The 103,585-nt window shown below is 44.9% G+C and carries 88 protein-coding genes and 1 other RNA gene (1 of these 89 running past the window's edge); 31 read left to right on the top strand and 58 right to left on the bottom strand.

Annotated elements, in window-relative coordinates; genetic code table 11:
- The first annotated feature begins 543 nt into the window (after window positions 1-543).
- Window positions 544-3,171, top strand: a complete 2,628-nt coding sequence (locus tag AABW11_RS01670; RefSeq protein ID WP_340102774.1) for a zinc-dependent metalloprotease — start codon at window positions 544-546, stop codon at window positions 3,169-3,171.
- Between the two features lie 818 nt (window positions 3,172-3,989).
- Here the strand turns inward: AABW11_RS01670 and AABW11_RS01665 are convergent.
- The 8 genes from AABW11_RS01665 to AABW11_RS01630 all read right to left on the bottom strand — a co-directional run bounded on the left by AABW11_RS01665 (window position 3,990) and on the right by AABW11_RS01630 (window position 9,672).
- Window positions 3,990-4,313, bottom strand: coding sequence for a hypothetical protein (locus tag AABW11_RS01665; protein ID WP_340102772.1), 324 nt, complete (start codon window positions 4,311-4,313; stop codon window positions 3,990-3,992).
- A 163-nt stretch (window positions 4,314-4,476) separates the two neighbouring features.
- Complete coding sequence (locus AABW11_RS01660; protein ID WP_340102771.1) at window positions 4,477-4,812, bottom strand: type II toxin-antitoxin system PemK/MazF family toxin; 336 nt, start codon at window positions 4,810-4,812, stop codon at window positions 4,477-4,479.
- Complete coding sequence (locus tag AABW11_RS01655; protein ID WP_340102769.1) at window positions 4,806-5,063, bottom strand: AbrB/MazE/SpoVT family DNA-binding domain-containing protein; 258 nt, start codon at window positions 5,061-5,063, stop codon at window positions 4,806-4,808. Before AABW11_RS01655 ends, AABW11_RS01660 begins: the two co-directional genes overlap by 7 nt.
- Window positions 5,064-5,554: 491 nt before the next feature.
- Window positions 5,555-6,748 carry a Shedu immune nuclease family protein gene (locus AABW11_RS01650; protein WP_340102767.1) on the bottom strand — a complete coding sequence of 398 codons (1,194 nt, stop codon included), beginning with the start codon at window positions 6,746-6,748 and terminating at the stop codon, window positions 5,555-5,557.
- A gap of 33 nt (window positions 6,749-6,781) precedes the next feature.
- The gene (locus AABW11_RS01645) at window positions 6,782-7,150 is read right to left on the bottom strand and encodes a helix-turn-helix domain-containing protein (protein ID WP_340102765.1); all 369 of its coding nucleotides are present in this window, start codon (window positions 7,148-7,150) and stop codon (window positions 6,782-6,784) included.
- A 14-nt stretch (window positions 7,151-7,164) separates the two neighbouring features.
- A complete protein-coding gene (locus tag AABW11_RS01640; RefSeq protein ID WP_340102763.1) occupies window positions 7,165-7,458 on the bottom strand; it encodes a type II toxin-antitoxin system HigB family toxin in 294 nt (97 codons plus the stop codon).
- Between the two features lie 369 nt (window positions 7,459-7,827).
- The gene (locus tag AABW11_RS01635; RefSeq protein WP_340102761.1) at window positions 7,828-8,361 is read right to left on the bottom strand and encodes a T9SS type A sorting domain-containing protein; all 534 of its coding nucleotides are present in this window, start codon (window positions 8,359-8,361) and stop codon (window positions 7,828-7,830) included.
- A 51-nt stretch (window positions 8,362-8,412) separates the two neighbouring features.
- Window positions 8,413-9,672: a hypothetical protein gene (locus AABW11_RS01630; protein ID WP_340102759.1), complete on the bottom strand. Its 1,260-nt coding sequence runs from the start codon at window positions 9,670-9,672 to the stop codon at window positions 8,413-8,415.
- A gap of 1,036 nt (window positions 9,673-10,708) precedes the next feature.
- On the opposite strand from AABW11_RS01630, the gene AABW11_RS01625 reads away from it, so the two are divergent.
- A complete protein-coding gene (locus tag AABW11_RS01625; protein WP_340102757.1) occupies window positions 10,709-12,760 on the top strand; it encodes a DUF5916 domain-containing protein in 2,052 nt (683 codons plus the stop codon).
- Between the two features lie 545 nt (window positions 12,761-13,305).
- On the opposite strand, the gene AABW11_RS01620 is transcribed toward AABW11_RS01625, so the two are convergent.
- Window positions 13,306-14,280 carry a phosphotriesterase family protein gene (locus AABW11_RS01620; RefSeq protein WP_340102755.1) on the bottom strand — a complete coding sequence of 325 codons (975 nt, stop codon included), beginning with the start codon at window positions 14,278-14,280 and terminating at the stop codon, window positions 13,306-13,308.
- A gap of 614 nt (window positions 14,281-14,894) precedes the next feature.
- Between AABW11_RS01620 and AABW11_RS01615 the strand changes: the two genes are divergently transcribed.
- A complete protein-coding gene (locus tag AABW11_RS01615) occupies window positions 14,895-15,269 on the top strand; it encodes a YccF domain-containing protein (protein WP_340102753.1) in 375 nt (124 codons plus the stop codon).
- A gap of 408 nt (window positions 15,270-15,677) precedes the next feature.
- On the opposite strand, the gene AABW11_RS01610 is transcribed toward AABW11_RS01615, so the two are convergent.
- The 9 genes from AABW11_RS01610 to AABW11_RS01570 all read right to left on the bottom strand — a co-directional run bounded on the left by AABW11_RS01610 (window position 15,678) and on the right by AABW11_RS01570 (window position 27,370).
- Window positions 15,678-17,222, bottom strand: coding sequence for a TolB family protein (locus AABW11_RS01610; protein ID WP_340102751.1), 1,545 nt, complete (start codon window positions 17,220-17,222; stop codon window positions 15,678-15,680).
- 107 nt (window positions 17,223-17,329) lie between these two features.
- Complete coding sequence (locus AABW11_RS01605; protein WP_340102750.1) at window positions 17,330-18,508, bottom strand: metallophosphoesterase; 1,179 nt, start codon at window positions 18,506-18,508, stop codon at window positions 17,330-17,332.
- A complete protein-coding gene (locus tag AABW11_RS01600) occupies window positions 18,495-18,926 on the bottom strand; it encodes a Crp/Fnr family transcriptional regulator (protein ID WP_340102749.1) in 432 nt (143 codons plus the stop codon). The genes AABW11_RS01605 and AABW11_RS01600 overlap by 14 nt, the downstream gene beginning before the upstream one ends.
- Window positions 18,923-21,724 carry an Npt1/Npt2 family nucleotide transporter gene (locus AABW11_RS01595; protein ID WP_340102748.1) on the bottom strand — a complete coding sequence of 934 codons (2,802 nt, stop codon included), beginning with the start codon at window positions 21,722-21,724 and terminating at the stop codon, window positions 18,923-18,925. Before AABW11_RS01595 ends, AABW11_RS01600 begins: the two co-directional genes overlap by 4 nt.
- Before the next feature lie 226 nt (window positions 21,725-21,950).
- Window positions 21,951-23,297: an NTP/NDP exchange transporter gene (locus AABW11_RS01590; RefSeq protein WP_340102747.1), complete on the bottom strand. Its 1,347-nt coding sequence runs from the start codon at window positions 23,295-23,297 to the stop codon at window positions 21,951-21,953.
- A 10-nt stretch (window positions 23,298-23,307) separates the two neighbouring features.
- Entirely contained in the window at window positions 23,308-25,017 is a 1,710-nt protein-coding gene (locus AABW11_RS01585) for a hypothetical protein (protein WP_340102746.1), read from the bottom strand.
- Between the two features lie 8 nt (window positions 25,018-25,025).
- Window positions 25,026-26,372: a BamA/TamA family outer membrane protein gene (locus AABW11_RS01580; RefSeq protein ID WP_340102745.1), complete on the bottom strand. Its 1,347-nt coding sequence runs from the start codon at window positions 26,370-26,372 to the stop codon at window positions 25,026-25,028.
- A gap of 289 nt (window positions 26,373-26,661) precedes the next feature.
- Entirely contained in the window at window positions 26,662-27,063 is a 402-nt protein-coding gene (locus AABW11_RS01575; RefSeq protein WP_340102744.1) for a putative toxin-antitoxin system toxin component, PIN family, read from the bottom strand.
- Window positions 27,064-27,151: 88 nt separating this feature from the next.
- On the bottom strand, window positions 27,152-27,370 hold the full coding sequence (locus AABW11_RS01570) for a ribbon-helix-helix protein, CopG family (protein ID WP_340102743.1): 219 nt from the start codon (window positions 27,368-27,370) through the stop codon (window positions 27,152-27,154).
- A 347-nt stretch (window positions 27,371-27,717) separates the two neighbouring features.
- On the opposite strand from AABW11_RS01570, the gene AABW11_RS01565 reads away from it, so the two are divergent.
- From AABW11_RS01565 to AABW11_RS01555, 3 genes are all read left to right on the top strand, one after another.
- Complete coding sequence (locus tag AABW11_RS01565; protein WP_340102742.1) at window positions 27,718-28,449, top strand: Mut7-C RNAse domain-containing protein; 732 nt, start codon at window positions 27,718-27,720, stop codon at window positions 28,447-28,449.
- Window positions 28,450-28,508: 59 nt separating this feature from the next.
- Entirely contained in the window at window positions 28,509-29,675 is a 1,167-nt protein-coding gene (locus tag AABW11_RS01560) for a pyridoxal phosphate-dependent aminotransferase (RefSeq protein WP_340102741.1), read from the top strand.
- A gap of 1,230 nt (window positions 29,676-30,905) precedes the next feature.
- On the top strand, window positions 30,906-32,435 hold the full coding sequence (locus AABW11_RS01555; protein WP_340102740.1) for a SulP family inorganic anion transporter: 1,530 nt from the start codon (window positions 30,906-30,908) through the stop codon (window positions 32,433-32,435).
- A gap of 241 nt (window positions 32,436-32,676) precedes the next feature.
- On the opposite strand, the gene AABW11_RS01550 is transcribed toward AABW11_RS01555, so the two are convergent.
- From AABW11_RS01550 to sppA, 7 genes are all read right to left on the bottom strand, one after another.
- Window positions 32,677-33,717 (bottom strand): Gfo/Idh/MocA family protein, encoded by a 1,041-nt coding sequence (locus AABW11_RS01550; protein ID WP_340102739.1) that lies wholly within the window; start codon window positions 33,715-33,717, stop codon window positions 32,677-32,679.
- A gap of 145 nt (window positions 33,718-33,862) precedes the next feature.
- On the bottom strand, window positions 33,863-35,098 hold the full coding sequence (locus AABW11_RS01545) for a DUF6807 domain-containing protein (RefSeq protein WP_340102738.1): 1,236 nt from the start codon (window positions 35,096-35,098) through the stop codon (window positions 33,863-33,865).
- 295 nt (window positions 35,099-35,393) lie between these two features.
- Entirely contained in the window at window positions 35,394-36,389 is a 996-nt protein-coding gene (locus AABW11_RS01540) for a Gfo/Idh/MocA family protein (protein ID WP_340102737.1), read from the bottom strand.
- A gap of 12 nt (window positions 36,390-36,401) precedes the next feature.
- Entirely contained in the window at window positions 36,402-37,424 is a 1,023-nt protein-coding gene (gene yiaK / locus AABW11_RS01535; RefSeq protein WP_340102736.1) for a 3-dehydro-L-gulonate 2-dehydrogenase, read from the bottom strand.
- Between the two features lie 145 nt (window positions 37,425-37,569).
- Window positions 37,570-38,190 (bottom strand): lysophospholipid acyltransferase family protein, encoded by a 621-nt coding sequence (locus AABW11_RS01530; protein WP_340102735.1) that lies wholly within the window; start codon window positions 38,188-38,190, stop codon window positions 37,570-37,572.
- Window positions 38,191-38,286: 96 nt separating this feature from the next.
- A complete protein-coding gene (locus tag AABW11_RS01525; RefSeq protein WP_340102734.1) occupies window positions 38,287-39,135 on the bottom strand; it encodes an MBL fold metallo-hydrolase in 849 nt (282 codons plus the stop codon).
- Window positions 39,136-39,872: 737 nt separating this feature from the next.
- A complete protein-coding gene (gene sppA, locus AABW11_RS01520; protein WP_340102733.1) occupies window positions 39,873-41,663 on the bottom strand; it encodes a signal peptide peptidase SppA in 1,791 nt (596 codons plus the stop codon).
- 119 nt (window positions 41,664-41,782) lie between these two features.
- Here sppA and AABW11_RS01515 point away from each other — a divergent pair, with 119 nt between their 5' ends.
- Both AABW11_RS01515 and alr read left to right on the top strand, forming a co-directional pair.
- Window positions 41,783-43,393, top strand: coding sequence for a phytoene desaturase family protein (locus AABW11_RS01515; protein WP_340102732.1), 1,611 nt, complete (start codon window positions 41,783-41,785; stop codon window positions 43,391-43,393).
- Window positions 43,390-44,460, top strand: a complete 1,071-nt coding sequence (gene alr, locus AABW11_RS01510) for an alanine racemase (protein WP_340102731.1) — start codon at window positions 43,390-43,392, stop codon at window positions 44,458-44,460. Before AABW11_RS01515 ends, alr begins: the two co-directional genes overlap by 4 nt.
- A gap of 368 nt (window positions 44,461-44,828) precedes the next feature.
- Here alr and AABW11_RS01505 read toward each other — a convergent pair whose 3' ends face one another.
- From AABW11_RS01505 to AABW11_RS01480, 6 genes are all read right to left on the bottom strand, one after another.
- The gene (locus AABW11_RS01505) at window positions 44,829-45,374 is read right to left on the bottom strand and encodes an FKBP-type peptidyl-prolyl cis-trans isomerase (RefSeq protein ID WP_340102730.1); all 546 of its coding nucleotides are present in this window, start codon (window positions 45,372-45,374) and stop codon (window positions 44,829-44,831) included.
- Window positions 45,375-45,512: 138 nt separating this feature from the next.
- A complete protein-coding gene (tatC, locus tag AABW11_RS01500; RefSeq protein WP_340102729.1) occupies window positions 45,513-46,385 on the bottom strand; it encodes a twin-arginine translocase subunit TatC in 873 nt (290 codons plus the stop codon).
- Between the two features lie 80 nt (window positions 46,386-46,465).
- Window positions 46,466-47,764 (bottom strand): serine hydroxymethyltransferase, encoded by a 1,299-nt coding sequence (glyA, locus tag AABW11_RS01495; RefSeq protein ID WP_340102728.1) that lies wholly within the window; start codon window positions 47,762-47,764, stop codon window positions 46,466-46,468.
- A 4-nt stretch (window positions 47,765-47,768) separates the two neighbouring features.
- Window positions 47,769-48,218, bottom strand: a complete 450-nt coding sequence (gene rpiB / locus AABW11_RS01490) for a ribose 5-phosphate isomerase B (RefSeq protein WP_340102727.1) — start codon at window positions 48,216-48,218, stop codon at window positions 47,769-47,771.
- Between the two features lie 271 nt (window positions 48,219-48,489).
- The gene (locus AABW11_RS01485; RefSeq protein WP_340102726.1) at window positions 48,490-49,389 is read right to left on the bottom strand and encodes a DUF4249 family protein; all 900 of its coding nucleotides are present in this window, start codon (window positions 49,387-49,389) and stop codon (window positions 48,490-48,492) included.
- Between the two features lie 3 nt (window positions 49,390-49,392).
- Window positions 49,393-51,663: a TonB-dependent receptor gene (locus tag AABW11_RS01480; RefSeq protein ID WP_340102725.1), complete on the bottom strand. Its 2,271-nt coding sequence runs from the start codon at window positions 51,661-51,663 to the stop codon at window positions 49,393-49,395.
- Window positions 51,664-51,936: 273 nt separating this feature from the next.
- Here AABW11_RS01480 and ssrA point away from each other — a divergent pair.
- Window positions 51,937-52,305, top strand: a transfer-messenger RNA (tmRNA) gene (gene ssrA / locus AABW11_RS01475).
- 771 nt (window positions 52,306-53,076) lie between these two features.
- Here the strand turns inward: ssrA and AABW11_RS01470 are convergent.
- The 3 genes from AABW11_RS01470 to AABW11_RS01460 all read right to left on the bottom strand — a co-directional run bounded on the left by AABW11_RS01470 (window position 53,077) and on the right by AABW11_RS01460 (window position 54,442).
- Window positions 53,077-53,319, bottom strand: coding sequence for a hypothetical protein (locus AABW11_RS01470; RefSeq protein WP_340102724.1), 243 nt, complete (start codon window positions 53,317-53,319; stop codon window positions 53,077-53,079).
- Between the two features lie 97 nt (window positions 53,320-53,416).
- On the bottom strand, window positions 53,417-53,935 hold the full coding sequence (locus tag AABW11_RS01465) for a hypothetical protein (protein ID WP_340102723.1): 519 nt from the start codon (window positions 53,933-53,935) through the stop codon (window positions 53,417-53,419).
- Window positions 53,936-54,142: 207 nt separating this feature from the next.
- Entirely contained in the window at window positions 54,143-54,442 is a 300-nt protein-coding gene (locus tag AABW11_RS01460) for an isoamylase early set domain-containing protein (protein WP_340102722.1), read from the bottom strand.
- Between the two features lie 426 nt (window positions 54,443-54,868).
- Between AABW11_RS01460 and AABW11_RS01455 the strand changes: the two genes are divergently transcribed.
- Window positions 54,869-55,591 carry a hypothetical protein gene (locus AABW11_RS01455; RefSeq protein ID WP_340102721.1) on the top strand — a complete coding sequence of 241 codons (723 nt, stop codon included), beginning with the start codon at window positions 54,869-54,871 and terminating at the stop codon, window positions 55,589-55,591.
- A 48-nt stretch (window positions 55,592-55,639) separates the two neighbouring features.
- Here the strand turns inward: AABW11_RS01455 and AABW11_RS01450 are convergent, their stop codons facing one another.
- The 4 genes from AABW11_RS01450 to AABW11_RS01435 all read right to left on the bottom strand — a co-directional run bounded on the left by AABW11_RS01450 (window position 55,640) and on the right by AABW11_RS01435 (window position 58,919).
- On the bottom strand, window positions 55,640-55,822 hold the full coding sequence (locus tag AABW11_RS01450; protein WP_340102720.1) for a PspC domain-containing protein: 183 nt from the start codon (window positions 55,820-55,822) through the stop codon (window positions 55,640-55,642).
- A gap of 269 nt (window positions 55,823-56,091) precedes the next feature.
- Window positions 56,092-58,038, bottom strand: coding sequence for a TonB family protein (locus AABW11_RS01445; protein ID WP_340102719.1), 1,947 nt, complete (start codon window positions 58,036-58,038; stop codon window positions 56,092-56,094).
- Window position 58,039: 1 nt separating this feature from the next.
- Entirely contained in the window at window positions 58,040-58,417 is a 378-nt protein-coding gene (locus AABW11_RS01440) for a BlaI/MecI/CopY family transcriptional regulator (RefSeq protein WP_340102718.1), read from the bottom strand.
- Window positions 58,418-58,622: 205 nt separating this feature from the next.
- Window positions 58,623-58,919 (bottom strand): hypothetical protein, encoded by a 297-nt coding sequence (locus AABW11_RS01435; RefSeq protein ID WP_340102717.1) that lies wholly within the window; start codon window positions 58,917-58,919, stop codon window positions 58,623-58,625.
- Between the two features lie 183 nt (window positions 58,920-59,102).
- On the opposite strand from AABW11_RS01435, the gene AABW11_RS01430 reads away from it, so the two are divergent.
- From AABW11_RS01430 to AABW11_RS01420, 3 genes are all read left to right on the top strand, one after another.
- Window positions 59,103-60,671 carry a cryptochrome/photolyase family protein gene (locus AABW11_RS01430; RefSeq protein ID WP_340102716.1) on the top strand — a complete coding sequence of 523 codons (1,569 nt, stop codon included), beginning with the start codon at window positions 59,103-59,105 and terminating at the stop codon, window positions 60,669-60,671.
- A gap of 281 nt (window positions 60,672-60,952) precedes the next feature.
- Complete coding sequence (locus tag AABW11_RS01425) at window positions 60,953-62,158, top strand: 2'-deoxycytidine 5'-triphosphate deaminase (RefSeq protein ID WP_340102715.1); 1,206 nt, start codon at window positions 60,953-60,955, stop codon at window positions 62,156-62,158.
- A gap of 226 nt (window positions 62,159-62,384) precedes the next feature.
- Complete coding sequence (locus tag AABW11_RS01420) at window positions 62,385-63,104, top strand: RsmE family RNA methyltransferase (RefSeq protein WP_340102714.1); 720 nt, start codon at window positions 62,385-62,387, stop codon at window positions 63,102-63,104.
- 57 nt (window positions 63,105-63,161) lie between these two features.
- Here the strand turns inward: AABW11_RS01420 and AABW11_RS01415 are convergent, their stop codons facing one another.
- The 12 genes from AABW11_RS01415 to AABW11_RS01360 form a co-directional block, all read right to left on the bottom strand.
- Entirely contained in the window at window positions 63,162-65,039 is a 1,878-nt protein-coding gene (locus AABW11_RS01415) for a S41 family peptidase (protein WP_340102713.1), read from the bottom strand.
- Between the two features lie 97 nt (window positions 65,040-65,136).
- Complete coding sequence (hslU, locus tag AABW11_RS01410) at window positions 65,137-66,549, bottom strand: ATP-dependent protease ATPase subunit HslU (protein WP_340102712.1); 1,413 nt, start codon at window positions 66,547-66,549, stop codon at window positions 65,137-65,139.
- Window positions 66,550-66,554: 5 nt separating this feature from the next.
- Window positions 66,555-67,103 carry an ATP-dependent protease subunit HslV gene (hslV, locus tag AABW11_RS01405; RefSeq protein WP_340102711.1) on the bottom strand — a complete coding sequence of 183 codons (549 nt, stop codon included), beginning with the start codon at window positions 67,101-67,103 and terminating at the stop codon, window positions 66,555-66,557.
- A gap of 38 nt (window positions 67,104-67,141) precedes the next feature.
- Window positions 67,142-68,866, bottom strand: coding sequence for an Rne/Rng family ribonuclease (locus AABW11_RS01400; protein ID WP_340102710.1), 1,725 nt, complete (start codon window positions 68,864-68,866; stop codon window positions 67,142-67,144).
- 424 nt (window positions 68,867-69,290) lie between these two features.
- A complete protein-coding gene (gene murA, locus AABW11_RS01395; RefSeq protein WP_340102709.1) occupies window positions 69,291-70,562 on the bottom strand; it encodes a UDP-N-acetylglucosamine 1-carboxyvinyltransferase in 1,272 nt (423 codons plus the stop codon).
- Complete coding sequence (locus AABW11_RS01390) at window positions 70,555-71,064, bottom strand: biotin/lipoyl-containing protein (RefSeq protein ID WP_340102708.1); 510 nt, start codon at window positions 71,062-71,064, stop codon at window positions 70,555-70,557. The genes murA and AABW11_RS01390 overlap by 8 nt, the downstream gene beginning before the upstream one ends.
- Complete coding sequence (locus AABW11_RS01385) at window positions 71,054-71,326, bottom strand: hypothetical protein (protein WP_340102707.1); 273 nt, start codon at window positions 71,324-71,326, stop codon at window positions 71,054-71,056. The genes AABW11_RS01390 and AABW11_RS01385 overlap by 11 nt, the downstream gene beginning before the upstream one ends.
- Window positions 71,327-71,402: 76 nt before the next feature.
- Window positions 71,403-72,875, bottom strand: a complete 1,473-nt coding sequence (locus AABW11_RS01380) for a phytoene desaturase family protein (RefSeq protein WP_340102706.1) — start codon at window positions 72,873-72,875, stop codon at window positions 71,403-71,405.
- Between the two features lie 294 nt (window positions 72,876-73,169).
- Window positions 73,170-74,579 (bottom strand): 23S rRNA (uracil(1939)-C(5))-methyltransferase RlmD, encoded by a 1,410-nt coding sequence (gene rlmD / locus AABW11_RS01375; RefSeq protein ID WP_340102705.1) that lies wholly within the window; start codon window positions 74,577-74,579, stop codon window positions 73,170-73,172.
- 12 nt (window positions 74,580-74,591) lie between these two features.
- A complete protein-coding gene (locus tag AABW11_RS01370) occupies window positions 74,592-75,116 on the bottom strand; it encodes a cyclic nucleotide-binding domain-containing protein (RefSeq protein ID WP_340102704.1) in 525 nt (174 codons plus the stop codon).
- A 55-nt stretch (window positions 75,117-75,171) separates the two neighbouring features.
- Entirely contained in the window at window positions 75,172-77,574 is a 2,403-nt protein-coding gene (locus tag AABW11_RS01365; RefSeq protein WP_340102703.1) for a BamA/TamA family outer membrane protein, read from the bottom strand.
- Window positions 77,575-77,636: 62 nt separating this feature from the next.
- The gene (locus AABW11_RS01360; protein ID WP_340102702.1) at window positions 77,637-77,891 is read right to left on the bottom strand and encodes a DUF2795 domain-containing protein; all 255 of its coding nucleotides are present in this window, start codon (window positions 77,889-77,891) and stop codon (window positions 77,637-77,639) included.
- A 288-nt stretch (window positions 77,892-78,179) separates the two neighbouring features.
- Here AABW11_RS01360 and AABW11_RS01355 point away from each other — a divergent pair, with 288 nt between their 5' ends.
- Genes AABW11_RS01355 through AABW11_RS01330 form a run of 6 tightly spaced genes read left to right on the top strand, consistent with a single transcriptional unit; the run spans window position 78,180 to window position 83,467 of the window.
- Entirely contained in the window at window positions 78,180-78,413 is a 234-nt protein-coding gene (locus AABW11_RS01355; RefSeq protein WP_340102701.1) for a Sec-independent protein translocase subunit TatA/TatB, read from the top strand.
- 18 nt (window positions 78,414-78,431) lie between these two features.
- The gene (locus tag AABW11_RS01350; RefSeq protein WP_340102700.1) at window positions 78,432-79,958 is read left to right on the top strand and encodes an amidase family protein; all 1,527 of its coding nucleotides are present in this window, start codon (window positions 78,432-78,434) and stop codon (window positions 79,956-79,958) included.
- Window positions 79,959-79,964: 6 nt separating this feature from the next.
- The gene (locus tag AABW11_RS01345) at window positions 79,965-80,738 is read left to right on the top strand and encodes an SDR family NAD(P)-dependent oxidoreductase (protein WP_340102699.1); all 774 of its coding nucleotides are present in this window, start codon (window positions 79,965-79,967) and stop codon (window positions 80,736-80,738) included.
- Complete coding sequence (locus AABW11_RS01340) at window positions 80,735-81,703, top strand: M28 family peptidase (protein ID WP_340102698.1); 969 nt, start codon at window positions 80,735-80,737, stop codon at window positions 81,701-81,703. Before AABW11_RS01345 ends, AABW11_RS01340 begins: the two co-directional genes overlap by 4 nt.
- The gene (gene prmA, locus AABW11_RS01335; RefSeq protein WP_340102697.1) at window positions 81,700-82,539 is read left to right on the top strand and encodes a 50S ribosomal protein L11 methyltransferase; all 840 of its coding nucleotides are present in this window, start codon (window positions 81,700-81,702) and stop codon (window positions 82,537-82,539) included. Before AABW11_RS01340 ends, prmA begins: the two co-directional genes overlap by 4 nt.
- A gap of 7 nt (window positions 82,540-82,546) precedes the next feature.
- Window positions 82,547-83,467 carry a Ppx/GppA phosphatase family protein gene (locus AABW11_RS01330; protein ID WP_340102696.1) on the top strand — a complete coding sequence of 307 codons (921 nt, stop codon included), beginning with the start codon at window positions 82,547-82,549 and terminating at the stop codon, window positions 83,465-83,467.
- Window positions 83,468-83,593: 126 nt separating this feature from the next.
- Here AABW11_RS01330 and AABW11_RS01325 read toward each other — a convergent pair whose 3' ends face one another.
- The gene (locus AABW11_RS01325) at window positions 83,594-84,136 is read right to left on the bottom strand and encodes an outer membrane beta-barrel protein (RefSeq protein WP_340102695.1); all 543 of its coding nucleotides are present in this window, start codon (window positions 84,134-84,136) and stop codon (window positions 83,594-83,596) included.
- Between the two features lie 107 nt (window positions 84,137-84,243).
- Here AABW11_RS01325 and AABW11_RS01320 point away from each other — a divergent pair, with 107 nt between their 5' ends.
- Both AABW11_RS01320 and AABW11_RS01315 read left to right on the top strand, forming a co-directional pair.
- Window positions 84,244-84,873 carry an RNA polymerase sigma factor gene (locus AABW11_RS01320; protein WP_340102694.1) on the top strand — a complete coding sequence of 210 codons (630 nt, stop codon included), beginning with the start codon at window positions 84,244-84,246 and terminating at the stop codon, window positions 84,871-84,873.
- A gap of 211 nt (window positions 84,874-85,084) precedes the next feature.
- The gene (locus AABW11_RS01315) at window positions 85,085-85,867 is read left to right on the top strand and encodes a hypothetical protein (protein WP_340102693.1); all 783 of its coding nucleotides are present in this window, start codon (window positions 85,085-85,087) and stop codon (window positions 85,865-85,867) included.
- Window positions 85,868-86,049: 182 nt separating this feature from the next.
- Here AABW11_RS01315 and AABW11_RS01310 read toward each other — a convergent pair whose 3' ends face one another.
- The 3 genes from AABW11_RS01310 to AABW11_RS01300 form a co-directional block, all read right to left on the bottom strand.
- Window positions 86,050-86,361, bottom strand: coding sequence for a hypothetical protein (locus AABW11_RS01310; RefSeq protein ID WP_340102692.1), 312 nt, complete (start codon window positions 86,359-86,361; stop codon window positions 86,050-86,052).
- A 164-nt stretch (window positions 86,362-86,525) separates the two neighbouring features.
- Complete coding sequence (locus tag AABW11_RS01305; protein WP_340102691.1) at window positions 86,526-88,055, bottom strand: bifunctional GNAT family N-acetyltransferase/carbon-nitrogen hydrolase family protein; 1,530 nt, start codon at window positions 88,053-88,055, stop codon at window positions 86,526-86,528.
- Window positions 88,056-88,337: 282 nt separating this feature from the next.
- The gene (locus AABW11_RS01300) at window positions 88,338-89,168 is read right to left on the bottom strand and encodes a CvfB family protein (RefSeq protein ID WP_340102690.1); all 831 of its coding nucleotides are present in this window, start codon (window positions 89,166-89,168) and stop codon (window positions 88,338-88,340) included.
- 218 nt (window positions 89,169-89,386) lie between these two features.
- On the opposite strand from AABW11_RS01300, the gene AABW11_RS01295 reads away from it, so the two are divergent.
- The gene (locus AABW11_RS01295; protein ID WP_340102689.1) at window positions 89,387-90,547 is read left to right on the top strand and encodes a PQQ-dependent sugar dehydrogenase; all 1,161 of its coding nucleotides are present in this window, start codon (window positions 89,387-89,389) and stop codon (window positions 90,545-90,547) included.
- Window positions 90,548-91,439: 892 nt separating this feature from the next.
- Window positions 91,440-92,258 carry an endonuclease VIII gene (gene nei / locus AABW11_RS01290; RefSeq protein WP_340102688.1) on the top strand — a complete coding sequence of 273 codons (819 nt, stop codon included), beginning with the start codon at window positions 91,440-91,442 and terminating at the stop codon, window positions 92,256-92,258.
- 221 nt (window positions 92,259-92,479) lie between these two features.
- Here nei and AABW11_RS01285 read toward each other — a convergent pair whose 3' ends face one another.
- Window positions 92,480-94,420, bottom strand: a complete 1,941-nt coding sequence (locus tag AABW11_RS01285) for a M48 family metallopeptidase (RefSeq protein WP_340102687.1) — start codon at window positions 94,418-94,420, stop codon at window positions 92,480-92,482.
- 27 nt (window positions 94,421-94,447) lie between these two features.
- Complete coding sequence (locus AABW11_RS01280; RefSeq protein WP_340102686.1) at window positions 94,448-95,035, bottom strand: LemA family protein; 588 nt, start codon at window positions 95,033-95,035, stop codon at window positions 94,448-94,450.
- A gap of 44 nt (window positions 95,036-95,079) precedes the next feature.
- Between AABW11_RS01280 and AABW11_RS01275 the strand changes: the two genes are divergently transcribed.
- Both AABW11_RS01275 and AABW11_RS01270 read left to right on the top strand, forming a co-directional pair.
- A complete protein-coding gene (locus tag AABW11_RS01275; RefSeq protein ID WP_340102685.1) occupies window positions 95,080-95,352 on the top strand; it encodes a hypothetical protein in 273 nt (90 codons plus the stop codon).
- An 89-nt stretch (window positions 95,353-95,441) separates the two neighbouring features.
- Complete coding sequence (locus AABW11_RS01270; RefSeq protein ID WP_340102684.1) at window positions 95,442-95,756, top strand: hypothetical protein; 315 nt, start codon at window positions 95,442-95,444, stop codon at window positions 95,754-95,756.
- A gap of 258 nt (window positions 95,757-96,014) precedes the next feature.
- On the opposite strand, the gene AABW11_RS01265 is transcribed toward AABW11_RS01270, so the two are convergent.
- Together AABW11_RS01265 and AABW11_RS01260 are read right to left on the bottom strand one after the other, a co-directional pair.
- A complete protein-coding gene (locus tag AABW11_RS01265) occupies window positions 96,015-98,063 on the bottom strand; it encodes a S9 family peptidase (RefSeq protein ID WP_340102683.1) in 2,049 nt (682 codons plus the stop codon).
- Between the two features lie 302 nt (window positions 98,064-98,365).
- Window positions 98,366-98,845: a hypothetical protein gene (locus tag AABW11_RS01260; protein WP_340102682.1), complete on the bottom strand. Its 480-nt coding sequence runs from the start codon at window positions 98,843-98,845 to the stop codon at window positions 98,366-98,368.
- A gap of 220 nt (window positions 98,846-99,065) precedes the next feature.
- On the opposite strand from AABW11_RS01260, the gene AABW11_RS01255 reads away from it, so the two are divergent.
- The 6 genes from AABW11_RS01255 to AABW11_RS01230 form a co-directional block, all read left to right on the top strand.
- The gene (locus AABW11_RS01255) at window positions 99,066-99,404 is read left to right on the top strand and encodes an arsenate reductase family protein (protein WP_340102681.1); all 339 of its coding nucleotides are present in this window, start codon (window positions 99,066-99,068) and stop codon (window positions 99,402-99,404) included.
- Between the two features lie 40 nt (window positions 99,405-99,444).
- Entirely contained in the window at window positions 99,445-100,203 is a 759-nt protein-coding gene (locus AABW11_RS01250) for a DUF3108 domain-containing protein (protein WP_340102680.1), read from the top strand.
- Window positions 100,184-100,636, top strand: coding sequence for a dUTP diphosphatase (gene dut / locus AABW11_RS01245; protein WP_340102679.1), 453 nt, complete (start codon window positions 100,184-100,186; stop codon window positions 100,634-100,636). Before AABW11_RS01250 ends, dut begins: the two co-directional genes overlap by 20 nt.
- 353 nt (window positions 100,637-100,989) lie before the next feature.
- Window positions 100,990-102,279: an MFS transporter gene (locus AABW11_RS01240; protein ID WP_340102678.1), complete on the top strand. Its 1,290-nt coding sequence runs from the start codon at window positions 100,990-100,992 to the stop codon at window positions 102,277-102,279.
- Window positions 102,280-103,036: 757 nt separating this feature from the next.
- On the top strand, window positions 103,037-103,297 hold the full coding sequence (locus AABW11_RS01235) for a type II toxin-antitoxin system Phd/YefM family antitoxin (RefSeq protein ID WP_340102677.1): 261 nt from the start codon (window positions 103,037-103,039) through the stop codon (window positions 103,295-103,297).
- Window positions 103,294-103,585: the 5' portion of a type II toxin-antitoxin system VapC family toxin gene (locus AABW11_RS01230; RefSeq protein ID WP_340102676.1), read on the top strand. It continues 143 nt past the right edge of the window; the window shows 292 of its 435 coding nt (coding positions 1-292); the start codon lies at window positions 103,294-103,296; its stop codon lies beyond the right edge, outside the window. The genes AABW11_RS01235 and AABW11_RS01230 overlap by 4 nt, the downstream gene beginning before the upstream one ends.

Genomic DNA, 103,585 nt, shown 5'->3' with positions numbered 1-103,585 from the left:
TAAACGGTTTCGCGCCTGTGCGAAACAAAAAGCCCCGACAGGGGCGACAGCTCAGTAGCCCCGCACAAGCGCCGTGTTGTTTCGGTGCGCAGTGCGGGGTATGAGAAGGTAGGCGTTTCAAGTTCCCCGAGGCAGTTTATTTCGCAGAAGAAACCAATCCAGTCGAAGGGGGATCAGATGATCTAATCCGTGGATTTATCATGGCCTGAGTATGTGCGTTTTGAGCGTTAAGTCTACCCGGAAGACCGCATACTACTCACCACCGCAAATCGCATACTATCCCTGAATCAGGGAACGTAAGCTGTCACTCCTGAAATGGTGTCGCCTTACTTTTTTGGGCAAAATTAGTAACTACCAGTGTCTGTTTGTAGATGTAACCTATATTTACGTCTGGCAAATCACGAAGTTCACATGCTCTATCAGGCTTTATTATTTGTCTTCTAAACTTTTGTAGATTTTTTACGTAGGCACCACATGAATTCCGGACCGCTATCCGGATTCAATTCTATTATCGTAAATCTAATCAAAAATGAATACTGCATTATGAAGCACACACTGGCAATCGTAGTCTGCGCTTTGATTTTTTTTTCGGGATGCGCAACATCTCAAAAAGCAACAGACACTAAAGAAACGACACAAAATGAAGAAAACAGCTCATCAAAGTTTGAGGAGTTAACCAAGGATGCCAAAAAGGTAGAGGGATACTTCGACCTTTACCACCAAGATGACAAGCTCTATTTATCGGTTCCGAAAGAGCGCTTAAACGAAAAATTTCTTATGAATATGGAGCTTGCCCGGGGAATTGGGTCATCGTTTCTCTATGGCGGCCTAATGCTAAATAATAAAGCCCTCCTGGTATCTTTCGAAAACCATGAAGGCAAGATCTTTTTGGTTCAGCACCCGTATCGTTATCAAGCGGAAGAGGGAACACCGGAGGCTGAAGCCGTTGATCTATCGTTTGGCAACTCCGTAGTTGAGACGGCCAAAATAGAGGCTTTTGATGCGGACAGTACACAAATGCTGGTTAATGTTTATGATTGGTTCGTAGGCGATATTTCCGGGATATCCGATCGCGTAGGCTATGCTGTTTCAACCACACCGGGCAGACCGGGACGCGTTAGTTTTGATAAAAGCAGATCGCACCTTGAGACACTGCAGGGATTTCCGGAGAATGTGAATATACAGGCGAAACTGACGTTTAGGAATTCCGAACAGGGCGGTCCCCGAACGGTGCCTGATGCACGATATATCCCGCTATCGCTCTTCTATACCATGGTAAAGCTTCCTGAAGAACCGATGAAACCCCGAATGGCCGACGACAGGACCGGGTATTTTATGACGGTTCACAAAGATTTTACTGACGATACGGATACTTTTTTCAAGCGATATGTAAACCGCTGGAGACTTGAATGTGACGGACCTGCCGGGGAAGACGGCCTGTGTGATCCCAAAAAACCTATTACCTATTACATAGACCGAACGGTACCCCTGGAGTACAGGGATGCCATGATGGAAGGTGTCGAAGCATGGTCAGAAGCCTATGAGGCTGCTGGTTTCAGAAATGCAGTACAGGCTAAAATGCTGCCAGACAGTATCATGGCCGGTGATATCCGGTACTCGACACTCCGATGGAATACATCCGACCAGTCATTATACGGTGCAATTGGTCCGTCTGTTGTTGACCCGCGAACCGGTGAGATTCTGGATGCAGACATTCTGTTCGAGGCCAATATGCTGCTGGGAAACAAGGAAAATTACAGGCAGATCGTAGAGCCGCGTGACGCTATCGATCAGATTTTCAATGTTTCAGAAGATGAGCTCGCATTAATGAGTCAGGGCGTGAAGACCCAATCATTTTATAATGAAATGAACATGCAGATGGAACTGGCGCACAGCGTTCTGGCCGCAAGGGGACAAATTGATCGCAGCGATCCGGTTCCCCAGGAGTTCATTGACCAGTTTATGCGATGGGTAACCATGCACGAAGTGGGACACACCCTCGGTTTACGCCATAATTTCCGTTCTTCAATCGATACACCGCTGGATAAGCTCTATGAGGAGAGCTGGGCAAAAGATCAGGGAGTGTTTAACTCCGCGATGGAGTACCCTACCATTAATTTACATCCCGAAAGCGAAGAGAAAGACGGATATTATTATAACCCGGGTGTGGGATCATATGACAGATGGGTGATTTCTTACGGCTATACACCCGATGATGAGACGGCGAAAGAGTTAGCCCGTCAGGCTGCAAAAGACGGTCATGCTTACGGAACTGACGGGGATGCCCGGGGGCCTGGTGCTGTTGACCCTCACGTAAATGTGTTTGACCTTGGTGCAGACCCGCTGGAATGGGGGAAAGAACGAGCTGGATTGCTAAGTTCGCTGATCCCAAGAGTTCCAGAAATATCGCTGGGTGATAACATGCCATATTATGAAGCGACAGATTTATTTCAGACCTACTTGTTTCAATATGCAAGAACATTGGCACCAGCAGTGAAATATATTGGCGGTCAACATCAGTACCGTGATCATGTTGGAGACCCGGACGGCCGGATGCCTTTTGTGCCTGTCAGTAAAGAAGAGCAGCAGGAAGCGCTGGATATGATTGTGCAGTACGCATTCAGTGCCGATGGCATTGAGCTGCCGCGCGAAGTGTACCAAAAAATGGGCGCCGACCGCTGGAATCACTGGGGTAACAGCACGACCTATAGCGGACGCATCGATTACCCGCTGCATCAAACGCTGGTAGGAATTCAGAGCTCACTGCTGCAGCAGCTTTTTAACTCCATGCGACTTTCCAGAATCAGGGATACGGAAGTTAAGTTCGGAGAGGAAAATACAGTGACGATTCCTGAATTAATGAACCAGGTAACCACAGCGGTATGGAGTGAAGTGTGGACCTCACCGGGCGCCAATATTGATAGTAATCGGCGCGATTTACAGCGTGCCTACCTGGATGAAGTGACAGGGCTGGTGACTGACGCCCCGCGTGGAACGCCAGCTGATGCACGATCAGTAGCGCGGGCACAGTTAAGAGAACTGCATTCCAAGCTCGAAAACAGGCTGGCTCCTCCCACTTATGATTTCAATAGCTATACAAAGGCTCACCTGGAAGAGTCGAAAGCCCGCATCGAAGCGGCTTTGCAGGCAGGTCTGAGGCTGGAGAACTAAGCTAAATTAAGGTTTAAATTTTACTGAGAGGAGAGTCCCGAAAAGGGCTCTCCTTTTTTTTAGTGTGCCGTGCATGGCAATCAACTTGGTGGTGAAAGTCCACTATGGGGGCTTGTAATCGCCAACCATTAGCCGAAAGCAAGGGTGTCCACTGCGAGGTGGAATCTGAAGGAAGCTGAAGGCAAAGCTCTGCCCCGAGGAACACGAATCATATCAGGCATATCCGATGGGATGAGGCTGCTAAACAAGCTGAAGTCCAATGATTACACGGACATTGGAGTGTAAATATGGCGGGGAGATGGAGTGAAAGTAGATTGCCTTACCGCGGGAGATCTCATGGACGTGCGGAAGCACGGAGTAAATCTTGCCATGAGAAGTCAGCCGAAGCCATAGTACCTGGTTGCGAGCGACCGGGGAAGGGTCGAACCTTACGCAGTGAGCAGTAAATGAATGATACCGTATGAATGGAAGAATGCAGAAAATCTCGCAAAAGAGACCTACCTGCAAAGCCGTAGGACGAAATCCGAAGGTAATGTGGGAGAGCAGACATTTATATGGATATCTGAAAACAACCTCACAGATGACAACCGAACCAAATGGTTAGAGTCAAAACGTAAGGAACCGCCTTGTACCGAACGGTACGCAAGGTGGTGTGAGAGGACAGATAGGGAATTAATCCCTATCTTCCTACTCGCTTCTGAAGATAATCCATGTAGTGTTAAGTAAAATATGAAATGTCGTGTTCAACCTGTCCGCCGAAGGTGTCGCCTCATTAGCTTCGCCTTGTTTAGAGAAAAATTTCTTGAAGAGAAATCTGGCTAAATAAAGGCAGCGATCCAGATAATCAGGATCAGTCCGGCCAAAACGGCTGCGGATGACACAAATTTACGCTTATCGGTTGTATAGATGTGATAGTAGCTGTAAAGCGTGAACGGTAGGCAAATGATGAGTAGGAGAGTAAACAGCAGAAGGTCTATATCCGTGTATAGAAGAACCATAAACAGGACTCCGGAAATAGTGTTCGATGCGAATTGCATGACAGAAAGCCTCGCATCATCCGCCCGCCTGTTAATCTGAGTCATCTGCCAGACAATCCAGAGGCTGATAACCCCGGAGATCATAAAAAGCGTGAGTGTGTCCATTATTGGTTAGATGCGGATTAACTTTTTAAAAATGAGTTATTTGATTATTTGATAGTGACTTGCATACTATCGAGTGATTTTGTGTTGCCAGGTTATGCCTATGCTGAGAGGCGCACCGTTACGCCGTGGCATGACGGCCGTTTATTCGATTAAGTGGACGAATCTATGGAGCAAACATTTCCTGCAACACGCTGAGTACTTTCTCTTTGGCTGAACTGCTGATTAAACCAAGTTTTTTGACCAAACGACTTTTATCCACAGTACGAATTTGATCTAAAACTACTTGCCCTCTTTTACCTTGAAATGTAGTCGTAACCCTCGTTGGATAATTTTTAATTGTGGACGTCATCGGTGCAATAATTACTGTTCTGATGTGAGAGTTCATTTCATTCGGAGAAATGATTACGCAGGGACGAGCTTTTCTGATTTCAGATTCTTTTGTCGGATCGAGTGAAATTAGATGTACTTCAAACCTTCGGACCGAGTCTCTTTCTACCATGTCCACTCAGCTTCGTCCCAATCGGATGGATTTTCTATTTCTTCTTGATCTAATAAGACATCATCGCCTTGTTCAGCCATTTTCTCGAATGACTCTTCCCAATCTTTACGAATGGTTTTAGCAGAACGAAGAACAATCTCATTGTCTCTCAGAATCATCTCGATCTCTTCGGTGATGCCGCTTTCTTCAATAAAGGGTTTTGGAATTCGAACTCCCTGAGAATTGCCTATACGAATTATTTTTGTTTTCATGGCCTCGATGTTAGGTGAACAACTGTTGAAATATAATTACAATGTATTTACATTTCAACTAAAGGAAAGCAGATTTATTGAATTGAGGTACTTAACGGTATAGCGTTTAAACGGCTTGGTCTCATTTGTTGGTAATGTAATAGAACTGGAAGTTTCTATAAGGCAACGATTTTTGAACTGGCAAACAGCGAGCAAGTCCGCGTTGAATATGTGGTTTGAGCTCGGAATGGGAAGTCAGCTAAGGCCATAGTAATCAGTCCCGACAGGGGAGGAGGAATGGCTAAACGTTGTTCTCTCAGAAATTGAATTGGGAGCAAGACTGCAAAACGGATAGTTTTCCGGCAGTTATGTAGCCCGGTCCCGAAGACTTTCGGGAAGAGATAGCTCCAAACGGTGAAAAGAGCGGTTGGAATGATGAATAACGAACCGTCACGCCATGGCGTGATGGTGTGCAGAAAAGCAACACCTTTGGCAAGAGGCGCACCGTGAGCTTATGGCTCACGGCCGTCTACTCGATTAGATTTCATTTTGATGTACGATGTGATGTATTTTGCTCTTTCAAAAAGTTCATCGAAAGTAATAATCTCGGGATTATTAGTGTTTTTCCGATACAACTCAAAAGATCGAAACTTATCCTTATTAACTCCTTTTTCAGTTTTGAATTCGTCTAATTTTCCTATGACCAAATATGATTTTGGTTGGTATTTAAAAAGTTCTTCACCGGTCGGATTTCCTTGATCATCCTCTATATTAATTCTTTCCGATAGGTTTTCAACAGCTGATGCTACAGTACCTTGAACCTGAGCAACGGCACCTGCCAACTCTTTAGATGGTGCCCAACAGCCAGATCTATAAGGTTTATTTTCCAAAAGCTTTGTTTTATGTGTCTTAATTTCTGTAAAGCACAATGAAGAAACGATTCCACGAGTTTTTAAAAGTGCATCAACACGTTTTCCGGGGGTATTAAAATCATATCCTTTTACAACTTGTTCTAACTTTTTTTCATCCAATGATGATACGAGAATATATTCAAGGCCATAACCGAAAATCCAAGGGTTGTTCTCAAAATATTTTTGCCATAAGCCTTCATTTGTTGTTTTTATTTTCTCCCGGATGGAATTAAAATACTCTTCATCCTCAAGAAATTTTCTGTAAACTTCTACCTGCTTTTTCCTATATCCAACAGCAACAATATCTTCCTTAGTTATTTCAGATTTAAGTACTTCTGAAAAGACTTCGTGATTATCCTGGATTAATTTTCTGGCTTGAACTTCAGATATATTTTTCTGTTGGAGATTATCATCGGAAGTATTGACAGGTCCCCTGCCTTGAAATCGATAATGTTGAATATTTTGTACAAACTCTAAAAGCTTTCCAATTTCATCACCACTAAAAGAAAAACTAGCATTATGAGGCTTCTCAGTAGCAACTGTATAACCTTGTATGTTTATAACAAATATCCCCCGATGATCTTCAATAAACTTGGCTTTAATATTCGTTTTTGCTCCTTCTTTGTGCCTTAATACTACCTCATCCTTAATTTTAGCAAATGCGTATGAATCTTCAGATTCAATCACTTTTGAAGCAATTCGAACTTTTTGATCAGACTTTCCAAATGAATCAAGCCTTGGGCTTATGTAAGTTTTTCCCTCTTTCGGATTCTTATAATTATCACTCCTGCTCATAGGCATTTTTTATTTAAGCTAACGGTCTTGGGCTTATGTAACCGGTTCTGGCTCTTGAATTAAAACTTCAGCCGGGATACCAAGCTTTCGGTACAAAATTTTAATTTGACGTAGAGAAAGTGATCGTTTACCAGATAGAATTTCGCTCGCCCGGGATTTCGAACCTAAAATTTTCGCCAAATCTTTTTGCTCCATTCCAAGTTGGTCCATTCTAAACTTAATCGCTTCAATCGGCTTTGGTGCTTCAATAGGGAAGTTCTTTTTTTCGTATTCATCAACTAATATTCCCAATATTTCCAATTCGTCACCTTCTATACTACCAGGCTTGGCATCAAAAATTTCTTCGATACGATCTAATGCGTTTTGATAATCGGCTTCGGTATGTATGGGTTGAATCTGCATAATTAATATCCGCTTTAAATTGTCGTTGCATCAATTTTGTCGTATTCGGCATGAGTACCAACAAAACGGATGAATACCTGTCCATAGTCGTAATTAATTTTGACTACCAACCGATGGGTATTGCCCTTGATATTGAAAACCACTCGATTATCAGGAAGAATACTGGCGTGTGGATATTTATTCTTTATGTCAGCAGGTGACTTCCATTGGGAATTTTCTGCTTCAGAAAACCACGCCTTTAAAGCATCTTCACTATCCGAATGATTGTTCCAAAACTCACGTAAAGTTTTCCGGGCAAATACTCTCACAGAAGAATATAGAAAGTTCCACTATTGGGAACAAGTAAAAAGATAGGTTACATAACATACAATTCCACGAGAACTCATTCGCGCATGTACCGTCGCAGAATAGATTATTTCAGCGCTGTTTGCAAATAAACAGTTTTTTCGGAGATGTTTAGCGACGCTTTCAAATTACTCTGTGGCAATTATTAGCAGAAAAAAGACGCAGGTTGATGAGGACCGGTTAATTGTTAATCTGTGCAGTTAAAAGGGGGGTGTAATCACAAATGCAGATGTCATCCATGGCAAGGTCTACTAATCGAGCCTGAATGGGAGATCCCACGCCAAGGCGTGGGATGACCCTATTTATATCATGGCTGGGATCTCCAAATTAACTCACTTCACAAACGTCATCGATCGGATTTTTGTGAAATTCCCGGTGGTCAGACGGTAAAAGTAGATGCCCGACGACAGGTTCCCGGCGCTGAAGCTGACCTCATAGTTTCCGGCGCTTTTTTGGCCATCCACCAGGCTTACCACCTCACGTCCCAGCATATCATAGACGGCTAAGGTAACATCTGTGGCTTCAGGCAACGAGTATTGAATTACTGTGGATGGGTTGAACGGGTTCGGGTAGTTCTGATCAAGCGAGTATATGGCGGGAGTCTCATCCGTGGCTTCATCAGCCGAAGTGACCACACGCTGAACGGGTACCTGTCGGAAACCGCTGTGGATAGCAAACTGAGCTCCATACGACGATCCGCCGGCCGGTTGTCCAATTGTGGAGCTAACAGTGAAGAGATCGCCGGCTGAGTCTCCTCCGCCGGCTGTAAAAACCGTGTTACTTATTCGATTTTGAGCAGACAGATCATCTGCCGGAAGAAAAAATAAACATGGAAGGAATAAAATAATCAGTACGAAATTTTTCATAATAAATTTACTTGGTAGTAAACGTTAATCTGGATGACTGATTCTGCCCGTTTAGTTTTTCAGGCTGTGAACCACAAAATGAAAACGGGATTGAATATTGCCGGCAAATTCCACAATCAGTTCCCCTCCTGTACTGGATGATCGTACGGCAACAGGATCATTAATGGGCGTGACGGATGTTGCATAGTCACTAAAATGGTAGTTCTCACCTTCGATTTCGATTCGGTACCATCCATTCGCGCTGTCCCATACCACGCCTGCTACATTAACGGCATTGTTTATCGATCCATCGGCATTAATACTCCCTTTGGCCACCGGTCCGGCAGTTCGCTGAGGTGTTCCGTCCTGGAATGTCAGGTTTCCTTGCACGCGGGTGTCGCCGGCCACATCCAGCGTTCTGTCAGGCGAGCTTGTGCCGACTCCGAGATACCCGTCACTTGTGAGCCTCATAAGCTCCTGCTGATTCCCGGGGGCCACCGGCTTGCGAAGACGGAAGAGCATATCTGCAGCAGACGGATCTTCACTTGTCAGAATCGTGCCTATTTCGCCCATGAGAGTTATGGCACCGCTTCCTGCAATATCTGCATATCTGAATGAGAGTGAATTTCGCTGACCGGTCACTGATCCCCCTTCGCGACCACTGATTAACTCAACCGGCCTGATAAAGTCACTGTCTGAATAGGCCCTGAATCTTGCTGCAGTCGTTTCATCACTGTAAACATCTAAATAAGTGCTGGCAACATTCCGGTTGATTCCTACTTTGCCATCTTTATATAAAATGTTGTTGCCGCTTTTTTCCCAAAACACATCAACCTGATCCGGGGCAGCAGCTGAGATCACTACGTTTTGATCAGCATCCCGGGCCACAGAAATATTATTTCCGGCCTGAATGGCATCCGGGCCAAGTTTGGCGCCTGTTATGGCACCGTCTTCCACAGTTAAGGCGTGCATGGCGTAGGGCACGGCACTTAACGACATACGCGGGACCAGTTCACTGCCGCCATCAACCGCAACACCGATCCAGTATCCTTCGTCAAACGGCAGGTCCAGTGGCTCTACAGAACCAAGGTGTGCATTGAAAACTCCGTTGGCGACCTCTAAAACCTGTACTTCCGACCAAAGCGCACTGCCGTCGGTCTCCTGGCTGTACATGGTGAATGTAAATTCGTAAGTGCCATCCTCAACAATTTCACCGGCATCATTCGTAAGAATTCCCTGGTGAAAAATTGTGTCCGGATCGTCAGCATAGGCGTTAAAAGTTATAAATAGAGTAAAAAATAATAAGGCTATAAATTGTCTGTATTGCTTCATAATTTTTTTTGATTGAATGACATTTGTTTGATTGTAATTTTTATCATAGTTAGACCTTGATATTCAGATCCTGATAATTAAACATTTTATTTTTTGTTTAATGGCCTGGTTATATCACAATAGCGTAAGCGCAGAACTAGGAGTGTCATAAAATATTATTTTATAATATTTGTAAAGAATTAACGAAGACGATCCGATTCAGCAGAACACAAAGCTGGCTGATGATTTTTATAAAGCTATTGATGATAAAATTTGTATTGCGATCGAAGATTTTTTAAAAAAGTAGACCGAATTATTCAGTTCACGCAAAACGTACTATAATGTAAAGCACTAAAATTTTTGGAAATACATAAAAAGGGTTGCTGTGAAAATTGAGCTATCTCTTCTCGGGGCACCGAGCTAAGACTTTTGCTATCCTGTCCCGACTATTCGATATGATTCCCACGCTGCAAAATTTTATCGTAAACTGTGCTGTAGGGAAATACAATGTTTTCAGATTACATTAAATACACTTCCGTCGCTTTTTTCCTTGCGCGTGCTCTACAAATCCTTGGCGTACTAAAGCCTTGATCCTGACGAAATTTCTGGGTAAAAAATCCGGGTCAGGGACATGGAACGTTGGGCAGTCGTGATCCACATCCACTTCCTGCTGAACAAAAGTTTTTAAAAACGATTAATAAGTAATGGTCTTTTTCTTGTAATATTCTTTGACTATTGAACACACATGAGTGAACTCACTTGCTTTTGCAGCCATTTTTTTGAGCGTACACTTACTGATTCAGTGTGATGAGTTTTAATAAAATGCCGGCTAATTTCGTAACAAGCTTCATCAAAGTTATAGCGACAAACCTTGCAGTAAGGTTGATGGTTACTGATTTTGGGAGTCCATCTTATTTAAAGCCTTTTGACTTAATAATGGATGTCCTATTTTGAGTTGATGGAAAAATCGGAATTGGGTGGTGCTCTAAATTCAGTTAAAAATATCCTTTATAAACAAATTGGGAGAGGCTTCTGGCAACACTGTATCATCTTAGCGATGTTATTGATATGGGCAATAACCCCGACAGGGTTATTAGCACTTCAGGTAACTGAAAGAACAGATAACGGTAGTAATGAAGCGTCGGACCGTCGGTCCGTTAACAGCCAATATGTTCTGAATATCCAGAAAATGAAGGGAACAATCACTCTTGATGGCGTGGTTGATGAGGAGGACTGGTTGCGTGCAGATGTGGCGGATAATTTTTTTATGGTAACCCCTTATGATACCAGTTACAGTGAAGCGACATCAGAAATTCGCATGGCCTACAACGAGGACGCCATCTATCTTTCGCTTATTTTCTTTGACGCAATTGATGCCCCTCGTGTGGTAGAGTCGCTCAGACGTGATTTCTCTTTTGGAACCAACGACAATTTTCTGCTCTTCCTCGACCCGTTCAATGACCTGACTACCGGCTATTCTTTTGGCGTCAATGCCGCCGGTGCGAAGTGGGATGGAACCATGAGCAACGGCTCCTCTGTTGATCTGGCTTGGGATACCAAATGGGAAGTGGTGGTTGAGGATTACGATGACCGATGGGTAGCTGAGATGCGAATACCGTTTAAATCGATCCGGTACGAGGCAGGTCTGGACCGATGGAATATCAACTTTTCGAGGCTTGATCTGAGTATCAACGAAAAATCTGCCTGGGCACCGGTTCCGCGTCAATTTCCGACGTCGTCGCTTGCCTTTACGGGAACTCTCAAGTGGGATCAGCCGCCGCCAGAGTCGGGTCTGCAGCTTTCAGTGATTCCTTACGTTTTCGGTGGTGCATCACGTAATTTTGAATTTGCAAATGAGACCAATTATAACACCGATTTCGGGATGGATGCAAAATTGGGCCTTTCATCATCTCTTAATCTGGATTTGACCTACAATCCCGACTTTTCACAGGCGGATGTGGATCAGCAGATCACAAACCTTGACAGGTTTGAACTTTTTTTCCCGGAAAAGCGGCAGTTCTTTCTGGAGAACTCCGACCTTTTTGCAAACTTCGGCTCAGACCGGGTAAGGCCTTTCTTCTCCAGGCGAATCGGGATTGATGCACCGGTTTTGGCTGGCGCAAGGCTCAGCGGGAATTTGGGTCAGGACTGGAGGTTGGGAGTGATGAATATGTACACTGAGGAATCAGATTTCGCACCGGCCAGCAACTTTTTTGTGGCGACGGCCCAGAAACAGATTTTCTCACGCTCCAATATTTCAGCAATCTTGGTGGATCGTCAGAATGTGGATGAGACTGCCTTTGAGAACATTGGCTCGTATAACCGTACCGGCGGACTTCAATTCAACCTTGCCACTCAAGATAACCGGTGGTCGGGACGCGCATTTGCATTTAAATCTTTCACGGATGACGTACACAAGGGATCTGAAGTTGCACAGGGAGCCATTTTAACCTATTCTCGCCAAACAGTAAGAGTGGAGTTTTTGCAGCAGTATGTGGGTAACAGCTATATTGCGGCTGCTGGCTATGTGCCGAGAACTAACTTTTTCCAGCTTGAGCCCACGGTGACCGTTCGTTTCTATCCGGATGACTCGCCGGTTGTCTATCATGGGTTCCAGGCAAGCACAGAGAGTTTTTTCACGCCAAATGAATTTCGCCTGACCGAGCGTGAAAGCAGCCTGGGCTATTTTTTTAGTTTCCACAACCTGAGTCAAATCGATATTGGGATGTCGCATAACTATGTGGAGCTACAGCGCGATTTTGATCCAACCAACTCCAACATTTCTTTCCTCCAAAGAGGAACTGATTATAATTGGCTGGACGCATTTGTACGGTTCAGGTCAGATACAAGGAATTTATTCCGTTACTCGGCAACATTTGGCAGGGGTGGTTTCTATAACGGCAACCGTGCATATTTGCGTGGGGATATTAACTATCGTTATCAGCCCCACGGCAGTGTCTCGATGGTAGCCAGCTATAACTACCTCGATCTGCCGCAACCCTGGGGAGAGAACTCTTTCTGGCTAATCGGCCCGAAAGTGGATATTACCTTTACGCGCACGCTTTTCTTTACAAATTTTGTTCAGTATAACGAACAAATAGATAATTAAAATATTAACAGCCGCCTGCAGTGGAGGTACAGCCCGGTATCCGATATTTTTATCGTCTATACCGACAATTACTTTCCCAAAACAATGACTTCCCGCAACCGCGCCGTCGTTTTTAAGATGTCGTACTGGTTTAATTAATATCTAAGAGGGCATTGAAACGGGAAAACAGATAGCTGTATTGATTGGTATATGATCCCGGGAAGAACACCAGTGTTGAATCTAAATGAGTAAACTCAACTTGCCCTGTCTATTGTTGAGATCATTGACATATCCACAACGCTGTAAGATGACCGCTTACAAAATAGATGCGGCAGTATGTAGAGGAAAAAAGTACGCTTATCCACAGATATCTTAATCCACTTGTTCGGGAAGAAGGTCGTACGCATAGTATTGCCCGAGGCTTCAGATTAGAACAGTTAAACATAAACCGGTGAGCAGAGCAGTTCGTATGATGGTAAGTGTATCGTCACGCTATTTTATGGGTTGGCAGTGTTAGGGGCATAAATCGCCTGCTTGCTCTAGTAAACTTAATTTCTGTAATGCGTTCAATTCTCTCTTTCTCCCGTCCTCCGAACGCGGATTGCATAAGCTTCACCGGCGTTTTTCACCAGTAATTGATCGATGACAGACTCCGAGAATCCGTGGGAACGCATGGACGGAATTAACTCTTTTGGAATCGCCTCGAATGGCCTTATATCACCACCGGCGGGATACCCGTTGCCGTCATGGGAAAGCAGTAGTCTGTCAAGTAGGTCGGCATCCTTGAACCGCTGGATGTACTCAAGATATTGCTCAATATTCTCGTGGTTTACACCGTCCATAGAGATCCATGCGCCATGGTCAGCAACCTCAAATAACAATTCGAAGTCATCATGCAAGTTGGCGTGAGTCCATATCCATGCACTTGGATGAACCCCGTACTTATTCAGCAGATCGAGTTGAAGATGTACGGCGTCCGGGTTGTCCCCGGTATGCACGGCTATGGTCAGACCGGTTTCCAGATGCGTCAGTAGACCCGCCTCGAATAACTTACGATCAATCTGCGATGGCGGGCCTTGGTCGAATGCCAGCTTGATAAAGCCTGGCAGAATCGACGTTCCATCGATCCCGTTATTTGCCTCTGTTATCCAGCGCCGCGCCAGCTCCATAGCAGACGCGTCATATGCATATTTAGGTATATGCCGGTCATCTGCAGCTCCGTAAATGCCTGTATTGGTGACGATACTGATACCGGTAGAGTCCGATATTGCCTTTAGCAAGTCCGCCCGCCTTCCAAAGTGACTGGCTGTGTAATCAAATATGGTTCGAACTCCCTGGCTATGTAACATGGTCAGATACGGTATGACTTGTGCGAGGAGCCTGGTTTCATCGTAAGTGCTCGTCTCGTTAATTGGAAGCCCAAAGTTGGAGAAAAGGTGCTCATGGCTAAGCGTTACCCCAAGAGTATCTGATCCGACAGGGCCTTGTACTGTTTGTATAACCCCATTATTGTTTTTGGATCCTCCTATAAAAATAAACATAATAACTACTGAAAAAGACGCGATCAATTTTGTAATGAATATGATAGAAAATTTATTCCCAGATGTCATAATAGCAGAGGATTTGCTGTGCAGCGGTTGATGAAAATCATATAAATTTAATGAGACTCAAAATCATTTCTGATAAATACAGGATTGCAATTAACACATTTTCAAGGTTTCAGTTTGTTGTTATGCATTAGCTGTATAAAGCTACCAGGAACTCTCAAAAAAGCAAGAAGGTATGTGCCTTGATGTACTTGGTGTGTGCACGGCATGGGTGCCTTGGCTTACAGGAATGTAAGACACTAATCTTGAGGGTACCTCGTCGTGATCTGTTCGGGAAAACTCGGTCACGAACGCGTCCCGACGGAAAGCAGAGAACAATTAACACCTCGCAAAGCCTGCCCAGCCTCTTCAGAGGGCATTGCGCCTAACAGTGAGTCTGATCCGGAGAATGACTATACCAAAGGTAACGACAGATCTCCAATGGGACGCCCACTCAGAAGGATGACTTTTGGACTTATTTCTTATCTCGAACTATCATTAAGGAAATAACTCTCTTTGGCCTTCATTTCAATTTTTTCATTCAAAGATAAAATGTGTACACTTATTTCATGAAGTTTTTAGGAAATCTTATCTGGCTAATTTTCGGGGGTTTTATAATCGCGCTCGAATACTTATTAGCGAGCTTTATCTTGATAATCACCATTGTGGGTATTCCTTTCGGATTGCAAACACTAAAGCTCACTGAGATGGCAATCTGGCCTTTTGGTAAAAAAATAGTGGCCACCAGGAGTTCGGAAGGCTGTCTCTCACTTGCCTTTAATATTATCTGGATCCTGGTAGGAGGTATTTGGATTGCACTTACCCATTTACTGTTTGGTATTTTGTTCTTCATCACCATTGTGGGGATACCTTTTGCAAAACAGCACCTTAAGCTGGCAGGGCTGGCTCTTACTCCATTCGGCCATGAGATAAGAAATGAATGATATACCTGTAAGCCCGGACGACTCTCGGTTTTTGATTTTTTCGTTTTATCTATGATGTTTAATCGAAAAAATAAAATAGAAGGGATAAATCAGTGCAGGAATGTATGAAGGGTATTGGTGTTTGAGTAGGATGTTGTAGAGCCCGCACTGCTTTCAAGATCCGGGGAAGCTAAAAGGGTTTCGACGAATAGCAGGAGGAAAAGATCAAAAGCGGCAGAAGCCAGAAACTGAGTACAAATACATAGTACTTTAAGAGGGAGGTCAGTTTTATAAACATATTTGATTTTACCAGGAATTAAACCCGCTATTTGTGTTAGCTTCAACACACTGTATCATACCTGTCACGACTGCTCAAGCTCCTGCTTTTGCCGATAAAAAAAATATTTTTTCCGTTCTTAAAAATTTCTTTTAGTAAAATCGTCCGGAATTACTAACAAACGATATTCGCTTGCTGTCGGGTGACCAGCTCGGAACATTGATCGTACCTTGTCCGCCGTATAAATAAGCGATAACCTGAGGTTTACCGCCTTCGGCCGGCATCAGCTGCAGCGTTACTTCTTTATAGAACGGGTGATCTCCTGATTCAACGTCAAGGCCATAACTTAGAAAGACAATCCATTTTCCGTTAGGTGAAATATGGGGAAACCAGTCGTGTGTATCTTCGCCAAAAGTAAGCTGCTGTTTGTTTGATCCATCCGCATCCATTTTCCAAATTTGCATTGTCCCAGTACGATTCGAATTAAAGTAGATATACTTCCCATCCGGTGAGTACTCAGAACCGTCATCAAGTCCGGCCGTATTCGTCAGTTGTGTTTCTTCCATCGTTTCAGTGTTGGCCGCATAAATATCATATTGACCATCCCGATAACCGGTAAATATCACAGTCTTATTATCCGGGGAAATTCCATGCAGATAAGATGCACCGAGTCCGGACTGTGTCACCTGCTTTGGATTATCGCTCCCCTCAACCGGTAGCGTATAAATTGTTGATTCGCCTCCGTACTCTTCTTTATGATGGCTGATTGCCAAAAGGGTACCATCAAAAGAGATTACATGATCGTTATTATTATTAGTTGCGAACCCTGTATTGAGCCGTGATAATGTTCCATTCTCCAAATGATAATTATATAGGTAGCCGTTAGAATTTATGATCAATTTTTTCCCATCGTTTGTCCAGTTTGGAGCCTGGATAGAGTGCTCGGTCTCATACAAAACCGTACGGTTGGGTTGATCAATATCTACTATTTCGAGCCTGCTGCCCAAATAATTTTGGTAAGTTTCCATAGAATCCGGTGCAGGTTTTACTATACGAACGTTACGAAACGTCAGCTCCGCTTCTTTGCCCGGTCTGTTTTTTACAAATAGTCCTGCAAAGAGTTGATTCTTCATAGTATCTGAAATTTGTCGAATCGTCTGTAAGTGGTCACCAAATTGAGCCATTTTGAATGTAATCTGATTGCCCACACGGGAAACCTGTAGGACGAAGATGGTGTTTCTGCCCGATTTGTCCTCACTTCTGTTGGGTTTGGTTTCACTGAGCAATTCTGATGGATTTATTCCAAATAATAAATCATCGTCACTCTCTTCTTCTGATATAGAATTTCGCAGCATCCAGCCGGCCATGGGGTATTCCTTATTATTTTTATCAAACCCTATTTCAGCCCTCAGAATAAAATCGCCCTGGATCGCTTTCCATAAAAAAGGAGGTGCGCTTTCATGGGACTCTGGTTCTCCGGATAATGCAGTTGCGGAGTATACGTCAGATTCAGAGTCGTATGTAAAGAAAGAATCGTTTGAAATGTAGCTGGGAATTGATTGCTGATCGAAGGTTCCGATTTTCGAAAGGCGATTAATCTCCTGTGTATTTCCGTTTTGAATCATAAGCATTGGTATAATGAATAGTAGTAAAACAGCTTTTGCATTCATATCTACAGTAATTCGTTTATCTGACATAGGTTAATAAATATTGATTTTTCTGGAAAAAACTGCATCGTAAGTCAACAAGCGAAAAACCAATTGTAGTTTTATATGTAAAGAATTCATGCATCAAAAAAAAAAGATTACTTACTTAAAAACGGGTGGTCAAAAAGTTGCTCGCCTCCATTGTTATAAAACTCAATGCGTTTGGAACGGTCAGGGTAGTAGCGCAGAATGGCAAAGCCCCGTGTTTGGTAGGTGTATACAGGGCCATCTTTTTTCCTGACGTAAGAACTCCGGGTGCCGGATCCGCTCACGATCTGGTGAAACTGTTTTCCATCTTCTTCAACCGGTATAAAGCTGAGGCTATGCTCGTGGCCACCCACAAAAATGGTGCTTCGGTTGTCGGATGCAGCCGCCAGGATTCCCTCTTTCATCCGGCTGTAATGTTTATGCGTGATGTCATTCGGGTATCCCCACATATTCCGATACAGAGCGTAAGCTGAGCCAAAGACCGGCGGCATGAGGTGTGTTTTCAGCGGGAACTTGCTGCCGTGCCGCCCAAAGGAGTAAAGCGGATGATGTGCAGAAAAAACCAGTTCCTCGTCTGTAAACTGGCTCATCTGTTCAGCCAGGTTATTCAGAACGAGCTCTTTGGCCTGCTCTTCGGTTTCAGCTCCTTGCGGCAGCGGTTTGTCGTGCGGATGAATCCACCAGTGCGTATCCATAATTATCAGCCCGATGGAGTAATTAATACCTGCTGATTCATTTTTATCCAGAAGCGTCACAGACACCGGCCCCGGGTAGCCATCATCGGGCAAAAAGCTGTTGCCCCGTCCCATGCGCTCTTCTACAAAATCTTCCTGCCGGCGGATGTATTCCAATCCATCTTCGCCTGATGATTCCCAGTCGTGGTTGCCCGGAATAAAATAGACCGGACCTCCAAAATCTTTAACCGTTTCGATTTGAGCCAGAAGCCGTTCATCAATCTCAGGCCGCCTCTCAGAATCTTCAGGCGGAAGGCCGTGCGGGTAGATATTGTCTCCAAGGAAAACCACGGCGCCGCTGGTGTCGACCTCCGCGAGTTTTTCCCCCATCGCCCGAAGCGATCCCGAGAGGGGATCAAGTGTTGCGTCACCTGCATCACCTATCAAAAAAAGTGAGTAGATGTAGCCATCGGGGCGCTGACTGGCATCGCTGGCTTCAACTTCTTGAGTATCGCCGGCTGCTGTGTAGTTCGTGCTGCTGCAGGCTGAAAGTGTAACCAGCAGAAACAAGGTTGTGATCAGATATGCAGGGACATGCTGTTTATATAACTTCATCGGATACCTCAATTAATTTTCTGATACGTTTTACAAAATACTTTAAGAGTCCGCGGCTCAGATGAACGCGGTCTTCAAGAAGGTCGAAGAAATCGAGCCGGTCAATTCGCAGAAACTGGCAATCCGCGCTGCAAGTGATGGTGAGAAGCCTGTCGCCATCATCAAAAAATCCCCATACGCCAAGGGCTTCAGGTCCATCAAATTCTTTATTCTCCTCGCCGTTTCGAGTGACGTTAACGGTGCCGTTTATCAGCAGATAGAGATGCTGAGATTTTTCTCCTTTGGTGAAGAGCACCTCATCTTTTGAAAGTGTAAAATAGTCGGTTATGCCCGCAATCTGCGCCAGCTGTTCTGATTGGATATCAGCAAACAACTCGATACTCTGTAAAAAAATGACCCGTTCAATGGTGGTTTTCATGACTGCTGATGATTTTCGTTTGCTTGTTTTTCAGACCCGTTGTACCGCTGATTTCGCTGCTTTACCATCCGGGCGGTCTCGCGGTAGAGCGGATCGTCCGATTTGGTGTACGTTTCAACCCTCTCCTGAAGGGTTGCCGGGCACACAGGCGATACACTGTAAATGGCACATGTTTTCAGCCATCGGTCATTTCCATTAAATAGTTTGATGAGTGCCTGGTCGTATTTAACTTTTTCGATATTAAAGAGCTCATAGCCGGTTTCCATCTTTTTTTCCTCGCTGATGTCGTCCACAATCGGAAAGACCAATTTGTGATCCTTTGGGTCCAGTATGTTATCAATAAATTCTACCGCGGCAGAGCGTTTGTCCCGCGAGATGCTTTTCAGCGCCAGGTAGGAACTGTAGAGATCTTTTTGATTGTAAATGAGCCCCAGCAGGCGAAACATCCGCTCCAGGGTTTGATCCATTTTTTCAGACAGAGCCTTCAGTAGGATGCTGTTTGGACGGCTTTCAGGCTGAATCGCCTTGATGGCCAGCAAGTTAAAATAGTTGCCGGATTCAGATCTCAGGCAGCTGTATACCCGTTCACGGTTTGGTTCTAGACCGGGATATTCCCGGTGAATTTTATTCAATGTTTTAATGACGTGATAACGAAGGTCGGGCTCATCAGCTTCAATCATATCTTCGAGGTGGCGCATGGATGTTTCGTTGGGACGGTGGTAGAAAATGCCGGGAATCTGTTTGCGAACCATCAGTGGCAGAGAGGCATCCAGAAACTTGCTTTTGTAAAGCGTCAGGTAATCGTTGCCATAGGAGCCAAGTGTTTCCCTGACCTCCGGGGTAAACTTTTTGGTGTTGAGCATCTGGAGCAGATCAGGGACCATACGATCGAGTTTAAGTTTCGCAATGCTTTGTAGTGCTTTTGTAACCACGGTACGGTTGCTGTCCTGGATCAGGTTTGACAAGTGCCTGCTGGCCAGCGACCGGCTTTTAACAAACCCCAGCGCATCAGCAAGCTGTGCCTTTATGACAACCTGCTCTTTTTCATCATCCGGAAGATTATTCATGATGTCGTCGAACAGTTTTGGGTCCGGGCCGTCATCATCTTGCTCACCATGCTTACAGGTGCAGCCCAGTGCGGCAGACTGCATCTGGGGCTGATTTGTCTTAAGGTACGACTGGATGACAGATGACGGGTCATCGTTTGAGTGTATGCAGAGATAGTAAATCGTCTCAACACGTATTTCAGGACTGTCATCGTTTAGCAGGTTCTTAACATCCTCCAGCCAGTGCACACTCTCTACACTCTGAAGCAGCTTGAGTGCATTCAGGCGAATCTCAGTATTTGGATGGTTTAGCAAAACCCGTAATTCGCCGGCCACAGGTTCAACATCTGTATTCTCGAGAAGGATTAGCGTGTGAAGAACCTGGTTGTCATTTCCGCTTTGAAGAGACTCTTTAATAAGCTTCAGAATAACCGGTTCATTCAGGTCCAGTTCAATGCTATCCGTATCAACCAGCATCCGCTGAAGGGATGTTCTGAAGGTATCGATATACTCTTTTTTAGCCCTGTATCCCAGGAATATCCAGCAGGCGATGGTGAACAGGAGAATGATGGTAATTAGTGTGATGGGTGTCTCCATCATGTATAATAGCAGAAGAAGAATTGCGCCGCTCAAGCCTCGTGAAAAGCGGTCTACAAACAGATCAATAAATAGTTTCGTGCGCTCTTTTATGTGCTGCGATAGCGGCAGGAACAGGAGCTCGCGGCCTGTTTTATCGATGGAGTATCGCGTGGCACTGTCAAATCCGTTGAGTAACACAACAGATGCTAAAACCGGCTCAACAGCCATTAGCAGACCGCCAAGCATCATTCCCAGCGGACGGGTTAAGACAGCCCCGGCAACGCCAAATTTTTTGATGATGCCCGATGAGAATAGTACCTGGATGCCAAGAGATGCAAGACTAATTCCCGCGTAAAACGTGCCAATAAACGCCGTTAGGTTCTCTGTTTCGGGGTATGCGTTAAATGAAAGTGCTTTAAACTGGTAATCGGTAAAGGTAGTGGCAATAGTGGTTAGTCCGATGATTCCGGCAATCAGCAGCTGATATTTTGAGCCAACGACTGTTTTTACTGCTGATGGCGTTTTGTCGTTACCGGTAATCCGGCTTTCAGGCCGGCCTTTCCGATCATTTTCTGAATTTACCCCGGGAATAAAGTAAAGGATCAGTACGGCGAAGCAGAGAATACCAATGCTGATATACAGAAGATCTTCGGTGATAACAGGGGTATAAGAAACCACAAGGCTTGATGCCTGGCTTCCAAATATGGATCCTACAATGGCTGCGAGTGTCAGCAGAGAGAACAGACGTTTTGATTGAGCCGCATCAAAAATAGAGTTCGCCAGCAGCCAGAATAGCGAAATCACCAGGATGCCAAAGATTCCTACCCAAATATAAAACGCCATGTAGATAAGCGGGTGGTCAAACAGAAAAAGCCACCTGAGAAGCATCAAATTCAGTGTTAAAAACCCAAGCACATATCCGATGACCTGCCGGGTTGGAAATCTCGCAAGCACATCAGATACCAGATAAGTGATCGGCAATGAAACCAGCGCCAGGACAATGTATACAATTGGAAGCTGATCGGGGCCTGTTTCCACAAGGAAAAGACTATCACGTGCAGGTTTCAGAAAGTATAGGACTACCATCAACAAAAAGTGCAATCCCACCATCAGGAAGACCGGCTTCCACTCATTTTCGCGCACATCGTAAAATATGGATACCAGTTTTTTCAACAGGTTTGTGTATTAATTATAAGTGGTTTAATTCCCCAACCCTCTGGATCGGAATGAGATAAAAGTCCCCCTTTTCCCGCAAGGGATCCCTTCGAAGGGGGACACTCCATAAGAAACTACATATTGAACAAAAAGTTATGGGTTCAATGTTAATACCTTGTGACTCTACCCCGAGGTAGTTTATTCCATATCTCAAAATACCATGGCCAGCGCTCAGAACCACTCTTTATCCTTCATTTACGCTCGGTATCTCTTCCGGATCTGCTTTCTTCTTGAACTCCCTGCCCGCATAGCGCACAAGCATAATCCAAAAAATAAGGATCATTAAAGTTGCAAGGGAGAGCCAGTGCACCTGCCCGAGCCCAACCAATGCCGCAACCACAAGGTTCAGAACAACAGCGAGAACTTTGGCAAATCGCTGCACAAACATATCGATAAATGCCTTCGCTTTGTACTTGGCATCCTGGCTCAGGGGCGTATACAGCGTCTCTTTTGCCGACTGGTTGATGGAGTAGTTCAGGCTATTATCGCCGGCCGACATAATGGTGACAAATAAAAGGCCGGGCACAATCAGGAAGCCGATCGTGCCAAACGTGATGGCCACCGGCAGAAAGAGCAGTGCCACTCCCACACCAAATCGTTTCATCACAAAGCTCGTGAAAAAGAGCTGCACCACCAATGACAGAATACTTGTGATCTGCCCCACAAACCCAAAATAGGCGTCCTTTTCTAAATCACCCTGGATTTCCGATGCAATGACAGCCGACAGCTGAAAGTCAACAATGTTTGAGACCATTTCATAGAGACCGAGGATACCAACGATGGTGAGCAGATACTTTGATTTAAATACAATATCGGCGCCCTCAAACAAAGCATTACAGCGTTTGCCTTCTGCACACGGTTCGTTCGGTTCTGCTTCTTTTTTCTCTGTGCGGTTGTGCACCCAATAGCCGATGGCGGTCATGATGACGAGCGGAAATATACTGGCGATCATCAGAGAGGGGCGACCCACCTGGTCCACAAAGCCCACAACAACGGAGGAGCCGACAATTCCGCCTATGATGCCGCCAAGTCCTACGATTCCATACGTTCGCTTGGCCTGATCAGAACTGAAAAGATCGTTGCTGTAGGCCCAGAAGAAGGTGACCATCGCGGAATTGAAAATATCGCCAAGGATATAAAAAGACCACGCTGTAGGTTCTCCGGGGTCATTCACCAGAAATGAAAAAAGTACGAATAAGCTTGCAAAAAAAGTGCAAAGGACCAGGTTCATCTGCTGACGGGGCAGCTTTCGCGAGAGCAGTGTAAAGGCGATCACAAATAAGTACACGACAAACATATTGGCAACTTTTGCAAGCTGCTCTACCTCGGCCCCGGCAAAACTGATTCCCCAGACCATGAGCGGCACTTCCTGGTATAGGTTCACAAGGATGCCTCGTTTCATGGGCTTTAGAACCCAAAAGACGGCAATAACCAGGAAAAAATAGAGTGACATCATTAATACGTCCGGCCACTCTTTTTTCCGGATATCAAAAAAGTTTTCTTTTACCTGCTGGAGTAGTTTCGCTGCCATGGCTTAGTTCTTATTCTTCCCTGTGCATACCGCCGATCCGTATACCGTTGTCGTCCTCAACAACATACACATCCACATTTCTTTCCGGTGTGTTTACGTCGTCTCTTATAGTTTTGATTTGATAGTGAAGCACAAGTGTATCATCCTGATCCGGAGAGGGAACAACATCCTGTAATGAGGAATCATCTGAGGAACGATTTACCGCGTAAGTTGTCCCGTCTGTCGTTTTTAGCGTGTAGATGTAGCGGGTTGATTCGCTGTCGAAGATCCCTGTTTCACTCCCGAGATCTGTAAATTTTAAAGTGAGCTGATCACCCTGCCGTTCTGCCGAAAATTTGTCTATCGGGTTGATTTTACTGAACCAATACCCGCCAATCATATTCCGCCGTTCAATGAGTGTCTGGACCAGGTACTCTTCAGCACTTTTATTGCTGAGCTCTCCGGTTTCCACAATGGCGCGTATATCTTCATCACTGAAACTCATCACGTGTTTCGCGCCCCAGAATGCATCCCGCAGCGTCATATTCTCAAACGCGGGAATGGGGTGAACCGGCACCCAGTCCCCGGGAAGAAATGTTTCAGACCTAAAATAACCTACTGAGGGATCCGGGATATAGTTCTCTACGTCGATCTCTTCCCATGGATGAACTTTTAAGCCGAGCGACAGCCCGGAAACAAGCATATAGCGCGGATCAACCAGGTACGCCTGCCCATAGATCGGGTAGTGAATAGATGCTCCGTTCGCACCAAGTGTGTTGCCAAAATCCTGGACCAGGTGCCGGATGTATCCCTGATCTGTATAAAGCGACATCGTATTAGCGTCGCGGCGGTCGGTATCGTTCAGCCAGGAGCTGATGACACGCATGCCCCGGATCTCACGGCGGTGTTCATGATCTACGCGGTCGTTTGGATCATCACTACGGGTCCCCTCAAAATTCCATGGGCCGAGCGGTACACCGTCCACGAACTTGCTGGCAAGCGCCCGAACCTGTCCCTTCTCGTTTCTCGTGGCGTTTGAAATAATCCCGCGAAAATCATCCTGGGTCATCTGCTGCTCCTTGCAATTTTCTTCAATCATCACGCCATCGCCAACCTCAACCCTGTCCGGGTCGAAATAGGTGATGGTGGATTCCGGTACGTAATAACCTGAAGCATAAAAAATTTTTGTGCTGATGACTTCGGCTGAGGTAGTCAGCTCGGGATAATTGGGGCCATCAAATTTGATGAGGAACCGATTGCCTTCTGAATCTTCGGCAAAGAATCCGGGGTTCATTCCTTCGAGCTTAGCGGAAAATATGGTCCAGTTTCCGCTTGTATCGGGATGAGTTGTGTTCGGGCCGCGCGCAAGTTCGTCGGGCGTCATCGGGTTGTAGTAGTGGCGGAAGGTATACCAGCTCGATTTGGGGGCTTCATCGAGACGGTTGATATTATCGGCCTGTTTAGCTCCTGAAATGCCGAGCGTTTTACCCGCAAACCGGAAGACACGGTTCAGGTCCAGTGGCTTTTCGATCTGATGTAATATAGTGTTGTCAATACGATCCCAGTACTGGTAGGAGGCAGCTTCGCCGGGCTGGTCGATTGCAGACGTGTCGGGATCAAACGTCTTTATGGTTCCGGTAGTGTATGGTTTGGAGGTGCCACAGCCGCTCAGCAGCACCATCAAGCCAAACAGCAACTGCAGGAAATAATATGAGTGATTTGTCAGAGTGATTGATTTCAAATCAGAGATCAAAAGTTTGGGGAAATTAAAAGAATAAATCGGGATGTTTCACGGCTGAACGCAAACTCGGACCGGAATGCAAATCCTTTGGACGAAATCAGGTGAAAGCCAAAACCGTAACTTGTGTGAAAATCGTTAATTCCAATATCAGAGTACTTGTTAAATACCTGACCTTCATCAATAAAAAGAACCACGTCAGAAAAATCCCAGAGCGGATAGCGGTACTCGAGCGTAAATAACAAGCTTCCGCTTTCACGAAACCGGTCGGTTGAAAAGCCTCGCAGATCACGGGAGCTGCCAAGGCTTGGATTTTCGAAAAAGGGAACTTCTTTTCCCCTTAGCGGTTCTGCTTTCCGTAGTTCTCCTTTGAATGCAAAACGGCGGTTATCAGGCAGAAAAGGAATCGGGATAAACTGGTTCCACTCGGCTCGGTAATTGAAGTAATGAAACCTGTTATTCATGAGTGACCGGCTCCACTGCAGGTCGGTAATCAGCCGGTAGCCGCGGTTAATCCTCGGCACACCCCGGGCATTATCAAGCGACACCTGAATGCCGGTGGAGAGAAGAGAATTTGTAGTGAGAAAGGTGGTGGGAAACGCCGGCGCATTTTCCTCTGTGACTCTATCGCTCTGTGTGATTTTACGTCTTAAATAGTCTGCGTTAAACAATAAAGCGGCTCTGTCTGACATGCTGTAACCGTAACGGATGCCTGCTTCAATATCTTCCCGGTCAAAAAAGCTCCGGTCGCTAAAAGGAGCATCATTTCCAAAAAGGAACGTGCGGTCAGGACTGTTGCCGTATGTGGCTTCTATTTCAAGTCGCCCTCTGTCGGACAAAAAGCGGTTGATATCGTAATCAAAATCAAAGTCATTGTAGTCGCTTGACCCGAACAGGGCTTCAATGCGCGCACTATGATTTTGATAAAACGGGCGATTGTGAAAGAGCAGCAACCCGTATGAATACCCAGTGGCACCACCCAGTTCGAATAGCGGAAACACACCATAATCGCCACGTTCGCCTTCAAGCAGGTAGGGGAGAAGATTTGTCTCGGCTTGTTTGAATCCTGCCTCTAATGGCCAGGTTGACCACTGAAACAGGTACGATGGCAAAGCCAGCAGGTGACCGCCGAGTGATTTCCCGGATGTATAAGGTTCATTCTCAGAACGGGTTGTATCAGCCGGTGCGGCAAACGAGTTGGCAGCTGCCGGATTTGAGAAAGAATCATTTGGCAGAAATAGAAAAGTAAGGGTGCAGACGAAAGCAGTTAGTATAACGGTGATACGGGTGAGAACCATAATCCGGGTCAGATTTCTAATTGGATACCGTTTTTTCGTGCTTGCCTGGTGCGTGTTCATGAAACCAAAAGCCTGATAGATAAATACTGTTAGCAGAAAATCGATAAATCAACAGCCGTTATTGATAACGTTTGTGTAATGTTTCCCGGCAGGGAATAAGGATATAAGAACCCGATTGATTGGTTTCGAGTTCGGGAAGGGATTGTTTTATCCGGTGATAAGAGGAGGGGAGCAATTATTGATGACTGGTCACGTCGCGGGGTGATGGTGTGCTGCAAAGCAGTGCTTTTGGCAAGAGGCGCAACGTGGGCTTATTGCTCGCGGCCGTCTACTCGATTATAGCTCAGACTCACTTTTGCACAAGCTCCCAAAACTCCCTTGGTGTTACAATTCTCAATTGTGGTACTTGTTTTGAAATAGTTAAAAGGTCTTTATCTCCGGTAACCAGTATATCTGCTTTTGCTCTTAATGCTGATTCTAATACCCATCGGTCATCTTCATCCCTGACTTTTACTTTAGAAGGGTTTTCAGGTATAGGTTCCACATGATGATTTCGAAGGAATTGAAAGACATCGGATACTTTTCTTTTAGGAACCTTGAGTTTAGTTGTCAGTACCCTTTGTAACTCTTGTAATACAAATTCTCCTGTCATCAACTGGTGGTCAGCAAGTATAATTTCAAGCAGATCTGCACACAACCCCCTTGCCGTAAATGCACTCACCAATACATTGGTATCGGCAAAAATTTTCATGATACACTCCGGGATGAGAATTGATCATTGAAGTGTTTAGTGTTTAAAGAGTGCACCGTGAGACCAATCAAAATCAATAAAAAGAAGCTCACGAAACTTCCCTGAAAACATCTTCATCAGTTAACCATCCTTGCGCTTCTCCGTAGGGCAAAAGTTCTTTACGCAGTTGTTGAAAGGATTCGATAGATAACTGACGCCTGATGGCATCCCTAACCAATTCACTTTTGGGGCGTCCGGTACGTTTGGCGGCCTGCTCAAGAAGTTGTTCAAGATCTTTGTCGATGCGAATTGAAAGTGTTGTACTCATAGTAGTAAATTAAATGTATTACAATGTAATACAATCAAAACGAACGGGCAACTGCAGTAGTATTTAGAATGGCAATAACATACAATTCAACGAAATTTCATTCGCAGTATGTACCGTCGCAGAATAGATTATTTCAGGGCTGTTTGCAATACACTGTTTTCCAGGGCGATGTTCTGCGACTCAGCTTATTGATCATGAGTCGCAGAATAGAATATGCGGGCCATCTTTGAACATCTGCGGATCATGTGTTTGCTGGCTCAAGAGGATGGTCTTGAAAAAGCGGGAGTTTTTACGGTGCGTCTGCCGTTATTAATGGAGAAGCAGACACATCCATTAATGACATATATATGAACACGGCCCGGTTTGAGTTCGAAGGTTCTTTGCAGGTTTTCACAGGTCAGCCGGAGGTTGAAAAGTCATTTCACCTTAATCCATCAGCCAAAGACCTGGTTGAGTCGTGTGGCGTGCCGCATGTGGAAGTGTTTGGGTTGATGGTGAACGGCAGAGAAAATCCGCTCTCTTATAATGTTTCCGGCGGTGACAGCCTGATGGTGATACCGAAAGAGATCATAGACGGTTCAAATTACCCAGATAATATCAGGCCGGTTGATGAGATGCCCGAGTGGTTTGTAGCGGATGTTCATCTTGGTAAACTGGCGCGGCTGCTTCGCCTCACTGGAATCGACACTCTCTACAACAATAGCGCCAGTGATCCTGAGATAGTAAAAAACGCTGTTCAGGAAAACCGTGCTGTGCTCACCAGGGATGTGGGGTTATTGAAACACGGCAAACTTTCTTATGGTCACTGGCTGCGGTCGACAGATCCGGATGAGCAGCTTTCAGACGTTATTCGATATTTCAATCTCTCATCAAAACTTAGCCCCTTTTCAAGATGCATGAGCTGCAATGGTCACTTGAAGTCGGTGGAAAAAGCAGATGTGGAGGCAGAGCTGCCTCCGCGGGTTCAAAAGAGTTTCGAAGAATTTATGCAGTGTGACCAGTGCGGGAAGATCTACTGGAAAGGCTCGCATTACGACAAGCTGGTGGATAAGGTGAGGGAGATCAAGGGGACTTTGTGAAATCCGCTGAAAGTTGCCATCTTCATCTTCATTCAGAACAGAACCGATTTTAATACCCTATGAAACCACTCTCTTCTCTTACAAATAATCTGCATCAAAGTGATATCCGGTCGGTGACCGCCCGTGTAAATGCGGTGAACGGCATCAACCTGGGGCAGGGAATTTGCGATATGCCGGCCCCGGGCCCCATCAAAGAAGAAGCAAAGAAAGCCATCGATCAGGACAAATCCATTTACGCACCGTTTGGCGGAGCTGATCCGCTGGTTGATCGCATTATGGATAAGGTAAGATCATTCAATCAGATTCCGGTGAAGGGAGCTGAAAATATCCTGGTCACCGCCGGTTCCACCGGGGCGTTTGCAACCGCTGCGTTTGCATTGCTTGAGCCCGGCGATGAGGTGATCCAGTTCGAACCGCTTTACGGCTACCACAGTAAACTGCTTGACCTTCGGGGAGTGACACAAAAATCACTCGCTCTCCAAAAACCTTCATGGGAGGTAGATTTTGACAAACTTGAATCGCTGATCACGCCAAACACAAAAGCGATTGTGCTCACCACGCCCAACAATCCCTGCGGAAAAGTGTGGAGCCCGGAGGAGCTTGAAACCTTGCTGGAATTGCTGATCAAACATGATCTCTATGCCATCACGGATGAAGTGTATGAATATATGACCTACGATGGCCGGGAGCATCTCTCGCTGGCTTCACTGGATGGAGCTTTCGAGCGGACGATCACTCTGAGCAGCTTTTCCAAAACCTTTAACATGACCGGCTGGAGGCTTGGCTATGCAACCGGTCCGGAAGAGATTATCGAAAAGATGGGACTGCTGAATGATATCCTCTACATCTGTGCGCCGACCCCGCTCCAGTACGGCCTGGCCGAAGGCTTTGCCACGGGCAGCAGCTATTACGATCAGCTGCTCAAAGATTACGATAAAAAGCGGACGATGATGTGCCGGGCACTGGAATCAGCCGGCTTTGATGTGCCGTGGCCGGAGGGAGCTTACTATGTACTGGCAAATTTTCGCCCGCTGGCCGGTCAGCCCGGGTTCAGCAACGACCAGGAAGCCTGCTCCACACTCATCGAACGGGTGGGAATAGGATCCGTTCCGGGTGGTTCGTTCTATTCAAATCCCGACGATGGCAAATTCCAGCTGCGGTTCTGCTTTGCCAAAAAAGAGGAGGAGCTAAAAGAAGCGTGTCGCGGGCTTGAGGGATTGACGTAGCTCGGGTCGCCGACCCGAAATGGCTATGAGCCATGCAAGAGTCAGTAGCCATTTTCCATCACCGTCGATTGTCACGAACCAGAATTCAGGTGCTTCATATTGGGAGAGGGGCTTTCTGTATCCACATTCCTGCATAGATAGTTAAATACTGGGCGTTGAGTTAATCATCGAAGCGGGTCAGCGACCCGCTGTACGTAGCTCGGGTCGCCGACCCGAGAGGGCCATGAGCCATGACGGTATTGCTAAGCTCTCTTGTAACAAGTTTACAATCTTCTCACACGTCATCGAGGACTCCGATCCGCGATCTCCCGTCTTTGTATTGGAAATTGATCTTCCGCTGGCAGAGTTAAAAGATTGAGCCGGAATAGGAGATGACGTTTCGAGCTACCAGTTTTGTCCAAAAACGGGCAACACCATTTGAGGAATGAAAGAAAAAATCTCCCAGAGGGGAGTACGGCTTTAGCCGGGAGGGGTGTCTAACAGAACTTATTACCAATCTGAAAACCTGGCATCGATTCCGTCATCAAGTCTCTCAACACCCCTCTTACCCTGTTCTAAACGAACAGGATGATCTCCCCTCGGAAGGGAGATCTGACACATAGCCGTTGGAGTAAAAGGTATATCGATTAACTAATTTACAATCTGTCACCGGTAGCTAATAATCTTGCCCTAAATAAGGGGCAATACCATCTTGAGAGGTGTCAGATTTTAAAATCCCCTCTGGAGAGGGCTCATCTTTTGCACGCGACAGCGAAAAAGTTTAAACGAAACGGCAACGCCGGATGAGTGTTACGAGGGGTGTGTTTCAGAGCCTTGAAGAAAACTATAAGCATATTCCAACTCCTGGCCATTTCAACACACCACTCGGTTTGAAAATCTGCGCTCCGCAGTTTTCAATTCCATTTCCCCTCTCAAAGAGGGGATTTCCCTCAAGAAATAAAACTGTCCATCGATAGCTAAAAAATGTCGCGAATCAGATATTTTCTCCCAATACCGTGGAAGCGGTGCCACCTTTATTTATCAGTTACTTACAAGGCATGAATCACCCTAACTTATTGAATTTCAATAATTTTCGGATTATTTGCCTGAGATTATCCCTACCTTTTACAGCTCAAAAATATCATCAGAACACACTACAGGCACGGGCTATTATAATTTATGTATCGGCATCATTCAGATGCGCGTTCATGATCATTCAACCTCTCTGGCCAGTCAACTTTTAGATTTTTAATGAAAAAGATTTTTTCGCTATTCGAGTTTTCTACCGATGTAAATTACAGAATTGAAGTCCTTGCCGGTATTACCGTTGCAATGGCGCTTGTCCCGGAGGCGCTGGCATTTGCTATCATCGCCGGACTCTCACCGTTAACTGGCCTTTACGCGGCGTTTGTTGTGGGACTTGTTGCCGCTGTGATGGGCGGACGGCCCGGCATGATTTCAGGTGCAACAGGCGCCATTGCGGTTATTATTATAAGTCTGGCGCTATCGCACGGACCGGAATATGTTTTTGCAACTGTGGTACTGGCTGGCATTTTTCAGCTGATTGCTGGCGCTCTGAAACTGGGAAAGCTAATGCGCCTGGTTCCTCACTCGGTCATATTTGGATTTGTAAATGGCCTGGCCATCATCATTTTCATGTCTCAGTTGAATGAATTTAAAAATCCTGCGGGGGAGTGGCTTACCGGCCCGGCGCTCTACATATTGCTTGGACTGGTACTGATGACGATGCTGATTATCTGGGGCCTGCCAAAAATCACGACGGCACTGCCGCCATCACTTGCCGCCATTTTGATTATCTTTGGAATTGTCACCTTTTTCGGAATCGATACCCGAACGGTCGGCGATATCGCGTCGATACAGGGAGGATTTCCGCCGTTCCATATTCCGCAGGTTCCATTTACGATGGCCACCTTTATGCTGATTCTTCCTTACGCCGCAATCATGGCTGCCGTTGGGCTGATTGAAAGCCTGCTCACGCTCAACATCATCGATGAAATTACCGAAACTCGTGGTCGCAGTAACAAAGAGGCGATTGCACAGGGCACCGCCAACGTGATGTCGGGTTTCTTTTCCGGGATGGGCGGTTGTGCCATGCTTGGACAAAGCCTGATCAACGTCTCCTCAGGTTCACGCACAAGAATTTCCGGGATTGTAGCCGCCCTCATGCTGTTGGTCTTCATCATGTTTGGTGCAGGTGTGATTGAACTTCTGCCGATGGCTGCCCTAACCGGTCTGATGATTATGGTGGCAATCGGGACGTTCGAGTGGGCCAGTCTGAAAACCTTCAATAAGATGCCAAAATCGGATATTATTGTGATGGTGCTGGTGACACTGGTGACGGTGATCCTGCACAATCTTGCGCTTGCGGTTATTATCGGGGTGATTATTGCGGCCCTCGTCTTTGCCTGGGATAACGCCAAGCGTATCCGCGCCCGAAAACGATGGGATGAAGATGGCGCAAAACACTATGAGATTTATGGGCCGCTATTCTTCGGCTCTGTGTCAGTATTCAACGATAAGTTTGATGTGCTCAATGATCCCGATGATGTTGTGATTAATTTCAAGGAGAGTCGCGTGGTGGATATGTCCGCCATTGAAGCGCTGAACAAATTAACTGAACGCTATCATAAAGTCGGTAAACGCGTTCATCTGACCCACCTAAGCAAAGATTGCCGGAAACTCCTGCGCAATGCCGATGCTATTATCGAAGTCAATATCGTTGAGGATCCGACGTACAAGCTCGTCGTGGATGCTGTGTAGTGGATTGACAGTTGCGCTAATCTGATGATAAGATCAGATCAAAAAAGTGGATTAAAGTCCCTGGCAAAAAGTTAAATCGTTTAACTGTTGAATGGTTTAACTGTTTTCGCCAAACGAAAGAGTAGAGAATTTAAAACATGAAATTTAGCCCCTAAGAAATCAAAGAAAACAGATAAGGTTAGCGTGAATTTTATACGTTTAGAATTTCTGCAGATAGATCTATTGTATAATTAGGATTGACTTACAAGATCTCATCAATAAACACCACTCGTTTTTCTTCTGCTGAGGTGTAAAGCGCCTCAACAATCGCAAGAGATTTAAGGCTCTCATCTCCTGATACTACGGGAACTCTATTTTCGGCAAAAGCTTCAAAAATCTGCTCAAACTGGCGCTGGTGATTCAACACCTCCATGCCGCCTAATGGACTCGCAGCTCCGGCCGCTTCTCCGCTATCTTCGGGTTCCTCTGGTTGATCTGCCTCAGGTTTTTTCTGAAACCGGTCACCTTCGAGGAGGGCTGTTCCAGTAGCGCCGTTTACCTCGATGCGTCTTTTCTGGGCAGGAACAATTGAGGTTGATCCCTCGAACACGCCAATCGCCCCGTTCTTAAACCGCAGGCTGGCTACGGCCGTATCTTCTGCCTCAATCCCGTTGTGGGTAAATGTACCGGTCAGACCCGAAACAGATTCAACATCGCCAATAAACCACTGGAGCAGATCAATGGTGTGGATGGACTGATTAATGACAACCCCGCCGCCATCAAGCTCAAACGTGCCGCGCCAGAAGGATTCGCTGTAGTATTCCTGGCTGCGAAACCAGCGTACAGATGCACTGGCTAGAATCGTTTCCCCAATCTCGCCGGCATCAATCATCTGTTTCATTTTCTGAACATCATCGATAAACCGGTTCTGATAGATGACCGCCAGCTGCACACCATTCTCTTTGCAGCTGTTGATGAGGGCCCGGCCGCGCTCTACGGTCACCTCGATAGGTTTTTCCACAATCACATGTTTTCCCGCTTCCGCTGCCAGTATGCCGTAATCGAGATGGGTGCCGCTCGGTGTGCAGATGGAGACGGCTTCCAGCTCAGGATTTTCAAGGAATTCATCATAAGAGGTTGAACCAGAAATATCATAGGTGTCACAAAAGGCTTCCAGCCTCGATTCTGTTCGGCTGTGGGCTGAGAAAAGCTCTCCGCGTTCAGAATTGATAATAGCCTGCGCATGCATATCCGAAATATTTCCGCATCCAACAATACCTATTCTAAATTTTTGAGACGTCATGTTTTTTTGGTTTCTATTTGATTGTTATGAACTGAAATAAACTTATGAGTGTAAAAGCCCCACTTAGTTAAGAGTACGGAAGGGAATGTTTATCAGATTTTTCAACATTCGATAAACAACCCTCTCGCCGAACGCCCACTTTGGATTAGGGCAGATTTTTTTGAACCGTGACACCGGGAGGATATGAATAATCGTTCCACAAGCCATCAAGTTCATCTGCATCCGGCTCGCCATCATATGTTACGAATCGATAGCGTGTAATGTAAGGAGATCCCGGCTTGATAGACATCTCCCCAAGCTGAGTAGGAGCAAAGTTATAGTAGGGGATATCCGGGTGGATTCGGATCGTTTGGGGATGTCTGAAATTTTCCGGGTGGCCCATCATGGTGAGCCCCGCAATCTGACCGTCAACAATTCCGCCAACGTGGCTCCAGCGTACGCGGGTGGCGTTGCCTTCCCGGCCAGAACCGGTTGAGGTCAAAAAAGTCACCTTCTCCGGATCATCCCAGTCAGCATGCCCACGTACACCGAGTCCGCCATAGTGATATTCAGGAAGATGAAGCGGTTTGCCGGTATTCGCTGTCTGAGTGATGGCCAGATCAAACATTAAATAATCACCACTTTTTATTTCAGGATATACTCTCAGTTCCCACTCCTCATTGAGGGCTACGACAGGATTATCATCCGGGGCAGAATGATCGATAAACTGATGATGACTTTTAAATCCGGCGTGAACCGGGCCATCCCATTTATCACCAAGTGAACCGGCAGCCCGCACATTCCCGGTGTTGTTATGAAAATTCCAGAAGTCGGGTGTCCGTCCCTGGAATTCCGTGTTTGTCCATGCCGACCAGATTCCCAGGTGATGCGGATGATGGTCCACGTTCAGATGACTGGTCAGCTCAACACCACCTGGCGAATAAACAGGATGGATGTACCCGCCGCGCTTGTACCGGTTATCCAGTGATTCAGGCGGACTATTGTCCCGGTAAAAATAGCTTAGCACATTTTTATTTCCCGTTTGAAACGCGATCGAAATTTCGTCAATGGAATACTGAACGTACTCATACTGATTGTCCATAAATTTTGTAGTAAGTGTATAAGTGCGGTGGCTGCCGGCAGACAATGAATCCAGGATAAACCAGCCGTTGGTGTTTCCATCAACCTGAAGGGGCGTAGGTTTTCCAGACGGAGCTGTTAGTTGATAAACTCCTTGCTCAATGTCATCAGGAAAAGTAAAAGAGACAACTGTTTCAATCCGGTCAAACCCGCCTGCGGATACGGTGATAGTATACTGCTGGGCATTGGCAGTGAGAGGTAAGCTTCCTGAAAAGAGAAGTACGCATAATATCTTAAAACAATGGATCATGAAATCTGTCATCAGGAATTTTTCAATAAGTTTGTATTAAGAATACTTGATTCAATTCATTAATCTAAAGTGGTTTAATTCCCCGACCCTCTGGGTCGGAAAGGATAAAAGTCCCCCTTTGAAGGGGGATGGGGGATGACTTCTGAGTTTAGAGAAGTCCTGAACTTGATTCAGAAACTTAACTGATCATCCCCCATTGCCCCCTTCGAAGGGGGACACTCCAGAATAAACTCATTATTGGACCTAAAGTTATAGGTTCTAAGTTGATGCCTCGTGGGCTCTGCCCCGAGGTAGTTTATTACTGATTCTATTGGTAGCAAATCTGCTCCATCACCAAGTTTGTTCGGGCCCCGGAAATGCCTGTACTGGGGCATTTACCAGTTCCAAGCAGATCATTTACAACGGATTGAATCAGAGGCTGCTGAATATGTCCGGGAAGCTCAAAATCGAATCTTTTCCGTCCATTTTGACCGGTTTCCAATATGACGTGAGATCCATCAAATGTGGGATAAGTGATTTGACCTTTGCTCCCCATAATAGTTGTATGGTCGATGTTGGAGATATCTCCTGCCGTAAAGCACCAGCTTCCGGAGCCCATCACCCCACTCTTAAAACGAAAGCTTCCGGTCACGATATCATTGGCTTCGTATAACCCGGCCTGGTTCCCGGCAAATCCAGTTGCAGTTTCGATGGGGCCTAGTAGAAAGTCAAGAAAATCAAGCTGATGAGATGCGAGATCATAAAATAAACCACCTCCGGAAATTTCCGGTTTCACCCGCCAGTTATCGTTAGTTGTGGCGACAATATCCGGGTTTGCAGGTTTGTGGAGCTGAATATCAACCAGGCGCACCTCGCCGATCACGCTGCTGTCGACAAGTTCTTTAATTTTTAGAAAATTGGGAAGTGCCCGCCGATAATATGCCACATATAGCGGAAGGTCAGCCCTTAAAGATGCCTCAAGCATCGAACGGCATTCCAGGAATGTACGGGCCATCGGTTTTTCCACATATACCGGTTTACCAGCGGCAAAGGCTTTTCTTGTAAGATGTTCGTGGGCATCGGGCGGAGTGGCAATGTAAATTGCATTGACGTCAGGATCATTCAGCAGCTTGTCAGAATCATCAAACCACTTTGGGACCTGGTGGCGCTCGGCATAATCCTTGGCTTTATCCTCGGATCGTCGCATAACGGCAACCAGCGATGAACGCTCGATTTTATCCATAGCTGGTGCGCTTTTCATTTCGCAGACATCTCCTGCACCGAGGATGCCCCAGCGCACGACTGAATCAGGAAAGTTTTTCATGATATCGACTTATTATGAATTAAGCTTTGGCCCGAGAGTAAGAACGTGTTCCCAGGTATCTTTATCAACAGGAACGCCGTGTTCAAGGTTTTCCCGGCGGCGGGCCAGGGTGGCTTCGCCGGGATATCGTACCTCAGAATCCCCAAACGTTGCTGAGGATTTTAGGTTATCAATGATTGCGTCAAGTTTTTCATCCGGCATGGGAGAGGTACCAAGCGTTGGCGGATAGAAGCAGAGAAACAGCTGCGAGATGGCGCGCTCTTCTTCCATCTCACCAATATCATGGGCGGCATTTCCGCCTGATAGGACGGAAGCAATCATATCCAGCACAAGTGATAATCCGGCTCCTTTCCAGAGCCCGATCGTAAGTGCCAATTCTTTGTCAATAATTTTTTCCGGGTCTTTCGTGAGGTTGCCATTCTCATCAAACCCGCCTTCATAGGGAAGCTGGTCACCGCGATTTTTATAGGAATGCATTTTGCCATAGGAATACTGCGCCAGCGCCATATCAATGACCACGTGGCCGTTTGCGCGTGGCACAGCAATCACCACTGGGTTGTTGCCGAGTACGGGTTCGCTGCCGCCCCATGCAGGCATATTTGGTTTTGTATTTGTGAAGCAAAGTCCGATACAGCCATCATCTGCTGCCTGCCATCCATAGTTGCCGCCACGCATCCAGTGGTTGGTATTTTTCAGGGCGAGACACCCTATACCATGTTCTTTAGACAGTATAATCGCGCGGTTCATGCAGTGATGTGCATTCAGATTTCCCGGCCCGAGGTTGCCATCCCAGCGTTCAAATGGTCCAAAGGAGTCCGTACGTTTGGGTTTGGCTTTCACATCGATATAGCCTTCCTGTATATTTTTCAGAAAAAACGGAAACCGGTTCAGCCCGTGCGAGGCCACTCCGTCCAGACTGGCTTTGGCAAATAGAATTGCGCAAAGCTCTGCACGTTCTTCGGTGAAAGCATATTCCAGGAGGATTTCCCTGAAAGTATCGATCATGGTTTGGTAGGGTATTCTTAAATCGTTCATAAGCTATGTTGGTTTGAAAAGCTCATCTTAATTAATCGATAAGTATATCAATTCGCAAAAAGTGAATTAGATGAATGACGGTTTCAGCCTGGTTTAATTATTAACGAAAGCTAAGTTAAGATAGGTGGTGTTCATGATCTGAAATTCATTTATCAACCATCTTCTCAAGCAGATTCGACAGCTCTTTTTCAAGTAAATGATTTATGTCGTCTGCCGGTTTTTGACGATTTACAGACACCTTACGGCCAACAGTTATTTGGAGCCTGGGTTTGTCGCTCTCCTGAGTGTGGATATAGATTCCAACCGGGACCAGATCCGTGGCTGGTATTTTTTTTGCAAGCCACCCAATCCCTTTTTTGAATTCTAAGTCTTCTGTGGTAAACGGTTTAATTTCTCCCTGTGGATAGATATAAAGCGCTGCATTTGGCCTGTCCATCGATCGGATGGCATAGCGGAGCGACTGCATCGATGAGCGCGCGGAGCTGAGGTCAATTGAGAATACTCCCAGCCGCCTGAAAAAAGTATAGCGATTGAGCTGTTTGTCTTCCATCATCCCGCGGGCATTTTGATGGAATAACTTTTGGTTGAGCAGGAACGGAATCAGTCCGTCCCACCAGGAGTTATGGTTAAGATAGTAGATGGTTTTTTGCCCGTCTGCAGGTTGATAGTTGCATTGAATCGTGATTGAATCAAAGCGGCGCCAGAATAGCCATCGGCAATACCAGTCAAAAATAGTGATAAACAGCCGTGATTCCTTTGCTGGCAAAAAAGGTAGAGAATCAGATGTGGCAGAACTGGATGTGCTCAATGCTGTCCGTTAGTTGATCTGTTGCAATTACAATGATGATATTTTCTTAAAGTTTTAGGAACGCGTCTCCTGTAAAATATAATTCCGGTGCAGATCTTTGGCCAGCCGGCCCGATTTGTTGAAAAGCGAGTGATAGAAAAAGAGTTGTGCATTTTCTTTAAAGGCTTCTTTCAATATCAGTGTTTTGGCCTTTTTCGCCGTGAGAGGAGAGTGGTCGATCCGCTTCATAGAGTAATGGTTAAGATGATATTCTGTGGGAATAAGGTCCCCCAGAAAATATGCGATATGCTCACCATCCTCTATTTTAACCACCTGGTGGCCTGGTGTGTGACCGCCGCTATGTATAAGTTTGATGGATTCCGTGGGGGAATGGTTTCCTTCGATCATCTCAAATCGGTTGTCAGCTTTCAGACGATAAAGTTCATCCAGCCGGTAATCGGCTCCCGGTGCCTCTTGTTTCGATTGCTGTTCAGAAAGCGCGAAATCCCATTCTGATTTCTGTAATAAATAACGTGCATTGGGAAACGTCGCCTCTGTGGTGAATTGGTCCGACACCCGGGTACAGCCGGCGGAATGGTCGAAATGGAGATGTGTTAAAATGACTAAATCAATATCCTTCGGCTGAATTCCGAAAATGCCGAGATTGGTTATAATATTGGAGCTCTCGGCGTAGCTGCTTTTGTGATCTAAGCCCCAGCCAAGTCCTGTATCCACAATGGTATGATTATCGCCTTCTGATATCAACAGGGGATCGATACCGATTGCCGAAGAGAATCTGCCCAGTGTGGGATCGTCTCCCGGGTTATTCAGGCGGTTGGGATCCATCTTAGCAAATGTGCCATCTTTGAAGAGTTCAAAAAAACCTTCACTTAGCTGCTCTATGGTAAATCTGCCTAGCCTCATGGTTTATATATATGGATTTGTCTTTGGGACCTCTGTCATTAATATATAAAAAAAGAGCCGATGACATCCGGAAATTTAAAGCGGATGCCGTCAGCTGTATGAACTGTTAGATTGACTTAGAATACTATTTGAATATTTGCAGTTTTTCAAAGTCATCGCGGACTTTTACCAAGGGATCCATTTGGTAAATCCGCGATCTCCCATCATTCTTATGATAAGTAACCAGCCTTATGATAAGTAACCAGCCGCTTATAGCAACTAATTTTGCCCAAAAACGGGCGACACCATTTGAAAAGTGACAGCATACGTACCCTAATTCAGGGATAGTATGCGATCTTCCGGGTAGACTTAACGCTCAAAACGCACATACTCAGGCCATGATAAATCCACGGATTAGATCATCTGATCCCCCTTCGACTGGATTGGTTTCTTCTGCGAAATCAACTGCCTCGGGGTGCTTGGAACGTCTACCTTCTCTTACCCCGCACTGCGCGCCAAAACAACACGGCGCTTGTGCGGGGCTACTGAGCTGTCGCTCCTGTCGGGGCTTTTTGTTTCGCACAGGCGCGAAACCGTTTATAAATGTTCAAATGTTTAGATTTGTGCTCAAAAAAATAACATCGTTATCTAAAGCCTAAAGCAACACTTTTTACAAACTGTCATTGGTAGTGATTTGCATTCGATCAAGAATAGGAGATCCCGGTTCAGGACCGGGATGACCAAATTCAGACCCAAACTCAATTCACATCAATTCGAAAGGGTAGAATCGCCCAGTTACTTCCTTTGGGCTGATTCATCAGCATCATCAGATCTTGAGTTTCCTCACGCTTGAGAGGCTCGGGAAGCAGGTTCATCATAAACATGTGAAGCTGAGCATTACCGGAAGCAAACAACTGCTGGTAGAGATCTTTCTGTTTGGGATAATTATCGAGTATATATGCGTCAATGCCGGCTTTTTCAGCGGCAATTTCAATGGCGCGATCAATACCGCCAAGTACATCCACAAGGCCGCGTTCGTGCGCATCAACACCGGTCCATACACGGCCGCGCGCTACTTCGTCGATCTCATCGTAGGTCATGCCGCGTGACTCTGCCATTTTGCTGACAAACGTTTCGTATCCGCGCTCCACATTCTGCTGAATCACTCGTTCTTCAGAACTTGTGAAGGGACGTGTCAAGTCAAACAAATCGGCATATTCGTGTGTTTCAAATGTTTCAAACGCGATCCCGAGATTTTCATTGAATAGCTCCTGGGAATTAAATAACAGGTTGAAGATACCAATGGAGCCTGTGATTGTATTTTCGCCGGCAACGATGGTGTCAGCCCCGGCTGCTATGTAGTATCCGCCCGATGCTGCAACGGAACCCATCGACGCGATGACCGGTTTTTTCTCGGATGCACGGCGAATGTCGTGCCAGATCAGGTCGGAAGTTGTGGCTGCTCCGCCCCCGCTATTAACGTGAAAAACAATTGCTTTTACATCGTCGTCTTCTAAAACAGACTCGAGCTGCTTTCGCACAGATTCTGCAGTAATTCCCGTTTCAGACATGAACGGCGAACTTCCGAGGTCCGGCATGATAGCTCCTGAGGCATAAATGACAGCAATTTTATCGCTCGTTTCAGGCACATCCATACCGGCATTGCTCTGACTGACCCTTGAATACCGGCCAAAACTGATCGTTTCCAGGTCATCATCTTCCTCGACGCCAACACGTTCCTTAATTATGGCTTCAACTTCATCATGATAGGCAAAAGCATCGATCAGTCCATTTTCGAGCGCAAATTCAAGGCGGCCGATGGGGGCTGAGCTTAGCATCTCATTGATCTCACCAGCAGATTTACCTGTTCTTTTTTCTATGGCTTCCACAAATCGTGTTGATGCCGCATTTAAAATGGCGCGCAGCTGCTCTTCACTCTCATCTGAGCTTTCCATTTGCGTGAATGGCTCAACAGCTGATTTATATTCACCCACTCGGAAGATTTCTGGCTCAATCCCAATCCGATCGAGCATTTCATTGTAAAATGTGATCTGGGTGACAAAGCCATCGAACTCAAAATTGGTTTCAGGCGGTGAAAAAACGGAATCTGCAAGAGAAGCCAGGAAATAAGATTTTTCATTCATGCCGATGTCGTCTGTACTGAAGTAAAGAAACTTGCCGCTCTCCTTGTAATCTTCGAAGTAGGAATAAGCACTTTCAAGATTCGCCCATGAGGCAGAGACGAAATTCGTTTTAACCCAAACTCCTTCAATATTTTCATCGGCTGCCGCTTTACTCAGATTTCCTTTCAAAGATTGAAGCGATAGTTTTGCTCCTAATGAAGGATTAAGCAGTTCCTCAAACGGATCTGTTAGCGTTCGAGCGGGAATATCTCCAGATAAACTAAAAGACAGTACTGTGTTTGACCGAACATAAGGTTCCGGTTCTGAGGAACTGCTTACCACGATGCCGAAGCCAATAAGTAAGAGAATGACAAGGGCGGTGATTGTCCCTAGAATAGATGCTAAAAAGGTCTTTAAAAATTGCATATTCGTAGTAGTATCTTTTTTATTTTGTGAAATTGAGCCGAATTGCTGTGTCAGATATCGCGTTGGAAACTTAAGAAAAGAAATGAACGATTACACTTCATAAAATTGCTATACGCAGTATGAAAAAATATGATGCACTAATTATCGGTTCCGGCCACAATGGACTCATCACAGCCTGCTACCTTGCCAAAGCTGGTATGAGCGTATGCGTTTTGGAACGGCGGGATACCATTGGAGGTGCCGTATGTACTGAAACGATGTTCAAAAGCGAGCAGAATCCCCATGGATTTAGGATGGATGTGGGATCTTCTGTCCATATCATGATCCATCAAACCGGGATTATTGAAGAGCTTGGGCTCACAAACTACGGGCTGGAATATATCGAGATGGATCCCATCATGAGCTACCCTGTGCCGGACGGAAAAGGAGTGATTCATTTTTATAAAGATCTGGAACGCACTCTGGATTCGATTCGAAAAGTTGCTCCCGAAGATGTAGAAAACTATCGTGAATTTGTTGAGTTCTGGGGGCGCATCAACAAAGGCGTACTAAAAGCATTTATGGTTCCACCCAGCGGCAAGAATATTGTCTCAGAATTGATGAAAGGGCAGTTCCGAGACGGTTCAATGTTCAAGAAAGGGGAACAAATCGATGGTCTGCAAAAGATTTTAGGGAGTTATGGAAGTGTTGTGAAAAATGCCTTCGATAATCCACACATGCAGGCAGCACTTACCTGGTTTGCGGCACAGTCAGGGCCGCTTCCCGATCAGAGCGCAACGGGAGATTTTGTGGGATGGCAGTCGATGCTGCATCAAAGCGGTGCTAAGCACCCAAAAGGGGGGAGCGGTATGCTTACGCAGGCGATGAAGAAACTGATTGAGGAAAATGGGGGAGAAGTGATAGCTGATCATCCTGTAGAATCTATCGAGATTGAGGACGGGAAAGTCCGCGGAGTTATAACAGAAGACGGATCGTATTTTGAAGCCGATCTGATCGTGTCAAATGCCCACGTTCAAACCACTATGATGAAACTTGTTGGCCGGGAGCATCTGGATGACTCGTTGCTGACCAAAGTTAAAAATATTCAGGTTGGAAATGGATTTGGGATGGTGATCCGGTGTGCGGTTGAAGAACTTCCGGATTACACGGCATGCCCGGGTGATCCGCACGTTCACAACGGCATGCAGCTCCTGGCACCGTCGGTTGATTATATGAATCGTGCAATAGGAGACTATCATAAAAAACTTCCACCTGAAGAACCGGCAGTGCTTGCCATGACGTTTTCAAAAATTGACCCAGAAGTGGCCAAAGATGGAAATCATACGCTGTTTGCCTGGGCACAGTGGCATCCATACGAGCTTGCCAACGGACTGCATTGGGATGATATCCGCGAACGAGAAGCTGATAAAATTTATGGCGTAGTGGAAAATTACGCGCCAAATATGAAAGGAAAGCTGATTGATCGCTATATTCAGTCGCCGCTCGATATCGAGCGAAAACATGGACTGTTAAGAGGAAACGTAATGCATGTGGAAATGAATTTTGACCAGATGTTTATGTTTCGTCCAACTCCGGAATTGAGCCAGTACGAAACTCCGATTAAGAATCTGTATCTAAGCAGTGCTTCGTGCCACCCCGGCGGTGGCGTATTTGGCGCTGCCGGTTATAATGCAGCCCAGATAATTCTAAAGAAACATAAACGCAAAAAACTTTTTGGAGCCGGCCGTTGAAACTTCATTTCCCCAATTCTTACGCCGAAATAGATCTACAGACAATCACAAAAAATATCAGAGAATTAAAGAAGCGCACGGCTGCTAAAAAAATTCTGTCCGTCGTTAAATGCAATGGTTATGGTCATGGCGCAGTGCGTGTTGCGAGGGAGGCTGAGCCGGAAGTGGACTGGTTTGGGGTTGCTTTTGTTGATGAAGCTATTGAACTGCGCATGGGCGGCATCAAAAAGCCAATTCTTGTGTTTGAGGTGCCATCTGCCCGGACAGCGGCAGCCTACCAAACGCACGGTCTTACCGCAACAATAAGCGATCTGGCACACTTTTCCATACTTATGGATGGGACAAAGTACCATCTGAATTTCGACACCGGCATGAATCGGCTTGGTTTTTCTCCATCTAAGGCTCCTGAGGTTCGGAAGATGGCTATTGTAAACCAACGGCTTATCTGTTCGGGAATTTACTCGCATTATTCAATGGCGGATGATCCCGGATCAAAAGAGGTTGAAAAGCAGCTAAAAGCGTTCAGAGATGTCCTTAAACACTTCGATGAAATACCACTGGTACACATCTGCAATACCGGCGGAGCAGTTCACTACGATTTAGAAGAGTTTGACATGGTTCGAACCGGACTGACGCAACTTGGATATGCAGCCGGACGGGTGCAGCCAGATTGGCTTGAGCCGGTTCTGACATGGAAGTCAAAAGTCGTACAGGTAAAGAAAGTTTCGAAAGGTGAAAGCGTGAGTTATGATGCAACCTGGACGGCTCCAATCGACTGCTTCATCGGTACTATTCCCGTAGGATACGGCGACGGAATCCTGCGCTCTTTGAGTAATAAATTAAAAGTGTCGGTGAACGGTGCGATGTATCCTGTGGTGGGGAATGTAACGATGGATTACATCATGATAAATCTTGGTAATAAAAAAATACCCGTTGAAACGGAGGTTACCCTTTTGGGTGGAGATGCCTGGAGTGCTTCGAAATGGGCAGAGGAAGCCGGAAGCAACGTGCACGAAATTTTAACCGGCCTGTCTGACCGCATGGCAAGGAGTTACACGAATTATTGAGACTTTGTGAAGGGTATTAATATCTTCTCTCCATATCAAGTCCCGCCAGGGCGCGATAGAAAAGGGAAGCGATTGACCAAAGAGGGCAGGTAGTGTTATGTTTGTAACTTCGACCAATATTTTTAGCCATAATTTTATAATCTGGAAATCAGATTAAAATATGTTTCTGCAGGAATGTTTTGGAGGCAAAAAATGATCCTGTGTACAGCTATTCAAACAGTCTCATTGAGCCAGATGTATCATACAGAAAGATAACATCAGACATTTATGCCAGTCGATAGGACAAAATGTGTTGCTTTTACAGATTCTTTACACAAGGCAACCCAACGGGGATCAAAACATTGTAGTTTATGGCGCAGAGAAGGATCTTAAAAAATAAATTCGAGTTCCACGTCATACCGTAGCGTGTCCTCGCGGTAAGGGTCGTTGACAGATCCTGCCCCAATAGGCGCAAACCCTTGGTCGGGAGGGACAATAATGACGCGCTTTTCACCTTCACGCATTCCGATAAGACCTTTTCTGAGTCCGTCAGTACGTGCGCGATCAAATGCAAAGTTCCGCACGATATTGGGTGGGCGTGGTGTCGTTATACTCTGTATAGTTGATTGAATCGGGTCGCTATTATCGTTCTGATAAGAACTGTAAATAATCGTCCCGTCTATAGTGCGAAGCGTTAGGAACATCACTATTTGGTCGCGGATAACCACTTGATCTTCACCGGAGCCTTCCTCAACTGTATATTTTGTGATTCCGTCCACAACCGGTTCCTCTTCCACGTTGCTGATATCAAATGGGGGAGGGACATTTTCGAATGTTGGTTCCTGGATGGTAAAACCCGAGTCGGTGGTGCAGCCAGACATTATAGTAAGAATGACGATAGTGGCTGTTATTGTAATTACTGAAGATATCTTCATGAAATAAAACTGTATAAGGTTAATTCAAATTCGGGTAACACGTCTCTTTTTTTGAATATAGACGGTTAATACCGTCTCAGACAAGAGTCGTAAGATCGTGATTTATTTTCTCGGGATAAAATAATAGACCTAAAGATTTTAGTTATCACTTTCTCCTAACGCAGCATCGATTTCTTTCTTGCGTTTCCGGTTTGCAAATCTGCTCAACAATATCGAAAACTGGTAGAGTACAATGAGCGGCAGGGCAATCATAATTTGCGAAACTGGATCAGGTGGTGTTAAAAAAGCGGCAATAGCAAGTGATGCCACAATAGCATGGCGTCTGTATTTGCGCATACCTTCAGGTGTTACAAGCCCGACTTTTGACAGGAAGTAGCTCACAACGGGCACCTGGAATACAAGACCGCAAGAGAGCGTCCATATTGCAACCGAGGTAAAATATTCGTTGATATCAAACTCATTGCTGATGACATCAGAAATAACAAACTGAGTAAAAAACTGTACGGCAAAGGGGACCAGGATAAAATATCCGAACGCCACGCCCAGAAGAAAGAAAAAGTTTATAAAAAGAGCATTTAAAATAGTTGTGATTTTTTGACCCGATCCCAGTGCAGGCTCAACAAAAGACCAAAGCTGGTAGAACAGAACTGGTGAGCCTATAATGACGCCGATAATAATCAAGGTCCCCCAGTATGTAAAGAACTGGCCCGGCAGGCGCCTTGAAATTAGAGAGAGCTCTACTGCATCAATCGGCATGATTTCATACATGAAGAAATCGGCCCGGGTTGGCCCGAGTATGAACTCCTGGATGAAAAAATCTGAGAAGATAAAGGCAATGATTACGCCAACGCCCACGCCAATGAATCCTTTGATGATTCTCCAGCGAAGCTCCTCAAGGTGATCCAGAAATGACATGGAAGCAGTAGGATCTATCTTTGGTTTTTTCGCCCTTGGAAGAATCGATCCCATTATCTTGCGTTTTGAATTGCTTTCTTCGGGGTAATCACTCATCGCAGATCATACTTCATATTACAATGGGACAATTTAAACCGAATTGAAAAATACTCTGCCAGCGGTAAATTTGCGATCATTTATACCTTATTTAAATCGTAAAGGGGATATTCAATGCAAAGATCTTTCACTTTTGCTTTAACGGAAATTTGAGTCTGTTCATCGGCAGGGTTTTGCAACACAGTATCAATGAGATCTGCTACCCGTACAAACTGCTCTTCCCGAAATCCACGCGTGGTAAGAGCCGGGGTGCCAATACGGATACCTGAGGTGACAAATGGGCTTTCAGTGTCGAAGGGGACCATGTTTTTATTTACGGTAATTCCCGCTTTATCGAGTGCTTCCTCGGCAATTTTACCGTTCAACCCTTTGTTTCTGAGATCAACCAGTATAAGATGGTTATCAGTACCACCGCTTACGAGATTGTATCCTTTATTTGTGAACGTATCGGCTAATTTTGAGGCATTCAGTTTCACCTGGCGCTGGTAGTCCTTAAACTCCGGACGCAATGCTTCACCAAATGCCACTGCTTTTGCGGCGATCACGTGCATCAGAGGACCGCCCTGAGATCCCGGAAAAACTGCTGAATCAAGAACTTCACTCCAGTTTTTTACACGTCCCGATTTCCGGGCAGTTACACCGAGCTTATTTTCACCATCCCGTCCAACAAGAATCATCCCTCCGCGCGGACCGCGAAGTGTTTTGTGTGTTGTAGTTGTGACTACATCACTAATCTGAATAGGATTATTGAGTTCACCCGCGGCAATTAGTCCGGCTGTATGCGCCATATCCATCCACAAGAATGCACCTACCTCGTCCGCTATATCCCTGAAGGCTTGATAATCAAAATCGCGGGGATAGGCGCTGGCACCGATAGAAATCATTTTGGGCTTAACCTCTTTGGCTTTGTCGCGCACTTTGTCCAAATCGATTCTGCCTGTCTCTTTTTCTACCCCGTAAAACTCAGCGTTATAGGTAATGCCCGAAAAGTTAACCGGCGAACCGTGTGTAAGGTGGCCGCCGTGTGATAGATCGAGCCCAAGAAGGGTATCTCCCGGTTTCATAAACGCCAGGTAAACCGCGGCGTTTGCCGATGCGCCGGAGTGTGGCTGTACATTCACCCAATCAGCATTAAATAGTTCTTTTGCACGGTCACGGGCAAGGTTTTCAACTTTATCAACTACTTCACAACCACCGTAATACCGCTTGCCGGGATATCCTTCAGCATATTTGTTGGTCAGGGGTGTGCCCATTGCCTCAATAGTTGCCCTGGAAGCAAAATTTTCAGAAGCGATCAGCTCGAAATTATAATTTTGGCGCTCTGTTTCCTGCCGGATAAGATCGGCAATCACAGGATCTTTATGATTCAATTCGTCCATGGAGTTAGTTCTGCTTTTTATCTGTAAGTGATCGTATTTTATCGACACGCCGTTTATGACGTCCGCCTTCAAATTCTGTTTCGAACCAGGCATTCAATATCTCTTCAATTTGCGCACGGTCCAGATTTCGGCCGGGAAGGCAGAGGACATTCGCATTATTATGCTGTCGGGTGAGAACTGCGGAATGCTTATCGTACACGAGCGCTCCCCTGACGTTTGGATATTTATTTGCCGTCATGCACATGCCCTGACCGCTTCCGCAAATAAGGATGCCCTGATCGTGTTCCTGTTTATTCACTTTGTCAGCAACCTGAATAGCATAATCCGGGTAGTCTACTGAGTCAGATGAGTGTGTACCGAAATCAACAGGCATATGGCCCATTTCTTCAAGAATTTTTTTGGTTAGTTCTTTTGCCTCGAAACCGGCATGGTCACTTGCGATAGGAATAATCATAAAATCTGTGTTAAGAGATCATGTGTGTGATTTTGGTACAGCTTTAAATATCTCGAAAAAAACGGTCACGAGAAAACCTATTTAAAGGAAAAGTGAATATGATGACGGCAAAGATGTCGAGTCTGATGAAAACGTCATACCGCACTCGATGCGGTATCTCCCAACTACGTTCAGACAATGAGTCTCAAAAATACCAACTTATCTGTCACTGAGGTAGAAGATCACGGATCGGGGTCCGGGATGACGAAAAAAAATCTGTCTTGTGATCAAGTTACTGAGTTTGTGGCCTGGTGAATTTTGTGATTAGAGTATCAGTAGAAATACTTCCAAAGACTCCTATGCCACCCTTCACATCATAAATCAGGTTAGGGATTTCTCCTGGCGGAAGGGTAGAGCCTCCCAGCTGAAGCTCTTCAGACCGGACAAGATCCGCGAGATTCGGATCTGCAGAGTTAATCACAACGGCATTTTCGCCAAAAAAGGCAACTCCAATCCAGGGAAACCGAAGAAGTATGGTTTGATCGTCATTAATTTCAAAATTCCCTTCATTGATAAGGCCTGATGAGTTGTTTAAAAATTCCTCAATATCGCTGTTACCATTCACAACAGCATCGAGATAAAACGGTGTCAGGTTATCGATATCCGGTTCGCGTGTTATTGTATTGAACACGTACACATTTTGATTTGCATTGGACTCGGTGGCCGTGAGCAAGATTTCCAGCTGATTTTCTGACTGATAGACGTAGGATTCGTTAACATCGCTTAGGACCTCAAACTGCTGTGGCACTACGGTTTCGGCGCTAAGCTGCTCCTGCCTGGAATCGAATTGCACCTGTATTTGGTACCTTGTGCCGGGCTGAACAAACGTGGAGCGATCATCGGCCCTGTAAACTCCATCCGATCGTAGGGAGTATGAGAAATCAGCGACAGTCTGCCCGGTGCCGTCAAACTGCGCTATCACAACGATGGCATCGTTAAGGGCAACATCCCGGAAATTGTACTCCTCGGTCGCGGGGCTTGTAGTGGATAGCCGAACATCAGGCAGCGGACGACCCGCAATTGCATAAGCTTCTAAAACAACAAGTTCCTGGTAGTCATCCTGCTCATATACATCACACCCGAACATTACGAAGAGCACAATGACGGCATAAAGATTTATATACGTTCTCATAGTCTAAAAGTTAACGGTGTAAGATAAGGATGGAAGAATGGGAAGCAGGGTAACTTCCGACCGCTCTACGGGGTTTTCATCAAAATCATAGTTGTAGAACCACGTATTTCGCCGTGAGTATACATTAATTATTTGAAATCGCCATTCTGCCTCGCCAAGTCCGAAAAAATCACCGGCACGGCTGAATGACAAATCAAGCCTGTGGTAGGAGGGGAGTCGTGAAGCATTTAATCGGCCAATAGTAAATGATTCCCGGTTAAGGTTACCCCAGGGCACGCCAGAAAATTCAGTGCGTCCCAGCGGTTCTGTGTATGCCTGACCGGTTCCATAGCTAAATACGGCTGATGTACTCCATCGCTGAGAGAGCCGATAGTTTGCAACAATATTTACGTCGTGAAGGCGATCATATTTTGGCGGGTAAAACCTTGCATCAGGGTTTGATGTTGTAATGTCAGTGTTAAATCCGGGAAATTTTCGCCGAGTCACGCCAAACGTGTATCCCAAAAACCCGGTGAGCCGGCCGATCTGCTTTTCAAAAAAGAGTTCTGCTCCGTAGGCGTATCCATCACCAAACCGAAACAGTTCATTATAGTCTAATCCAGCTGCGTCACTGGTAAATGGGTCAAGTTCAAACAGGTCCCGCATCGTTCGGTAGTAAAACTCAATGTCCAGACCGTAGCCTTCAAATGGAATGGTTTTAGCGCCCAGTACAAACTGATCACCGTAGGCCGGCGGCACTCCATCATCCGTGGTCAGCCACAGATCAAACCCGGAAAATGCCTCGTTTGTGATAAGGGTGAGAAACTGGTAGTACCGTCCATAAGCAGCCTGCAGCCTGATGGAGGAATTAGGCCTGTATTCAGCGGAGAGCCGCGGGGCAATTTTGAAATAATCTCCTTCCGAGAAACGGTTTAGCCTCACGCCACCATTGAAAATCCACCGATTGCCCGGTTTCCACTCATCTTGAAGATAAAACGAGGCATAGCTGCTTTGAATGCGGTTAGCAAACGTTTCCTGGCTGTCGAAACTATCGTTAAAACGCAGGATGAGATTTCCGGCCCAAAATCCTGTAGACAGTGTGTGTTTTTCGTTTGGTATATACTGCAAATCGGATTTCAATGAGATATCGTACACATTGTTATTGCGCTCGAACGGAGTGCCGCCAATACTAAATTCGGGGTTGTTAAAGTAACGTGATCCGGTAGCTGTTGTTTTCAGGAACAGCTTATCGGATAAAATTTTCCGCCACTGACCGCTGATTGTCCGGTTACCGTAGTTCAGGCCGATGGACGCATCATCACCAAACGGGAAAAGAACATTGTCTGTGCCGGTGTAAAACGCCAGTGAGAGACGGTCGTTTCGGGTCGCATCAAAATTTATTTTACCGTTAATATCGTAAAAGTAGAAACTGTCAGGAACGTTATCCGTTGTTCCTCTGAGTACGGCAAGCACAGGTTCAAGTGTGGATCGCCGAAATGCGAGCATCCACGAACCAAACCCGGTTGGCCCCTCTGCACTTACTCTTGAAGCAAGCAGACCCAGGCTGACCGATCCGCGCGTTTCGTTCCGGTTCCCATCTTTATTGAAAACAGTAAGTACAGAGCCCAGCCGTCCGCCGTAATTGGCAGGGTATCCTCCTTTGTAAAGACGCACATCTTTAACGGCATCGGGATTAAACGTGGAAAAGAACCCAAAAAAGTGTGATGGATTGTACACGGTCGTTTCATCCAACAATATAAGAGTTTGATCGGGGCTCCCGCCGCGCACATACAGGCCGCTCGAAAAGTCGTTGGCTGCTTTCACACCCGGGAGAAGCTGAATCGAGCGAAACACATCGGGTTCGATGACGGGGGGGAGATCTTTAATAAGCTCTGTTGTGATTTGAGCTGTTCCAATATTCCGCTGCTCTTCACGCTCAACATCTGACTCTACAACCAAGGTTTCAAGCTCCACGCCTTCAGGGATCATTTCAATATCAATTCGCTTAGTTTCGCCTGCAGAAAGCTCAATTTCTTGCTCGTATCTGCGATAGCCAATGTAGCTTGCAACGAGCGTGTATGTTCCCGGGGTCAGGTTTGTAATTGAGTAGTAACCGGACGTGTTCGCCGAGGTACCCCGGTTCAGTTCTAAAATGGCAATATTTGCTGATATAAGCGTCTCACCTGTTTCAGAATCGGTGATATACCCATTTACCGATGATGAATTTTGTGCAAATAGTTCTGAGATATTGCCGGTTGAAGCGATCAACAGCATGAGAAAAACGACTCGTTTCAATGAAATGGAATTTATTTTAACTGGTGTGTGACCTACGAACCTAAATTCGATATGTTGCATTCCGCCATAGGGTATGAACAAAATAAATGATTATAAAACCCGTTAGTTAGTCTTTGGATTTGATGGGTTGATTGAATGTTGATTATCGCTCTTAAATCATTTTGTAGCATTATGATAAACGATTCAAACTAAGAATACTAATTAGCAGAATTGTTCGTTATATTATTAGTCTGTTCGAAAATAAGCGAGCAGGTATTTGTACTTTGACATATTGGGGGTGTAACGGATTCGACGGGCTGCGTACAATTGCAGGCTGCATGCCGAGAGTGACCGATGGTTCTCGTAAATCAACCATCATGGATAAAAAGTAGTTGACAACAATTACTCATACCGACTGGCTGCGTAAAGCAAGCCGTCCGTTCTCACAGGTGTTCGTCTATTGACCCTGTCGTGAGCGCCGACTTAGATAGACTTTTCCCAAGTCCATGTCTGCTGGATGGAAGGAGAACTTAATGCAGAATAGGATGAAGTCGCTTTGCTATTGAGCATTGCTTCATCCGAAACTTTAATCAATAGCTAAGCATGTAGATGCTTGACGATTTACCTTCCCGGACCCGGGTTCAACTCCCGGCACCTCCACTTTACTTATCTCCCCGCATGTATCTTTGCATGGACGGGGATTTTTTTTGCCGTAATCACATTGTTGGTCTGTGATTCACTCATCAGAAACAGCGGGATCTGAGCGTTGCTCTTGCGAAGCAATGCTCCGCGGTTCAACTCCCGGCACCTCCACTTTACTTATCTCCCCGCATGTATCTTTGCATGGACGGGGATTTTTTTTGCCGTAATCACATTGTTGGTCTGTGATTCACTCATCAGAAACAGCGGGATCTGAGCGTTGCTCTTGCGAAGCAATGCTCCGCGGTTCAACTCCCGGCACCTCCACTTTACTTATCTCCCCGCATGTATCTTTGCATGGACGGGGATTTTTTTTGCCGTAATCACATTGTTGGTCTGTGATTCACTCATCAGAAACAGCGGGATCTGAGCGTTGCTCTTGCGAAGCAATGCTCCGCGGTTCAACTCCCGGCACCTCCACTTTACTTATCTCCCCGCAATGTTAAAATCTTTGACGGGGATTTTTTTTGCAATCATGGTTCAGTGAACTTAAAAACGATTTATGTAGGTCGTAGTTCTGAGCTTTGTTGTTGCGAAGCAGTGCTTCGCCCCGGCACCTCCACTTATATATAAACTCCGCAAGATTATTTTTCTTGACGGGTTTTTATGTTGGGAGACATATTTGATTAAGAACTTTTTGTATCATTTAAGCATGACGTTAATCTGAGATTTGCTATTGCGATGCAGTACTTTGCCTGCAATGTATGATACTTTCTGTGAGTTTTTTTTAGATCGTTATCTATCGCTAATCGATCCTTGCGTTTTAGCTTCTTCACCTTCATTTTCAAACTGTTTGGTGAACCCGTACGAAAGAAATGAAATAGTGATGGCCAGCAGGTAGGCGAGATAGGTTGTTTTAGAAACGTCCATACCAATCACCTCATACTGCTCAATGCTATTTGATGTGAAAGTGATAATAAAATCATACATGAAAATAGCCCCGATGATGAGTGCCCCAAATGTTTTAATTCTTTTCATATGTTGTTCCTCATGTTTTCTTGTTGAATGTTATTCTCTATGCTAAAACCGGTTATTTGGGTTTGATGATTATTTGATTTGAATACCAATTGGACTGTCAAAATATTGATTCACCATTATCAAAATCATCAAACCCGTCAAAATCATCTAAATCTTTACACCGGCAGAAAGATTCGGGAAAAGGGCATCTGCTTGGCTCGTAATCGCAAAACTCAAAGCAGGTTATGTCATCGCCTGTGTACAAAAATTTGTCGTCCCAACTCTGTCTGAGCAGACTGTATTTCTGTTCTACCGGCAGGCCTTCAGGAAAATCAGCATAAAACCCGAAGGCGCTCAGCAGCCGGGTCATTTCATCATATAAAAAAATGGTCTGTGCATTTGTCATTTTATTGCCGGGAGGAATGGCCTGCGTGTCGATGCTGGTTATAACTGCTAATGGCTTTGCTTTTCCGCGGATATATCGTTCAGCATATGTAAACATTTTGAGTTCCTCGGGCAGACTCTTCTCATCAAACTCCGACTTTACGTGTGGACCGGGTAGGTTTTGTGCCGATTCCCTCATGCTTTCAACAAGCTGTACTATATAGTTATCAAGATCTCGCTTTTCATTCATCATGTATCTCCCAAGATTTTTTTAATCATGATGGGTATTTTTTGATTTACATAGATTCAGGCAAAGATTCAATCTAAAAAAGCTGAGAAGGTGTTATTTTAATCGGGGAAGGGCGTAATAAAAAAGTCCGTCAGGTGTTGAAACCGGACGGACTTTTGGCATATATATAAATTTAAGTATTTAGGCAGTTCAATACGAACGGCAATATGTCTATTTTCCTATTTCTACAACGGAATCCTCTGTTCCAAATTCATTGGGGATATAAGTATCCGCGGCATCGTCATTTTCCCAGACTTCGCCATCGATTAAATATTTGAATCGATATTCATTTTCAGGTTTCAGGCGTTTGGTGATCTCCCATTTCCCTTTCTTTTTTTCCAACTCATCTGCTTTTGTATCCCAGTCGTTAAAATCTCCAACAAGTTTTATCTCGGAAGATGCCCACTCTTCAGGCACTGCGAAGGTGACTTTGCAAACGGTTCTCTTTGGTGTGTAATTTTTACTAAGCATAGTGTACAGGTTTATTATATGGTTGTTGAATGCAAAATTAATCTAATTAAATCAAATAAAAAACTGTTATAGGGTAATTATTACATCTAAAATTAATATATAACTTATTAAATAAGGTATAAAGTTATAAATAACTGATAAATAAATGCCTGGAAACGTTTCCCGGTTTTGCAGTGAATCCTTATTGGTTAAATATATTAAAGAATGATGGAATATTGATAATTAGGTTGTGTATTGTATTGATTCAGGCCGATTTCTGCAATATGTGGCCCAAGATCCTGGTGTTGTCACAAATTCAGTTCATTTAATATTCTCAAGCGGAAGTCCGATAAAAAATTAAACAGACATTATCATGCTATTGATAATATGGTCTGTTTTAATTAGCGTTAATAAGCTATTACCTAAAGATCATCACATCAGTTTGCTATGAAACAAACCAGCCGTTTATCTCTCAATCTCTTCACAAAAGTTCAGGACGATCTTGAAAAACGTCAGTATGTCATTCTCGCTGAGCTAAAGAAAATTTCAGGAGAATTTCAATATTACAAGGTGTATCCGCATCTGAGTTTCCTGGTGGATCTTCATCGAACACTGAAGGAAGTTATCGGGCATATTACTGATTTGCGAAATCGGTTTCCGAAACGCATCAGTAAGATTGACTGGGTAAACCAAACTATTGAGCATGATGTGGTATTTGTGGATGGAACCGACCTCAAAAGTGTGGAGGAGCTGATACTCTGGGCGATTCCCCATATTGAAAAAACAATCCAGGAGGGAGCTGCTATTCACGAATATGTATCGGAGGGGTTAACTGTAGAGCATGTAGGCATTGTGCCAAGTTACAGGGATGAGGGATACTTTTTTCTGCCCGATAACAAACAAAAGAAACTGAACCTGTTCCGTTTTGAAGTGTCGATATTTCAAAGTGCAGAGGATAAATATCGATCCTTAAAAACGAAACTCTTGAAATCCCTAAACAAAGAATTGGCGGAAATATCACCTAATTCTGTGAAACTGGATCTCATCAAAGAGCAGCAGGAGCTTCCGAATCCCGCAACATTTTCTTTCTATACAGATCTTGACTTTTCATTTGATAACACTATTCTACCCATTGCCAAACGCAAACTGATGCAAAAAATCTATTCGTAGATTGCATCGGGGTAATAATAAAAAGAGTTGTAAAGATGGGGTGCTGTGTCAGTCGGGCATGATGAGCGCCAGGATAAAGTAGAATAACACCATTGTGCCAAACGATGAGAATATAAGGATGAGGAAAATAATCCGCACGATTGTAGGATCCCAGCCGAGATATTCTCCAATACCTCCGCAGACACCCGCGAGCATTTTATTTGTGCGTGATTTTTTGAGGTTCGCTGCCATAGATGGTCCTTCTTCGTTGTTTAAACCTGATTAATGTGCCGATACGTGATGTTTCCGAAAATGTTGCAAATATGTGGAAAATAATTTTTAAGTGCTTCAAATTCGTAAGAAAACAACGTCGTTGCTTTAATATTAAAGAAAATGATGGGATTATTGTTCCAAGCTGGAAGACAAATCTACTAAATCAATAAAAAGGGCAGGCATAAAAAAAGCGAGTCCTGTATGAACTCGCTTTTTGTAAGCAATTTCTATAATTCTACGAACAACTCTTAATTGTCAGGTCTTGTCTGCATTAAATTAACAGATTGAGTTACAAATCCAACGTAACTGATAATCAACCGCGCAGAATCACTTTCCTGATAGTTAAGAGTAAATTCACCATTACTGTTTGTGACCGTTCCAATATTAGTACCTTCAATTACCACATTTGTGCCAGAAAGAGGCTCTCCGGTTTCACCGTTGGTAACTGTACCACGAATAATATTATTGTCAAAACTGATATTCGAGGTCATTGATTTTCTTGACATCTGAGGCTGATTTGATTCTACATTTTGTTCTGCAGAATTACCCAATCGAAAAACAACAGGCAGCGAATACTGAACCCGAACAGGTTGTCCGCGCTGTACACCGGGCTTAAATTTAGCTTGACTTACAGCCCTCAGTGCTTCTTCGTCAGCACCGCCGCCAATACCACGAATAACACGTGCATCCTCTACGTCACCATTTTCACTGACAATGAACTGAACAAAAACGCGTCCCTCAATTCCGGCGCGGCGGGCCATTTCGGGATACTGGATGTTTGTCTGAATTGATGAAAGCCCACCAATCAATTCCGGCATTTCTTCAACGACTACAAAGTAATCTCCTTCATCAGAAGCACCGCTTCCGGGTCTTGGTGGTGTCGGTGGCATTTCAGGCTCCATTCCCAGTGCTTTCAGCGCAGTATTGTAAGACTCTGGATCTTGCTTTGTCCGTATTTCTAAAACTCCGTGTTTAGCACGATCGCCATACTTTTCGGTGGCGGTTTCTCCTTTGAGCACATTGATAGACTCAATATACTCGGGCCGGAGATTGCTGAGTTTTGCCATGGCATCTTCGTGACGTTCTGACTGTCCCTCTTCACCCATGAAGATTAATATTTGATGGTAGCCGCGCTCACCGGTTTTATCCACATCGGTCATCAGGTCCAGTTCTTCATTATCAAACACGGCCTGTGTTTGCATGTCGGTACATGCCATGCCTATAGTTAGGGCAACAAGCAGTGTTGCAAGTACGGTCAGACTCGATCGGTACGGGTACACCTGGTTGCCGGACTGGCGGGTTATTCGGTCTATTCGTTCTTTTAGGTTTGATGATTTCTGTGCCATGTTTACGGAGACTTTTTGGTTAAGATTAGGCATTGGCAGAAGCTCAAACAGGAGAGAGGCGTACTCTTTCCGTGAAACAGAACTGTCGGCAATGATGAGGCTGTCGCAGCGCATCTCGCGATATTCCACAATTTGATTGGCGAGCAAGTGAACCAGCGGGTGGAACCAGAACACCGATTGAATGACCGTCACAAACAGATGAGTCCCAAAATCATGCTGCTGTATGTGCGTCAGCTCATGACGAATGGCCAGGTTCATTTTATGAGGAGTGTCTGTGAGAGATTCCGGAATGAGTATGACTGGCTGCATCACACCAAATGTAACGGGAATGTAATCTTGTCCGGAAATTCCAATCAGGATCGGTTTGCCCGTTTCTTTGGCAAGACGCTTGTTATCACTTGAAAGCTGAGGATGGTCGTAAATCGGAGAAAGGTTCAGCGATCGTCTGAGAGACTGCAAGCGAGCCCACTGGATAAAACGTGATCCTGAATACCAGAGCAACCCCGCTACAAGCAGCATCCCGCAAACTAAAAAGAGAATTTCAGTGGATGAGTAGGTCTCGGAGTTATTTGGTCCAATCCCAACTTCAATGGGTGAAATCATTGAGATAATAGTGAGTGCCGCAGGTTCTGTAAAGTAAGCAGCGGCTTTATCGGCGAGCCAGGCGGACATCAGTCCAAGCGGAAGCCCCATAATCAGCGCCAGACGAATATGGTAGTGATATTGCGGGTGGATCCTATTCGCAGCTTTAAGTAGCAAGGTTATGCCACCGGCAAAGAGAGTCCAGATCAAAACGGGCAGCCACGCAAAATGTATGAGGTTTTGAAACTGTTGAATGAAAAAGTCCATATCAATCCTCCATTGACTGAATCAGTTTTTTAATCTCTTCGCGGTCTTTATCTGACAGGTTCTCATTTTTGACGAGCGTCTGAACCAAATCTTTTGGTGATCCGTGAAATACCTTGTCAACTAATCGGTCGACCAGGTTATAGCGCACATTCGACGGGTCGATCGCCGCACTGTAAATGTAGCTGATGCCTTCTTTCCTGTATTTGAGGTAGCCTTTATCAGCAAGATTTTTCATGACCGTCATGATGGTGGTATAAGCAACTTTTCTGTCCTCCAGAATCCGTTCACGGATATCGGCAACGGACGCTTCACCTGCGTTCCAAACGTGGTGTAAAACTTCCATCTCTGTTTCGCCAAGGGGTGTTAATGATTTTCTCATGAGCTAATTGGTTTAAGGTTTAATGAAGGGTTTATTTGCCGGCGGCAAAGACGACCGGACTGCATTGAGCAAAGGGCCGGTCTGCTGTTTGTGAAAATTGATAATCGCTCAGATAGGGCTGAAGCAAGCTGTTAAATTGTTGTTCTTGTTCACTGCTAAATCCTGCCTGACCGCTGCTGTAAAAAAAGCAGTCAATGGTCCCCTTTTAGTTGAAATAGATGCGGGTAAACATTCGGATATTACTTTCAAATTTAAAACCATTTTCGCGGAGGTGTGATGAGATGTCGTAAATCAATTGGCGATAGCTGCTGATGAACTCATCCTGATTGTTGTTGAAAATTCCCTCACAAGGCTCTGAATTCAGTGCATCTATGTACTGTTCTTCAATCTTTGAAATGTCGATAGAGCCTTGTTCTGCAGTTTCTATTGACTTGACAGCGGTTTGAGCACTCAGGGTTGTTGTGGAGAGCGCTATCAATAGTAAAAGTAGTATGAATCGCATGGGTATTGGTTTATTAAAGGTGTAGTACTAATAAAGTAGTAATAAGTATAAATGTCAATAGCTACTAGAAAATTGGTTGGAGATCACCGTTGGCGGGCTGATTGTTCGGTTTAAATAAACTATCCTTAGATTAGAAGGAACGACTCAGGGTAAGCACACAGTTTACATTGTAAAAACGGACACATGCCCCGACAATATTTATCTCAGGTTGATACTAAACTCAGCAAAACAGATCTCAAATCTCACGATAAAGCTGTTTTCATACTTCATGACCAGCTCAACCTTGAGGCATGGCCCGCATGGATAAAAGATGAACATCCGCTCCTGATTTTCATCGAAAGCCGTGAAAAAGGGGAGGAGCTTCCGCATCACAAAATGAAGGCGACTTATGTGCTGAGTGCCATGCGACATTTTGCTCTTGAATGCTATGAAGAGGGATTTCCTGTTTTATATCATTCAACAAAGGGACATTTTGATGATGGGCTTACAGACCTTTTACAGGATTTCGATGGAGAACTTACCTACATGATGCCATCTGAGTGGGATTCCAGGCAGTGTCTGCGCGGCCTTGATGAATCCCTTGACTGCGATGTGAGTGAGATTCCAAACTCATTCTTTTTTGCTGATCCGGAGGAGTGGACAGAGAAGATTGAACCCGGGTATAGAATGGAATATTTCTATAGGGACATGCGACGTAAAACAGGTTATTTGATGGATGGCGACGAGCCTGAAGGCGGGGAATGGAATTATGATGATCAAAACCGGGAGTCACTTCCGAAAAATCATCCCGTTCCAGACATCCCCGTAATTGAGCCGGACAGCATCACGCAAGAGGTTATTGAAATGGTAGAGGACTATTTTCCTAATCACTTCGGTAAACTTGAACACTTTCCCTACGCCGTAACCCGCAGCGATGCTCTTGAAATGCTGGATCAGTTTATTGAAGAGAGGCTTGATGAGTTCGGGCCATATGAAGATGCATTAAAACTAGACGACCACCAGCTATTTCACTCGCAGCTGTCGCTCTACATGAATAGCGGACTGTTGACGCCGCAGGAAGTGTGCGGAAAAGCGCTGAAAGCGTATGATGAAGGCGATGCGCGCCTTAACTCCGTTGAGGGCTTTGTGCGGCAAATCCTGGGCTGGCGTGAATTTATTCGGATTTATTATGAGGCAATGATGCCGGATGTGAGAGACGCAAATCACTTTGGTTTCACCAATAAACTGCCGGAAATGTTTTGGAGCGGAGAAACCAAGATGAAGTGCATGGAGCAGAGCATCAAGCCAGTTATTGAAGAAGGATATTCTCACCACATTCAACGACTCATGATACTGAGTAATTTTAGTAACCTAACCGAAACGGATCCGCGTGAACTTAATCGCTGGTTCTGGTTCGCCTATGTTGATGCCTATGAATGGGTGGAACTCCCCAATGTGCTTGGCATGAGCACATTTGCTGATGGCGGCGTGCTGGCATCAAAGCCCTATGTGTCGAGCGGGAACTACATCAACAAGATGAGTGATTACTGCAAACATTGTGAATACAGCATCACCCAAAAAACGGGTGAGAATGCCTGTCCGTTTAACTACCTCTACTGGAATTTTGTAGACAAACAAAGAGAGACATTTAATGACAGCGGGCGGGTCAATTTTATGGTGAATATGTTTGATAACAAAAAATCTGATCAGCAAAAAAAAGAGATCCGGGAGTCGACGGAGGCCTTTTTATCTGAGTTGAAGAGAGATGAATAGAGAATCAATATGTTCCCATCTGTAGATTTCAACCACAAATATTTGATGGCTTGAAGCTAAAAAAATGGCTACCCCCAATAACCAATCAACAAATAACTAAACAACCGGTTTTCACCTTAAAAATGGAGTGATAAATTAGTACCTTCTGATCGTAAATTATAACTGAAGCGTTACCTGTTTGCCTGCATCAACAGGGGCAAGTGACTACTGATGTCGACAGCCCACAAGGTGATGGAATTCGATAGCAGAGTATACGCGCGATCACAGACCGCTAAAAGAATATGAAGCAGGATATTGTACTGCGAACCAAAGGTATTTTACCCGTTCAAAAACTAAAAGAACTGGTCGATGCCGGTGTCATCTCGGGCTCAGAAGATTACCCGATTGAAGAAGATCAGTTTCAGCCCAACTCCATCGACCTTCGTCTTGGGGAGAAGGCATATCGCGTCCGGAGCAGCTTTTTACCGGAAAACGAAACAGTGCATCAAAAAATTGACAAGCTTCATCAGTATTCCTTTTCTATTACAGATGGCGCTGTGCTGGAGCCGAATTGCGTATATATTATTCCGCTGCTCGAAAATTTGAATTTGCCGGAAAGCCATTTTTCTACAAATAAAACATCGCCTGCCGGTTCACCTGACGTACGAGCCCGCCTCATTTCCAACGAAAATCTGACGGCTAAAGCCAATCCAAAAAGTACAACCGGCCGCCTTGATATTTTTACACGGGTAATAACAGATTATTCGCATCGCTTCGAAGAAATTGAACCGGGCTACAACGGGAATCTGTACCTTGAAGTAGTACCAAAATCGTTTCCCATCAAAGTGAAAACCGGTCACAGATTGAACCAGCTCAGGCTGCGCCACGGGTTACAGGTATTGTCTGATGAGGAGCTTCTTCGCATTCACGGAGCCGATCCGTTACTGTTCAATTCTGATGGGTCACCCTTGGATATGGACAAAATTAAAGTCAATAACGGGCTTTTTATGAGCGTGAATCTGCAGGTGGAATCAAACAATATCTTGGGTTATAAGGCTAAAAAGCACCGCGATCTCATCGATCTGGATCACATCAACCACTATGAGATATCCGATTTTTGGGAACCTATTTATTCCGGGAACGAGGATCATCTGATCCTTGAGCCCGAGGCGTTTTACATTTTTGCATCCCGTGAACGCTGCAGAATTCCGAAACACCTTGCCGCTGAAATGATTGCGTACGATACCGGATCCGGTGAGCTTCGAACACATTACGCCGGTTTTTTTGACAGCGGATTTGGCGGGGATATCAAGGATAAAGGAGCCCGTGCCGTTCTCGAGGTACGGTCGCATGACGTGCCATTTTTAATCGAAGATGGGCAGACATTTTGTAGCATGAGATTTGAACCCAACATGGAAACGCCCGAGTTTACTTATGGCTCCTCAATTAAGAGCAACTATCAGGGACAGGGACTTAAACTTGGAAAACATTTTAAAAGTCCGGCGTAGTCGATATGGTAAACAGGTGTATTTGCAGCAATATATCCTTTGCTGAAGTGAAAAAAATTGCGGATAGAGAAAACTTAGGAACCGTAGAAGAGCTTCAGGAAAACCAAGTGTGTTGCAGGCACTGTGAACTCTGTCGCCCGTATGTTCAGGAGATGCTTAAAACGGGGGAAACATCTTTTAGCCCTAAACCAATATCAAACCAGGAATTCGTTGGCCGCAAAAAGGTATGAACCAGTTCTACGCTCCACCAGCACAAATTTCAGAGACCGAAATTATACTCACGGAAAGTGAGGCACAACACGCGGCCAAAGTGATGAGAAAAAATATCGGCGAAGAAATACTAGTTACGGACGGGTGCGGCACACGTTACACTGGACTGATTGAACATGCATTTAAACGAGAGCTGCGTGCATCAATTCTTGAAAAAAAAAGATTTCCCAAACCCAAACTGAACATAGAACTTTGTCTTGGCCTGATCAGAAAACGTGACAGGCTTGAGTTTGCCGCAGAGAAAGCTACTGAATTGGGTGTCTCTTCAATTTCACTTTTTCATGCTGATCACACAGAACCATTCAAGGTTCGCGTTGATCGGGTGGAAGCTGCTGTTCTAAGTGCGATGAAACAATCTCTCAGGGTCTATTTACCGAAAGTCCGTTTGTTTGATTCGCTCGATGATGTCCTCGACAGAGACCTCACCCGGACTCAAATCATACAAGCTGACGTGGATGGTGGGACCAAGGTTGATTTAAGTCGAGAGGATACCGAAGATGTATTGATGGTTGTCGGGCCCGAGGGTGGACTTTCTGAAAGGGAAGAGAAACTTCTAAAAAGAAAAAATGCCCGCAGAATCTCGCTCGGCGATTTTCGGCTGAGGGCAGAAACTGCAGCAATGATGATGGCTGTAAAATTTGGCATTAACAAAGCCGACCCGGATAGGTCGGCTTAGGAAATGTAGTTGTCAGAAAAACCCAAACAGAAGTTATTTTATTGAGCGATTCTTTGATCAGGGTTTTGCACCGGCTGTGCTTGCATAATCTGAAGTGATCTTATCGGCTTCATCCCATAGCTTCATCGCCTCATTTAAGGTATCATTAAAGAGGTCATTTGTGATGTAGTAGAACTTATCACTACTCCAAACCTGGCGGGCAAGTTCTGCCTTCATTCGCCCGAGATTGACCCAAAGATTTTCGTTGTAAGTCTCTTCCGAAATTCGAAGTGTATCACCTTCAAACTCAGGTTCGCTGATTGAATTGTCGAACACGAGGCCGTTATCCTTCATTTTTGTGAGAAGTGTTTGACGCTGATCATCACTCCATTCAAAATTATGCCGGAAATCACTGAAATCATCTTCCCACTGGTTCCGGAACTCCTCGCCGTTTTCATCAAGAAAATTTCTAACGAAGTCGAAATCAATCCGGTTCGAAATAAGGAAGCTGAAGAGTTCACCTGAGACGGTTGTATCTTCCTGTACTACAAAGTCAGGGACGATTCCGCCGCCGCCATAGACAATTCGGCCGCCGGTTGTGGTGTATCGAAGAGAATCGGGCACGTCTTGCTTAAATTCCTGGGTGTCGAGGGTTGCATCTTCAGCTCTGTGGTAAATTTCATAGGCATAATCTTCATTTCGCCCTTCAAATGGTTTTTGAATAAGGCGTCCGGAAGGAGTGAGGTACCGGCTGATGGTAACCCTGATATTACTGTCATCAACCAGCTCATACTGCTGCTGGACGAGGCCCTTGCCAAATGTTCGACGTCCCACGATGAGTCCGCGGTCGTGATCCTGAATAGCGCCGCTCACAATTTCACTTGCAGAAGCGGATCCCTCATTGACCAGGGTAATCACCGGCATATCCTTGAGGAGACCATCGCGTCTTGAATAGACTTCCTGGTTAAATCGCTGATGCTTACTTTCAGTTGAAACCAATAGAGTGTTTTCCGGGAAAAACTCTTCGGATATTGCTATTGCCTGGCTGAGGTAACCGCCCGGGTTATTCCTTAGGTCAAGCACAAGCCGTTCCATTCCATTTTGATTTAAATCGTTAACGGCAGTTAAAAATTCGTCGTGAGTAGTGGCGGCAAACCGGTTTATTTTAATGTAGCCGGTTCTGTCGTCCAGCATGTACTGTGTGTCCAGAGTCGTAATTGGTATATCATCCCTGATGATATTAAACGTGAGCGGATTGCTTCGGTTGGGTCGTTTAATCTGAATTGTTACTTCTGTTCCTTTTTCACCACGAAGGCGATTCACCACATCCTGGTTATCATACCCGATGGCGCTGCTGTCGTTAATACTGATGATGCGATCGCCCGACATAATTCCAAGCTGATCACTTGGACCTCCGGAGATCGGTGTAATTACTGTTATAGTGTCCTGTATAATATTAAACTGAATACCGATACCCTGAAATTTACCATCAAAACTTTCCTGGATTCGTTCGCTGTTATCCGGTTCAATATAGACGGAGTGGGGGTCGAGTGTATCAAGCATCTCGCGAATAGCATTTTCCGTCAGCTCATCCATATTTTTATCGGGGTAGTTATTTGCGACATACAAATAAGCACCTTCAAACCGGTTGTAAGAATCACGCAAGTTTGTAACATTAACCCCGTTAAACGTGGTATCGATGGGCGTTTCTTCAAGGGTGAGAGTTGAATCGTCCATCGCGTTTACAAGCCCTGCAATACTTCGCTTGTAGAGCTCATTGAGGTTTGTATCGCCAAAGTAATTATCCATCACCCGCCGCTGCACCTGCATATATTTGTGCAGATTTTTTCGGTCGTTGTCATTATTAACAAGAATGGAATCAGCTCCTGCGAGCCAAATAGCAGATAACAACAGTAAAACGACGAGTTGCGGAGCAATAAACTTTTTCAAGGACATATAAGTTTTGTTCGAATTCAGGATTGTAACGTCGGTAGACAAGCAATCATTATGTTATAACCGTAATTACCCAAAAACGTTTCAGTGATATTTGTTTTTACAAAATAAAGTGGCTCAAATCTTTGTCTTTTACAAGTCCGGCCAGTTGTTTTGTTACGTAACTTTTATCGATGTCAACCGTGCCACTGCCGATATCGTCAGGCACGGCAAAGAGCAATTCTTCGAGCAGTGACGATAGAATAGTATGAAGGCGCCTTGCACCAATATTCTCCACCTGGCTGTTAACCTGCGCAGCTATGCGGGCAATTTCCCGTATGGCTTCTTCATTGAAGTTGACTGTTACGCCTTCTGTTTTAAGCATCGCCTGATACTGTTTCGTGAGTGCATTCTTCGGTTTTGTAAGAATGTTATAAAAATCTTCTTCGGTAAGAGAATCAAGTTCAACCCGAATGGGGAAACGACCCTGGAGTTCAGGAATCATATCGGACGGTTTGGAAACGTGAAAGGCTCCTGACCCAATAAACAGAATGTGATCTGTTTTAACGATCCCATGTTTTGTTGATACAGTACTTCCTTCCACGATTGGAAGTAAATCACGCTGTACACCCTGACGGCTCACATCTGGCCCTCCTTTACCGCCACCACCACTTGACGAGCTTTCAGCGACTTTGTCAATTTCATCAATAAAAATTATTCCCTGGTTTTGTACCCGTTCAAGAGCTTCCTGAACAGCGGCTTCGTGGTCGATCAGTTTTTCTGCTTCCTGATCGAGCAGTACTTCCCGCGCCTCGCTGATAGGCATGGTTCGTTTCGTCTTTTTACCTCCTTTGGCCATGTTTCCAAGCATATCCTGCAGGTTAAAACCCATCTCTTCCATTCCCTGGGGGCCAAACACCTGCATCATATTTTGCTTCTTGGCTGCAACCTCAATTTCAATTTTACGATCTTCCAACTCGCCATTTTTCAATTTTTCTCTGAAACGTTCGCGAGTCCGTTCATTGAGCTCGTCATCAGAAGCCTCTTCCGCCTTAAAGCCTACTTCATTGCCGGATGAATGGGTTGTTGAGCTGCGTTTTTTTACCGGGGGAATAAGAATATCAAGAATCTTGTCTTCAACAATTTTCTTGGCTTTTTCTTTAACACGCTCCTGCATTTCGAGTTTTACCATATTGACCGCAATATCGGTAATATCGCGAACCATAGATTCTACGTCGCGGCCTACATAACCGACCTCGGTAAATTTTGAGGCCTCAACTTTTACAAATGGAGCTCCCGATAGCTTTGCCAGTCGGCGTGCTATTTCTGTTTTACCAACACCGGTGGGGCCAATCATCAAAATATTATTGGGAATAATCTCATTCCGGATATCAGGTTCTGAATTGAGCCGTCTCCAGCGGTTGCGAAGTGCAATGGAAACCGAGCGTTTTGCGTCTTTCTGCCCGATTATATATTTATCAAGTTCGGCAACGATTTGCCGGGGTGTTAATCCTTGTTGTTCAATTAATTTCATGGGTACTACTCGAGTTCTAAAATGGTCAAATTGTGATTCGTATAGATGCAAATGTCGGCAGCTATATTCAGAGACTTCTCAACAATTTCGCGGGCAGTAAGGTTTGGTGCTTCAGCTTTTAGAGCCCGTGCTGCCGCAAGCGCAAATGATCCGCCTGACCCAATGGCCAGAATTTGATCGTCGGGTTCAATCACATCTCCCTGTCCGGAAATAATAAGGCAGGTATCTTTATCCATCACAAGAAGAAGTGCTTCAAGCTTTTGCAGATATTTATCTTTACGCCACTCTTTGGCAAGTTCAACGGCCGAACGCTGAAGCTGGCCGCTGTAACTTTTAAGCTTTTCATCAAATCGTTCAAACAGTGTAAACGCATCAGCTGTTGAGCCGGCAAATCCTGCTAAAATAGTTCCGTCCTGAAGCTTGCGAACTTTTTTAACCGTCGATTTCATAACGGTTTTATCAAGTGTTGCCTGCCCGTCGCCGCCAATAGCAACCGATCCGTTGTGCATAACGCCCAATACGGTTGTAGCATGCAAATTATCGAAGTTGGTCATACATCTTACCTATTCTGTAAATGAAATATTGTTTCAGTCTAACTTTGTCGGCTGGGTCTCGGACGTTTACTCCGGCTCGGCTTGCTGCCTTCGTTATCATCTTTTGAATAATAATCGAGGCTCTCTTTTCTTTTTTGCTCCGCAGTGATGTCATCCAGTTTAACTTCGTGTGCCTCCAGGATTTTATCCAGCGGCTCATCGCGCAGAACAGCATCCGTGATGTCGAGTTCCGAGCCGGAAAGAGTGGCCTTGAATTCATTCAATGAGATGTTATCATCAGCCACCAGTGTGACGCGTACTTTGTATTTCATCATCCATTTCACACGCTGGCTGAACATGCCTTTGGTGAGAAATGATTTCAGGAACGGGTTGACGTAGATGTCTACCGCGCGGTATTTGGTGCTGTATTTGAGTTTGCTGATCCAGCTTTCGATATCAATGACAATTGTATCCTGGCTGACCACAGATCCAGTTCCGCCGCACATCGGGCAAACTTTGGAGACAGAGTTTACCACGCTTGGCCGGATTCGCTGTCGCGTAATCTGGACAAGCCCAAAATCACTCATCCCAATAATGTTCGTTTTAGCCTGATCTTTTTTGAACTCCTTCTTTAGCTCATCATAGATTTTCTTTCGGTTTTTGTCGATTCTGAGATCAATGAAATCTACGACAATAATTCCCCCAATATCTCTCAGGCGAAGCTGTTTGGCAATTTCACGTGCCGCTTCGAGATTGGTTTTCAGGGAGTTATCTTCCTGTTTCTGTTTAGCTGCATAGGGACCGGAGTTCACGTCCACAACGTACATTGCTTCGGTCTGTTCAAAAATCAGGTAGCCGCCCGATGGCATACGCACACGCGGGCTGAATATCGAATTCACATCATTGCCAATCCCAACGCTGTCAAAAATGTGATCTTTGCCCTTATAATGCTCAACATTCGGCAGCATCTTAGGTGCAATCTTTGACACAAAACTTTTAATGTCTTTGTAAAGCTGATGATCGTCGATCAACACACGGTCGTAGTGTTTTGCAAAGAGATCTCTGATAAGGCTTTCCGTAATGTCGAGATCTTTGTAAAGCCGGGTAGGAGGGTTTGACTCTTCCAATTTGTTGAGCATTTTGTCCCACTTAGTGAGAACAGTACGCATATCTTCTTCAATCACATCTTTGGTCTGGCCCTGCGCTACGGTACGCACAATAACACCAAACCCTTCGGGCAGCATCGAACCCACAATGCCTTTCAGCCGACGGCGCTCTTTGTTGTTGTTGATCTTTTTTGAAAGTGCGATATACTCGCCCATTGGAATCAACACAAGAAACCGTCCCGCAATTGTGATGTCGGTAGACACTCGAGGCCCTTTGGAGCCGATCGGTTCTTTAACAATTTGAACCAGTAAGTTCTGACCGCTTCGAAGCATCTTTCCGGCAAGCATTTGCTTGTCGTAATTGGAGAGCTTATCAAAGTTTTGAAGGTCTTTGTTGGCGTGTTTTGGAATACTTTTTTCGCCATTCATCATTTTGATGTAATCACCAAGATGATCACCGGCATCGGAAAAGTGGAGGAAAGCGTCTTTTTCCATTCCAACATCAATAAAAGCAGCACGGATACCGCTCATTACTTTATGAACGCGGGCGTGATAAATGTCCCCAACGGTTCGTTGGTTATCCTCAGATTCAATAAATATTTGTGCTAACTCATTGTTCTCTAAAAGCGCTACCCGGGTCTGTTTGCCCGAGGAGTGAATAATTATTTGATTTTTCATCTACTAAAAAAGGTTTCGCCAGCAGCTTCAGACAATAAAATATAAGATGTGCAGGATTGTACAGGTTTCGCATGTAATCGTGATTATTTTTCAGATATGCGCCTGCTCCGTCTCCGGGAAGTAGGGAAGCCGTAACGTTGTTAAAATTTTTATTAAAAAAGGAAATTGACGATCTCGAGAGGGTGTCCCGCTCACAGGTTGGTGTGCCCACCGCGCGGCAGACCGCGTCAAATGGGTAAATCAAGTATTGGAGAAGAATTTGTATCGTGCTGAAAAACAAAGACTTAAGGTATTAAATGCAGTTAAACTCTAAAATCCATCAATTAGCACTAATATAACTGAAAAGTATCAAACATTAAATGTTGATCTTAATAGTTTCAATTCATTGATGATGTAGTAAATAATGTGCTTATTTATTCACTGTTTAGTCGCCATCCTCTCTGGTGATGGATGATCCTGACTGGTTGAGTTTATCTTCAAGGTCTTCGTAACCGCGATCGAGATGGTAGACACGAAGCACTTCGGTTTCGCCATCGGCAATCATACCGGCCATCACAAGGCTGACGCTTGCCCGAAGGTCTGTGCTCATCACAGATGTTCCGGACAGTTTTGAAGGGCCGCTTACAGTGACACAATTTTCTTTAACGGAAAGGTTCGCGCCCAATCTCTTTAGTTCGGGCACATAGCTGAAACGGTCAAAATAGATATTATCCGAAATCTTACTTGTGCCCTCAGCCTGCGTCATGAGTGTTGCCCACTGCGCCTGGAGGTCGGTAGGAAAACCGGGATAAATTTGGGTTTCAATACTCACAGGTTTGATGGACTCCGGAGCGTCTACCTGAATCGTATCATTATTGATTGTTACAACGGCCCCTGTCTTTCTAAGTTGATCTGGGAATGACCCTAAATCTTTTGGCTTACATCCGGTGAGTGTCAGGGAGGATTCTGGATGCATGGCGGCCGCAATCATGTAGGTGCCCGTTTCAATACGGTCCGGATCATTGGATGTCTCAATACCTTTGAGGGATTCAACACGCTGTATCGTAATTGTGTCGGTTCCCGCCCCCTTGATGTTCGCGCCCATTTTGGCAAGCGTATCGCAAAGAAGAACTACATCGGGTTCTTTAGCCGCATTTTTAATGGTAAAAGATTCAGCACGCCGTACAGCCGCTAAAATCAGGTTCACGGTAGCGCCCACACTGCTTGGATTGAGCTCATATACACCGCCGGGAACAGATTCACCAGGAAATGAACCCATGACATACCCTTTTTCAAGCCGGATGTCGGCGCCCATCGCTTCGAGGCCTTTTAAGTGAAGATCAACAGGACGAGGGCCCCAGGCACATCCGCCCGGGAGAGATACTTTTGCTTCACCGGTCTTTCCCATAAGCGCTCCAAGCATATAAAAAGAGGCTCGCATCTTGCGTACGAGTTCATACGGCGCTTCGGCAAATCCAAGATTTCCGGAGTCGATGGTTAGAGAATTATACTCCTCATCAAACTGCACAGATGTTCCGGTTACGCGAATCACATTATTGAATGTGTATATATCTTTCAGTTTGGGAACGAGGCGAATAGTGGTTGGTGAGTCACCTAAAATTGCGGCTGCCATTAAGGGAAGTGCGGCATTTTTTGATCCGCTGATTGCAATACTGCCCCTCAGCGGTGTGGGGCCATTAATAATAAATTTATCCACGTGGTTCTATTTCTAAAATAATTTGATTTTTTTCTACGCTTGCTCCGGTTGTAACTGAAACTGACAGGATTGTTCCGGCACAGGGGGCTTTCAGCTCGTTTTCCATTTTCATGGCTTCTAGTATAACAACGGGATCGCCGAGCTCTACATCATCGCCTTCAGCTGCAAGGAGCTCCAGAATTTTACCGGGCATCGGCGCCTGAAGCGAACCGATAGATTTTTCAGCGGCGGTTTTGAATCCAAGTTTTTCAAGGAGCAGCTGCTGCTCATTTTTCAGCGTTGCTGCAATCCACTTTCCATCAACGGTGCATTCAACTTCACCGCCATCAACCCGGATATTCCTGATTTTATGGAGGGTTGTCCCAACTCTGAAAAGAATTTGAGAATCACTGTGATCAACAATCTCAAACTCAATTTCATCCTTATTTATTTTGGCGGTTGATTCGTCAAGATTGAGGGCGACATCAAACACTGAGTCACCAAAAGCGGCTTCATATTGCATAATTTTGCATAGTTTTAAGTCCCGATTTCGTAGCCTGGAAACTGTATTGATCGATGTTATCAGAGTCGTAAAAAGGTGATAGTAACCTCAGGTCATCCTGAGAGTAGACGGCTATAAATCCATGGTTAATCAGATTGATTAAATCATCTCGGATCATACCAAAGGTGTATCCTGTCTCAGAAATGATATGAGAAAAAGGTTCAGGGAAGATCAGTTCCCTGAGAATTTTGCGCTCTGATGGAGAAAGTTTTCGTGCTGCCATAGTTTTAAAGATAGGGGGTGACGCTTTGAATGACAACGGAGATTTGCGAATCAAATTTTAAGGAGATGCTCATTTATTACCGCTTGAGAAGCTCCATCGCATTAAATGCCGATTGCACCACCAGTGGAATGCCACCACCGGGGTGGGTACTGCCACCAACAAGATACAAATTATTTAAATCGCGGAGTTTGTTTCTGGGGCGCACAAATGCCGAGAATTTATCATTTGACGCGGTACCGTATATGCTGCCTTTATTCGATCCATATCGGTTCAGAAAATTTATGGGAGTGATGACTTCCTGAATCTCGATAGATTCTTTAAGGCCGTCCAGCCCTTGTGCTTCAAGTGTCTGAATAATTGTTTCCCCGTATATTTGCTTTAAAAGATCCCAGTCTTGCCCAGCAACGTAAGGTGCATTTACAAGCACGAAAAGGTTGGAAGAGCTCTCAGGTGCATGTGCCGGATCAGAATAAGATGTGTTGGCAACATAAATTGTTGGATCAGCAGGCAGGCGTTGTCTGCTGAAAATATCCCGGAACTCCTTGCGGTAGTCATCCGAAAAGAAAATATTGTGATGCTTTAACTGAGGCCATGTTGTTGAGCATCCAAGAAGCATCACAAACCCGGAGCATGAGGGCTCAAGTTTTGACTGTTTTTTACGCTTCTGTTTTGAGACAACATCGCCCGGAAGCAGGTTCAGGATGGTGTCTGTTGCATCTGAATTAGCAAACAGCAGATCGCAACTTATTTTTTCTCCATCTGATAAGGTAACACCACTCACATCTTTGCCTGAAACATCAATGCGTTTAACTTTTGATTCAAAATGGAAATTTACGCCCTGTTTTTTGGCGAGTTTATGCAGCGCCTCAGTGATACCGTAAAGCCCGCCTTTGACGTAAAAGCCACCCTGGTTGAGCTCAACATGCGGGATTACATTCAGCGTAGCCGGTGCCTGGTACGGCGACGACCCATTGTATGTTGTAAAGCGCTTAAAAAATTGGCGGAGGTAGGGTGATTCAAAATAGCTATCTACTTTGTCCGATACAGTTGAAAATGCATCGATACTCAGGAAATCAAGCAAATTTAATTGCTTTAAATCTGACATATCGTACAGCGGGTTGAATAGAAAAGCGTCGGCAGTTTTGCTGTACAAATTTTCGGAGTAATCGAGAAATGAGGCGTATACTTTGGCGTCATGTTTGGAGAATCTCTCGATTTCGGCAACTGTTTTGCCGCGATTGGAATAGTTATCGAATCGTGTGCCATCCCTGTAAAAGTAGCGGCAAAGAGGAGATAGCTCTGTCAGCGTAAGATAGTCGGTAAGTACTTCTCCGCAATCAGTAAATAGTTTTTCTAAAATAAATGGCATTGTGAGCAGGCTCGGTCCCGTATCAAACCGGTACCCGCCACATGTAAACTGCTGCATTTTTCCGCCCGGATGTTCATTCTGTTCGTTAACATCAACGGTGTACCCACGGGCCGCCAGGAGCGACGCGACAGCCAGCCCGCCGATTCCTGCACCAATTACAACTGCATGTTTAGTAGACATAAAAACGAAAAAGATGGTATAAAATCGTTAGAACCTGGTTTCGATTTAAAAAATGGCAAAAACAGTCCAAAATGGTCGTTATCCAGCACTTTCCAGCAGGGATGCATGATCTGCTGTCCTTAATAAAGGCAGGAGATGCCACGCCGAGGCGTGGCATGACATAAGTAATGACGAATTAACTTAATTAAAGCCCATTTTGGACTATTTTTGTTGATTTTCAATAAATGTAAGAATCGAACACAGGTTTGGAGACTGCAGTGAATAAATGCAGATAAACATCCTTTCGTTCGGGATCTAACCCTTCTTAGTCAGTTTCGCGACCGCTTCGATATGATATGTTTGCGGAAACATATCTACCGGCTGTACAGACTCAACCTCGTAAACCTCTTTTAGTAGTTTTAGATCTCTCGCCATTGTTGAAGGATTGCAGCTGACATACACGAGTCGATCGAGTTTTAGATTTGATAGTTGTTTCACAACATCAGGGTGCATTCCGGAGCGTGGTGGATCTGTAATCACACAATCAGGATGGCCATGTTTTTCAAGAAAAAGCTCATTGAATGTGTCCTTCATGTCGCCAAGGACGAACTCCGCGTTCGTTACATTATTCTCTTTTGCGTTGAACCGCGCATTTTCGATGGCGACATTAACAAGCTCAATGCCGGTTACTTTATCAGCTTTATCTGCCATGAACAATGAAAGCGTGCCCACGCCACAGTAGAGGTCGAACAGGTGACCGCCATTATCAAGCTCTGCATATTGGCGAGCTACTTCGTAAAGTTTTTCGGCCTGTTTTGTATTTGTTTGAAAAAACGCGTTGGCATGGATTTTAAACGAATGATTACCAATTCTATCAACAATATATCCAGGGCCATATAAAACATTTTCAAACCGGCCGATTGCAGTAGGATTTGGCTGATCATTCACATTGTTCACTATTGTGGTGATGCCCGGAAATTGGTCGAGTAACGCATCCGCCAGTTTTTGAACCGTTTCAGATTCGTCGCGATAGGTCACGAGATTCACCATCAGGTCGTCCGTATAGTCTGATGTGCGCACAACAAGGTGCCGCATGAACCCTTCATTTTTATGTGTGTCGAACGCCGGGATGTTATGTTCAATACAATGATTGCGAACAAAATCCAGCAGCCGATACGATATTTTTTCCTGGAGGTGACACTCTTTCAGGTTCAAAATTTTATCGTAGCGTCCCGGAGCATGGAGTCCTGCAGCAAAAGCGCTGTCGTCGACAAACTCATCTTGTTGAATCTCTTCTTCACTGAGCCACCGCCGGGTACCGAAGCTGTACTCCATTTTATTTCTGTAGTAGAGTGAGTCGTCACAGGGAATAATAGGCTGGACTATATCAGGGGATAGATGAGCAATTCGTTCAATGTGATCGCGGACGTGCTGCTCTTTATATTTCACTTGCTTGTCGTAAGGAATATGCTGCCAGGTACACCCGCCGCATGTGTTGGCGTGCCTACACACCGGTTCCACCCGAACGGGAGACGGCTCAAGGAGTTCTAGCATTTTCGCTTCCCGGAATGATTTCTTTTTACGAGTGATCATTGCTTTTATCTTGTCGCCGGGGGCTGTGCCGGGTACAAATACAGCGAGGCCGTCAACCTTAGCGATTCCCTTACCTTTGAAAGCGGTAGACTCGATGTCGAGTTCTAAAACAGTTCCTTTTTTTAGCGCCATAAAAATATGCTTTTACTCGGTTTCGTGGGTATTATCTTTGGATTCATCAAACCGGTCGTAGTAGGTTTGAAAGTGGATAGAAAATGCGTTTTGCGTACTTGTCACAGCTTCCAGCTCGCGTACGGTACGCTCAAGCTGCCGCATCGCAAGTGTGGATACGGATTCAAGGAACTTAACGGCTATCTTAGGATTTCTTTTCTTGAGGGTTTCAAAATCGGGATTGTAAAAACCAAGCAGGGTGCAATCTGTAATACATCTCGCAGAGGAGAGCCGTCTTAAATCATAGCCGATGGTGAGGGCACCAAAGCTTTCCGGAGGTTCCAGTTTAAAAGAAACATCGCCAACGTCTTCATTACTTGTATCACCTGTTACAATAAGTTCCACGGATCCTTCCTCAATAAAATACATGCCTGTACCGGGATCATTCTGATAAAAAATATATTCGCCATTGTTGTACTTTCTGCGGTGGCAAAGCTGCAAAAACTCGTACCGTTCCGTTGTGGAGAGATCTTTCAGAAATTTTGAACTGAAGATCATGCTTGTCTGATTTTTCAATTTTGAAAACTGACGCTTATTAAACATGTCCTGTGCATTAAAAACTGTGGCCGATACCAAAACTAAAGTAGGCCGTTTTATTTTCGAACCATCCCTGCTGAAGATCGTGTACGCGGAAGGTGAAATCGATACGGGCTACAAGAAACTCCCAGTCTAACCGAAGCCCAATACCTGATCCCACCGCAATTTGATTATAAAATTCGTCAATATAAAATCTGCCGGGATCTAACAATTCATTTCCTTCTTCATCAACCAGCGATGATTTTGGTCCGTACCATACGTTTCCGGCATCTGTATGCCATGCAATATGCCAGTTTGCGCTGAACACGTTACGAAGGAAGATCTGCCGGAGTTCTTTGTAGGCTGAAAGTTTAATTTCCCCGCCCGGAACCGGTACCTCTTCCGGTTTCAGATCGCCAGGACCGAGCCGGAATGGATTCCAGCCTCTGATATCGTTACTGCCCCCGGCAAAAAACCGCCGGCTGAGCGGAATGCTGTTACTCTGGAAAATCGGGTGTGCAATACCAGCGTACCCGCGAATTGCAAAAACGGTGTTTTTAGACAGACTGAAATAGCGCCTGTAATCTGCAGAAAATTTAATGAACCGGCTATATGCCAATGCATTTGTTGAGATTCCAAAGGGTGATGGTAATGTTTCCTGAATCTCACCGGGACTGACTAAAAACCGGTCGATCAAGTACGGAGTATTTCCTCCAACGGCTGCTGAAAATTCTCGGGAGTACCCATAATTGCGTTTGATAATATTGGTATCGCGGTTCCGGAGCGCGTATCGGATGATGGAAGAAAATTGCGGCCTGAAATCCTCCCTGATCCTCAGGATCTCAATCGAGCCTTCGCCATATTCGTTGATCAAATTCAGTTCGAACTGAGACGATGGATCTGTATCAATGATGTCCATCTCAATCAGGTCGAAAAAGCTCGTGAATCGGTCGTTGTGCGTTACCTCGTACCGCACGTTAAAACGTATATCTGAATTGATATCAAAAAAGAGCTGATCACTTTGGCTGTATGTAAGACCATACCTGGTTCTAGCTGTCTGAATCCAGGAGCGGTTTCTGAGCGCATCAAACGGGAAATTAAGCCTCGGAACCGTATACTCAGCCCGTAGCTCGTAGCTTTGAAAGATGGCAGAACCAGTACTTGTGCGATTGCCGGTATCTTCATCACGGGGAGCTATCTCCCGGAGCGTCCCCGACGTTACGTATTCGAGGCTGGTATTTATTCCGAGCGATAAATTGTCGGCCCGGCCGCTAAGATTATTGTTGTTATAGTTAATGCCAAATCCTGTACCAAATCCATATCGCCTCATCCCGAAAAATTCGGTGCGAATGGAGTGTTTAGGGATGGTTTCAAGTTCGAAGTATGAGGGGATTTGTGATCGTGAAAAATCGGGGACGCTATTGCTCTCATGAAGTGAAAATCTGTTGGTGATCATCATTCCGAGATTCTGGAACGAATTGACACTTCTCAGGTATGCGGACTGATCAAATGTCTCGCCCGGCATATAGCGAATTTGTTCGGTTAACAAGCTAAATCGTGTTTGAGCTTCGGTCTGTTTTTTTGTGTAGATAGTAAACCCGGGCTCGGTATACGGTTCGCCACTGAACGTGCGGTTCTCATCAAAAATCGTAGTATCCTGCTCAGACGGGCCGGTGAGTTCAATATGCACGTCACCAAATATGTACTTACGGCCGGATCGAATGGTAAAAAGGATGTCGTACAGATTTGAAGTACTGTCAACCTGCTTTGCCAGTGCCTGTACGGAATCCCGCTGTACCGAGGCGTATCCGTGATTTTTCAAAAATGTAATGATGCGCGTCTGTTCGCTGCGCAGCTTTTGAAGCAGGTAAGGTTCGTCAACTTCAAATGTGGAATCATTCAGGAATGAGCTGTAAAATTCACTGTTGAGATAGAATCGATTCGTCAACTCGGAACTATCAAACTCCGGCAGCCCTGTGTAAGATACCGACCTGAGTCTCGACCGGGGACCTTCATTAATGATAAAGGAGACCTCTACTCTGTCTTCCCGGTATTCGATGATTGAGGTGTCCACTTCGGTCTCAAAATAGCCAAGATTTTCGTAGTAGATTTGAATTCGCTCAATATCGTTAGCTACCATATCCCGATCGAGATAGGCCGGCGATTCTCCAACTCCAAATAGCTGCCAAAAATAATACCAGGGGGTAAAGCGTGGTATGCCGAGAAATTCCCTGTTATTATCGGTTCTGACCAGGGTCCTGAGTGTGCCGTCTGATATATTTTGATTTCCTGAAAACCGTACGATCCTGACAACAAGATCGCTTTCAGTGTCTTCATCATCACCTGACACGTTGTTTTGTGCACTTACAGCTTGAGAAAAGAAGGGCTGTGTGAGTATGATGAAAATGATAAAACCCAAGCAAAGAAAAATATCTCTCATAGTAGGTTTCCCGGCAAAGAACGGTGCTTAGGAATTATCATATATGTTAGTTTACGGATCGCTTATACGTCGTCGTAATCAAACCCTTCGTCTTCTTCGCCATGGAAAAAATCTTCTTTTCTAATATAGTCGGGCCAAATATCTTCAATACCTTCATATACGGTGTCTTCACCTTCCGCAATTTCACCGAGCTCGTAAAGATTGTCGATGGCTTGCTGAGGCAGGCCTGTTCGTTCTGCCCACTCTATAAGCTCTTCCCTGGTAGCGGGAAACGGGGCTTCGTCCAATACGGCTGCTAATTCTACTGTCCAAATCATAATATTATGTTCTCTTTAACGATTAATGATAAAACTTATTGACTGTTATAAACTGTTTGTAGATGACAAATGCAAATAAATTGAGGCCCAAAGGTACACTTTTTTTTACCTGCACTTCAAAAGGTCAGTGAAATTTTTTTTATCTTATTTAAATGCGATCTTGATTTACAGCTCTTTTAGCCCATATGTTCCTTTTTTAAAAAAAGAACTAATCTCAGGCTGATCGAATTTCATGTTTTTCATTTAAACGCTTCAGTAAACATATAGTAACCTAAATATTATTTTCTTATGGGAATGCCAGGCGGTATCGAAATTTTTATTGTAGTATTAATTATTCTCCTCCTTTTCGGAGCCAAACGTATTCCTGAACTTGCCAGGGGAATCGGGCAGGGAATCCAGGAATTCCGCAAAGCTTCAGACGATATTAAAAAAGAGATCGACAAAGGAGCTGATGACGTAAAAAATGCTGCTTCAAGCAAAAGAAATGAAGAAGCAGAAACAGAAACAAAATCTGATAAATAATTACAAAGCGGTTATTACATGAAAAATTTGCTCTCTATCCAGGACGAGCTAAACTCCGGTTCACTCAAACTACCGGATCTTGTCGAACAGTATATTAACACTATTGAAGAGAAAAACGGCACCGTAAATGCGCTGGTATCATTCAGTGCTGACGATGCAAAGAAACAGGCTGCCGACATCCAAAAAAAAATTGATGCCGGAACAGCCGGCCGGCTTGCAGGATCGGTTGTAGCTGTTAAAGATCTTATCTGCGAAAAAGGAAAGAAAACCACCTGTTCAAGCAATATTCTTAGAAATTTTGAAAGCGTGTACGACGCCACCGTCATCGAGAAACTGGCGGCGGAAGATGCACTTTTTATCGGGCGGGCGAACATGGATGAGTTTGCTATGGGCTCATCTAATGAAAATACGATTTTTGGCCCCGCCACTAACCCTCATAATTCTGAGTTTGTAACGGGAGGATCAAGCGGGGGCAGCGCAGCATCAGTGGCAGCTGGTATGTGTAACTTTTCACTTGGGTCGGATACCGGCGGATCTATCCGTCAGCCGGCGTCGTATTGCGGCGTTGTGGGTTTGAAGCCTACATACGGCAGGGTCTCTCGTCACGGACTGGTTGCGTTTGCTTCATCATTCGACTGCATAGGGCCATTTGCAAACAGTGTGGAAGACGCGGCTATTATGCTGGAGTTTTTGTCAGGCAAAGATCCGATGGATCAATCCTCATCAGACCGACCGGTTGACACATACAGGGACGCAGTAGAGAATGATGAAAAACTGACGATTGGCGTTCCCAACGAGTATTTTGGAGAAGGTCTTGACGATGAGATCAGATCGAAAATTGAAGAGCAGCTTAAACAGCTTGAATCTGATGGCCACACTTTAAAAGCGATTAACCTGCCTCATACGGATTATGCTATTGCTACATACTATATCCTGGCTACGGCTGAAGCATCGAGCAATCTTGCCCGTTACGATGGTATTCGATACGGCCATCGCGCAGATTTTGAAGAAGTAGAAGAAGAGCTGAAGAAAGAACAGATTGCCCGGGAAAAGCGACTCGAAGTTGCCACCGGGAAAGAGCATGAGCGTCTGATTGAAGAGATTTCAAAAGCAGATTCCCCCTTAACCAGGCTCTACAAAAATTCCAGGACGGAAGGATTCGGGAAAGAGGTGAAGCGCAGAATTTTGTTGGGTACGTATGTTCTCAGCTCCGGCTATTACGACGCCTATTTTGCGAAAGCACAGAAAGTTCGGCGCCTTATCAAAGAAGACTTCAACAAGGCTTTTTCTGATGTTGATGTAATTGTATCGCCTACTGCGCCCACAACTGCTTTTAAACTTGGTGAGAACCAGGATGATCCCGTGCAGATGTACTTGAATGACATCTACACTATTTCGGCCAATCTATCCGGAATTTGCGGAATCAGTGTGCCAGCCGGTACTCATTCAAATGGTCTTCCATTCGGTATCCAGTTTATGGGTGATTCATTTAAAGAACAGAATATTCTGAGAGCCGGACGGGCAATCGAAAATTTGCAGGGCTAATTCATTATGATCTCAACAGACCGGTTAAAAGACAAATGGGCAGTAATAACCGGCGCCACGTCGGGTATCGGGAAGGCCTGTGCGGAACTATTCGCTGAAGCAGGCGCACATTTAGTTCTGACCGGCCGGCGTCAGGATAGGCTTGAATCGCTGAGAGATGAACTAAAAAACTCTCATTATATTAATGTTGAGATCAGTTCATTTGATGTTCGTGATCGCGACGCTTGCTCCAACTTTGTAGACAACCTGTCTCATCCGGTAGATATTCTCATCAACAATGCCGGGCTCGCTGTCGGAAAAGATCCAGTTGATCAGGCCAAATTTGAGGACTGGGACCGGATGATTGATACAAATTTAAAAGGTCTGTTGACCATGACTCGGTTGGTCGCACCCGGCATGAAAAACAGGAACAGCGGTCATATTATCAACATCGGATCGATTGCCGGGCACGAAGCGTATGCCGGCGGAGTGGTTTACTGCGCCACGAAACATGCGGTTGATGCCATCACCAAATCAACAAAAAAAGATCTGCACGGCACCGCCATTCGGGTGGGTTCTGTATCACCGGGCCTGGTGGAAACAGAATTTAGCAATGTTCGTTTCAAGGGAGATGACACCAGCGCCGATCAGGTGTATGAAGGAATGAAGCCGCTTACCGGAAAGGATATCGCAGAAATGGTTTTGTTTATGGCAAGCAGGCCGGATCACGTCAATATTATGGATTCAATCGTTTACCCCGTACAGCAGTCGGCCGCAACGATGGTGGACCGCGGCTCATGAAATCCATACTATTACTGCTATTAGCAACAGTTTTATTGATCTCTTGCGGAGATCAGGAAGCCAATCTTGAGTTTGAACGACAGGGCAGAAACGTACCTTCGTTTGATTCTGATAACGCCTACAATTTTATTGATGAGCAGGTATCGCTCGGGCCGAGAGTTCCAAACTCTGAGGCACATGTTCAGGCAAAAGATTATCTGAGATCTGAACTTGAGGCGTCTGCCGGAGAAAACAGTGTGTTTGTCCAGGAGTTTCAACAGGTTGTTTATGGCGATACACTAACGATGTTTAATATTTTAGCCGGATTCGGACTGCAGCACCAGGATCGAATTCTGCTGGCGGCACATTGGGATTCCCGGCCACGGGCTGAAAATGACTCACTAGACTCCGGAAGCCCGATCCTGGGGGCAGATGACGGCGGCAGCGGCGTTGGCGTTTTACTTGAATTGGCACAGATTTTTAAAGAGAATGACGTACCAATTGGCGTCGACATCATCCTTTTTGACGGAGAAGATTACGGCGAAGTCTCCGATCTCGATAACTATTTTTTGGGTGCCCGCCACTGGAGTAATAACCCGCCTGTTCCCGGTTATAATCCGAGATTCGGTATTCTGCTTGATATGGTAGGTGGCGAGGATGCCGTGTTTTACAAAGAGAGTTATTCTATGAGATCCGCTCCCAACCTGGTTAATGAGATCTGGCAGATTGCTGAAATAAAGGGTTACAGTGATTTGTTTATAAATAAAAGAGGTGGGGCGGTGGCAGATGATCATATTATTGTACAGCAGCAGGCGGGAATAAATATGATTAATATCATCCATCACTCAGTAAATGAAAATGGTTCTGTCCAATTTCCCCCGTACTGGCACACCCAAAACGATACAATGGAAATTATAGATCGAACCACTCTCCAGGCCGTGGGTGATGTTCTCCTTGAATTGATATATAACCGGATTCCCCGATGAACTATTTAAAGTTAGTTGTAACTGTTCCTGAGGAGACGCAGGAGTACGTGATTGCAGAGCTGATGGATATGGATTTTTATGGGTTTGAACAGGTTGGCAACCAATTGATTGCATATGTCGAAAAGCCGCGTTTCAATGATTCCAACCGGGAAAGTATCGAACAGATGATTGCAAGACTGCCCGGAGCTAAGTTTGTAGAATTTTCGGAAGTTGCCGAGCAAAACTGGAATGAATCCTGGGAGGCCAGCATTCAGCCGCAAACGATAGGAGATTTTTTTGTGCGGCCAACGTGGTCTGAAAAAGAACCAAACGGGGAGCAAATCCTTCTCGAGATTGATCCAAAAATGTCGTTTGGCACAGGCTACCATGCTACAACCCGGTTGATGCTTCAGCAGCTAAGTAAGATAAAGTGCCAGGGGAAACGCGTACTTGATGCAGGAACCGGAACGGGAATCCTCGCTATTGCTGCCTGCAAGCTGGGCGCTTCCCATGCTATTGGTTTTGATTATGATCCTTGGTGCGAAAAGAATGCCACCGAAAATGCACTGATCAACAATGTTGATTCCAGATTGTCGATTAGGCTCGGCGGCTTTGAGACCGTCGAGGACGAACAGCCCTTCGATTTGATCCTGGCCAACATCAACAGAAACGTTATTCTTGAGTTTATTGATCAGATGATCTCCTTGCTGGATCGTGATGGAAAACTTTGTCTGTCGGGCCTGCTTAGAACGGATGAAGACAGTGTAATGCAAAAACTCAGTGAGTATCCGGTAACTGTGACAGATAAACAAACGGAAGACGAATGGATGCTTCTGCAGATTGAAATCTTGAAGTAAAGATACAATGATACGTTCTTCGATAGATATAGGTACCAATTCTGTTTTGCTTCTTGTAGCGGACTGTTCAGATGGTAATATCGACGTGTTACATGAAGAACAAAATATTCCACGGCTGGGACAGGGGGTCGACCAATCCGGTGCGCTTTCAGAAGCAGCCCAGCAACGGGTGTTGGATGTGCTGAACTCTTATAAAACATATCTCGATGAAAATTACAATTCGATATCATCTGATACAATTGTAACTGCGACAAGTGCAGTCAGGGATGCATCGAACAGACAGGAGTTTCTCAGACGCATTAAAAGCGAAACCGGCTGGACCGTCAGACTTTTGTCGGGTGATGATGAAGCCTGGGTAACGTATAAAGGAGCCTTGTCTGTAATTGAGAATCCCGGCAGCAATTCGGAAATCATCGTGCTTGATATAGGTGGCGGCAGTACAGAAATTGCCCGTGGAGTTGGAACAAGCCTGAAGAATTCCGTGTCACTGAATATGGGAAGCGTCCGTTTTACAGAACGTTTTTTGAAACAGGATCCGCCAACAGATGATGAAATTAAGTCTGCCAGACGTGAAGTAAAACGAATGCTGACAGATTGGTCCGGCAATCCAATTTCATTTGACCAATTGATAGGTGTAGCAGGCACCGTTACGTCTATGGCCGGCATTGATTTGGGGCTGGATATCTACAATACTGAAAAAATTAACGGGCATCGCTGCAGCCGTGATTTTATTGACCAGATAATCGAGGAGTTCCAGAATCTTAAAGCAGCTGAAATTGAGAAAAAATATCCCAAATTTTTAAAAGGCAGGGGAGATGTGATAACTGGCGGACTGTTGATCCTCTCAGAATTTATGACGTGGACAGGGCATAATGAGGTTGTTGTGTCAACCGGTGGAATTCGCCATGGTATTCTGTTGGACGATTAACGTATGAATCATGCACATCTAATGCACATCTAAATCCTATCCCAGTTGTGCTTGGGTAATCAAATAAAAAAAGGCGCCCGAATTAACGGAACGCCTTTTTCTGTCTTGATAGGTTGAGTGATTAGCTCAAATAGGAAATCGGAGGCCTGCGCCCAATACAAACTGATCGGCATCTCCACCGAGACCACCTAATTTAACTTCAGCAAAGAAGTCGGCAAAGTCGAGTACGTATTCAAGGCCGGCACCGAGGTTAAGGCCAAATTCAGAATCACTGGAAGAATTTACGCCACTACCCGTAGGAAATTCTTGAGAAAATCCTGTAATATTTATTCCTCCGATACCGTAGGCCATCAAACCATCTTCTTCGAGAAATATATAATTACCGTTGAAATTTAATTCCCAGACTGTTAATTCAAAGTCTCCTTCACTTTTGGGAAAATAAAAAGTGAAATCACCACCGACACGAATCTCCGGTTTGAGTGTGTAGTAACCGTCAACTCGAATTCCTAAATCATTATCTAAAGATCCGGCTGCTACTCCAGACCCAAAAGCCAGCCCGGCACCGATTTTAATGTCACCTTCTTCAGTTTGGGCAGATGCGAAATTAAATAATGATGAGGTAGTGAAAATTGTCGTGGTTACAATTAGAATCGTGAGTAGTTTTTTCATAGTGCTATTCTTATGTTAGTTTAGTTTTTAAATTAGTTATAATAGCCATTTGCTTTTAATGCGTATGTCTTTTGATATATGTGTCACGAAATTATTTTTATTTTTAAATGAGTTCAAATCCAGATTCAGAAAACGAATCCAGGCGAGAAGATGCATCCCAGAGCAGCTTGCAGGATGAAAAGTACGTTAAGAAAGCCCTTGAAGGTGATCAACGGGCATATCAGCAGTTAACAGAAAAATACAGGCGGCCGCTTGAGTACCATGTAAGGAAGATGGTGAAAGAGTCCGAACAGGTGGAAGACCTTGTACAGGAAGCGTTTATTAAGGCGTTTAAAAATCTTGAATCCTATAATTCAAGTTATGCATTCTCAACCTGGCTGTATCGTATCACCACAAATCATACGATTGATTACCTGCGAAAGAAGAAATTGAAGACAACCTCAATCGATAAACCGATTAAAACCCGGGAGGGTGAGATGTCGTTTGAGCTTCCTGATGAACAGGCTGAAACCGACCGTGCAATTATTCGCAAGCAGCGTAAAAAAATCATTACTCATGCGATAGATAATCTGCCCGAAAAATACCGGCAGGTAATTCAAATGCGACATATTGAAGAGCTGAGCTACCAGGAAATTGCCGATAAATTAGATTTACCGCTTGGCACAGTTAAAGCCCATATTTTCAGAGCTCGGGAAATGCTATATAAAGCTCTGAAGGATAAAAAGCACAAATTTTAAGGACTTTAATCATGGACTATTTCAATTCAATGAACTAGTCTATGATTGATCTTGTAGTCAGAATACAAGAAGTTGAATTCCTCTTTTAAAGAATCACTCGTTGAAACTTTTTTTGAAAAGAGTATCATTTCAAGATGGATTTTCAAAATCCCCTTCAGATAGTAAAAATCTCAATCAAGCTAATAATTTTAAACTCTAAAACACTCTACAAATGAACGCGTACTTTAAATCTTCAAGCTACTTAAGCCTTATTCTACTCTTTGTATTGGCTGGCTGTGGAGATGACTCCTCCACAAATACAGGTCAAACTGATCCGCCAGATGTTCCGGAAGCCATTCCCGCTGAAATTAATAAATCCGTATTCGAAAATAACAACCCGGTTGGCGAAGAGTTCGCCCTTTTCAATGAAGCGGCAATATTGGCTCAAACTGCATCAGCACAAATAAATGGGGGTACTGCACTGGGACAATCCTATTTAGAATTTACGCGCTCACGTGACGCTGATTTTCAGGATGGTACATGGACCTGGTCATTTTCTTCAAACGAAAACGGTGTTGATGTGTCAGTCCGAACAACTGCAGAACAACTTCAGGATGGTTTTCAATGGAATATCTTTATCAGTGGCACTTTTAACGGTGAATCAGTTGCCGAATTTCAATTTCTGTCAGGATTTATATCAGAAAACGGGAATAGTGGAAACTGGCGTTACTTTTCGCCAAACAGTAGCGATCAACCGATTCTTGAATACCAGTGGGATGTGATTAGCGAAACAGAATCATCGTTTACATCTATATTCAGAGATACTGATGGAAGTATCAATCAGCAAATAGAATATGTGCGAAATGGTGCTGATAACACTCTCGAATACACTGGATTTTCTTCCAATGACCTGGTTCTTTATTGGAATTCTGAAACCAAAGCAGGATACATCGACCGGGAAGGAGAAGACCGCCGTTGCTGGGATGAGTCTTTTGCTGAAACGGCGTGTAGCTAAGATAATACAAGTCTTAGCCTTACAGGCATCTGAAATAAAAAAGGTTCGCAAATAAGAACTCTGATTTAAAAACCCTGATAGTCGATGATAACTGTACGGTAAGTGAGTGCAGTGATCACTATCAGGGTTTTCCTATATTTGTTGCCTTATTTGTATTCAGAAATTATAATTGTCAAAAATTACTATGAGTTAGATTTCTGAGGTTGGTTTGATTTCAGGTATTCATCAAGCCATTTCCTTGCCTCGTCTCTGGTTATATTCTCTTCTTCAAGTTTTTCATGGAGAAGCCGCTCAATTCTCAGTGCTTCTTCTTTAGTAACTATATCGTGCATATCGGCATATTCATTAATAAATGAGAGAACATTTTCACCTTCATTAGGACTGAACAACTCACTTTTACTCTCACTCTCGGTGGTGAACTTTCGCGATTTTGAGGCTGGACTCGTTGACCAGTTATAATCGTATTTAAGATCACTTTTTTGAATTATTGACATGTCTTGCACCTCTGTTTGATCAATTCAAATTAATACATCTCTGTATAAAAGTAACAAATACAAGTACAGTAATGTTTCCATACTGCTGGCATCAAATGATTTACACCACTAATCGGCAAGTGATTGGTAAGAGGTGTTTCCGGATGATTTCAGAATAGACTCATTTAAGTTTTTTTGATCAAATCGTAAAGGTCAGTTCGACGGTCTTTAAGAATTCGAACACTTCCCTGAACGTGGAGTTCTTTTAGAAGGTCGAGATCCACATCAGCAATCAACATCATTTCTGTGTTTGGTGTTGCTTCCGTTTTAATACCGGTCGTAGGAAATGCAAAATCACACGGTGTAAACACGACCGACTGACCGTATTGAATATCCATATTATGGACTTTTGGAAGGTTCCCTACGCTGCCGGCAACAGCCACATAGCACTCATTCTCAATAGCTCGTGCCATCGCACAGTTCCGAACCCTGGAATATCCATTCTGGGTATCCGTCATGAACGGGACAAAAAGAATGTCCAGGCCTTCATAGGCAAGCAATCGCGTCAGCTCAGGAAATTCAACATCGTAGCAGATCAGGATTCCAATTCGTCCCGCATCTGTCTCGTACGTTTTGATAGTATTTCCGCCATTCATTCCCCAGGCTTTTTTCTCGTCGGGTGTAACATGGATTTTCTCATATTTTTCAACTTCGCCGTTACGCTTACAGAGATGCCCTACATTATAGAGTCCGTCATCTCGTACTTCCGGCATGCTTCCTGTAATAATGTTGATGTTGTAAGAAACAGCGAATTCAGAGAACGTATCCCTCAGTCGATCGGTGTAATCAGCAAGCTTTCTGATGGATGCAGCTTCTGTAAGGTGATTATATTCTGCCATCAGCGGAGCGTTCACGTACTCGGGGAAGAGCAGAAAATCTGCATTGTAACCTGATACTGCATCCACAAAATACTCAATCTGTTCCACAAGATCGTTGAATCCATTATAAGGACGCATCTGCCACTGAACGAGCCCCATTCTGACTACAGATTTTTCTGAGCTGATTGAGGGCTCTTTTTCCGGCTTCTCATAATAAATATTGGTCCACTCAAGCAGTGCGGCCAGTCCTTGTGAGGCTTCATCTTCGGGCAGGTAGTGACGGGCCAGCCGTTTAACGTGAAAATCATTCGACAGCTGAAAGCTGAGTACCGGATCGTATACCTCCTTTTTCTTTACTTTCTGTATGTACTGCTTTGGCGTGAGCTCGTCCTGGTGTTTATGGTAGTTAGGAAGCCGCCCGCCGAGCACAATTCCTTTCAGGTTCATCTCTTCGCATAGCTCTTTTCTGTAATCGTACATTCGCCGGCCGAGACGCAACCCGCGGTACTCAGGGTGCACCATCATATCAAGACCGTAAATCGTATCTCCCTCCGACGTATGCGTATCAAAGGTATCGTTGGCCGTCATTTCGATGTAGGTATGCTTTTCATCAAACCTGTCGTACTTGATAAGAATGGACAGTGCAGCACCGGCCATCACGCCATCCACCATGACTACAATCTGACCTTTTGGAAATCTGTCAATCAGAGTTTCTACCTGCTTTCTATTCCAGGCTGCATCACCCACTTTTGGGTAGCAGGTGAGCATAAGCTCCTTCAGTTTTGGGTAGAGGTCGGGCGTCAGGTATTCAAGTTCAACTTTATCGTATGAAGCCATGAGTGGGATTTTTTAATCATAAGTGGTTTAATTCCCCGACCCTCTGGGTCGGAAAAAGATAAAAGTCCCCCTTTGAAGGGGGAAGCGAACGGAGTGAGCTGGGGGATGACTATCTGAGTCTTAAATTCGACCAAGTGTTGATTCTGAAGCACAAAGGATCATCCCCCATTGCCCCCTTCAAAGGGGGACACTTTCCAAAAAGCTCATACTTTTTTTGAAAAATTATGAATTTTAAGTTGATACCTCGTGGTCTCTGCGCCGAGGTAGTTCATTTAAATAACATTATCGTAAATAGATACCGTCGTCTTCTATGCGGATCATATCATTTTTATAGAGTTTGCCAATTGCCTGTTTAAACGTCTTTTTGCTCATTTCGAGGCGTGCACGGATTTCATTCGGATCACTTTTGTCATGCAGGTTCAGATATCCATTACTCTTTTGCAGAAGTTCATAGATGTGATCGGCATTGGGTTCCACCTTTTTGTAACCAAACGGCCTGAGGGTGACATCAATTTTGTTGTCCGGCCGGATCTGTTTGATGTAGCCAGTACGCTTTTCACCATACCTCAGGTTTTGGAATATATCATCTTCGTAGATCAGTCCTTCATGTTGTTGATTAATGATTACATTTCGGCCCAAATCACTTTTATTCCAAATGATAAGATCCACTTTCTCCTTCTCCTCAACGGTCAGTGGTGATTCCGTCAGGTATCGCTCAATTTTTGTAGTCCCGGTCAACCGTTCTGATTTTTGATCGATATACAGGTAGATCAGATTTTTTCGTCCCTCCATCATGCGGTTGCTCTGTTCGCTGAACGGCACAAACAAATCCTTGCTGATCCCCCAGTCCATAAAGGCACCGTGTTCAGTGACAGCCTTTACCTCGAGCAGCTCTATTTGATTGAGCTCAATGGTCGGGGTGTGCATGGTGGCAGTATTCCGGCCCTCGTTGTCCTGGTAAATATAGATTTCAATTCCCTCTCCGGGTGTGAGATCTCGTGTTGCTTCTTCGAAAGGCATAAAAATTGTTTCTCCGCTCTCGAACTTAAGCAGATATCCGTTTGGCTGCTTTAGCTGTAAGGTTGCGGTTTGATAGGTTCCGGGCGTAGGCATAGACGTTTTTAGATAAAAAATTAGCTTTATTGAAAATACAGGGAAGGAACCGATTTCACCAACTCTGTCTTTACTAACATTGTTCGGTGATTGATTCTACTATTTGTACATTTGATCAAATAGGCCCTGCATCCAGAATAGATGAATGGTTTATTTTTCGGGAAAGAGCCGACTTTAAAACGAAACCTTGATACCTCTATTGTAAATAACTGACTCTCATGATAAAAAAACTTACGCTGTCACTGTTTCCAGTCATTTTATTGATGAGTGCATGCACTATGCCCAAAGGACCGGTACCACTCTCTGCAGATGCTCCGGAAGCTGAAGGCTGGACTACTGAGGTTGTACTTGATCGACTTACTTACCCATGGGCGATGGTTTGGCTGCCGGGCGAGAAAGGTCATATGCTGATTACAGAGAAGACCGGCCGGTTGCGGAAGGTTGAAAATGGTGTGCTTTCAGAAGATTCAATAGCGGGCCTTCCCGATATGTTTATCAGTGGGCAGGGCGGTCTGCTTGATGTGACTCTTCACCCGGAATTTGCTGACAACCGGTATGTGTATCTTACCTATTCAACCGGTACAGAAGATGCAAACCGAACAACTGTTGGCCGGGGAAAATTGGAAGGAATGGAACTCACAGAGTTCGAAGAGATCTTTCGTGTGTCTGATGATAAATCAGATGATCAGCACTTTGGATCCAGGATGCAATGGCTGCCGGACCGGACATTTCTGCTCACACTCGGTGATGGTGGAAACTACATTCGATTTGAGGGAGACTGGATACGGGAGCAGGCTCAGCAGCTGGACAGCCATCTGGGCAAAGTCTTGCGGCTTACCGATACCGGTGGTCCGGCACCCGGCAACCCGTTTTTAGACCAGGAGGGAGCACTGCCGGAGATCTGGTCGCTTGGTCACCGAAACATCCAGGGAATCACCAGGGATCCTGACAGCGGACGTATTTGGGCGAATGAACACGGGTCAAAAGGCGGCGACGAGCTTAATCTGCTGGAAGCCGGTGGAAATTATGGCTGGCCGGAAGTTACCTACAGCAGGGAATACCACTACCTTAGAATTTCTGATGAGACATCGATGCCTGGAATGGCGGATCCTAAAGTAGTTTGGACGCCCTCACAAGCACCAAGCGGCCTTGCGTTCTATACAGGTGACCAATACCCCGGCTGGAAGGGAGATCTGTTTAGCGGCGGACTGGTTGGTGAACAGGTGCGCCGAATTATACTCGATGGGGAAGAGGTTGCAGGTGAAGAATCTATACCCATCGGTAAGCGGGTGAGGAGCGTGGCGCAGGGTCCGGATGGATACCTATATATTCTCACCGATCACGAAAGTGGTGAGCTGATTCGGATATTGGATAATTAGGTGATTAGTGATTGGTGTATTTGTTATTTGTTGATACGGTCAGCGGATGAGTTTTTGACAAATCGAGGCATGGAGGGATAATTTTTTAACAGCACCAATTTTAAGGCTGCAAGCCTGTAAGAACTCAGCCTGGGGCACTCGCTCCAGGTTAATAAGGAGTTATTCAATAGGGCAGGCTGAATTTTATCAAAATCATTTAGTCGGCTTGTAAGGTCATAGTGAGCAGTAAGATAATATGCAGAGTAAGTATCCTCTTTTTCAGGCTTTTCCAATGGGGCAGCCTGACCGATCTGCACACATCAAATATACTTGGGGCGAGAGTGCCTTAGGTTGAATAACGTCAGGCTTATGGCCTATATATTCCATTTCAGGATAGCAGAAATTGATAATCATTATCGGTTCTACCGAAAAGTTTATGGGTGATGTCAAAAATGTGAATCATCGCTTAGACCATGTTTAAAATCTTCCAAATTATAAGCCATTGCTTTTGCAGATCCTTATCTGCGCCATCAACGACAATGGCTTGCTCAGGATGACGGGCCGATTGGTTAGCACGCGGGCGGCGTGGGTGTAAACGTAGTGTTAAATATCGCCTTTTCGTCACGCCGCCCTACACCCCCAGCCGAATCATTGTCATTCTGAATAAAACGGTGGTTTTCCGTTTTGTGAAGAATCTGCAAAAGCAACATGTGTTGTTCTCAGATAAGTTGTTTAACCTTTTGAGTGATTTATCTAGCTTATTCTAATTATGCTAGATTTATAACATGTATCCATAAACTTTCCGGTAGAACCATATTATCTTTAATTAAAGCCTATAGATTCCTGATGCAACGTACAGTTCCAATTTTCGGTTATCATGGCGACAAAACATCTAACCCTTATTTGATAGCAAATGCCGGAAGGACCTGAGATTCACCGTGAAGCCGATAAAATTAGTAATGCGATTGCAGACTCTCATCTTAGATATATTTACTACTATCACGATCATCTCAAACCGTTTGAAAAGGAGCTCGCAGAGAAGCGTGTTGAAAACGTAGAAGCATTTGGTAAAGGGCTCGTCATTTCTTTTGAAGATGACTTTCATATGTACAGCCACAACCAGCTTTACGGAAAATGGTACATCAAACCGGCCGGCGACTACCCCAAAACTAATCGGCAGCTTCGGGCTGAATTGCGAACGGATCAAAAATCGGCATTGCTTTATAGCGCCAGCGAAATTGATGTGATGGATGGTGAATCTATAAAGGAACATCCTTACCTGAGTAAACTCGGGCCGGATTTATTGAAAGGCGTAACGGTTGATGATATTGTTGAGCGAAGCAAGAGCGACGATTTTAGAAGAAAAATGTTCGCCTCGCTGCTGCTTGATCAAACCTTCCTGAGCGGAGTTGGAAACTACCTGAGAACAGAGATACTGTTCGATTCAAAAATAGATCCGTCAGCAAAACCAAAAGATCTGTCCGATGAACAGCTTATTGAATTCGCCAAATCTGCTCTCACTATCACACACCGGGCGTATCAAACCAAAGGAATGACGGTGGCGGATGACATACTTTCTGAAGCAAAGCAGAACGGTGAGAAAAGACGCCAATATAGGCACTACCTGTTCAATCGGGCTGGTAAGCCTTGTCGGATGTGCGGAACGGAAGTAGAAAAACTGGAGAAATCAGGCCGGCGTATTTATGTGTGCAGAAACTGTCAGGGACTGTAAACCTCAGTTCGATTAATAAATTTTTAATAAGATCATTATAAAAGTCTCCCCTAATAAGGGGAGATTGAGAGGGGTGTCTATCGAATTTCTCAAAGATCTGATCAACATCCCCCTTATTCCCCCTTTTCTAAGGGGGACTCTTTCCTTTATGATTTAATAATCGAACTAAGACTATAACTTTTGCTAATTTAGTGCGATATCAATAATAATTTTATCCTTGGTTATCCCGTTGGCCGAACGTGCAGCGGAATAGGCGAGCCAATAACTTCAGCCATGGCCCGCAGCAGCTCAAGCTCATCAAGCGAAAGCGAATCGTCTGCCATTACGCAATGAATCATACTTTTCATCAGATAGCGCTTTACTGGATTAGCTGAGAGCGAAAATCCCTTCAATGCCTCATCAATATCTTTGAATGTATACTCATCCTCTTGTAAATATTTTAAATTATCCGGCGCGGCTTCTTCCAGAACCTCAACTCCTGTCTGAAATGCCTGCCGCTTGTCAGTGTCGGATGTGTTGGCAAGTGAGGAGAGAATAATGGATAGTTCTCTGCCAAGGGGTTTTAGATGGTGGTGTTTAATTTTTGGCGTTTTTTCTTCCTTGAAATGCTGATCCAGCCGGTGCTCAATCAGCTTTTCAATTGAGTATTCAAATAAGGTGACCTCGTCATCATGGTCAATGATATTTCTTAGATTTTGCCTAAACAGCCCGTATTGACTTGCGCTCATTTGGCGAAGGGCGGGAACTGAAATCTCTGCAAGCGGCAGTGCCCATTCTCGTTTGCCATTGCTCAGTTTGGCCAGTAACGATGACACGTGTTTTTCCAAATCATCAGTCAGAATTTTTTTACTCCACTCAGGTACCTCTTTTAAAGACCTGTTGTTACTCGTTAGCAGCAGTGCATAAATGAGCGCTTCTGACTGAAACGGTTCGTGGGCGGCTTCGCGCAGTTCCTCCGGAATCTCCTTTAAAATATGGGATGCCTGTTTTACACTCCTCTCGTTCATGGTGCCGATGGCTCCCATTAAGATTTCCTGCAGCGGCAGCGTTTCGGATAATGGTCCCGCAGAAGCCCCCGCAGTTTCTTGTACTGAGCCTTTCTCCATGCGGTTTTTCTTCAGGCGTTTATCAATCCGTTCTTTCTGTTTGATGTGCGATGAATCACGGCCGGGCTGAATGGCCTGAATCCTCTTATCCAGCGGAGGGTGAGTTGCGAAAAGTTTGTCCAGTGCGGTATGAAAACTGTTGGCAAAAAACATGTGGCTAAATTCCATCGAGTGCCCATCTTTGATCTCTGCTCCTTTTTTTAAGCGTCCGATCTTTTCGAGAGCTCCGGCTATACCATCCGGATTACGGGTGTACTGAACAGCGGCGGCATCGGCCAGGTATTCACGCTGACGAGAAACCGCAGCCTGGATCATACGGCCAAACAGCATGCCAACGTAACCAATCACAATAAGAGCAACTCCCAGTAAAAGTATTACAAGCTTAGATTTACCACTGTCACTATCGCCGCTTGTAGACCGCCGGCTGCCGCCCATGAAAAATGTGCTTCTCATGAGAAGCATCCCCATAATATGAATAAGCAAGATTCCATTCAGAATGCCAATAAGGCGAATATTCAGTCGCATGTCGCCATTAAAGATGTGGCTGAATTCATGTGCGATCACACCCTGGAGTTCGTCACGGTTCAGCTGTTCAATCGCGCCTTTTGTAACGCCAACGGCCGCATCATCGGTGCCAAAACCGGCCGCAAACGCGTTGATATTTTCTTCACGATCGAGCAGGTAGATGTCGGGCAGCGGTAGGCCTGATGCTATTGACATCTCCTCGACAATATTGACAAGCTGACGCTCATTCGGGTCTTTACTTGATGAGTTCACTTTCCGGCCACCAAGCATTTCTGCAACAGCACTGCCGCCTTTCCTGAGCTGGGCAATTCGAAATAGTGTTCCAGATACAATCAGGATGAGCGTAAAGGTTGTTACCAAAAAGAAAAGAACCGGATTCCATGGCTGCCCCATACCTCCGCCGGCGTAACTGATCAGCAGCAATGTAACTACGTATACCGATATAATAATAAGTATAACGGCGGCACAATAGAGGACAAGCAGTTTCCAGGTAGCCTGTTTGGCACGGTCCTGCGCTTCAAAAAAGTCCATAAATCAGGGATGAAATAAACGGTGCTATTAAAATTCTACTTTTGGAGCTTCCCGCTCATCGGCAACGTCAATTTCAAACAGTCGGGCCTCTTTAAACCCAAATGCATTGGCGATCAAGTTATTAGGAAATTTTTCCCTGCTGGTGTTGTAGGTCATTACCGAATCGTTGAATGACTGTCGTGCAAACGCAATCTTGTTTTCCGTAGATGTCAGCTCTTCGGTAAGCTGCATCATGTTCTGATTGGCTTTCAGGTCGGGATAGTTTTCGGAGAGCGCAAAGAGCCGTCCCATTGCGCCGGTCAATGACTGTTCAGCACCCATCAATTTCTGCATGGATTCTGGATCTCCAGGTTCCTGGGCAACCTCTTTTTCAGTACTCATTGCCTGGTTCCTGGCCTGGATAACTGCTTCGAGCGTCTCTTTTTCATGAGACATGTACTGCTTGGCTACATTTACAAGATTTGGAATCAGGTCGTAGCGACGTTTTAGCTGAACATCTATTTGTGAGAATGCATTTTTGAACCGATTTCTGAGCGACACCAGCTTATTGTAAATCGAAACGGGATAGGCTACCAGTATTATCAGAACAACAACAGCAATAATTGTAAGTATCATATCGAAATTAATTAATGAGTTATAAAACGGTCGGTCACAATGGAATGATAGAATATACAATAACTGAACAGCTCCGCAAATTGAATCGTCAGATCCTGAGTTCGATTCAAAAATATGGAAAAATGAATAAAGCAGTCCGGGAAGTGCGATTGTTTAGCAAATTCATTTCTAATGTGTCATACCGGACGCTGATGCTGTATCTCCTGCCTTTTTTGGGATGGGAGATCCAGCGTCAGGCGCGGGATGACGCACTTCCCGGACTGCTTCGCGTTCAATTCAGTAATGAAAACAATCGAACTTGGCTCAATACGAGGTGATGTATAACCGGTTTCAAAAAAATCTAACAAAAAGTGTAAGGGGATCGGGGATTTTTGATCATACAAGTAAAAACATAAAAGAGATAATTATGAAACGATCACTCATACTTTCCACCTTCAGAACAGAATTCAGAAGAAAAGGGGCAACGTATCAGCAGGAGACATCGGCTCTTCGCTGGGTTCGTAAGTTTTTAGATGAATTTACCGTTGACCATTCATCACAAATCCGCCACTGGCAAACCGACTATTTTATCTCGGAACTGAAGAAACGAGATCACTCGTATGATGATCTTCTTCAGGCGCAATCAGCCCTTCAGTTTTTGATGAAACGTATTCTAAATCGATCTGAAAGCGACGAAATGGCCACGAATGACTCATCTGGTTTTATTCGGATAACGGCATGATGAGTGCCGAACTGTTTCTTAAAACTGAGCTCAATTAACAATGTATTTTGTGTTGTAGTCAAGAATTCCCCTCCTTCTCAAGGAGGGGATTAAGGGGTGGTTGTGCCGTAGGCATCCCGATGAGGAAACAGTATATTGAGTCCAATTTAAATTTAAAATCCTAAAGCTACCTCCCCCGGCCCCTCCTTACACAGGAGGGGAGAATTTTAGTCCTGATTTAAAATCGAGCTCAGGCTAAAAGTTTGTTTAATCGGCAATCTACTCACTATATTTCTCAAACCACCCAGTGATGTACCCAACTTTTCGAATCAGGTTTGAAGGCCGGGCAACAATCCCGTGTGACGCCCCGGTAATCTTAACGAGCGATGCATCCACATCCTGTAGCTTTAGTGCCTGGTAATACTGCTCACTTTCACTATTTGGGGTCCTGTAGTCTTCGGAACCCACGAGCACCATTGTCGGTGTTGTTACATTTCCGACAAGAGATATTGGCGATCGCTCCATATACTGCATGGGATCGTCCCACGGCATTTCGGTGAACCAGTATTTGGCAAAAAACGGGTAGGCATCTGCAGTCAGCGTAAAACTGTACCAGTTGATGACAGGCTTGGCGACTACTGCAGCACGGAAGCGATCGGTCATGCCAATGGACCAGGCTGTCAGCACGCCGCCACCGCTTCCCCCGGTGATGTAAAGCTGATCCTCATCCACGTAGCCCTCGTCCAGTACGTAGTTGACGGCATCCATCAAATCATTGAAATCCTCGCTTGGATAGTTATGGTTGATGTATGCTGCGAATTCGGGAGAATAGCTCGTGCTTCCTCTTGGATTTGTGTACACGACCACATAACCCTGACTTGCCATGAGCTGAAGTTCGGGCGTAAAACGAGGGCCGTAATTTGTGTGTGGCCCTCCATGAATTTCCAGAATCATCGGGTAGTCCTGTTCAGGGTCAAAGTTCGGAGGTGTAATAATCCAGCCCTGAACCCTGAAGTCATCAACAGATGAATCAACCCAAAACTCTGTGGTTTCCCCGACTGATATGGATTTGAAGAGCTCTTCATTTAAGTTGGTTATTTGCCTGGTAGCCATTCGCGTTGGAAAGTGCCCAACGGTCAGTTCTGCAGGGCGTTCCGTGGTTCCCTGAGGCACGGCGTAACGTCCGTTTTCAGATACAGAATACGAACCGCCGCCATACGGCCGACCGATACTTGGAGAGTTCAGATCGCTGACAAGCGTTGTGTACTCTCCGTTTAAATTGAGATTGCCCAGTTTACTGTTCCCTTCCTCATCAAACCGGAAAAACAGAGAGCCGCTGTCGCCCGCCCACGTATGACTGCTGACATCCACATTCAAATTTCTGGAGATGGTTCGTCTGTTGGTGCCATCCCTGTTGATCACATAGAGCTCGGTAAGCTGATACCCAAGGAATTCGTCATCATAGCCGGTATAGGCAATAAACCGGCCGTCTGGTGATATTGACGGGTTGCTGTGCGGGCCTCGTCCGTCTGTGACTTGTGTCAGCTCAAGTGATTCCACACCAATTTCGTAAATCTGTTCGTTATTGGGGTCCAGCGGGGCATCTGCTGTTCGATCGGCCGTAAAAATGATCGTTTCTCCATCAGGAGCCCACTTCGGAGAATTGTGGTTATATGGCCCGGATGTGAGTTGTCTTGGCGCGCCGCCATCTGCCGAAATTACGAAAACATGCGAGTATGACAGATCAATATATCCGCTTGCATCACTCCGATAAAGAACATGATCAATCACTTGTGCCGGCGGTGCCCATTCGGCGCCTTCGGGTGGGCCTGGGAACGATCCGATATTCGGTTCTGGTGCATCGACGCTTTTTGTAAAGAGCAGATGATTCCCATCGGGTGACCAGGCGAGATTGGCAGGACTGCTATCCAGGTTCGTGATTGATGTTGTAACACCCTCATCCATCCATCGGATAAAAATTTGGGACGATCCTTCTTCACTTGACGTGTAGGCAATCCGGCTGCCATCAGGTGACCATGTAACGTTACCATAACTTCCCTTTCCAGATGTGAGGCCTACATGATTGTCTCCGCTGAAGTCAATACGCCAAAGGTTGATAAATCGCCGGTCGCTCATCGCATCAAATTGATGACGTTCGTAAATAACCGTGTTGCCATCCGGGGAAATTTGTGGATTTGCAACCATCTGCAGGTCAAAGACATCCATATAACTGAATGCATCCGGCTGTACCTGATCCTGTGCATGCGACAGGTTAATGGAAATCAGGAGTGTAATAACTAGACTTAAAAAGGATAGGGATCGGTTCATTGGATTTGAAATTGGATTATTTAAAACGTTGAAGCTCAGGAAGAGTACTAAATGATGAGAAGAGTTGAAAATTGTAATGAAGGTATTGATGTAAAATGGTGAATTACAAGTAATCAATATGTCGTGATATCAGCCACGAAGTCTCGAAGACTTAAAGAAACACGAAGGGTATTGGATTGATAACAAAGGCCTTTATGTCTAAGAGACCTTCATGGCAATATTGATTGGATTGGTAATTCTTTCACTTAGTGATATAAAGGGATTTCTTTTAATGATTTATTGGAATTGGTGAAACGATAAAGTCACTCAACGCGAACATCACCATAGCTGATGATATTTTCCCTGTTATCATAAATAATCAACCGGTGAATTCCCCGGGCACTTTCGGGGCTATTAAATCGGCCGAGCTCAATCGGGTTGATAGGAACAGTTGTCAGGCCGGGTGGCAGGGGATTCTGGCTATGGGTATAAAGTGTTCGAAACTGTGCATTTGCAGCATCATTTATCAGTACCGCCACCGTAAGGCCTGAGACGGCATCTATACCCGAAACTTCAATTTCAATACTGAGCTGATCAGCAATGGATACCGGGTTGGAAAATGGGGGGTTTACAAACACAAGCCCCTGGAAAAAGGGAGATGTGCGCCAGTCGTTGGGGTCTTCTGTTATAATTTCTCCGTTTCCCTCCGTTTCTGTAATGCCTTCAGGAAGTTGAAACGCTTCCTGTTCAAATTCTCTCTGGTCATCATCCTTGCCGCAGCTAAAGCAAACTAAAGACAGCATGATTATTAGAATTAAGCGATGTGTAAAGGAGTGGAGCATTCGTCTGAAAAATAAAATGAAAAGTTGAATCAATGACGATGATTTTCTGTTGGCGTAAAAAATCAATAATAACCAATTTATTACATCATATTTACGATCTGGATACGATTCATTGTATCTTTCTTTTGAAGAAAATTGATGAGTACCAGTCAACCAAAATCAAAGTAGAATATAGTCGATTATGCTGAAAGTTTATGGCATCAAAAATTGTAACAAGGTTCGCGACACGTTCAAATGGCTTGAAGAAAACGATGTGGACTATGAATTTATTGACCTGAAAAAAGAGCCGTTATCGGAAGGTAAACTGGATGAATTTGTGCACAAAGTCGGGCTCGACGTATTGATAAACAAACGGGGCACAACGTATAAAAATCTTGGACTGAAGGATAAAGATCTTGATGAAGATCAGCTATTTGATCTGCTGCTGGAGAACCAAACCATGATTAAACGCCCGGTTTTAGAACAGGATGACGCCGTACTTGTGGGGTATGATGAGGATGCTTTTGATTCGTTTGTCTGATATCTCGATTTATTTTACAATAATATTTTGTCTCGGTTTCATGGGCTCTGCATCCGGGCAAGATATTACGTACGACCGGGAAAGTCCGCCGACGGCAGACATGTTAATGGATGTTCGGGAAGTATTCGAATACGAGGTTCGGTACGGATTTTTCACCCTCGGCTGGGTAGATGTAGAGCTGTTGCCGGACACTACCCACCAGGGCGAAACGGTTCACCACATGCGAACTCGAATCCGGTCGAATAACAAGATTCCTTTTGTCGGGACCCGGATAGTGAACTACGAATCGCTGTTCAGTCACAATGAGAAGTGGTTCTATGCACATGAATTCTGGAGAGATGATATTCACGATGAGATTTACGACAAATTACGTGTAGACTTCGACAGGACGGAAGATCTCGTTTACTTCTTTGAGGAAGGTGAACCGACCGATACGCTTGCCCTTGAGGAGCCGGCCAGTGGCGGGGATATTGTGTTTTATTATTCCCGTATGTTTGCTGGTATTGAAGAACCGTATGAACTCCCCGTTTATATTGAAGGAGAGAAAAGCACGCTGACAGCATCAAGCAGTCCTGAAACTGATATGCGGAGTTACGATGCGTTTGACGAAGAAGTTGAAACCTACTATAGTGAAGGGACGACAGATGCGGACGGCCCTTTTGGATTTTCTGGTAGATTTAAATCTTGGTTTATGACTGATGATCTTCGTATTCCGCTTGAGGCACACGTAAAAGTCATTTTTGGAAATGTTAAAGTTCGATTGATAAACTATGAGCGACATGAAAAAACCGATATGTGAATTTAAGAAACTTTCCCATGCAGCAGATCTTCCTCTGCCATCATATGAATCTGATTATGCAGCCGGAATGGACCTCAGGGCTGCCGTACCGGGCACTGTTCCCATCAAACCGGGAGAAAGAGCACTGATTCCTACCGGCCTGCAAATGGGGCTTCAGGATGGCTTCGAAGCACAAATAAGGCCGCGAAGCGGGCTTGCGTTTAAATTTGGTATAACAATGCTAAATGCACCTGGTACAATCGATTCAGATTACAGGGGAGAGATAAAAGTGCTCGTTATCAACCATGGAGATGAAGTATTTAATGTATCATTTGGTGACAGGATAGCACAAATGATAATTGCACCCGTCAGCCGGGCGGAAATCCGGGAAGTACAAGAACTGGGTGAAACAGAACGGAATAAGGGTGGGTTTGGTAGTACGGGTATTGAGTGATTAACAGAGCATGTCTTTTGATCAATCTCTGCGTTATCGGTCGGTTGAAATCCTCATCCCGAGATTTCGGGACTGCGGTTTCACCGTCCCTCTGGCCTTGATCTTGACCAAAATCCCTGGCTCTGAAATACACTCTTAGCGGACAGCGGAGAGTACGTGCCTTGGGGCGGGAGGGGTGTATGGAGAATTGATGACTGTCTCGACGTTTGAGTGGGTAAATGAATCCATAATACACCCCTCGCGTATTTCGCTTAACGCTCATTCGATCTCCCCACGAGGGGAGACATATCACTGTCACTTTTGACATATCAGTATCATAATTCTGAAACAATAATGCCCCGGATACCCTAAATTTGAATTTTTCACTGAAACCTTACCTCGAGCTTGTCAGAACCAACCACGACTACAGAAGACTGTGGCTGGCACAGGTCGTCTCTAATTTCGGGGACTGGTTCGGGCTTCTGGCCATTTATGCGCTCATCCAGGATTATAGTGATTCCGAGCTTCTCCTCGGCCTGATCATCGTCGTGAAAACACTGAGCCTGGCGTTTTCATCGCCATTTGCCGGATATATTACTGACCGGATGAACCGGCGCAAGCTGATGATCTGGTGCGATATCATTCGGGCGGTTGTGGTGGTCGGGTTTCTGCTTATCGTCTCTTTTGAGCTGCTTTGGCTGGCGTATGTTTTGATGGCTTTTCAAATGATTTTTTCAGCAATTTTTGAACCTGCCAAGACATCATCTATACCCAATGTGACGACATCAGACGAACTTGTCATCGCCAACATTCTGTCGGCTGCATCCTGGAGCATTATTTTTACATCGGCAATGGCATTGGGCGGATTTGCAACGGCATGGCTGGGCACTGACGCAGTATTTCTGATCAATTCAGCTACCTACCTAATTTCCGCCATTTTCATCTACCGCGCCGTCATTCCTCAGACGGCAATGAGCCGCGAAGAGAAGTTTCGCACCCGAAATCCGCTGACCGGCATAAAAGAGGGATTTCAGTTTCTGAAAGATAACCCGGCTGTCTTGCGGCCAACAATGGCGAAAGGGATGTTTACGAGCTGTATCGGTGCGCTTGTCTATCTTCTAATACTCATTGCTGAAGACATTCTGCTAATGGGCAGCATCGGGCTTGGCGTACTGTATGCATCTCGCGGTGTGGGAACCGGAATTGGTCCCGTAATCGGCAGACGAATCTTCCCGAATGAGAAAAATTGGGTTAAAGCGATGGGTTTCTGTATGATTTTTGCCGGGTTGATGTATGTGATGGTCAGCGGAATTGAGTCACTGATTTTTATGTCGCTGCTGGTGGTAGCGGGCCACATGGCATCCGGCTCAAACTGGGTCATGAGCACCGTTCTGCTTCAGCGCCGCGCACCCGATACCTTTCGCGGTCGCGTGTTCAGTACCGAATGGCTGCTCTTTACCCTCTCACAGTCTATCTCAGTAACATTCGCGGCTATTATGCTGGAATTTGGTATCCTGAGCATCCGCCAGTCCGTTCTGCTATTTGCACTTCTACTCGTTGGAATCGGCATTTTCTGGCTCTTGAAAATTGCCCCGGCGGAGAAAAGATACAATTCACCTGCTTTAGAAAAACAGCAAAAACCTGTGTTGGAAAGAGAGTATTGAGTGGGTGAGATGCGTGATTTAGGGCATTCAATCGTAGATAAAAATGGTTCTACCGGAAAGTTTGTGGGTACATGAAATAATCCAATGCATAGTTTCATAAAACCAGAGAAGTTATTCAGAAGGATAACCCACATATCAGATAGAGCAAAACATGTTGCTTTTGCAGATTCTTCACAAAACGGAAAACCACCGTTTTATTCAGAATGACAATGATTGGGCTGGGTTTTTGGGCGGCGTGATGACAAGGCGATATTGATATTGATGGCTGGGCTCACGCCGCCCCCATACTAACCAAGGAGCGTGTCATCCTGATCGAGCCATTGAAGTTGATGGCGAAGAGAAGGATCTGCAAAAGTAGTAAACAGTCATTTTGGGAATTTTTGACCAGTTCTACTCGATTGTTCTCATATTTTGCCATCACCTACAAACTTTCCGATAGAATCATAAAAATAAATGACCTGTGCATTCTAAATTAGAATGTTGACTTATTAATTTGATCATGCGAATTTCCCGATTCCCGATTCCCGATTCCCGATTCCCGATTCCCGATTCCCGATTCCCGATTCCCGACCCACGGATTATATTAGCGAGATTAGAAGAATTGGATTACTATCAAGCGACATTGAGGGCTATAGAGCCAAAAGAGAACTAAGGATTATGTGTCGTTAACCCCATTTTTGCCACAAGCAATTTTCACTTCTATTATCTGTTATAAATATGTATGTTCTAGACAGACTAGATGAAGTTGGAGGTGTTTATGATTTCAAAATCTAAAAAATGGCAATTACAGGAAGCTAAAAACAGATTTAGCGAAGTCGTACGTAAGGCATCCGAAGAGGGGCCCCAAACGGTTACAAAGCATGGAAAAGATAGCGTTGTAGTTCTTTCGGCTGAAGATTATCGAAAATTAGAACAACCGAAAACCTCATTGGTTGAGTTTTTTCAAACATCACCCCTTTCAGAGGTTGAGATTGATCTAAAGCGAGATAAATCCCTTTCTCGTCAAGTTGACTTATGAGTTATTTGATTGACACTTGCTGCATTTCCGAATTGGTCAAAAAGAAACCAAATCCAAACGTTTTGAAATGGTTCGCCGATCAGGATGAGCTCTCCATGTTTTTAAGCGTCATTACGTTTGGTGAATTGAGAAAAGGGATTGAAAGATTACCCGATTCGAAAAAGAAGAAAGAAATTAATCGATGGGTTAAAGAGGATCTGAATCACCGCTTCAAAAACCGAATCCTCAATATAAATTTAGAAGGTGCGAATAAATGGGGTGAGATTTTGACTACAGCAGAAAAAAATG

Source organism: Rhodohalobacter sp. 8-1 (assembly GCF_038150125.1).
GTDB lineage: Bacteria > Bacteroidota > Rhodothermia > Balneolales > Balneolaceae > SW132.
Note: the sequence above shows the minus strand (reverse complement) of the source record. Positions and strands in the feature narration are given on the sequence as shown.

Bases quoted from the DNA above. Each gene is read 5' to 3' on its own strand.
- AABW11_RS01670 (WP_340102774.1), top strand. From the start codon at position 544: ATGAAGCACACACTGGCAATCGTAGTCTGCGCTTTGATTTTTTTTTCG.
- AABW11_RS01665 (WP_340102772.1), bottom strand. From the start codon at position 4,313: ATGGACACACTCACGCTTTTTATGATCTCCGGGGTTATCAGCCTCTGG.
- AABW11_RS01660 (WP_340102771.1), bottom strand. From the start codon at position 4,812: ATGGTAGAAAGAGACTCGGTCCGAAGGTTTGAAGTACATCTAATTTCA.
- AABW11_RS01655 (WP_340102769.1), bottom strand. From the start codon at position 5,063: ATGAAAACAAAAATAATTCGTATAGGCAATTCTCAGGGAGTTCGAATT.
- AABW11_RS01650 (WP_340102767.1), bottom strand. From the start codon at position 6,748: ATGAGCAGGAGTGATAATTATAAGAATCCGAAAGAGGGAAAAACTTAC.
- AABW11_RS01645 (WP_340102765.1), bottom strand. From the start codon at position 7,150: ATGCAGATTCAACCCATACATACCGAAGCCGATTATCAAAACGCATTA.
- AABW11_RS01635 (WP_340102761.1), bottom strand. From the start codon at position 8,361: ATGAAAAATTTCGTACTGATTATTTTATTCCTTCCATGTTTATTTTTT.
- AABW11_RS01630 (WP_340102759.1), bottom strand. From the start codon at position 9,672: ATGAAGCAATACAGACAATTTATAGCCTTATTATTTTTTACTCTATTT.
- AABW11_RS01625 (WP_340102757.1), top strand. From the start codon at position 10,709: ATGTTATTGATATGGGCAATAACCCCGACAGGGTTATTAGCACTTCAG.
- AABW11_RS01620 (WP_340102755.1), bottom strand. From the start codon at position 14,280: ATGTTTATTTTTATAGGAGGATCCAAAAACAATAATGGGGTTATACAA.
- AABW11_RS01615 (WP_340102753.1), top strand. From the start codon at position 14,895: ATGAAGTTTTTAGGAAATCTTATCTGGCTAATTTTCGGGGGTTTTATA.
- AABW11_RS01610 (WP_340102751.1), bottom strand. From the start codon at position 17,222: ATGTCAGATAAACGAATTACTGTAGATATGAATGCAAAAGCTGTTTTA.
- AABW11_RS01605 (WP_340102750.1), bottom strand. From the start codon at position 18,508: ATGAAGTTATATAAACAGCATGTCCCTGCATATCTGATCACAACCTTG.
- AABW11_RS01600 (WP_340102749.1), bottom strand. From the start codon at position 18,926: ATGAAAACCACCATTGAACGGGTCATTTTTTTACAGAGTATCGAGTTG.
- AABW11_RS01590 (WP_340102747.1), bottom strand. From the start codon at position 23,297: ATGGCAGCGAAACTACTCCAGCAGGTAAAAGAAAACTTTTTTGATATC.
- AABW11_RS01580 (WP_340102745.1), bottom strand. From the start codon at position 26,372: ATGAACACGCACCAGGCAAGCACGAAAAAACGGTATCCAATTAGAAAT.
- AABW11_RS01575 (WP_340102744.1), bottom strand. From the start codon at position 27,063: ATGAAAATTTTTGCCGATACCAATGTATTGGTGAGTGCATTTACGGCA.
- AABW11_RS01570 (WP_340102743.1), bottom strand. From the start codon at position 27,370: ATGAGTACAACACTTTCAATTCGCATCGACAAAGATCTTGAACAACTT.
- AABW11_RS01565 (WP_340102742.1), top strand. From the start codon at position 27,718: ATGAACACGGCCCGGTTTGAGTTCGAAGGTTCTTTGCAGGTTTTCACA.
- AABW11_RS01560 (WP_340102741.1), top strand. From the start codon at position 28,509: ATGAAACCACTCTCTTCTCTTACAAATAATCTGCATCAAAGTGATATC.
- AABW11_RS01555 (WP_340102740.1), top strand. From the start codon at position 30,906: ATGAAAAAGATTTTTTCGCTATTCGAGTTTTCTACCGATGTAAATTAC.
- AABW11_RS01550 (WP_340102739.1), bottom strand. From the start codon at position 33,717: ATGACGTCTCAAAAATTTAGAATAGGTATTGTTGGATGCGGAAATATT.
- AABW11_RS01545 (WP_340102738.1), bottom strand. From the start codon at position 35,098: ATGACAGATTTCATGATCCATTGTTTTAAGATATTATGCGTACTTCTC.
- AABW11_RS01540 (WP_340102737.1), bottom strand. From the start codon at position 36,389: ATGAAAAACTTTCCTGATTCAGTCGTGCGCTGGGGCATCCTCGGTGCA.
- yiaK (WP_340102736.1), bottom strand. From the start codon at position 37,424: ATGAACGATTTAAGAATACCCTACCAAACCATGATCGATACTTTCAGG.
- AABW11_RS01525 (WP_340102734.1), bottom strand. From the start codon at position 39,135: ATGAGGCTAGGCAGATTTACCATAGAGCAGCTAAGTGAAGGTTTTTTT.
- sppA (WP_340102733.1), bottom strand. From the start codon at position 41,663: ATGCAATTTTTAAAGACCTTTTTAGCATCTATTCTAGGGACAATCACC.
- AABW11_RS01515 (WP_340102732.1), top strand. From the start codon at position 41,783: ATGAAAAAATATGATGCACTAATTATCGGTTCCGGCCACAATGGACTC.
- AABW11_RS01505 (WP_340102730.1), bottom strand. From the start codon at position 45,374: ATGAAGATATCTTCAGTAATTACAATAACAGCCACTATCGTCATTCTT.
- tatC (WP_340102729.1), bottom strand. From the start codon at position 46,385: ATGAGTGATTACCCCGAAGAAAGCAATTCAAAACGCAAGATAATGGGA.
- glyA (WP_340102728.1), bottom strand. From the start codon at position 47,764: ATGGACGAATTGAATCATAAAGATCCTGTGATTGCCGATCTTATCCGG.
- rpiB (WP_340102727.1), bottom strand. From the start codon at position 48,218: ATGATTATTCCTATCGCAAGTGACCATGCCGGTTTCGAGGCAAAAGAA.
- AABW11_RS01485 (WP_340102726.1), bottom strand. From the start codon at position 49,389: ATGAGAACGTATATAAATCTTTATGCCGTCATTGTGCTCTTCGTAATG.
- AABW11_RS01470 (WP_340102724.1), bottom strand. From the start codon at position 53,319: ATGAAAAGAATTAAAACATTTGGGGCACTCATCATCGGGGCTATTTTC.
- AABW11_RS01465 (WP_340102723.1), bottom strand. From the start codon at position 53,935: ATGATGAATGAAAAGCGAGATCTTGATAACTATATAGTACAGCTTGTT.
- AABW11_RS01460 (WP_340102722.1), bottom strand. From the start codon at position 54,442: ATGCTTAGTAAAAATTACACACCAAAGAGAACCGTTTGCAAAGTCACC.
- AABW11_RS01455 (WP_340102721.1), top strand. From the start codon at position 54,869: ATGAAACAAACCAGCCGTTTATCTCTCAATCTCTTCACAAAAGTTCAG.
- AABW11_RS01450 (WP_340102720.1), bottom strand. From the start codon at position 55,822: ATGGCAGCGAACCTCAAAAAATCACGCACAAATAAAATGCTCGCGGGT.
- AABW11_RS01445 (WP_340102719.1), bottom strand. From the start codon at position 58,038: ATGGACTTTTTCATTCAACAGTTTCAAAACCTCATACATTTTGCGTGG.
- AABW11_RS01440 (WP_340102718.1), bottom strand. From the start codon at position 58,417: ATGAGAAAATCATTAACACCCCTTGGCGAAACAGAGATGGAAGTTTTA.
- AABW11_RS01435 (WP_340102717.1), bottom strand. From the start codon at position 58,919: ATGCGATTCATACTACTTTTACTATTGATAGCGCTCTCCACAACAACC.
- AABW11_RS01430 (WP_340102716.1), top strand. From the start codon at position 59,103: ATGCCCCGACAATATTTATCTCAGGTTGATACTAAACTCAGCAAAACA.
- AABW11_RS01425 (WP_340102715.1), top strand. From the start codon at position 60,953: ATGAAGCAGGATATTGTACTGCGAACCAAAGGTATTTTACCCGTTCAA.
- AABW11_RS01420 (WP_340102714.1), top strand. From the start codon at position 62,385: ATGAACCAGTTCTACGCTCCACCAGCACAAATTTCAGAGACCGAAATT.
- AABW11_RS01415 (WP_340102713.1), bottom strand. From the start codon at position 65,039: ATGTCCTTGAAAAAGTTTATTGCTCCGCAACTCGTCGTTTTACTGTTG.
- hslU (WP_340102712.1), bottom strand. From the start codon at position 66,549: ATGAAATTAATTGAACAACAAGGATTAACACCCCGGCAAATCGTTGCC.
- hslV (WP_340102711.1), bottom strand. From the start codon at position 67,103: ATGACCAACTTCGATAATTTGCATGCTACAACCGTATTGGGCGTTATG.
- AABW11_RS01400 (WP_340102710.1), bottom strand. From the start codon at position 68,866: ATGAAAAATCAAATAATTATTCACTCCTCGGGCAAACAGACCCGGGTA.
- AABW11_RS01390 (WP_340102708.1), bottom strand. From the start codon at position 71,064: ATGCAATATGAAGCCGCTTTTGGTGACTCAGTGTTTGATGTCGCCCTC.
- AABW11_RS01385 (WP_340102707.1), bottom strand. From the start codon at position 71,326: ATGGCAGCACGAAAACTTTCTCCATCAGAGCGCAAAATTCTCAGGGAA.
- AABW11_RS01380 (WP_340102706.1), bottom strand. From the start codon at position 72,875: ATGTCTACTAAACATGCAGTTGTAATTGGTGCAGGAATCGGCGGGCTG.
- rlmD (WP_340102705.1), bottom strand. From the start codon at position 74,579: ATGGCGCTAAAAAAAGGAACTGTTTTAGAACTCGACATCGAGTCTACC.
- AABW11_RS01370 (WP_340102704.1), bottom strand. From the start codon at position 75,116: ATGATCTTCAGTTCAAAATTTCTGAAAGATCTCTCCACAACGGAACGG.
- AABW11_RS01365 (WP_340102703.1), bottom strand. From the start codon at position 77,574: ATGAGAGATATTTTTCTTTGCTTGGGTTTTATCATTTTCATCATACTC.
- AABW11_RS01360 (WP_340102702.1), bottom strand. From the start codon at position 77,891: ATGATTTGGACAGTAGAATTAGCAGCCGTATTGGACGAAGCCCCGTTT.
- AABW11_RS01355 (WP_340102701.1), top strand. From the start codon at position 78,180: ATGGGAATGCCAGGCGGTATCGAAATTTTTATTGTAGTATTAATTATT.
- AABW11_RS01350 (WP_340102700.1), top strand. From the start codon at position 78,432: ATGAAAAATTTGCTCTCTATCCAGGACGAGCTAAACTCCGGTTCACTC.
- AABW11_RS01345 (WP_340102699.1), top strand. From the start codon at position 79,965: ATGATCTCAACAGACCGGTTAAAAGACAAATGGGCAGTAATAACCGGC.
- AABW11_RS01340 (WP_340102698.1), top strand. From the start codon at position 80,735: ATGAAATCCATACTATTACTGCTATTAGCAACAGTTTTATTGATCTCT.
- prmA (WP_340102697.1), top strand. From the start codon at position 81,700: ATGAACTATTTAAAGTTAGTTGTAACTGTTCCTGAGGAGACGCAGGAG.
- AABW11_RS01330 (WP_340102696.1), top strand. From the start codon at position 82,547: ATGATACGTTCTTCGATAGATATAGGTACCAATTCTGTTTTGCTTCTT.
- AABW11_RS01325 (WP_340102695.1), bottom strand. From the start codon at position 84,136: ATGAAAAAACTACTCACGATTCTAATTGTAACCACGACAATTTTCACT.
- AABW11_RS01320 (WP_340102694.1), top strand. From the start codon at position 84,244: ATGAGTTCAAATCCAGATTCAGAAAACGAATCCAGGCGAGAAGATGCA.
- AABW11_RS01315 (WP_340102693.1), top strand. From the start codon at position 85,085: ATGAACGCGTACTTTAAATCTTCAAGCTACTTAAGCCTTATTCTACTC.
- AABW11_RS01310 (WP_340102692.1), bottom strand. From the start codon at position 86,361: ATGTCAATAATTCAAAAAAGTGATCTTAAATACGATTATAACTGGTCA.
- AABW11_RS01305 (WP_340102691.1), bottom strand. From the start codon at position 88,055: ATGGCTTCATACGATAAAGTTGAACTTGAATACCTGACGCCCGACCTC.
- AABW11_RS01300 (WP_340102690.1), bottom strand. From the start codon at position 89,168: ATGCCTACGCCCGGAACCTATCAAACCGCAACCTTACAGCTAAAGCAG.
- AABW11_RS01295 (WP_340102689.1), top strand. From the start codon at position 89,387: ATGATAAAAAAACTTACGCTGTCACTGTTTCCAGTCATTTTATTGATG.
- nei (WP_340102688.1), top strand. From the start codon at position 91,440: ATGCCGGAAGGACCTGAGATTCACCGTGAAGCCGATAAAATTAGTAAT.
- AABW11_RS01285 (WP_340102687.1), bottom strand. From the start codon at position 94,420: ATGGACTTTTTTGAAGCGCAGGACCGTGCCAAACAGGCTACCTGGAAA.
- AABW11_RS01280 (WP_340102686.1), bottom strand. From the start codon at position 95,035: ATGATACTTACAATTATTGCTGTTGTTGTTCTGATAATACTGGTAGCC.
- AABW11_RS01275 (WP_340102685.1), top strand. From the start codon at position 95,080: ATGATAGAATATACAATAACTGAACAGCTCCGCAAATTGAATCGTCAG.
- AABW11_RS01270 (WP_340102684.1), top strand. From the start codon at position 95,442: ATGAAACGATCACTCATACTTTCCACCTTCAGAACAGAATTCAGAAGA.
- AABW11_RS01265 (WP_340102683.1), bottom strand. From the start codon at position 98,063: ATGAACCGATCCCTATCCTTTTTAAGTCTAGTTATTACACTCCTGATT.
- AABW11_RS01260 (WP_340102682.1), bottom strand. From the start codon at position 98,845: ATGCTGTCTTTAGTTTGCTTTAGCTGCGGCAAGGATGATGACCAGAGA.
- AABW11_RS01255 (WP_340102681.1), top strand. From the start codon at position 99,066: ATGCTGAAAGTTTATGGCATCAAAAATTGTAACAAGGTTCGCGACACG.
- AABW11_RS01250 (WP_340102680.1), top strand. From the start codon at position 99,445: ATGGGCTCTGCATCCGGGCAAGATATTACGTACGACCGGGAAAGTCCG.
- dut (WP_340102679.1), top strand. From the start codon at position 100,184: ATGAAAAAACCGATATGTGAATTTAAGAAACTTTCCCATGCAGCAGAT.
- AABW11_RS01235 (WP_340102677.1), top strand. From the start codon at position 103,037: ATGATTTCAAAATCTAAAAAATGGCAATTACAGGAAGCTAAAAACAGA.